The 115,343-nt window shown below is 55.0% G+C and carries 96 protein-coding genes and 1 pseudogene (2 of these 97 cut by a window edge); 35 read left to right on the top strand and 62 right to left on the bottom strand.

All coding sequences use genetic code 11. The features are described 5' to 3' along the window. From DY252_RS17080 to DY252_RS17050, 7 genes are all read right to left on the bottom strand, one after another. Positions 1 to 1,775: the 5' portion of a tectonin domain-containing protein gene (locus DY252_RS17080; RefSeq protein WP_129542763.1), read on the bottom strand. 841 nt of this gene lie to the left of the window's left edge; 1,775 of the gene's 2,616 nt are visible here — the first part of the coding sequence; the start codon lies at positions 1,773 to 1,775; its stop codon lies off the left edge, out of view. A gap of 22 nt (positions 1,776 to 1,797) precedes the next feature. Next, positions 1,798 to 3,525 (bottom strand): hypothetical protein, encoded by a 1,728-nt coding sequence (locus DY252_RS17075; RefSeq protein WP_165374920.1) that lies wholly within the window; start codon positions 3,523 to 3,525, stop codon positions 1,798 to 1,800. 290 nt (positions 3,526 to 3,815) lie between these two features. Then, positions 3,816 to 5,534, bottom strand: a complete 1,719-nt coding sequence (locus DY252_RS17070) for a tectonin domain-containing protein (protein WP_129542761.1) — start codon at positions 5,532 to 5,534, stop codon at positions 3,816 to 3,818. A 1,237-nt stretch (positions 5,535 to 6,771) separates the two neighbouring features. Beyond that, on the bottom strand, positions 6,772 to 7,959 hold the full coding sequence (locus DY252_RS17065) for an AraC family transcriptional regulator (protein ID WP_129542760.1): 1,188 nt from the start codon (positions 7,957 to 7,959) through the stop codon (positions 6,772 to 6,774). A gap of 61 nt (positions 7,960 to 8,020) precedes the next feature. Next, positions 8,021 to 9,010 carry a hypothetical protein gene (locus DY252_RS17060; RefSeq protein ID WP_064788553.1) on the bottom strand — a complete coding sequence of 330 codons (990 nt, stop codon included), beginning with the start codon at positions 9,008 to 9,010 and terminating at the stop codon, positions 8,021 to 8,023. A gap of 119 nt (positions 9,011 to 9,129) precedes the next feature. After that, positions 9,130 to 9,915, bottom strand: a complete 786-nt coding sequence (locus DY252_RS17055; RefSeq protein WP_064788552.1) for a zf-HC2 domain-containing protein — start codon at positions 9,913 to 9,915, stop codon at positions 9,130 to 9,132. Then, the gene (locus DY252_RS17050) at positions 9,912 to 10,436 is read right to left on the bottom strand and encodes a sigma-70 family RNA polymerase sigma factor (protein ID WP_231959692.1); all 525 of its coding nucleotides are present in this window, start codon (positions 10,434 to 10,436) and stop codon (positions 9,912 to 9,914) included. Before DY252_RS17050 ends, DY252_RS17055 begins: the two co-directional genes overlap by 4 nt. 200 nt (positions 10,437 to 10,636) lie before the next feature. Between DY252_RS17050 and DY252_RS22200 the strand changes: the two genes are divergently transcribed. Next, the gene (locus DY252_RS22200; RefSeq protein ID WP_064788550.1) at positions 10,637 to 11,575 is read left to right on the top strand and encodes a hypothetical protein; all 939 of its coding nucleotides are present in this window, start codon (positions 10,637 to 10,639) and stop codon (positions 11,573 to 11,575) included. Positions 11,576 to 11,770: 195 nt separating this feature from the next. On the opposite strand, the gene DY252_RS17035 is transcribed toward DY252_RS22200, so the two are convergent. Next, positions 11,771 to 12,985, bottom strand: coding sequence for an NADP-dependent isocitrate dehydrogenase (locus tag DY252_RS17035; protein ID WP_064788549.1), 1,215 nt, complete (start codon positions 12,983 to 12,985; stop codon positions 11,771 to 11,773). Positions 12,986 to 13,404: 419 nt separating this feature from the next. On the opposite strand from DY252_RS17035, the gene DY252_RS22195 reads away from it, so the two are divergent. The 6 genes from DY252_RS22195 (at position 13,405) to DY252_RS17010 (ending at position 18,975) form a co-directional block, all read left to right on the top strand. Beyond that, positions 13,405 to 13,575, top strand: coding sequence for a hypothetical protein (locus DY252_RS22195; protein WP_165374919.1), 171 nt, complete (start codon positions 13,405 to 13,407; stop codon positions 13,573 to 13,575). Between the two features lie 203 nt (positions 13,576 to 13,778). After that, positions 13,779 to 14,621 (top strand): helix-turn-helix domain-containing protein, encoded by an 843-nt coding sequence (locus DY252_RS17030; protein ID WP_082923435.1) that lies wholly within the window; start codon positions 13,779 to 13,781, stop codon positions 14,619 to 14,621. Between the two features lie 80 nt (positions 14,622 to 14,701). Further along, complete coding sequence (locus DY252_RS17025) at positions 14,702 to 15,703, top strand: TAXI family TRAP transporter solute-binding subunit (protein WP_064788547.1); 1,002 nt, start codon at positions 14,702 to 14,704, stop codon at positions 15,701 to 15,703. 68 nt (positions 15,704 to 15,771) lie between these two features. Further along, a complete protein-coding gene (locus DY252_RS17020; RefSeq protein WP_064788546.1) occupies positions 15,772 to 17,646 on the top strand; it encodes a TRAP transporter permease in 1,875 nt (624 codons plus the stop codon). After that, on the top strand, positions 17,643 to 18,518 hold the full coding sequence (locus DY252_RS17015) for a PhzF family phenazine biosynthesis protein (protein WP_064788545.1): 876 nt from the start codon (positions 17,643 to 17,645) through the stop codon (positions 18,516 to 18,518). Before DY252_RS17020 ends, DY252_RS17015 begins: the two co-directional genes overlap by 4 nt. Further along, positions 18,511 to 18,975: a RidA family protein gene (locus DY252_RS17010; protein ID WP_082923434.1), complete on the top strand. Its 465-nt coding sequence runs from the start codon at positions 18,511 to 18,513 to the stop codon at positions 18,973 to 18,975. Before DY252_RS17015 ends, DY252_RS17010 begins: the two co-directional genes overlap by 8 nt. A gap of 167 nt (positions 18,976 to 19,142) precedes the next feature. Here the strand turns inward: DY252_RS17010 and DY252_RS17005 are convergent, their stop codons facing one another. Beyond that, complete coding sequence (locus DY252_RS17005) at positions 19,143 to 19,781, bottom strand: TetR/AcrR family transcriptional regulator (RefSeq protein ID WP_064788544.1); 639 nt, start codon at positions 19,779 to 19,781, stop codon at positions 19,143 to 19,145. A gap of 93 nt (positions 19,782 to 19,874) precedes the next feature. Here DY252_RS17005 and DY252_RS17000 point away from each other — a divergent pair, with 93 nt between their 5' ends. The 4 genes from DY252_RS17000 to DY252_RS16985 all read left to right on the top strand — a co-directional run bounded on the left by DY252_RS17000 (position 19,875) and on the right by DY252_RS16985 (position 27,325). Continuing rightward, positions 19,875 to 20,978: an HlyD family secretion protein gene (locus DY252_RS17000; RefSeq protein ID WP_082923433.1), complete on the top strand. Its 1,104-nt coding sequence runs from the start codon at positions 19,875 to 19,877 to the stop codon at positions 20,976 to 20,978. Next, on the top strand, positions 20,978 to 22,558 hold the full coding sequence (locus DY252_RS16995; RefSeq protein ID WP_082923432.1) for a DHA2 family efflux MFS transporter permease subunit: 1,581 nt from the start codon (positions 20,978 to 20,980) through the stop codon (positions 22,556 to 22,558). The genes DY252_RS17000 and DY252_RS16995 overlap by 1 nt, the downstream gene beginning before the upstream one ends. Positions 22,559 to 23,262: 704 nt before the next feature. Further along, on the top strand, positions 23,263 to 25,254 hold the full coding sequence (locus tag DY252_RS16990; protein ID WP_064788542.1) for an alkyl/aryl-sulfatase: 1,992 nt from the start codon (positions 23,263 to 23,265) through the stop codon (positions 25,252 to 25,254). 154 nt (positions 25,255 to 25,408) lie between these two features. Next, entirely contained in the window at positions 25,409 to 27,325 is a 1,917-nt protein-coding gene (locus DY252_RS16985; protein ID WP_129542758.1) for an autotransporter outer membrane beta-barrel domain-containing protein, read from the top strand. A 77-nt stretch (positions 27,326 to 27,402) separates the two neighbouring features. Here the strand turns inward: DY252_RS16985 and DY252_RS16980 are convergent, their stop codons facing one another. The 3 genes from DY252_RS16980 to DY252_RS16970 all read right to left on the bottom strand — a co-directional run bounded on the left by DY252_RS16980 (position 27,403) and on the right by DY252_RS16970 (position 31,592). Continuing rightward, the gene (locus DY252_RS16980) at positions 27,403 to 28,473 is read right to left on the bottom strand and encodes a cytochrome-c peroxidase (protein WP_064788540.1); all 1,071 of its coding nucleotides are present in this window, start codon (positions 28,471 to 28,473) and stop codon (positions 27,403 to 27,405) included. 325 nt (positions 28,474 to 28,798) lie between these two features. After that, positions 28,799 to 29,776: an EamA family transporter gene (locus DY252_RS16975; protein ID WP_064788539.1), complete on the bottom strand. Its 978-nt coding sequence runs from the start codon at positions 29,774 to 29,776 to the stop codon at positions 28,799 to 28,801. A 151-nt stretch (positions 29,777 to 29,927) separates the two neighbouring features. Then, complete coding sequence (locus DY252_RS16970; protein WP_064788538.1) at positions 29,928 to 31,592, bottom strand: GMC family oxidoreductase; 1,665 nt, start codon at positions 31,590 to 31,592, stop codon at positions 29,928 to 29,930. A 215-nt stretch (positions 31,593 to 31,807) separates the two neighbouring features. Between DY252_RS16970 and DY252_RS16965 the strand changes: the two genes are divergently transcribed. Continuing rightward, positions 31,808 to 32,719 (top strand): LysR family transcriptional regulator, encoded by a 912-nt coding sequence (locus DY252_RS16965; RefSeq protein ID WP_064788537.1) that lies wholly within the window; start codon positions 31,808 to 31,810, stop codon positions 32,717 to 32,719. A gap of 18 nt (positions 32,720 to 32,737) precedes the next feature. Here DY252_RS16965 and DY252_RS16960 read toward each other — a convergent pair whose 3' ends face one another. From DY252_RS16960 to DY252_RS16935, 6 genes are all read right to left on the bottom strand, one after another. Beyond that, complete coding sequence (locus DY252_RS16960) at positions 32,738 to 33,586, bottom strand: carbohydrate ABC transporter permease (protein ID WP_064788536.1); 849 nt, start codon at positions 33,584 to 33,586, stop codon at positions 32,738 to 32,740. Then, positions 33,583 to 34,476, bottom strand: coding sequence for a carbohydrate ABC transporter permease (locus DY252_RS16955; RefSeq protein ID WP_064788535.1), 894 nt, complete (start codon positions 34,474 to 34,476; stop codon positions 33,583 to 33,585). Before DY252_RS16955 ends, DY252_RS16960 begins: the two co-directional genes overlap by 4 nt. Positions 34,477 to 34,572: 96 nt before the next feature. After that, a complete protein-coding gene (locus DY252_RS16950; protein WP_064788534.1) occupies positions 34,573 to 35,838 on the bottom strand; it encodes an ABC transporter substrate-binding protein in 1,266 nt (421 codons plus the stop codon). Positions 35,839 to 35,854: 16 nt separating this feature from the next. Next, a complete protein-coding gene (locus tag DY252_RS16945; RefSeq protein ID WP_064788533.1) occupies positions 35,855 to 36,979 on the bottom strand; it encodes an ABC transporter ATP-binding protein in 1,125 nt (374 codons plus the stop codon). Next, positions 36,976 to 37,761 carry a DeoR/GlpR family DNA-binding transcription regulator gene (locus DY252_RS16940; protein WP_064788532.1) on the bottom strand — a complete coding sequence of 262 codons (786 nt, stop codon included), beginning with the start codon at positions 37,759 to 37,761 and terminating at the stop codon, positions 36,976 to 36,978. The genes DY252_RS16945 and DY252_RS16940 overlap by 4 nt, the downstream gene beginning before the upstream one ends. A gap of 262 nt (positions 37,762 to 38,023) precedes the next feature. Continuing rightward, positions 38,024 to 38,986 carry an NAD(P)/FAD-dependent oxidoreductase gene (locus tag DY252_RS16935; RefSeq protein WP_064788531.1) on the bottom strand — a complete coding sequence of 321 codons (963 nt, stop codon included), beginning with the start codon at positions 38,984 to 38,986 and terminating at the stop codon, positions 38,024 to 38,026. 151 nt (positions 38,987 to 39,137) lie between these two features. Between DY252_RS16935 and DY252_RS16930 the strand changes: the two genes are divergently transcribed. Continuing rightward, a complete protein-coding gene (locus tag DY252_RS16930; protein WP_008890312.1) occupies positions 39,138 to 39,596 on the top strand; it encodes an Rrf2 family transcriptional regulator in 459 nt (152 codons plus the stop codon). A 108-nt stretch (positions 39,597 to 39,704) separates the two neighbouring features. Here DY252_RS16930 and DY252_RS16925 read toward each other — a convergent pair whose 3' ends face one another. After that, the gene (locus tag DY252_RS16925) at positions 39,705 to 40,289 is read right to left on the bottom strand and encodes an LOG family protein (RefSeq protein WP_008890311.1); all 585 of its coding nucleotides are present in this window, start codon (positions 40,287 to 40,289) and stop codon (positions 39,705 to 39,707) included. 339 nt (positions 40,290 to 40,628) lie between these two features. Between DY252_RS16925 and DY252_RS16920 the strand changes: the two genes are divergently transcribed. The 4 genes from DY252_RS16920 to pssA all read left to right on the top strand — a co-directional run bounded on the left by DY252_RS16920 (position 40,629) and on the right by pssA (position 44,687). Then, on the top strand, positions 40,629 to 41,606 hold the full coding sequence (locus DY252_RS16920; RefSeq protein ID WP_064788530.1) for a hypothetical protein: 978 nt from the start codon (positions 40,629 to 40,631) through the stop codon (positions 41,604 to 41,606). A gap of 219 nt (positions 41,607 to 41,825) precedes the next feature. Further along, positions 41,826 to 42,950 carry an Ig-like domain-containing protein gene (locus DY252_RS16915; RefSeq protein ID WP_064788529.1) on the top strand — a complete coding sequence of 375 codons (1,125 nt, stop codon included), beginning with the start codon at positions 41,826 to 41,828 and terminating at the stop codon, positions 42,948 to 42,950. A 148-nt stretch (positions 42,951 to 43,098) separates the two neighbouring features. Continuing rightward, a complete protein-coding gene (locus tag DY252_RS16910) occupies positions 43,099 to 43,827 on the top strand; it encodes a phosphatidylserine decarboxylase (protein WP_082923444.1) in 729 nt (242 codons plus the stop codon). Beyond that, positions 43,827 to 44,687 carry a CDP-diacylglycerol--serine O-phosphatidyltransferase gene (gene pssA / locus DY252_RS16905; RefSeq protein WP_064788528.1) on the top strand — a complete coding sequence of 287 codons (861 nt, stop codon included), beginning with the start codon at positions 43,827 to 43,829 and terminating at the stop codon, positions 44,685 to 44,687. Before DY252_RS16910 ends, pssA begins: the two co-directional genes overlap by 1 nt. A gap of 44 nt (positions 44,688 to 44,731) precedes the next feature. On the opposite strand, the gene DY252_RS16900 is transcribed toward pssA, so the two are convergent. The 4 genes from DY252_RS16900 to DY252_RS16885 all read right to left on the bottom strand — a co-directional run bounded on the left by DY252_RS16900 (position 44,732) and on the right by DY252_RS16885 (position 51,027). Then, positions 44,732 to 45,568, bottom strand: a complete 837-nt coding sequence (locus DY252_RS16900) for a transporter substrate-binding domain-containing protein (RefSeq protein ID WP_231959690.1) — start codon at positions 45,566 to 45,568, stop codon at positions 44,732 to 44,734. A 381-nt stretch (positions 45,569 to 45,949) separates the two neighbouring features. Continuing rightward, positions 45,950 to 49,159 carry an efflux RND transporter permease subunit gene (locus DY252_RS16895; RefSeq protein ID WP_064788526.1) on the bottom strand — a complete coding sequence of 1,070 codons (3,210 nt, stop codon included), beginning with the start codon at positions 49,157 to 49,159 and terminating at the stop codon, positions 45,950 to 45,952. Between the two features lie 23 nt (positions 49,160 to 49,182). After that, a complete protein-coding gene (locus DY252_RS16890; RefSeq protein ID WP_064788525.1) occupies positions 49,183 to 50,358 on the bottom strand; it encodes an efflux RND transporter periplasmic adaptor subunit in 1,176 nt (391 codons plus the stop codon). Between the two features lie 84 nt (positions 50,359 to 50,442). Continuing rightward, positions 50,443 to 51,027: a PadR family transcriptional regulator gene (locus DY252_RS16885; protein WP_064788524.1), complete on the bottom strand. Its 585-nt coding sequence runs from the start codon at positions 51,025 to 51,027 to the stop codon at positions 50,443 to 50,445. A gap of 398 nt (positions 51,028 to 51,425) precedes the next feature. Here DY252_RS16885 and DY252_RS22555 point away from each other — a divergent pair, with 398 nt between their 5' ends. From DY252_RS22555 to DY252_RS16875, 3 genes are read left to right on the top strand one after another with little or no spacing between them, the layout of a single operon-like run. Further along, positions 51,426 to 51,869, top strand: a complete 444-nt coding sequence (locus tag DY252_RS22555; protein ID WP_245960857.1) for a hypothetical protein — start codon at positions 51,426 to 51,428, stop codon at positions 51,867 to 51,869. 26 nt (positions 51,870 to 51,895) lie between these two features. Then, positions 51,896 to 52,717 carry a helix-turn-helix domain-containing protein gene (locus tag DY252_RS22550; protein ID WP_245960856.1) on the top strand — a complete coding sequence of 274 codons (822 nt, stop codon included), beginning with the start codon at positions 51,896 to 51,898 and terminating at the stop codon, positions 52,715 to 52,717. Continuing rightward, on the top strand, positions 52,696 to 53,427 hold the full coding sequence (locus DY252_RS16875) for a methyltransferase family protein (RefSeq protein WP_231959689.1): 732 nt from the start codon (positions 52,696 to 52,698) through the stop codon (positions 53,425 to 53,427). Before DY252_RS22550 ends, DY252_RS16875 begins: the two co-directional genes overlap by 22 nt. A gap of 101 nt (positions 53,428 to 53,528) precedes the next feature. On the opposite strand, the gene DY252_RS16870 is transcribed toward DY252_RS16875, so the two are convergent. The 8 genes from DY252_RS16870 to DY252_RS16840 all read right to left on the bottom strand — a co-directional run bounded on the left by DY252_RS16870 (position 53,529) and on the right by DY252_RS16840 (position 59,523). Beyond that, positions 53,529 to 53,858, bottom strand: coding sequence for a hypothetical protein (locus DY252_RS16870; protein WP_064788523.1), 330 nt, complete (start codon positions 53,856 to 53,858; stop codon positions 53,529 to 53,531). Positions 53,859 to 54,186: 328 nt separating this feature from the next. Continuing rightward, positions 54,187 to 54,453 (bottom strand): hypothetical protein, encoded by a 267-nt coding sequence (locus tag DY252_RS16865; RefSeq protein WP_129542757.1) that lies wholly within the window; start codon positions 54,451 to 54,453, stop codon positions 54,187 to 54,189. A 464-nt stretch (positions 54,454 to 54,917) separates the two neighbouring features. After that, entirely contained in the window at positions 54,918 to 55,700 is a 783-nt protein-coding gene (gene queE / locus DY252_RS16860) for a 7-carboxy-7-deazaguanine synthase QueE (protein ID WP_064788520.1), read from the bottom strand. Beyond that, positions 55,697 to 56,053: a 6-carboxytetrahydropterin synthase QueD gene (gene queD, locus DY252_RS16855; protein ID WP_064788519.1), complete on the bottom strand. Its 357-nt coding sequence runs from the start codon at positions 56,051 to 56,053 to the stop codon at positions 55,697 to 55,699. The genes queE and queD overlap by 4 nt, the downstream gene beginning before the upstream one ends. 154 nt (positions 56,054 to 56,207) lie before the next feature. Next, positions 56,208 to 56,753, bottom strand: a complete 546-nt coding sequence (locus tag DY252_RS16850) for a 7-cyano-7-deazaguanine synthase (protein ID WP_269451515.1) — start codon at positions 56,751 to 56,753, stop codon at positions 56,208 to 56,210. Continuing rightward, positions 56,719 to 56,946: a 7-cyano-7-deazaguanine synthase gene (locus DY252_RS22705; RefSeq protein WP_269451514.1), complete on the bottom strand. Its 228-nt coding sequence runs from the start codon at positions 56,944 to 56,946 to the stop codon at positions 56,719 to 56,721. Before DY252_RS22705 ends, DY252_RS16850 begins: the two co-directional genes overlap by 35 nt. Positions 56,947 to 57,129: 183 nt before the next feature. Continuing rightward, a complete protein-coding gene (locus DY252_RS16845; protein WP_064788518.1) occupies positions 57,130 to 58,044 on the bottom strand; it encodes a class I SAM-dependent methyltransferase in 915 nt (304 codons plus the stop codon). A 141-nt stretch (positions 58,045 to 58,185) separates the two neighbouring features. Then, a complete protein-coding gene (locus tag DY252_RS16840) occupies positions 58,186 to 59,523 on the bottom strand; it encodes a flagellin N-terminal helical domain-containing protein (RefSeq protein ID WP_064788517.1) in 1,338 nt (445 codons plus the stop codon). 303 nt (positions 59,524 to 59,826) lie between these two features. On the opposite strand from DY252_RS16840, the gene DY252_RS16835 reads away from it, so the two are divergent. After that, positions 59,827 to 61,296, top strand: coding sequence for a hypothetical protein (locus tag DY252_RS16835; RefSeq protein WP_064788516.1), 1,470 nt, complete (start codon positions 59,827 to 59,829; stop codon positions 61,294 to 61,296). A 42-nt stretch (positions 61,297 to 61,338) separates the two neighbouring features. On the opposite strand, the gene DY252_RS16830 is transcribed toward DY252_RS16835, so the two are convergent. The 4 genes from DY252_RS16830 to DY252_RS16815 all read right to left on the bottom strand — a co-directional run bounded on the left by DY252_RS16830 (position 61,339) and on the right by DY252_RS16815 (position 65,092). Next, the gene (locus DY252_RS16830; protein WP_064788515.1) at positions 61,339 to 61,905 is read right to left on the bottom strand and encodes an ATP-binding protein; all 567 of its coding nucleotides are present in this window, start codon (positions 61,903 to 61,905) and stop codon (positions 61,339 to 61,341) included. Beyond that, on the bottom strand, positions 61,889 to 63,415 hold the full coding sequence (locus DY252_RS16825) for a PIN domain-containing protein (RefSeq protein ID WP_064788514.1): 1,527 nt from the start codon (positions 63,413 to 63,415) through the stop codon (positions 61,889 to 61,891). The genes DY252_RS16830 and DY252_RS16825 overlap by 17 nt, the downstream gene beginning before the upstream one ends. Further along, positions 63,390 to 64,181 carry a helix-turn-helix domain-containing protein gene (locus DY252_RS16820; RefSeq protein WP_064788513.1) on the bottom strand — a complete coding sequence of 264 codons (792 nt, stop codon included), beginning with the start codon at positions 64,179 to 64,181 and terminating at the stop codon, positions 63,390 to 63,392. The genes DY252_RS16825 and DY252_RS16820 overlap by 26 nt, the downstream gene beginning before the upstream one ends. A 239-nt stretch (positions 64,182 to 64,420) precedes the next feature. Continuing rightward, positions 64,421 to 65,092 carry a DUF5610 domain-containing protein gene (locus DY252_RS16815; protein ID WP_064788512.1) on the bottom strand — a complete coding sequence of 224 codons (672 nt, stop codon included), beginning with the start codon at positions 65,090 to 65,092 and terminating at the stop codon, positions 64,421 to 64,423. A 385-nt stretch (positions 65,093 to 65,477) separates the two neighbouring features. Here DY252_RS16815 and DY252_RS16810 point away from each other — a divergent pair, with 385 nt between their 5' ends. Beyond that, positions 65,478 to 68,480, top strand: a complete 3,003-nt coding sequence (locus DY252_RS16810) for a leucine--tRNA ligase (RefSeq protein ID WP_064788511.1) — start codon at positions 65,478 to 65,480, stop codon at positions 68,478 to 68,480. Between the two features lie 73 nt (positions 68,481 to 68,553). Here DY252_RS16810 and DY252_RS16805 read toward each other — a convergent pair whose 3' ends face one another. Next, positions 68,554 to 69,261 carry a substrate-binding periplasmic protein gene (locus tag DY252_RS16805; protein ID WP_064788510.1) on the bottom strand — a complete coding sequence of 236 codons (708 nt, stop codon included), beginning with the start codon at positions 69,259 to 69,261 and terminating at the stop codon, positions 68,554 to 68,556. 267 nt (positions 69,262 to 69,528) lie between these two features. Between DY252_RS16805 and DY252_RS16800 the strand changes: the two genes are divergently transcribed. Next, positions 69,529 to 70,818, top strand: a complete 1,290-nt coding sequence (locus DY252_RS16800; protein WP_064788626.1) for a nucleotide sugar dehydrogenase — start codon at positions 69,529 to 69,531, stop codon at positions 70,816 to 70,818. Between the two features lie 10 nt (positions 70,819 to 70,828). Here the strand turns inward: DY252_RS16800 and DY252_RS16795 are convergent, their stop codons facing one another. The 8 genes from DY252_RS16795 to DY252_RS16760 form a co-directional block, all read right to left on the bottom strand. Beyond that, positions 70,829 to 71,197: an MmcQ/YjbR family DNA-binding protein gene (locus DY252_RS16795; protein ID WP_064788509.1), complete on the bottom strand. Its 369-nt coding sequence runs from the start codon at positions 71,195 to 71,197 to the stop codon at positions 70,829 to 70,831. Positions 71,198 to 71,259: 62 nt separating this feature from the next. Continuing rightward, positions 71,260 to 72,360, bottom strand: a complete 1,101-nt coding sequence (locus DY252_RS16790) for a glycosyltransferase family 4 protein (protein ID WP_064788508.1) — start codon at positions 72,358 to 72,360, stop codon at positions 71,260 to 71,262. Continuing rightward, the gene (locus DY252_RS16785) at positions 72,357 to 73,112 is read right to left on the bottom strand and encodes a glycosyltransferase family 2 protein (protein ID WP_064788507.1); all 756 of its coding nucleotides are present in this window, start codon (positions 73,110 to 73,112) and stop codon (positions 72,357 to 72,359) included. The genes DY252_RS16790 and DY252_RS16785 overlap by 4 nt, the downstream gene beginning before the upstream one ends. Continuing rightward, positions 73,105 to 74,364 (bottom strand): hypothetical protein, encoded by a 1,260-nt coding sequence (locus DY252_RS16780; RefSeq protein ID WP_129542756.1) that lies wholly within the window; start codon positions 74,362 to 74,364, stop codon positions 73,105 to 73,107. Before DY252_RS16780 ends, DY252_RS16785 begins: the two co-directional genes overlap by 8 nt. A 242-nt stretch (positions 74,365 to 74,606) precedes the next feature. Continuing rightward, the gene (locus DY252_RS16775) at positions 74,607 to 75,350 is read right to left on the bottom strand and encodes a hypothetical protein (RefSeq protein ID WP_064788505.1); all 744 of its coding nucleotides are present in this window, start codon (positions 75,348 to 75,350) and stop codon (positions 74,607 to 74,609) included. Then, positions 75,347 to 76,420 (bottom strand): hypothetical protein, encoded by a 1,074-nt coding sequence (locus DY252_RS16770; RefSeq protein WP_129542755.1) that lies wholly within the window; start codon positions 76,418 to 76,420, stop codon positions 75,347 to 75,349. The genes DY252_RS16775 and DY252_RS16770 overlap by 4 nt, the downstream gene beginning before the upstream one ends. Positions 76,421 to 76,484: 64 nt before the next feature. After that, the gene (locus tag DY252_RS16765) at positions 76,485 to 77,693 is read right to left on the bottom strand and encodes a glycosyltransferase family 4 protein (protein WP_064788503.1); all 1,209 of its coding nucleotides are present in this window, start codon (positions 77,691 to 77,693) and stop codon (positions 76,485 to 76,487) included. Continuing rightward, complete coding sequence (locus DY252_RS16760; RefSeq protein ID WP_129542754.1) at positions 77,690 to 78,814, bottom strand: glycosyltransferase family 4 protein; 1,125 nt, start codon at positions 78,812 to 78,814, stop codon at positions 77,690 to 77,692. The genes DY252_RS16765 and DY252_RS16760 overlap by 4 nt, the downstream gene beginning before the upstream one ends. A 177-nt stretch (positions 78,815 to 78,991) precedes the next feature. Here DY252_RS16760 and DY252_RS16750 point away from each other — a divergent pair. Both DY252_RS16750 and DY252_RS16745 read left to right on the top strand, forming a co-directional pair. Continuing rightward, positions 78,992 to 80,455 (top strand): annotated as a pseudogene (locus tag DY252_RS16750) (WecB/TagA/CpsF family glycosyltransferase). Further along, positions 80,452 to 82,572, top strand: coding sequence for a GumC family protein (locus tag DY252_RS16745; protein ID WP_064788499.1), 2,121 nt, complete (start codon positions 80,452 to 80,454; stop codon positions 82,570 to 82,572). The pseudogene DY252_RS16750 and the gene DY252_RS16745 overlap by 4 nt, the downstream one beginning before the upstream one ends. Positions 82,573 to 82,833: 261 nt before the next feature. On the opposite strand, the gene DY252_RS16740 is transcribed toward DY252_RS16745, so the two are convergent. Further along, complete coding sequence (locus DY252_RS16740) at positions 82,834 to 84,129, bottom strand: O-antigen ligase family protein (RefSeq protein ID WP_064788498.1); 1,296 nt, start codon at positions 84,127 to 84,129, stop codon at positions 82,834 to 82,836. Positions 84,130 to 84,245: 116 nt separating this feature from the next. Between DY252_RS16740 and DY252_RS16735 the strand changes: the two genes are divergently transcribed. After that, a complete protein-coding gene (locus DY252_RS16735; RefSeq protein WP_231959688.1) occupies positions 84,246 to 85,331 on the top strand; it encodes an O-antigen ligase family protein in 1,086 nt (361 codons plus the stop codon). Beyond that, the gene (locus DY252_RS16730) at positions 85,324 to 86,670 is read left to right on the top strand and encodes a prenyltransferase/squalene oxidase repeat-containing protein (protein WP_064788497.1); all 1,347 of its coding nucleotides are present in this window, start codon (positions 85,324 to 85,326) and stop codon (positions 86,668 to 86,670) included. Before DY252_RS16735 ends, DY252_RS16730 begins: the two co-directional genes overlap by 8 nt. Before the next feature lie 9 nt (positions 86,671 to 86,679). On the opposite strand, the gene DY252_RS16725 is transcribed toward DY252_RS16730, so the two are convergent. Continuing rightward, complete coding sequence (locus DY252_RS16725) at positions 86,680 to 87,114, bottom strand: EF-hand domain-containing protein (protein WP_064788496.1); 435 nt, start codon at positions 87,112 to 87,114, stop codon at positions 86,680 to 86,682. A gap of 264 nt (positions 87,115 to 87,378) precedes the next feature. Here DY252_RS16725 and hrpB point away from each other — a divergent pair, with 264 nt between their 5' ends. After that, positions 87,379 to 89,886 (top strand): ATP-dependent helicase HrpB, encoded by a 2,508-nt coding sequence (gene hrpB, locus DY252_RS16720; protein WP_064788495.1) that lies wholly within the window; start codon positions 87,379 to 87,381, stop codon positions 89,884 to 89,886. 6 nt (positions 89,887 to 89,892) lie between these two features. On the opposite strand, the gene DY252_RS16715 is transcribed toward hrpB, so the two are convergent. Continuing rightward, positions 89,893 to 90,819 carry a LysR family transcriptional regulator gene (locus tag DY252_RS16715; protein ID WP_064788494.1) on the bottom strand — a complete coding sequence of 309 codons (927 nt, stop codon included), beginning with the start codon at positions 90,817 to 90,819 and terminating at the stop codon, positions 89,893 to 89,895. Positions 90,820 to 90,910: 91 nt separating this feature from the next. Here DY252_RS16715 and DY252_RS16710 point away from each other — a divergent pair, with 91 nt between their 5' ends. Further along, positions 90,911 to 91,927 carry an NADP-dependent oxidoreductase gene (locus tag DY252_RS16710; protein WP_197482571.1) on the top strand — a complete coding sequence of 339 codons (1,017 nt, stop codon included), beginning with the start codon at positions 90,911 to 90,913 and terminating at the stop codon, positions 91,925 to 91,927. Between the two features lie 58 nt (positions 91,928 to 91,985). On the opposite strand, the gene greB is transcribed toward DY252_RS16710, so the two are convergent. From greB to DY252_RS16685, 5 genes are all read right to left on the bottom strand, one after another. Beyond that, positions 91,986 to 92,471 (bottom strand): transcription elongation factor GreB, encoded by a 486-nt coding sequence (gene greB / locus DY252_RS16705; RefSeq protein WP_129542752.1) that lies wholly within the window; start codon positions 92,469 to 92,471, stop codon positions 91,986 to 91,988. A gap of 101 nt (positions 92,472 to 92,572) precedes the next feature. Beyond that, entirely contained in the window at positions 92,573 to 93,847 is a 1,275-nt protein-coding gene (locus tag DY252_RS16700; protein ID WP_231959687.1) for an MFS transporter, read from the bottom strand. A 76-nt stretch (positions 93,848 to 93,923) separates the two neighbouring features. Further along, on the bottom strand, positions 93,924 to 94,871 hold the full coding sequence (locus DY252_RS16695) for a LysR family transcriptional regulator (RefSeq protein WP_064788490.1): 948 nt from the start codon (positions 94,869 to 94,871) through the stop codon (positions 93,924 to 93,926). Between the two features lie 92 nt (positions 94,872 to 94,963). Next, positions 94,964 to 96,139: a DUF3095 domain-containing protein gene (locus tag DY252_RS16690; protein WP_064788489.1), complete on the bottom strand. Its 1,176-nt coding sequence runs from the start codon at positions 96,137 to 96,139 to the stop codon at positions 94,964 to 94,966. Positions 96,140 to 96,194: 55 nt separating this feature from the next. Then, entirely contained in the window at positions 96,195 to 96,413 is a 219-nt protein-coding gene (locus DY252_RS16685) for a SlyX family protein (RefSeq protein WP_064788488.1), read from the bottom strand. A 111-nt stretch (positions 96,414 to 96,524) separates the two neighbouring features. Between DY252_RS16685 and DY252_RS16680 the strand changes: the two genes are divergently transcribed. Further along, on the top strand, positions 96,525 to 97,070 hold the full coding sequence (locus tag DY252_RS16680; RefSeq protein ID WP_064788487.1) for a class I SAM-dependent methyltransferase: 546 nt from the start codon (positions 96,525 to 96,527) through the stop codon (positions 97,068 to 97,070). 41 nt (positions 97,071 to 97,111) lie between these two features. Here the strand turns inward: DY252_RS16680 and DY252_RS16675 are convergent, their stop codons facing one another. The 3 genes from DY252_RS16675 to DY252_RS16665 all read right to left on the bottom strand — a co-directional run bounded on the left by DY252_RS16675 (position 97,112) and on the right by DY252_RS16665 (position 98,922). Next, positions 97,112 to 97,363, bottom strand: coding sequence for a GDCCVxC domain-containing (seleno)protein (locus DY252_RS16675; RefSeq protein ID WP_064788486.1), 252 nt, complete (start codon positions 97,361 to 97,363; stop codon positions 97,112 to 97,114). Further along, positions 97,350 to 98,234: an NAD(P)-dependent oxidoreductase gene (locus DY252_RS16670; protein ID WP_063087726.1), complete on the bottom strand. Its 885-nt coding sequence runs from the start codon at positions 98,232 to 98,234 to the stop codon at positions 97,350 to 97,352. The genes DY252_RS16675 and DY252_RS16670 overlap by 14 nt, the downstream gene beginning before the upstream one ends. A 274-nt stretch (positions 98,235 to 98,508) precedes the next feature. Continuing rightward, positions 98,509 to 98,922: a tellurite resistance TerB family protein gene (locus tag DY252_RS16665; protein WP_008890260.1), complete on the bottom strand. Its 414-nt coding sequence runs from the start codon at positions 98,920 to 98,922 to the stop codon at positions 98,509 to 98,511. 366 nt (positions 98,923 to 99,288) lie between these two features. Here DY252_RS16665 and DY252_RS16660 point away from each other — a divergent pair, with 366 nt between their 5' ends. Further along, entirely contained in the window at positions 99,289 to 102,417 is a 3,129-nt protein-coding gene (locus DY252_RS16660) for a sensor domain-containing protein (protein ID WP_231959686.1), read from the top strand. A gap of 81 nt (positions 102,418 to 102,498) precedes the next feature. Here the strand turns inward: DY252_RS16660 and DY252_RS16655 are convergent, their stop codons facing one another. From DY252_RS16655 to DY252_RS16645, 3 genes are all read right to left on the bottom strand, one after another. Continuing rightward, positions 102,499 to 103,143 (bottom strand): Crp/Fnr family transcriptional regulator, encoded by a 645-nt coding sequence (locus DY252_RS16655; protein ID WP_064788484.1) that lies wholly within the window; start codon positions 103,141 to 103,143, stop codon positions 102,499 to 102,501. 201 nt (positions 103,144 to 103,344) lie between these two features. Beyond that, positions 103,345 to 103,791, bottom strand: coding sequence for a DUF2946 family protein (locus DY252_RS16650; RefSeq protein ID WP_008890257.1), 447 nt, complete (start codon positions 103,789 to 103,791; stop codon positions 103,345 to 103,347). Between the two features lie 141 nt (positions 103,792 to 103,932). After that, positions 103,933 to 104,823, bottom strand: coding sequence for a DMT family transporter (locus DY252_RS16645; protein WP_064788624.1), 891 nt, complete (start codon positions 104,821 to 104,823; stop codon positions 103,933 to 103,935). A 102-nt stretch (positions 104,824 to 104,925) separates the two neighbouring features. Here DY252_RS16645 and DY252_RS16640 point away from each other — a divergent pair, with 102 nt between their 5' ends. From DY252_RS16640 to DY252_RS16630, 3 genes are all read left to right on the top strand, one after another. Beyond that, the gene (locus DY252_RS16640; protein WP_064788483.1) at positions 104,926 to 105,825 is read left to right on the top strand and encodes a LysR family transcriptional regulator; all 900 of its coding nucleotides are present in this window, start codon (positions 104,926 to 104,928) and stop codon (positions 105,823 to 105,825) included. Between the two features lie 110 nt (positions 105,826 to 105,935). Beyond that, a complete protein-coding gene (locus DY252_RS16635) occupies positions 105,936 to 106,505 on the top strand; it encodes an HdeD family acid-resistance protein (RefSeq protein ID WP_231959685.1) in 570 nt (189 codons plus the stop codon). A gap of 27 nt (positions 106,506 to 106,532) precedes the next feature. Then, positions 106,533 to 108,458 carry a heavy metal translocating P-type ATPase gene (locus DY252_RS16630; protein WP_064788481.1) on the top strand — a complete coding sequence of 642 codons (1,926 nt, stop codon included), beginning with the start codon at positions 106,533 to 106,535 and terminating at the stop codon, positions 108,456 to 108,458. Positions 108,459 to 108,513: 55 nt separating this feature from the next. On the opposite strand, the gene DY252_RS16625 is transcribed toward DY252_RS16630, so the two are convergent. The 4 genes from DY252_RS16625 to DY252_RS16610 all read right to left on the bottom strand — a co-directional run bounded on the left by DY252_RS16625 (position 108,514) and on the right by DY252_RS16610 (position 114,691). Beyond that, a complete protein-coding gene (locus tag DY252_RS16625) occupies positions 108,514 to 109,890 on the bottom strand; it encodes a PepSY-associated TM helix domain-containing protein (RefSeq protein ID WP_064788480.1) in 1,377 nt (458 codons plus the stop codon). 144 nt (positions 109,891 to 110,034) lie between these two features. Then, entirely contained in the window at positions 110,035 to 110,478 is a 444-nt protein-coding gene (locus tag DY252_RS16620; protein ID WP_231959684.1) for a DUF2946 domain-containing protein, read from the bottom strand. A gap of 57 nt (positions 110,479 to 110,535) precedes the next feature. Then, positions 110,536 to 111,864, bottom strand: a complete 1,329-nt coding sequence (locus tag DY252_RS16615; protein WP_064788479.1) for a glycosyltransferase — start codon at positions 111,862 to 111,864, stop codon at positions 110,536 to 110,538. 43 nt (positions 111,865 to 111,907) lie between these two features. Further along, positions 111,908 to 114,691, bottom strand: coding sequence for an ATP-dependent DNA helicase (locus DY252_RS16610; protein WP_064788478.1), 2,784 nt, complete (start codon positions 114,689 to 114,691; stop codon positions 111,908 to 111,910). A 101-nt stretch (positions 114,692 to 114,792) separates the two neighbouring features. Here DY252_RS16610 and DY252_RS16605 point away from each other — a divergent pair, with 101 nt between their 5' ends. After that, positions 114,793 to 115,343 carry the 5' portion of an AraC family transcriptional regulator gene (locus DY252_RS16605; RefSeq protein WP_064788477.1) on the top strand. It continues 307 nt past the right edge of the window, so only the first 551 of its 858 coding nucleotides appear in the window; its start codon is at positions 114,793 to 114,795; the stop codon falls past the right edge of the window.

Below are 115,343 nucleotides of genomic sequence, written 5' to 3'. Positions count from 1 at the left end.
TTCTGTTCGTCACGCTCAAAGAACTTTGATGCAAGTACAATAGTGTCAGTTGCAACAATCCAGGGAAAGCCATTGGGGCCGACCGCGACGCTTTCCGGGGTGTGGCCCGGTGTTTGAACGACTTCAAAGGTTTTGCCGTCCGCACCCAAACGCATCAGGAATTGATTGGTGGAAACGACATAAACGCTGCCATCCGGACCGATCGAGATGCTTTTGGCCTTTTGCGATAAAACCTCGCATGGTGATTTTTCGCATCGCTGGACAAGGTTGTCAGAACGAATTGTCCAGGGGGTTCCTTCCGGGTCGACGGCAACCAAGATGCCCTGACCGGGAATGCGATCAAACCGCGTCATGGCCTCATTAAGCTTGGATAGGCTTCCGCTGGCATCGGCAATGACAACCGATCCATCCCCGCCAATCGCAATGTCTGAACCGGTTGCACCCGGGATTTGCTTCCACAGTTTTCCGGTGTGACGGAATACCCGGCCCAAGGTGGAAATTCCCCACGGGTCGCCATTTGCGTCGACTGCCAAACGCACCAGTGTTCCCGGAAAATCTTCAAGCCGTTTGCGGCTGTTGGACCAGCGGAAAATACTTCCGGCCGCGTTCAAAGCAAACACACTGCCATCCCGGCCGATTGCCAAAGCCGTGGCGTTCTCGCGGGTGTTGATAAAGGTAATGTCCTCGGTCGTTGTTACCGTCGTCGGATCAAGACCGGGATCGTTCCCGGTTGACGGGGCCACGGTTCGACCGGTGCCTTGCGTACTTGCATCTGTACTTGGTGTAACAGGTGACGCGGAGGCGCCAGTTGCCACCGCGACTGGCGCCGTTGACGGTGCTGCTTGTGCTGCGGGTGGTGCAACAGCTGCTGCTGGTGGCAGGGGCGGGGCTGTAACATCCGGGGCAATTGCCGCGGGCGCACTATCAACAGGGGCGACGGCATCGGGCGCGCGAATTTCCGGTGCCCGGCCTTCTTCGGTTTTGATTTTTTCCGGTGCAACCAGCAATGTCGTTGCCATGATGACGCCACCGGCAACAACCGCCCACGGCCCACCATCGGGTGTGGCGGCGGTGGCTGTCGCACCACTGATACCGGCGACAATACGCCAACTGCGTTGTGTTTCATTCCAGGTTCTGATTTGACCTTCGGCATCGACAATTACAACCCTATCGTTACCGGCAATTGCAATGTCGAGGGCACGACCGGGCATGGTGGTCCAGGTCTTTCCATCATAGGACCGAATGCCGCCATCGCGCGCCACCGCCCATGGATTTCCCGTCCTGTCGAGTGCAATGCGATACGCACTGCCGTCGATCGGCCGCCATTCGCTGCGCAAGGGGTACCATTTTTTGATTTCGCCGCTGACTTTGGCAATAAAGACATTGCCCTGCGTATCGGCGGCGACATCGGCAACGTCGGTGTCCTTGTTTTCCCACCACAGCCCGTTATAGCGATAAACCACGCCGTCGGCGCTGATTGCCCAGGGGCGATTTCCCTCGGCTGCGGAAATGCGCACAAACTTGCCCGACATTTTGCGCCAACGCTGTTCTATCGCATCCCAGCGCCACGGCGTGCCATCCGGGGCAACGGCATAGGCCTGCCCGTCACTGTTGATCGAGATATCAACTGCCGTGCCGGGCAAACGGGTCCAGTTTGATGATGGGGCGCTGTCTTGCGCGTGTGCGCCGGTGATCGGGTAGACTGTGGTAAAGGCAACACAGTACAAAACCAGACAGAACCGCATGATGAGCGGTGTCATTGGACGACTTCGCATTGCAGTCTCCGAATACAAAAAGCTATAGACCAAGCAACCGGTCACGCACCATCGCGATATGTTGCTGGCCATTTTCGTCGTTCTGCCAAGACTGAATTTTCACATCTCCATTCCTGAACTCTTCGAAGAATTCGCGTCCCTGAAGCTTTTCAATGACTTCGCTGAAGGTTGCGCGCGGCGTAAACCAGTCCTTGTGACGGTTTTCCAGACGTTCGATGTCCCGTTCAAGATCCGACATTTCTTCGATCATGACGTCACGGTCTTCCTGAGCCCGGCGGGCATAAAGCGGACGTCGCGGGGTCATCAGGATCAATACAGATCGTTCGAACTGGCGTTCAATGCGCTGTGAGAACAACAAATTGACAATCGGTATATCCATCAAGCCCGGTACGCCATCGGCTGATTTGGATGTTTCGCGTTCACTGAGGCCACCCAAAACAAGCGTCTCGCCAAACTTCATGGTGACGGTCGAATTGACATTGGTTTTGGTGGTATCGAGACGGAATTCAAACACAACCGAATTCGATGGGTCGGTCAGGAAGGTACGTTCTGCAACCACGTGCAAGCGGATCATGTCGTCTGGCAGTATTTCCGGCGTGACAGCCAGTTTGACACCAACCTCTTTTTGCACCGAAACACTGTCGCCATTGCCGCCGGAAACGGCAGCTGCCAAAATTTCAGTACCGGAAAAGAATTCCGACGTTTGCCCGGTCTGGGCCACCAAACTTGGTTTGGCCAGGACCTGATTGTCGGCATCGGCGGAGTTGGCAATATTGAGCGAGTACGTCACCGCAGGAATACTGATGGCCCGGGTGATTGTTTGCGTACTTTGTTCCAAGCCGGTATTCAGATAATCCTTGGTCCGTGTGGATTCATAGCCAAATCCGGACGTTCCGCTGAGCGGATCCCCAAACTGCAACTGCAACCCGTTCAACAGGTTGATGCCGCGCGAATTGCGGACATCTTCCTGTGTGCCGATCAGGACCACATCCACGACCACCATGCCGGTATCTGCAAAGCCCTGTTGTGCAGGGTTGGTCGCACCATATGGGTCCTGCTGCTGAGCGGCATAGGGATCCGGGGCTGTGCCGTAAGGATTGCTGGAACCGTAAGGATCAGGTGAACCGTATGGATTTGCCGAGCCATAAGGATCACTGCTGCCATAGGGATCATTTCCATATTGTGCCATCATGACCTTGGCGTCACTGTCATAAAACGACTGCCAGCCCTGAACACGGCGTTCGAGATATTCGATGTTTTCCGGCCCCAGAACTGCCTTGCGATAGGCTGCCAAAAATGCCGATGCGCCTGTGCGGTCATCCATTGCTGCCAAAGACAATGCCGCAGCTTTGAGCACTTCTGGCTGTTGTTTGGCCTCGGGTGCCACATCCATCAAACGTTTTAACGCGGCTTCCGCCGTTTGTGGATCGCGCGCGTAGTATGACGCCGAAGCCAGACTATACAGTACCGCCGGGTCATCACCGCGATGAAGGGCGACCGCGGCAAAATAGGCCTGCGCAAGGCCATAGCGCCGTTGGTCCATGTACAAAAGGCCCAACTGGTAACTGGCCGACAGGTTGCCCGGATCGAATTTAAGCGCCTGTTTGTAGCCTTGCTCTGCCAGATCAAACTTGCTGGCGTCGCCCTGCACCCCCATCAGGTGGTAGGTCAAGCCATTGAGAAACTGCAAATCCGGATTGGTAACGTCAAGCTTCAAGGCCAGATTGATCAAGCGGGATGCTTCATCCATTTCTTGGGCTTCGAGGGCCCGCGTGCTCTCTCGGACCAATTCTGAAACAGCATCCGCTTCGAGCCCGGAATTAACAACAAACTGATTGTCCGGCTTTGTCTGTGCGTTGTTTAAACCCACCGTCTGGCACCCGGCCAAAGTCACCAAGGCACAAACCGCAACCGTGCTGCGAAGAGACGTCATAAACAATCGCATCAAATACCTATTCCTGATGTTTCTTGTGCACGCTAGGTGCATAAATTCGGCGTGCGGGCGGGTTGGGGCCCCGATGAGCCCCAACCCGCGCCCCGCTACTGCATTTGATAGATTTTATTGTTTTTGGTCAGCCGCCATACCTGACCATCGCCAGCACCAATCGCACTAGAGTCCGGCTCGTCTACAATCGGATCCCAGTCTTGCTTGGCGGCATTAAACAGGTAGGTTTTGCCGTCCGTGCCAATGATCAACGCCGCACCCGGGATATCGACCGCGATATCAACAGCTGCGCCCGGAAGCTTTTGCCACTTCTTGTTGTTGTCATGGACAAAGATATCGCCATTTTTGTTTACGACCCACGGTCGGCCATTCTGATCAATGTCGATCCGTGTTGCCGTTCCCGGAAGTTTTTGCCAGCGGTTCCCATTCCGGACATGGATGGTGTTGTCAACGGCGGTAATCCACACCCCGTTGGCACTGGCGCCAATATCTTGTGCCGCCGGGCCGGGGATTTGCCGCCATTTTGATCCTGATTGGGCAAATATCAGGCCCGCGTCGTTGACGACCCATGCGTCTTTATCTGAAACAGCGACACGGATTGCCGCACCGGCCATTTTGGTCCATCTTTTTGCCGTCTTGGCGCGTTTAAATATTTCATACCCGCCGCCAACCTTGGTCAGGCCGATGACATAGGTGGTTCCGTCCGTACCGATCGCAACATCGGTGGCGTCTCCCGGGATCAAGTCCCATTTCGTTGCACGACCAGCAGCGCCGACTGTACTGGTCGATTCAATCTGGGTTAACGTGACGGTGTCATTTCTAGTGTTATTTTGACCGCCATCAATAGCAGTATCGATTTCAAAGTTGCCGACAACAACCTTGCCGTTTTCAAACGTCACGCCGCTTGATGCCTTATCAGACGGCATCAATTGCGCCCAGGTCCGTGTGTTTGGCTTGATGGGCTCCTGGGTCATCAGCGCCCAGTTGCCTGCGACTTCGTTTCGGCCATCATCCGTTTTGAGCAGACGTGCGAGATTGACCGGACGCTGTGCGACCGCGAGGGCGTCTTTGACGATTGCTTCTTGTTTGTTCTGCTCCAGCGCAATTTCGGTTGCGAAAGACGCAATGACAGAAGCGGCGGTCAAAACCACAAGTGGCGCGACTGCAGCGCCAGCGAACCCAGCGCTACTCACAACGACGCCTTGCGAAATCTCCTTGAAACGATAAGGCAGGATTTGCAGAGCAATTCGGGACGCAGCCTGGGCAAATGCTGGGGACACTGCCTCAGCTGTAACGCCGCCAAGATAGATCAAACTGATACCCGCAGCGGGTCCCAAGTGCATTAATTCCTTGGCTGCCAAGGTAGTATCTGGTGGTTTTACACCGGTATCATATGCCGAAGCCAAATTGGTTCCGCGCGATTTCCGCCAGGCCTCTCTGCCGCGCTGCCAGCTCTCCCAGACATTGCTCATCTCTGACGCCGTTAGCTTGCGGGAGTCTTGAACATAGGTTGCCAGATAGTTCACCATGTCTTGTTCGGGCTTGGTTTTGGCGCCGCGTTTGATGACGTCATACAGGTGATTGTAAACCGCACCTTTGAGCTCCAGTGAAGCTTCTGGCTCGTTTTTAATCTGTTTCCAAACACCGACCCGATACTCCTCGGCGTCGTTCTTGTTCATCTTGGAGTCTGTGATAAACTTTTCGATCGTGCCTTCGATTCGAATGCGTTCGGTGATGACTTGGGCGACAATTTCGTGCGCACCGGGCAAGCCAAACAGTCCGTTTGGCGTCCGTTTGGCCGACTCCCAACGCATATTTGTGTATTCGCAGGCTTTATTCGTTTTGACGCTGTGAACAGATCTTACAGACCCATCCGGGCATGACCAGCAAGTGCCGCCATCGACAAAGTCGAAATGTTCGCCAGCTTTACAGGTCAGCGCGGTTATTTTTTCTGCAGCCACCAGGCTTTCATTGCGGAAACAGGCATTGTGCGCGCTGACGGCGGCCGCCGTACGGCGATATCCGTCAGGGCAGGTATAACAACTGCCATTCAGATCCGGGAACGAACCTTCTGGGCAAACCCGATCAATGAATTCTGCCCGACGTGCTGTTTCAAAGATTTTGCCGCAAGCATCCCATTCATTCACGGCCGACAAGGTACGGTCAAATCCGGCCGGACATGACCAACACTCACCGCCATTGCGAAGATCTTTGAACGAGCCAGACGGGCAGGATTTGTGTGCGCCGACGCGGGTTGCGCGTTTATATTCTGCTGAAACCTGCTTTGAACATGCCTTTTGCGTGTCCACCGCAAAACCGGTTCGGTTGTAACCGCTTGGACATGAGAAACAGGACCAGGTGCCGATGTCGAAGAAGGATCCCCGTGGGCATTCTCCAACGGCCTTGCCAGTTTTGGGTGCAGATGTGAAGCCGCATGCACCCAATAGTTCATTTGTGCGCAAATCCATTGCACCACAAAGAGCGCGCCCTGTTCCTGTAAAGGCTGCTTGCGTCTGCTGCGCCTTTGCGTCCTGTGCGCTTGCCACGATACTGATGGCACCTACGATCAGGACGAGCAACGCCCGCCAGAGTATGTCGCCAGACTTAATACGGCTTCCCATCGATCTTTCCTCAACCAAACAACGCTTGTTATGTAAACTTTCCGCCCACCTGCCATTCAGCAGGCAGGTTCACTGCGCACATCCCACGAGGTGTGCCGCGTGGACTGCGTTGGGGATGAGAAGAAGTATAAAAATCGTAACCGCTTACCTACCTTGCAGCCGATCAATCAGCGACACACCAAGTCTCTTTGGAACAAGGCCAACGCTTTGATTGTCGTTGGGTGGACAGTCCTGACCGATTTCAGGACTGTCCTGTTATCAGAGTGTTCCCCCACTCTCCGTCATGTCTGAAATTTAATGCATGACGGCCCATTCCCCGCACGGAGAATTGAGCAGCGACGCCGATATGGAAACATGTAATTGGATGGTGTCGTACGTTTGCTGCGCTTACTGGATACTGAGGGCGCTTTTCGGATATCGGAGGTGAATTTTAGCCATGTTTGCGGATTGTCTCAGAAGGAAGTTCGCCGAATTCCCGATGATAATCCTGTGCAAATCGGCCCATATGGGTGAAGCCCCATTGCCTTGCGATTTCAGAGACGGTTTTCCCATAGGGTTCCGCCTTCAGAATGGCCCGGACGCGTTTCAAACGCACAACACGTAGATAAGCCATCGGCGTCATGCCAAAGGCATCCATGAAACCTTTTTGCAGCCCGCGATAGCCGCATCCGGCCGCAGCCGAAATGTCGGCAAGTCCCAGTTTCTTGTCGGCATGGGCGTGAATGTAATCACGTGCACGTTTAATGTAGTAGGGCACAACTTCGGTAACGGTGCGGCCATTCACAATGTCCTGATAACTGTTGGGCAACAGGCTCAGACATTGTGCGACCAGGATGTCTTTCATCTGGGTCGTGACGATCGGGTTATGCAATTCACGCAAAGGCCCGTCGAGCGCCTCGGCGACATAGTGGACTGTATTGCAGAAAACGTTCCAGCCCGGTGTGGTGGGATCAATCACAGGGTCGAACCGCAATCCATTTATTTCAACATCTTCGCCAACCACCGAACGGGTGTAGTTTTTGAGTTTGTCTTTCGATAAACGAAGGACAAAGGCGCTAAAGTTATCTTCTGTGGCGCTGACCGGTGCGGCCAAATCGCGCATGAACCCCGCATTTGGGAAGAATTCCAGTTCTTGCCCGCAATGCTGCGCTACACCCGCACCAGACGTGACAATATATAACAGCAGGCCATCATCATCCTCTTCGGAGGATTCGACGGTCAGTCTTGAATTTCCGAATGCGACATGCATCAGACTGATGTCATCACACTCCACGGCGGCGACGCGGGCGTTAAACTCTGCGTTGTGCCCTTTGACATCCAGATCGTGTCGTGATGCAAGGTTTTTGATCGACTCCCGGACCTCATCAAGGTCGCCCGAAGATAGTATCGTGTGATTTTGAAGATAGGTCATTGCCGTCCCCCGACGTGCATACCCGGAAAATTGTCCATCCGGCGGATCATGCAGCCCTATGGGCGTCTGTTTCCGGCAAATGAAGACAAACAGATGATACGCGCTCGTCGTGGGATAATCTATTGCTGATTGAGATATCTGGCGGGCAGTGGGTCCTGGTGATCGTTCGGGAAAAAAATCAGTAAGTAAAAAAAACTTCCCCGCCAAAATATGGGCGGGGGAATTCCGAGGTCGCGGTTTTGACTTTTATCCAGCCGACCGGTTCAGGTTATTGCGTGGCCAGATCCGGCACATCATCCTCAAGTACCCAGCCTTTATCCGTGCGACAGGCCGATTTGATTTGGCTGCTGGTACGGTTGCGTGCGGTGAGTTCCTGGCGATAGGTCCTGCACCAGACGCCTTTGTCCGTCTGAACGGTTTTGATCGGGGTCACCGCGATATCAAGCGCACCGATGGATGCTGTTTTCGCATCGCCGGAATTATTGGTTTCAAGCGATTGCTGAACAGTTTTTGCCAAAAGGTCTTGTGCGGATTTCGCAATTTTTGCCGGGGCAGGGCCATATGTCACAAGTTCTTCACTGTGGTCTTCGCCGGAATTCCATGCACGGTCACGTTTGACATAAAAGCCGATTTCCGGCGCGTACCACCATTTGGTTGTCTGCATCCACCACTGTTTGTAATAGCGTGAACACTCGATAACGTAGGTGTCAAACGTGCCTGCAGGCACCTCGACCGTTTCGGTTGCAGGGACCGTGCAGGTCAGCCATTGGTCATATTCGTTTACTTCATCGGTGACAGGATCCGTATTGGATGACCGGGTCGAAATACGAACGTGGTCGCCATATTCCAACGGCCAGATATCTTCCGAGCCAGCCTTGAACGTCGAAGAACCCGATCGTTTCTGATCTTCTTCATCGGTGTAGGACCAGTCAAGGATCGGGCCGGTGAAATCGCGGGTCATTTCGAAAAGATAGTCATCGCCACCATTCCAGACGATCCGATCTGCCTTGATATCGGCAACATAAATGGCGCGTCCGCCGTCATAGACAAAGGCATCGCCAATGTCGAATTCAGGCAGGGATGCGGGCGGAAGCGCCGGGCCGGTATTCTCCGTCTTTTCGGCATACTCGCCCAGACCGTCATTGAGACTGTTTAAAGAATCTTCGAAACTTTCAAGCGTTTGGCACGCTCCGAGCAATGAAAGGCTTAAAACGCAAGAAAGCGCCAAAAACGGGCGCTGGTAGTTCGGCAAATTCATTGTTCTGATCCTGCTTATTCATTTTGTCAGGTCGTTAACGTCCTGGTTCTTATCGCTTGGTTGTTGCGGTTGAAAAAACACCGACAGCGACGAGGAGCCCCTCATCGCTGTCGATTTACTCAAAGCTTTTGTTTGGGCAGTGTTTCATCAGAGCTGCCAAGGTCCGGCAGGTCGACGCCCGGGATCAGTCGGTAAACTGTTTCCCACTGGCCATCCTCTGTGCGGCAAGCCCGACCAAAGAACCCGTCCGGGCCACTTTCAAGACGGTCAGCCGGGAACGTGACATGATATTCCCGGCAGAAACGCGTCCCCTGACGGAAGGTTCTGAGCGGTTCAATCTTGATGGTGCCGCCACTGTTTTCGGCAAGCCCCAGCGAGACCTGGCGAATATCGCCGCTCAGCGTTTCTTCCAGCGTCATGCTGATTTGTTCATCAAGCAAAGGGTTGTTGACGGGCGAATAGGAAAACATTTGTGCATCGTTTGATGCCAGGGTGCCAACAGCCGCATCGCGGGCGGTTTCGTTAAACCAGTTGCCGCCAACAAACGCCAGCAGGACAGCAGCCGCAGCACCAATTCCAGTCCAGATCGGTGTATTGTTATTTGCAACGGTGCGCGGGCGTGCATCGACGTCGCTTTTGGTAACGAAGTGTTTTGTCGGTGTCTTTTTCTGATCAAGGATATCTTCGATGTCCTGAGACAGCTGAGGATAAACCCGATCGGCCAGAAGACGTTCAGACTGATTGCGCAATACAACCGATTGTCCCGCCATGATGTTGAACTGGCGGGTCATGGCCGGGCATTTGGCAATTCTGTCTTCCAGCTCGCGACATTCCGTCGGGGTCAGTTCGCCGTCAATATAGGCAGACAGCAAAACGTAGTCGCGATCTTCAAGTTGTTTGTTCATGACGAACCTCTGTAAATGCTGTCTTGGTCTCTTGTCTCGCCGTCATCATCATGCAGAGCAGCAAGTGTTCTTCTGGCTCTGGCGACGCGGCTCATGACCGTGCCATCAGGGATGCCCAAAATGTCGCCGGCTTCGCGATAGCTGTACCCTTCGATCAGGACCAGTGTCAGGGCGGCCCGCTGTTCCTCGGCAAGGGACGCAAGTGCTGCCTGCAAAAACATCCTGTCGGTGCCGCCGTGATTTATGCCCGGTACAGCACTGTCACGTGCATCTTCGAACGAAACCACATTTCCTTGGCGCTGATCGCGGCGTTTTTCGTCAATCCAGCTTGTCTGGATGATCCTATAAAGCCAGCTATCAAGCCGTGTGCCTTGCTCGAACTGTTCGATCCGTTCAACCGCCTTCGCATATGCTGTTTGCACCAGATCCTCTGCCGCGACAGCATCGCGCGTCAGCGATCGCGCAAAGCGCAATGCGCGCGGCAGAAGATCTGCAAGCTCTTGTCTTAAAGCAGTGTCCAAACCAGACGTCCCATTCATGATCGCAGGCGCAATTTTTCGGTCTTGTTGAACATATAACGATGGGGCCTTGGTGTTTCTTCCCTCGGCCGCGAAAAAAATATTGTGAAAAATAATTTCGACGGCCGGGAAGAAAATTCGAACTCCGTGCGTTGTCCTGTCAAATGAACGCGAAATTCACTGCTAAGGAAGTGGAGCTGACAATGTTGACCATTAAGAAGAAAAGTCTGCGCAGCAGGATTACGACAGCGGGCATTCTCGGGTTTGGCGCCTTTGCGTTGGTGGTAACACCCCTTTCGCTTGACCTTTCCCAGATTGACGTCGCAGGCAAAAGTGCCTTTGCGCAAGGTCAAGGTAATGGCGGCGGAAACGGCGGCGGTAATGGCAACGGCGGCGGCAACGGCGGCGGCAACGGCGGTGGTAACGGCGGTGGTAACGGCGGCGGCAACGGTGGTGGCAACGGTGGTGGCAATGGCGGCCCCGGTGGCGGTAACGGAAATGATGGCCCTGGCGGCGGTAACGGTGGCGGCAATGGCGGCGGAAATGGCCGCAGCGGCCCGGACGGCCCGGGGAACAGTGGTAATGCCGGTGGTAATGGCGGCGGCAAAGGTAATGGTGCCGAAGCACAAGGCAAAGGTGCAGCCGCGCGTTCCAACGCCAAGGGTCTGGGTATGCAGGCCGGGGGCGTTGGCCGTGGTGCATCCTCTGCAAGAGAAGGTGTAACTGGTGAAAAAGGCATGCCGCCGGGTATTGCAAATGCACCGGGGCTTGCTGGTGCTTTGCCGCCGGGGATCCAGCGGGTGTTTGGCGCGCCGACCGGTCCGGATGTCGAGCCGGATGTCGAACGCGACATCATTACCAAGGGCTGGAAAGAGCTGACCGGGCCTGGCGCAGGTGATGACAGTGATACGCCAGATGATGGCGAGCCGGATACCGGTGATACCGGCAGTGACACCGGGGATACGGGTGATACAGGCGACACAGGTGATACCGGAGACACCGGTGACACTGGTGACACTGGAGATACGGGCGACACCACGGGTGAAACAGGTGACGCCGGAGATACAGGTGACACGGGTGGTGACACCGGTGACGGAGCAGATAGCGGTGACACCGCCGATACTGGTGACACTGCTGCTTAAGACATCCCAGTTCAAAGCAGCTGATCCTGCTTTGACCGCCGCGGCCTGAGCCTGGGCCGTAGCAACTTGCAGCCCCGCCTGGCCCCCCGCCGGCGGGGTTCTTTTTGTCCGGAATTCAGTATTGATAAAAGATAACCCCTGCCGGTTTCCCGACAGGGGTTTTCTGATTGGCAAACTGCCGCTTGATCAGATCGATCAGGCCATTGCAGCTTTCAGACCTTCGTCCAGTTTGTCGAGGAACTGGTTGGTGGTCAGCCATTTCTGGTTCGGGCCGATCAGCAGTGCCAGATCCTTGGTCATGAAGCCGGCTTCGACAGTGTCGACGCAGACTTTCTCAAGGGTTTCAGCAAACTTGACGACTTCCGGGGTATCGTCGAATTCACCACGGTACTTAAGACCCTGGGACCAAGCAAAGATCGACGCAATCGGGTTGGTCGAGGTTTCTTTGCCCTGCTGGTGCTGACGATAGTGACGGGTCACGGTGCCGTGGGCTGCTTCTGCTTCGACGGTCTGCCCATCCGGGGTCATCAGAACAGAGGTCATCAGACCGAGCGAGCCAAAGCCCTGTGCAACGGTGTCGGACTGAACGTCGCCGTCATAGTTCTTACAAGCCCAAACGAAACCACCGTTCCATTTCATCGCGCATGCAACCATGTCATCGATCAGGCGGTGTTCGTAGGTGATGCCAGCAGCTTCGAACTTGTCTTTGAATTCTTCCTGGAAGACTTCTTCGAACAGGTCCTTGAAGCGGCCGTCATAGGCTTTCATGATGGTGTTCTTGGTCGACAGGTAAACCGGCCAACCGAGTGACAGACCATAGTTCATGCAAGCACGTGCGAAGCCCTTGATGGAATCATCAAGGTTGTACATCGACATCGCAACGCCCGAGGACGGGAAGTCGAAAACTTCGTGTTCGATGGGCTCACCGCCGTCTGCCGGCTGGAACTTGATGGTCAGTTTACCTGCGCCCGGAACTTTGAAGTCGGTCGCACGGTACTGGTCACCAAATGCGTGACGGCCGATAACGATCGGCTGGGTCCAACCCGGAACCAGACGCGGAACGTTCGAGCAGATGATCGGCTGACGGAAAACGGTACCGCCGATGATGTTACGGATGGTGCCGTTCGGCGACTTCCACATCTTTTTCAGATCGAATTCTTCAACGCGCTGCTCATCGGGGGTGATGGTTGCGCATTTGACACCAACGCGGTGTTCCTTGATGGCATTTGCTGCATCAATGGTGATCTGGTCGTCGGTCTCGTCACGTTTCTGAACCGAAAGATCGTAGTATTTCAGGTCAATGTCGAGATACGGCAGGATCAGTTTGTTTTTGATGAAGTCCCAGATGATCCGGGTCATCTCATCGCCGTCGAGCTCGACGACTGGATTCTTAACTTTAATCTTGCTCATAGAATACTCCCTTGCTGGCCGCGGCCGACATGCAGCGCGGCTGCCATTCAAGATGGTTAAATCTCTGTCTTCCGGCGCGCGAGGGAGCGCCCTGGCCGCGTCGGGAGCCCGCAACATACAGGAAGCCACCAGAAAATCAAAGAGGGCTGGAATACAACAATGTGATGAGGGCGGCAAAACCCGGAAATCCGGGCATTTCGATCAGGTGAATTGGCGATTTTTGTTGCCAAAAAGATCAATAATCCTGATCGTTTAGTCGAATTTGACGAGAAGTTCGAAAAAACTGTCTATCGGCCTCGCAGAGTTGATTTTTCTGATCCGGATCAATGACCGGTTGATCCGTTAGCCGATATTGTGACCGTATTGCCGGTGGATGGGGGAGACTCCGATTTCCGGGGCGCCATCAAAGGGGAACTGTCATGAACTTGGCAAGTGAAAACATCGTTGTCCTGATCATCTGCGTTGTCGGCTTTTGCCTGCTTGGTTTCGGCTTTACCAATCGTGATCGCAACTGGGGTGTTGCGATGATGTGGGTCGGCGTCCTGACAATGCTGGGACCGATTGCCTGGCGGCTGTTGACGCTGTTTTAGTTTGAATGTGATTCTAGTTCGACTAGGTTGCACGCAGGTAACCCTGTTGATGCCTTTGATCACCATCAATGAGGTCGTCTCTTGCATTTGATGTCGCGTTTTAGATGCGACCGGAATCAATTTGCCTTTTCACATAATGGGGACGATACTTTAGCTTGGTCTATTATTAAAAGTTAAAAGGTTTTCTTTGAGCTCGTTTTCCGATGGTTGATCTTTCCAACACTGATACTGTCAAGTTTGTTCACTCGCATGAGAGATTCTATTCAACTGCAGAGCACAGTCATGCAGACCATGCGATGATTCTGATACCCCGATCAGGTACGATGAAAGTAATTGACCAATTCTCGCAGCAGCATCGTTCACTGGAGCGCAGGTGCGCATATTACGTTGCGTCAGGGGTGCCTCATCAGACGAAAGCCATTCGCTCTGACCAGAAGCATTTCGCATTCTATTTGAATAAGGAATGGGAATTGTTTTTATCGGGCCACTTTGGCCTTGGGGCAGGGGCGGGTTTGATGTCTGGTATCTGGTCTTTGGGTCAGACAACTGTTGATCTTTTGCATGTTCTTGAGCGCGAAGACAATAACCTCTCTTCAAGCTTTTCTGGGCAGAGTAAGAGGGACTGGAAGACCAAGCTATCGGCGCTGATCGCAGAAGATTGCCTCAAAAATATCAAAACAAGTAAAGCCTGTTTTGTTCATCCGCAAGAAACGCATAGAGGGATTGTTGACCAGGCTATAGAGATACTTGTCTCTGACCTTGCTGACCCGCCTTCAATAGATACTCTTGCGGAGTTATGTGGTATTTCCCGTCGACATCTAGTCAGGGTTTTTCGTCAACAAACTGGCAAATCTATTCACGGGTTCTTGAAAGATCAAAGGTATCGCCATGCCTATGATCAGGTGATTAACACTCAGTGGTCCATGCAGCAAATTGCTTTGTCAGTTGGTGTTGAAAGCGCTGCTTCGTTTTCAACCGGTTTTCGAGAAAAGTTTGGCGTTTCCCCCTCCGCTCTACGAAAAAGAAACGCTTCGGCCTGTAACTGAAAGTTTTCTGGCTCTGACAACAAAGCAACGGATTTTGGTTTCGCTTATTGATTGACTTGGTATCAATCAGGGAGACCAAAATGAGAAGAATTAAACGTATTGTGTTTGCCGCTGCGGGCATTTTTTTGTTCGCAGAAGGTGCCGCGGCGGCAGAGAACATTGTTCTCGCCACGGCTTCAACCGGTGGCTCTTACTATCCGGTAGGCGTTGCCCTCTCAACGGCTGTTACTAACGACCTCGCGGAGTTCTACGACATTCGTATGTCGCCGATAACTTGGGGGGGCTCTGCAGAAAATGTTGACCTGATACGCTTGGGTGAAGCCCAGATGGCGATCATGATGGGTTTGTACGGCAGGGACGGATACACCGCATCAGGTACACGCGCAGGGCGTCCTGCGGTAACAAATCTGCGGTCAATTGCCGCTTTGTGGCAAAATGTCGAACAGTTCGTTGTGCGGAAAGATAAAATTAAATCTGGCACACTTGCAGATCTCGGTGATCTTGGCACTCAGTTCTCTATCGGACCGCGTAATTCTGGAACAGAAGGGACCTCTCGTTTGGTTCTTGGTGCTGTTGGCATTGAGCCGGAAAAAGCATTCTCAGTGACCAACATGAAATATGATGCGGCAGCAGAGGCGCTGCAAAACGGGCGAATTGACGGCATGAGTGCTTCTGCCGGTGTGCCAACCCCTTCTGTCGCGCAGGCCTTTGTTACTTCGGGCGACGAGATTGCTCTTCTAAATGTCAGCGATGAGCAGCTTGAGGCAATAAGCAAGGGCTCAGGCGGGCTCTTTACGCGCGCAGAAATCAAAGCAGGAACATACGAGAATCAGGGTGAGACGGTACAGACCATTCGCCAGCCAAACTTCCTTGCAGTATCTGCCGGTCTGTCTGAAGAAACTGTCTATCTGATTACCAAGGCAATGTTTGAAAATCTTCACAAACTTCAACAGGCCAATCAGGCGGCCCGCGCGATCAGTATGGATGACGCACTACAGGGTTTACCTGTCCCACTGCATCCTGGTGCCATTCGTTACTACAAAGATGTCGGGATAGATGTCCCCACCCATCTGCTGCCCTGATGTCTTGAGGCGGGAGACGTTGTTCTCCCGCCGCCTTCCTCTCTTACCTAAAACCTGGGAGCTCTCTCGTGCGGACAGTTCTGTTTTCCGCGCTCGCTTGGCGTGTGTTGGCCGCGATTGCGATTGCCTTGCATATCACATTTATCGTGTTCATTCCGATATCTGACACAATTCTGAATGCATGGCATCTTTCCTTTGTTCTGTGTCTTGGCTTTGGTGCCTTTAGCTTGCTGAAGGATGCTACCCTGTTAAAAAGACTTCGAGACACAGTTTTGGCACTTACAGGTCTCTGCGCCGGTGTCTATTTCATCTTGAACGAGGACCAGGTTTTTGAGCGCTTCGAGTTGACACTTATGGACCAATTGGTCGCATTTGGAGCGGTATTATTGGTCCTTGAACTGACCCGACGCGTGGTTGGGTGGGTGATACCGGCCATTGCTGTTTTCCTGATGGCTTACGTTATGTATCTGGGAAAATACGCTGATGGTGTGTTTTTCTTTGGAGGTATCAGCGAATATCGGATGGCCTATCGGCTATTTTGGCAAGATGGCGCTCTGTTAGGATCCACAACGACGATTTCAGCGACAATCATCTTCATGTTTGTTTTCATGAGCTGTCTGATGCGTGCGGCAGGTGCTACGCAGTTCATCATCAATGGCACTGCCAGTCTGTTGCGAAAAATTCCGGGTGGGTCAGCCCATGTCGCTGTGTTGTCCAGCGCCCTCATGGGGACCGTCAGTGGCAGTGCTGTGGCGAACGTTGCAGGTACGGGGGCGTTGACAATCCCGATGATGAAACGAGCAGGTTTGAAGCCTGAAATAGCGGGTGGCGTCGAAGCTGCGGCTTCGACCGGGTCTCAACTTGTGCCACCGATCATGGGCGCCGGAATCTTTATAATGTCGGACTGGGTTGGAGTTCCGTATACCGAACTCGTTCTGCTAGGGATCATCCCCGCCATTCTGTACTTTATGTCGATTTCCTTCACAGTTCATTTGCAACTGTTGAAATCAGGGAAGCTAAACATCTGTGAGGATGACGAGGTTCCTGAAGTAAGGCTTCGCGATGGTGTTGCTTTCATTGTTCCTATCGCTGTCCTGATTATCTTGCTCTCAATTGGATATTCACCTGTTTATTCAGCTGCGATTGCTGCTGCAGGTGTTGTGGTATGCAGCTTTCTTGGCCCGCAACCTCTGACGGTTTCAAAATGGATTCCGATAGTCGAAGACACGATGAAAACAGTGCTTCCAACAGCAATTGTTTTGATCTGTTCTGGTCTCATTGTCGTCTCCGTTGAAACATCTGGTCTAGTTGTAGCTCTTGCGCAATCTCTTGCTGCTTTCGGTAACGAGAACGCTTTGATCATTCTAGGGCTTATTGCACTGATCTCAATGTTTCTCGGAATGGGGCTGCCTGTTACGGCATCCTACATTGTCGTCGCTGCATTTGGGGCGCAAGCACTAGTGTCGCTGGGTGTTGAGCCGGTTGCTGCTCACATGGCCATTTTCTGGCTAAGCCAGGACTCTCTTTTAACACCACCCGTTTGTCTCGCAGCTTTTGCTGCAGCTGGTATCGCGGGAGGAAATCCGGTTAAAACAGGAGTTAATGCGATGATGTTAGGCAAAGGGCTTTACATCATGCCGGTCCTGTTTGTGTTTCACGGGTTACTTTTTACAAACAATGTTTCCGATGTTGTACATGCAACTGGAACAGGTGTTTTTGCGCTTGCTCTTCTTGCTGTTGCGTCAACTGGACAGGCGTTTGCTAAGTTGAACGCGTATGAACGCCTCATAACTGCTTCCGCTTCAATCCTTATTCTTTTCCCTAGTTGGTCTCTGCAAGTCGCCGGAGCTGCTATTGGTGGGGCTATCTTGTTGTATTCATTTGTAAAAAGAAACGAGAAGTGCAGTGAAGATGCGATGAGTGTTGCTGGAGATAAAAAATGACAGACATAAAAATCATTCGCGTTTTCCCTGCTACCGAATACGGGGGAAATCCCGCGCCGATTGTTATCGCTGCTGATGAACTTGATAATGAGCAGATGCGCAAGATTGCCGAAGTTACCGGTCATGAAAGCGGTTTTGTTCAGAAGCCAAGCGAAGTTTCACCTGCAGATTGGCAAATGCGGTACTTCGTCCCAAATCATGAAATGGAAATGTGTGGCCATGCAACCATCGGAGCGCTCTGGGCTTTGCGTGATGCAGGTTTGATTGCTGGCGAAAATCAGCTGATCGAAACAAAAAGTGGTCTGGTGCGAGCAATTGTCCCAAAAAGTGGAGCTATTGCAATTTCTCAGCCCCTTGGGGTTGTTAGAAAGCTATCTCGCAAAGCTGGGGAGGATATTGCATCCGTCTTAAACCTGCCCCACGACTACTTTCACAACGCTGTATGCATGAATGCGAAAACAAGTAGGACCAAGACGCTGATCCCGATTAAATCGGTTGAAGAACTCCATCAATTGAAACCAAACTTCGAGCATATTCGGTCAGTTTGTAACCAAATGGAGAGTACCGGACTATATCCGTTCGCTGTGGGCAAGGAGCGTGGTCATTTTCATGCGCGCCAGTTCCCGTCGAATTCCGGCTATCCGGAAGATGCGGCTACAGGAATTGCAGCGTCGGCACTTGCGTTCGGTCTGCTGGACTTGAACTACGTTGAAGATACTGAAGGTGTCGTAATCCATCAGGGCGAGGCAATGAACTTTCCTTCGCGTATCGACATTAGCTTTGAGCAACAAGATGGCAAGGTGGTGTCATGTTGGTTGAAAGGTGAATGTATTGTCGAGCGCAGTATGTCGAGGGTGGCTGGTCATGTATGATGTTGAAGAGAGGTTGAACCTGTCAGGTTATCATTTGCCAGAACTGCCCAAAGCCAATGGAGACTATGTAACCGCAATAGTTGTCAATGAGTTGCTTCATACGTCAGGCCAGCTATCGCGATCAAAAAATGGAGTTCTATACGGACCAATTGATGATGGAGAGAACATCAGTCAGGCCGTTAAAGCGGCAGAGGTCTGTGCGTTAAGATGCTTGGCAGTGGCTAAAGGGCATCTGGGAGCTTTAAACCGGATTAGTCAAGTTGTGTCAGTGCGAGGATTTGTCGCTGCAACAAGGGACTTCAAAGACCATTCTAAGGTCCTTGACGGTGCTTCAAGCGTTTTCCGAACAGTGTGGCCAGGGTCCGCTGGACAACATATCCGGACTGCGGTTGGTGTTAGTAGTTTGCCTTCTGGTGGGTTAGTCGAAATTGAAGCGGTATTTCAAATTATTGCTTAGTGCAAGGTCTTGATTAGAGTTCAGTAAAACTCTTTGCTTCAGTGAGGTTTCGAGATGGTCTTAAGGAATTTTTCCGATATCAGAAGCACCACCTTGCAGGGTGATAAATTTCGAAAGTCTATGCGAACACCTTCGACCACAGGCATGAGGGTTGTTCGTCGTATGGTTTACGTCATTTTTTCCGGATCTAGCCCGTGGCCACGCAGAAACATATCAACCGCCGCAATCACATGGCTACGCAGATCTTTTTCCTGCGGCTCCCAATCGATATAGGACATTTGCCGGATATCGTAATCCGCCTTGATCAGGCTGGAAAAGAACACCGCAGCTTGCCAGGGATTGCCCTTGGGGAAGTTGCCCTCTGCCATCTGGCGTTCGAAATAAGACGCAATGTATCGACGCCCCGTCATCAGTCCGCTTTCATAAAAGACCTTGCCCAGTTTCGGGAAGCGGGGCACCTCGGCCAGAAACAGGCGCATATAACGGATGGTGTCGGGCATGGTCAGAAGCGTCATCAGCGTTTCGCCGTAATGGATTAGGGCCGCGCGGAGCGGCAAGTCCGACATTTCGAGGTCGCTCATGACCGATGTGATTCGCCCGGTGCAATCGCGAATGACGGCTTCGAATACACCGTCCTTATTCCCAAACAGCTCATAGATCGTTCGGCGTGATCCCCCGGCCTCGGCCGTGATCATTTCGAGCGTCGTACCGGCAAGCCCATGTTCGCAAAACAATTCCCGCGCCGTTGCGATGATGGCTTCGCGGCGTTTTACGGTTCTGGGATCAATCTTCTTGGTGTCTTGCACAGGGGATTCCGATTCCGGACTTGACGTTTGGTACTGAGTAGTACCATAAATAGACAAATGGTACTGATCAATACCAAAAGGAAAAATCAGGCAATGAGTGTGAAAAAGATCATTCTGCCCCTGATCGCAGCGGCGATTATCGGTGGCGGTGGATATTACGGGTTCTATTGGATGACCGAAGGTCAGTACCATGAAAGTACCGACAATGCGTATCTTCAGGCCGATGAGGTCGCGGTGTCGCCGAAGGTGTCAGGCTATGTCGGGGATTTGCGGGTGGCCGAAAACCAGCCGGTGCGCAAGGGCGACTTGCTTCTGACCATCAAGGATGAAGATTTCCGCCTTGAACTGGCCAAGGCCGAAGCGGCTCTTGAGGCACGCCGGTCAGCCGTCGGCACCATGGAACAACAGATTACCCTTCAGGAAGCCGCAATCAATCAGGCCGCGGCCAGTGTTGATATCGCGCGGGTCGAACTGGAACGCACCAGCGATGATTTCAAGCGTTATGACGATCTAGTCAAAAAGGGTGCGGCCAGCCGCCAGAAATTCGATTACGCCAAGGCCGATCGCCAAACCGCGCAGGCGGAGGTGGCGGCGGCCAACGCAACATTGGCGGTGGAAAAAGGCCGTCTTGGTGTTTTGCGCGCCCAGAAGATCGAGACGGAGCGGGCTGTGAAACAGGCCGAAGCCGCACGTGATCTGGCGCAACAGGCACTTGATGATACCAGGATTTTTGCGCCGTTTGATGGCGTGGTTGGCAATCGGTCGGTTCAGACTGGCGCATTGGTCCAGCCGGGTGAACAGCTTCTGGTGCTGGTGCCTTTGCCCGGCACCTATATCGTGGCTAATTTCAAGGAAACCCAGATCAGCCACATGGCGCCGGGGCAGAAAGTCGCGGTCGAGGTGGATGCCTTCCCGGATGCCGAGATTGTTGGCCATATTGCAAGTTTTGCCCCGGCAACCGGTGCGCAATTCAGTCTGCTGCCGCCGGAAAATGCCACCGGAAACTTCACCAAAATCACCCAGCGCGTCCCGGTTCGTATCGAACTGGATGACAGCAAATGGGCCAAGGCATTGCGACCGGGGCTTTCGGTGGTTGTCAATGTGGATACCCGCAATGCCAGTGGCGAAGAAGAAATCGCCGGTGTTGGTCTTGCGCAAGGGATCGTCCCGACGGCGGAACTTTCGGAGCTTAACTGATGGCAACCGCCAGCCCGACAACAGCGCCGCAATCCGAAACGCGCCCGATGGAAACCGCCCAGTTTGTCGGCTGGGTGGCGATGGTTGTCGGCATGTTTCTGGCGATCCTTGATATTCAGATTGTTGCGAGTTCGCTTGAAAACATTCAGGCGGGATTGTCGGCAAGCCCCGATGAGATCGGCTGGGTTCAGACCAGTTACCTGATTGCCGAAGTGGTGATGATCCCGCTGTCGGGTTTCCTGTCGCGCCTGATGTCAACGCGCTGGCTGTTCGTGATTTCTGCAATTGGCTTTACGGTGATGTCGGTGGCATCGGCCTTTGCCTGGTCGATTGAAAGCATGATCTGGTTTCGCGCCATGCAGGGGTTTTTGGGCGGGGCGATGATCCCGACCGTGTTTGCCACGACCTATATCATTTTCCCGCCTGATAAACGCAACGCCGCCTCGGTGATGACCGGGTTGATTGCGACCATGGCGCCAACCATCGGCCCGACCCTTGGAGGGTTTTTGACGCAGTCGCTGTCCTGGCACTGGCTGTTTTTGATCAACGTTATTCCCGGACTGATGATTGCCGCCGTTGTCGCCATGACGCTGCGTGTTGATCGCGGGGATATCGGACTGCTCAAGGGATTTGATCTGCGCGGGCTTTTGTCGATGGCGGTGTTTTTGGGCAGCCTTGAATATGTCCTTGATGAAGGGCCCAAGGATGACTGGTTTGATGAAACTGCGATCATCTATGGCACCATCACATGCGCCGTTGCCGGTATCTATTTCTTTTGGCGTATGTTTACATATGACAAGCCGATTGTGGATCTGAAATCCTTTGCTGATCGCAACTTCACCATGGGCTGCGTGTTTAGCTTTACGCTGGGTGTCGGGCTTTATGGCAGTGTTTATCTGATGCCGTTAATGCTGGGGCGGGTGCGCGGTTATGACAGTCTTGAAATCGGGATTGTTATGGCGGTGACCGGTATTACCCAGTTCCTGTCCGCCCCGATTGCCGGGAAGATGACAGCGAAATATCCACCGCGCGTAGTGCTGGGCATCGGGCTTGCGTTGTTTGCCACCGGTCTTGCCATGCATGGCTTTAACACCAGCGAGGTTTCGTTTAACGAGCTGATCTGGCCGCAGGTTGTGCGTGGTGCAGCACTGATGTTTTGCATGTTGCCGGTGACCAATCTGGCGCTGGGCACCTTGCCACCTGAAAAGATCAAAAATGCCAGCGGGCTTTATAATCTGATGCGTAATCTGGGCGGGGCGATTGGCATGGCGGCGATCAATACGCTGCTTGATAAGCGGATCGATTATCATTTCTCGATCCTGTCAGATCACATCAACCCGGCCAGTACGGCGTTCAAGGATTATCTTGCCACACTTACCGCACGGTTTGGCGAGATGGGCCTTGCCGATCCGCATGCCGCAGCAATGAAATTCATCGTCAATATCGTCAACCGGGAAGCCTCAATCATATCGTTCAACGATGTCTATCTGGCGATGGCGGCTGCCTTCCTGATTGCCTTCCTGTTACTACCACTTGCCAAGCCGCCGCGTGCTGAGCCAGGCGTGGATGCCGCGCATTAAAGGTTATTGAACAGGCGCGCCAAGGATAAAAGAACAAGGTCGCACACAGTTCCCCCGACCCCGGCAAGCATATGCTTGCGTGCGACCTTACCGGCCCCTGCATCGCAGGGGCCGGATTTTGTATGGCAAAACTGATGAATTTTCGAGGCGAGAAAATAGAACGATTATAATGTAGTTCTATTTTTTGCGGATTTGACGTAAGCTTTTCTAATCGTATGAAAGTACAAGCACACTCATACAACGCAAACAGCAACGAAGTCTGACAAAACAAAGACTTCGACAATAAAAGGGCGCAAAACGCATTAATCGCGCGCTCAAAATGATGCTGTTGCACGGAAGTGGGACGATGTCTGGCTCGACTCATTGGATCGGGATATCCCGTTGATCCTGGATTGAGGTGGTTTGGCATGCCCGCGCTTCCACGAGGTTCCAGCAAAGTGCCATTGCAATTATTCGTGCCTCTTGTGCCGACGGATTCCACCCGATTTGTATTTGCATATTCCCTCAACGCTGAAATCCTTGTTTTCAAAATAAATTCTGCCTTTGCCGTGCCGACCCTGATTGCCAGCATGAAACATGGCCGGGATCGCCCGTATGATGTGGTTGATCTGCAATCGGGATGAATGAATTGGTGAATATTTTTGTTCCCATACCAGCTTCGCCAACTGGCGGAGGAACTCAAAAAGCGAACGGAGGTTGGAACGATGCAGGGCAACACTTTCAGAGCAACGACGGGTGTTCTGACGAGCCTATTGATTTCATGTGCGATGGGAGGGGCCGCTTTTGCTGCAGACCCCAAACCCGCGACCGAAACCACCAGAAAAGCCAATGCCGCTGTGCTTGAAAACCTGCCATTTGATGATGTGCAGGACTTCGAAGATGTGGCGCGCGGCTTTATTGCGCCGCTTCCCAATGACGGCGTGATCAATAACACGGGCGGCGATACAGTTTGGGAGCTGTCGCAATATCAGTTTGCCGAAGGCATGGGGGCCTCCGATACCGTCAACCCAAGCCTGTGGCGGCAGTTGCAGCTTTTGGCAAAGGGGGGCTTGTTTGAGGTCACACCGCGCATTTATCAGGTGCGGGGTGCGGACCTTTCGAACATCACCTTTATCGAAGGTGATACTGGCGTCATCGTCATGGATCCGTGCATTTCTGTCGCGACCGCTAAGGCCGGGCTGGAACTTTACCGCGCCCATCGGGGTGACAAACCGGTTCTTGGCGTTATTCACACGCACAGTCATATCGACCATTTCGGTGGTGTGCGTAGCGTTGTTGACGAAGACGCACTTGCCGCAGGCAATGTAAAAATCGTGGCACCTGAGGGCTTCGTTGAGGAGGCTGTCAGCGAGAATGTCTTTGCGGGAAACCATATGGGACGCCGGGCCAGTTATATGTATGGCAACCTGCTGCCCAAGGGACCTAAAGGCGGGCTTGGTACCGGTTTGGGGCTTGGCACATCAACAGGTCTCGCCACCCTGATTGAGCCGACCGACGTGATTACAGAAGACGGCCAGATCGTTGAAATTGATGGTCTGACCTTTGAATTTGTTTTGGCTCCGGGCAGCGAGGCCCCGGCCGAGATGCATTATTACACCCCCGAACTCAAGGCGATGTCGCTGGCGGAAAATGCCAACCATACGCTGCACAACCTTTATACCCTGCGTGGGGCAAAGGTCCGCAATGCGCGCGCCTGGTCATCCTATCTGCATCAGGCGATTGAACGGTGGGGCGATGAGGCCGAAGTTCTTTACGGGCCACATCACTGGCCGACCTGGGGCAATCAGAAGATTGTCGATCACGTCAAGAAGCAGCGTGATGTTTACAAGTACCTGAACGACCAGACCCTGCGCCTGGCAAATATGGGCTATAACATGCTTGAAGCTTCCGAGATGATGAAGCTTCCGGATGAGCTTGCCAAATACTGGCCGAACCGTGGCTATTACGGCAGCTATAACCACAATGTCAAAGCGGTCTGGAACTTCTATCTTGGCTGGTTTGACGGCAATCCATCGCGCCTGAACCCGTTGCCGCCGGTCGAGGCCGGCAAGAAGTTCGTTGAATATATGGGCGGGGCAGATGCCGTTGTTGCCAAGGCCAAGGCGGATTTTGATGCTGGCGAGTATCGGTGGGTCGCGCAGGTTCTCGATAACGTCGTTATGGCAGACCCGAACAATGTTGTCGCCAAAACGATCCTTGCCGATGCGCTTGAACAATTGGGGTATCAGGCCGAAAGCGGGCCGTGGCGTAACTTCTATCTGTCCGGTGCGACCGAACTCCGGAATGGCATCAAGGAACTGCCGGTACCCAAAACGGATTCACCCGATATCGTGCGTTCCATGCCGATGGAAATGTTCTTTGATTATCTTGCGGTGCGTCTAAATGGTGAACGGGCAGCGGGCAAGAAAATCATGATGAACTTTACCCTCACCGATCTTGATAAGGCCTACGGTGTTGCGGTCGAAAACGGTGTTTTGAACTACTACCAAGACCCGTTTGAGGATGCCGACGTCTCGATTGATGTTAGTCGTCAGGAATTCAATGACGTGATTCTCGGCGAGGCGACGCTTCAGGAAAAAATCGATGGCAATCAAGCGACGCTAAGCGGTGACCCGGTGGCATTCACTGAATTCACAGGGCTGCTCGACAGCTTTGAATTCTGGTGGCCGATCGTGACACCGAAAGAGGCGATGTAGGCGACACATTAACAGGGCGGAGAGCGTTGTTAGCATCGCTTTCCGCCTGTCATATTTTGGTCTGTGGGCGCAAGAAAATGATAAACAGCATACGGGGTATCGCATGGGGTGGTCTGGTCGGGGGCAAAGAGCGGCGTTCGTTGTAGGAATTTTGTTGACGACAAGTGCATTGTCTGATGCGCGTGCTGCCAAATGTTCTGCCGATGGTGGTCTGCTTTTCGTTGGAAAGACCGCAGATAGCGCACGTTCCGTTTGGCTGTCAGGGACCAGCGCGGGAGCGTTTCGCCTTGATGCGCAAGGTGCGACCAAGGATACTTGGACAGAATCCCGCCGTGGATTGCATTTAACCCTTTCTGATGTTGTTTCGACCGGTAATGGTGGCACACACCATTTATATGACAATAGTGGCGGCGGCTGTCTGCTTGACAGTCAGAACCAGAAAGGTGGCGTCAACCTGCCCCCGATTGGTGATCTTTTTCCTGATTTCGTAATGCCGGAATTGCCCGGGCAAGTGACGCCGCCTATCGCGACCCTGCCGCCGACCGGTATCATGCCATCCCTCCCCCCTGGGGTTGCGCCGCCGGTTGCAATTCTACCACCAGACCTTCCGGGCGGTGGCACGGGCATTACCCCACCCATCGGAACACTGCCGCCAGAAGGCGTGATGCCAACAGTGCCGGGTGCTGTGACGCCACCGATTGGCGTGCTGCCACCCGATGGCGGCACCGGGATTACCCCACCCATTGGAACATTGCCGCCAGAAGGCGTGATGCCAACGGTACCAGGTGGGGTGACACCACCGATTGGCACCCTTCCGCCGGAAGGCGTTACACCCACAGTGCCAGGAGCTGTAACACCGCCAATTGGTACCCTGCCGCCAGAGGGTGTTATGCCAACCTTACCTGGCGGGGTAACGCCCCCAATCGGTGTACTTCCACCCGATGGTGGAACAGGCATAACTCCACCGATTGGCGTGCTGCCACCAGGAGGTGGTGGAACGGATGTTACACCTGTGACGCCAACGGCGCCTGGTGGCGTCTCTGAAACCGTTGCCAACGCGCAGCTTCGCAAAGGCGGAGCAGAATTCCTGCCAGAGGATACGTGTGCTGTTTTGGACAGAGACGGACAGTTTTACCGCACAGACCAAGGGCTGGTCTTTACGGCACCGTGTGCATTGGTGCGTCAGGGCGGATATACCGGGGTGACTGTTGCTTCGATCACAGGGCAATCCGATGTGCCGCTTACACCCGGACGCGAGTTTTTTGAAGAGCCGTTATGGAACTTTTGGTCGGAAGCCCGGGGCATTTATGCCAACGACCGCCGTCATAGTCTTGATACGACGGCGTTTAGTGGCTCTTTCCTTTTTGGTGTGGACCGCGAAATTGCCGAAGACACGGTTGCAGGTGTTTCGGCATCCTTTGAAAGCAGTTCGTCAGAAGGCTTTAACAACAATCTTGAAACCAGTGCCTATGGCATGTCGGTCGGACCCTATATCGCCCATCGTCTGTCCCCGGAATGGGCGATCGAAGGATCGCTTGGCTATATGGCTTTGCATAACAATCTGGATGTTCTTGTTCTGGAAGGGGAATATTTCTCCCACCAGCTGTCCGGTGCAGCCGCGCTGAATGGGCAATATCGCTATGATAATTGGACGTTCCGGCCGCGCTTTGGCATTTCGTATGCTGAAACCTTTGTTGAGGATTATGATCTGAGCGGGGCAATTGCCGGGAATCCCGTGACCGTCAATGTCGGATCGGATCATTTTGGCTATGGCGAAGCGGAAATTTCGGGCGAGGCCAGCAAACTGTTATTCCTGTCCGAAGACCTGATCGGCATGCCTTATGGCGAGCTTGGCATGCAATATGGTTTTGTGCGTCCGAATGATGGTGAAATCCTGTCGGGCAATTTGACCTATCAGGATACATCCCCAATCACAGGCACTCTTCGGGCCGGGATGCGGTTTGTTTATGACGACAGTATCTTTTTCGATGTTGGGGCAGGCTATCTGAGTATCGGGCAGAACGGACTTGATATCTGGGAGGCAAAGGCACGGGTATCCTTTGCCTTTTGACGGTGTAAAAAAATGCCCGCCACCCAGGATAGGGTGACGGGCACCGGATCAACTTGATATTGCGCGCGGATGCAATATCAGTTGGCAATCATCGCGGCCGGTTTCGGCGTGTCCGTGCTGCTGACCGGAAGGATCGGGTAGGTGACCTGCGGTTCCTGACCTGTCAGGGTCTGAAGGAAGGCGGTGATTGCCTTGACTTCATTCTTAGACAGCTCGGCACCCAGTTGTGAACTGCTCATGATCGCAACCGCCTGTTCCAGATCCCAGACCTTGCCGGAATGGAAATATGGCGCGGTCAGCGCGATGTTACGCAGAGGACCGGCGCGGAACACATAGTCGTCACTTGCTGTCTGGGTGACGGCAAAGCGGCCCTTGTCATCAGGTGGCAGGACTTCTGAGCCCGGCTTTTCAACAACACCGAACGGATAATAACCCGTACCGCCGACATTCACCCCGTTGTGGCAAGATGCACAGCCGGTATCGATGAACAGTTCAAGACCGGTCATCTCGGTTTCGGTCATGATGGTGTCATTGCCTTCAAGGAACTGGTCAAACCGGGAGGCCGGGGTGATCAGGGTTGCCTCGAATGCCTCGATAGCCTTTGCCATATTATCAAAGGTTACCGGATCATCTTCGCCGGGGAATGCCGTTTTGAAATGGTCGACATATTCCGGGATGGATTTCAGCACGGTGACAACACGTTCTGGCGTGCTGGCCATTTCAACACCGGCCTGAACCGGGCCTTTGGCCTGTGCCTTAAGGTCCTCGGCGCGGCCATCCCAGAACTGGGCTTCGTTGAAGACGGCGTTCAGAACGGTTGGCGCGTTACGCGGGCCTTTCTGCCAGCCATGTCCGATGGAGGTTTCCAGATTGTCATCCCCACCCATGCCAAGGTTGTGGCAGGTATTGCACGAAATGATCGCACTGGCTGACAGGCGCGGTTCAAAGAACAGCATCTTGCCCAGTTCGACCTTTTCACGGGTGACGGCATTGCCTTCGATGGCGGGAACCATCGACGGAATGACTTCAAAATAGTCCAGCGCGCTCTCACGAAGTTCGGCCGGTTCTGCCGCGATTGCCGCACCGCCAAGGGCACATGTCGCAACAGTGGACAGAAGGGCTTTGGAAAACAGGCGTCGGGATGTCATTTCTCTCTCCCATTTTTGGTGGTTCGGGTACTAGAGCAAAAATGGGGTTGTGAAACCGTGATATACATCAACCTATTAATTAAATAGTGTTTTATTTTAATGGTTTAAATTTAATTTCAATAATGAGAATTCGCAAATGTGCCTTGGCAATCCGTGCAGGACAAAGAAAACGCCCGGGTGGGAGGCCCGGGCGTTTCAGCCTTTCGGGGGGACACCGAAAGGCGCAAGATGCCGGGGGACATAGCGACCGGGGAAGGTCATATGTTCTCTCCGATGGAGGGGAGAGATGCATCCTGCAGGGAGATCGTGGTCTTGTCTTCTTTGCTCAGGTCGTGCTTTGGGTTGCAGGCGTATTTGCCGTCGCAGCAATCCGTTTGGTCTTTGCGGCGTGGCGGTGTTTTGACGCTGTTATCTGGATAATCCCGATCATCACCAAAAGGGAAGAGATCCAGAACACACTGTCATGGGTTGGCGTCGGTGTGAGGTCGAATTTGGCGGCCAGCATCTCAAGACCCAAAAGGACAAAGGGCAGGATGCTTGTCGACAGGATGTATTTCTCAACCCCGGCAATCTTAATGGATCGAAGGGTTAAGACCATCGCAGGCCCGCGGAACAGAATCCCGATCAAAAGTCCGGCAATCAGGGTTTCGGTGCCAAACAGTCCATCGGTCGAGATATAGGGGATCGCAACCGGACTTATGAATTCGACCACCGGCGGGGCAATCAAAAAGACCGAGGCCGTAATCAACAACAACACCCCGGTAAAACGCAGATGCGCCCAGGTGTCCTTGACCTGATTATCGGGATGAAGTTCCGCCAGAACCGAGGAAGAAATTGCTGTGACTTCGGACGCCAGCATCAAAAGCACGGCCGGGTTGGCAAAACCACCGGGCAAATGCCAGGCTAGCCACAAGGCACCGGATATCAGGATCGCGTGGCCAAGCCATTCCGAACGCCCCGGTGCGCGCCCAAGGATAAAGGTCGCGGCAAGGGCCGCCATCGGCATCCCGGTTTGCGATAGAATGCCGCTTTCAGGTGCACTGATATATAAAAGGGATGCCGTCCAACTTACCCCGGTCAGCACACGCAGGAACCCATAGGCCCAGTTGATGGGCAAGGCGAATTGCCGCCACGGAATGCGGCGCCCCGGTGCTATCAGGACAAGTGCCATCCCGCCAAAGACAAGCTGCCAGCAGGTCATGGCATAGGCATCAACCGCAAAGCTGGTCAGCGCAATGCGGTTGCTGACCAACATCAGGGCCCAGACGAGTGTGGTGCTAAAAAGCAGGAGCAATACGGGCATATGAAGAATTTCTGAAAGTTATGATCTTCGGCCATGTTGCCCCAAATGCGAAAAATGCGCGACAGGAATTTCGGTATCAATATCTGAAATTAATTCATGCAAACAAAAGTCTGGTTTTCAGTTGTTTGGAAAGGCCGCGCGCAGATCGCACTTATTGGTCAGACAGGATCCATCCAGCGGCCTTTTCAGCAATCATCAGGGTCGGCGAATTGGTGTTGCCGCTGGTGATTTCGGGCATCACGGACGCATCGACAACGCGAAGGCCCGCAACACCCTTAAGGCGAAGATGCGGGTCAAGCACGGCTGATGTGTCATCCTTGCGGCCCATCTTGACGGTGCCGACCGGGTGGAAAATGGTCGTGGCGATATCACCGGCCAGCTTGGCGAGCTCTTCATCGCTTTGATATTGAACGCCCGGTTTGAATTCGTCGGGCTGGTATTTTGCCATGGCCGGTTTTGACATGATGTCACGGACCTGTCGCAGGCTGTCGGCGGCGACTTTGCGGTCTTCGTCGGTATCAAGGTAATTGGGCGCAATTTGCGGCGCGTCGCGGAAGTCGCCGGACTTGATGTTAATCGTGCCGCGGCTGGTCGGGTTCAGGTTGCAGACCGATACTGTAATCGCGGGGAAATCATGAAGATCACCGCCAAAGGCCTCAAGACTGAGCGGCTGGACGTGATATTCAAGATTTGAATATTGCCGCGATGGATCTGACCGTGTGAAGGCACCCAATTGGCTGGGGGCCATGCTCATCGGGCCGGAACGGCTGAGTAAATATTGCAGGCCGATTTGCGCCTTGCCGATCAGGCTGTTGGCAAGGGTGTTGAGCGTGCGCGCCCCATGCACCTTATAGATCGCCCGAATTTGCAAATGATCTTGCAGGTTCTGTCCGACGCCGGGCGCATCAAGCACGACGTCAATGCCATGCTGCTTAAGGAGTGCTGCCGGACCAATGCCAGACAGTTGCAGGATTTGCGGCGTGTTCACAGCCCCGGCAGACAGGATGACTTCCTTGTTGGCGGTAACGCCAAGTGACGTTCCCGCCTTGTTGACGATCGCCCCGGTGCATACCGTTTGGCCGTCGGCATTGGTCGCAAAGGTCAGTTTTTCCACCTGTGCCTCGGTCCAGACTGTCAGGTTCTGGCGCGATTTGATTGGGCGGATAAAGGCCTTTGACGTGTTCCAGCGCCAGCCGGACCGTTGGTTGACTTCAAAATAGCCAATGCCGGTATTGTCGCCGTCGTTGAAATCATCGGTTGGCTCGATCTCGGTTTGGCCTGCAGCCTCGACAAAGCTGTCAAGAATGTCCCAGCGAAGCCGTTGTTTTTCAATGCGCCATTCACCGCCATGACCATGCATCTCGGAAAACGGTTTGCCGCTTTGTGTGTCGGGGGTGTTGCCGTTATCAAGCTTGTAGTGATCTTCATGGCGCTTGAAATCGGCCAGGGAATGCTGCCAATCCCAGGCTTCTTCGCCGGTGATCTTGGCCCAGTTATCATAGTCACGGGCCTGACCGCGCATATAGATCATGCCGTTGATCGACGAACATCCACCCAGCGCCTTGCCACGCGGATAGCGCAAGACACGGCCGTTCAGGCCCTTGTCCGGCTCGGTCTGATACATCCAGTCGGTGCGCGGATTGCCAATGCAATAAAGATAACCAACCGGAATGTGGATCCATGCATAGTTATCTGCCTTGCCGGCCTCAAGCAGCAGTACCTTGTTCTTGGGATCAGCACTCAGCCGATTGGCAAGCAGACTGCCGGCAGAACCGGCTCCGATGATCACATAGTCGAAGTTTTCTGTGGTTGTCATCGTTGTGACGCGCCTTCCCTGTTGGTTTCTATCGGTTTGGCTCTCGGCCCAAAGGGCCGCGCAACCAAAGGCCTGCAAAGGCAATTCCGATGGCCGCTTGTTCTTTTGATCTGCAAGCGGTCTTCATTTGGTGTTCGCACCGAATGTGTATTTAGCGGGCAAGCGTCGAATAAATCTAATGACAAAATCCGAATAGCAATATTAGTGTTATTTATATGACTCGTTTTTCGAACATCAACATGTTGCTGGCCTTTGTCACCGTCGCACGCGAAGGAAGCGTTTCGCGTGCCGCATCTGTGCTGAACCTGACGCAACCGGCGATCAGTCACCAGATCAAGCGTCTTGGTGAGGAAACCGGCATTTCGCTTTTCAAGCGGACATCAACCGGCCTGCAAATCACCCCGGACGGGCAGGCGATGCTCAAGAAGGCCGAGCTTGTCCTGGATGCGATGGACGAGTTTCGCCGTAGTGCGCGCAAACGTGCCGGGCGTGTCGGTGGGAAGCTTCGGATCGGAACCATCGTTGATCCGGAATTTATCCGTCTTGGCCGGATGCTAAGCCAGATGCGCATTGATTACCCCGATATCGAAACGGAACTGGTGCATGGCGTTAGTGGGGAGATGCTGACACGCGTCTGCCGCAATCAGATCGATGCCGGGTTTTATCTGAGCGGGCCGGATGTCGATGGTGATATTGCCGCCATCTCGTCCGAAGAAATCCACGCGATCAAGCTTGCCGATTTTAATTATCGGGTGATTGCCCCGGTCGGTTGGGAAAACGCGGTCGCGAAAGCCGACTGGACGACACTGGCGAAACTTCCATGGATCGGTACGACGGACGCATCGGTGCATTCCCGGTTGCTTAAGCGGATTTTCGATCAGTATGACTGCACGCAAAATTGCGTTGCCCGTGTTGATCAGGAAGCCTCGATGCTGGAAATGGTCCGGTCCGGCGTGGGGTTAAGCTTGTGTCGTGATTCCATCGCGTTGCATGAAAAGCAGACCTTTGGCCTTGCCGTGTGCAACACCGTTTCCATTCCGGCCTGCCTGAGCCTGATCACAACCGAACGGCGCAAGGAATTACCGATGATATCGGCGCTGTTTGAAGTGCTCGAAGCGACCTGGTGAAAACCGGGTTGCCGGTTTCTATCGGATGCCTGCGCGCAGAAACGCCTGAATGAATTGGCGCTGGAAGATCAGAAACGCCATCAGAAGCGGCGCAATCGTCATGATGGTTGCCGCACTGATCACCGAAATATCCACCCCGGTTTCTGGTGCGCCAAACAGCGACAAGCCCACCGTCAGCGGCCGTGTTTCTGGCGAGTTGGTGACAATCAACGGCCAAAGGAAGTTGTTCCAGTGGGTCGCAATCGACACCAGCGCATAGGCCAGATAGACGGGCTTGGCCGCCGGCACATAGACCTTCCACAGAACACCCATCCAACTGCATCCTTCGATCCGCGCGGCTTCTTCAAGCTCGATCGGTACGGATTTAAACGCTTGCCGCAGCAGGAAAATGCCAAACGCACTGGCCATATAAGGCAGACCGATGCCAAGTGCTGTATCAAACAGGCCAAGCTTGGACACGATGGCGTAGTTTTCGACAATCAGCACCTCGGGCAGAATGAAAAGCTGCAACAGGACCAGGATAAAGACCGTATCGCGCCCCTTGAATTCAAACCGGGCAAAGGCAAAGCCGGCAAGGGTACAAAGCACCAACTGGCCCGCAAGGATCAGGGTCACAAGCACCACGGTATTGGTAAAATACCCACCCCAAGGCACAGCACCCCAGACATAGACAAAGTTTTCAAAGGTCAGCGGGTTGGAGAAATCCAGACCAAGGGCGGTGCCGGATGGTTGCAATGCCGCCCAGGCGGCAAACAGCAGCGGTGAAATCCAGACAATCGCCAGAACCCATGCGCCAAGCGCATCCAGTACCTTGTCGAGATCAGGTAGTTTGAGTGTGGTGTTGGCGGTAATGGTATCTGTTTTCATCGGTAGTGGGTCCGTTTTTCAACCAGTCGGAACTGCGCGACGGCAACAAGGCCAAGGGCCAGCAAGACAAGAATGGTCATGGCGGCCGCATGCGGGCTGTCGAAATAGGCAAATGCCATTTCCCAGATCCAGTACAGGATCAGTTTGGACGCATTGTTGGGCCCGCCCTTGGTCAGGATGAACAGATGGTCGATCAGCTTGACCGAATTGATCATCGCATTGACAAAGACAAAGATCGTCGTTGGCATTAAAAGCGGCAACAAGACGCGGCGTGTATAGGTCCAGCGACCAGCCCCCTCGATCCGGGCGGCTTCGCGCAGATCCGGCGGGATGGTCTGAAGGGCTGCCAGATAAAAGATCATGAAGAACCCGGCTTCTTTCCAGATCGTCACGATGATCACGGATGCCAGCGCGGTTTCCGGCTGACCCAGCCAGTTGGTCGGCGATGCGCCAAAGAGCCCGGTAATCTGGTCAATCACGCCAAGGTCGGGCGTATAGAAAAACAGCCACAAATTGGCCGCGGCAATCATCGGCAAAATGGTCGGCGTGAAATAGGCACTGCGCACAAAGGATCGCGCCGGGATATGGGCATTGGCCAAAAGCGCCATGACAAGGGCAAATATGATCGAAACCGGGATGGTCACCCCAGCGTAGATCAGGTTGTTGGTTGCCACGGTCCAAAAGGTCGGATCGGCAAACAGATCGCCATAATTTTCAAACCCAGCAAAGACAGACGGGCGGCGCGATGTGCCGCGGGTAAACAGGCTGTGCCAGAAGGTCGCAATGGCCGGATAAAAGGCAAACAGGCTCATCAGGGCCAATGCCGGTGCGGCCAGCATCCAGCCATAAAGCGCAAGCCTGCGTTTTTGAAGTCGGGCCATTTCGTTCATGGTCGGCACGTCCTGCGAAGAAATCAATTAATCATAATCATCAAACAAAGGTGCCGAAGCGGGAAACTCCCGCTTCGGCGTGCAGATCGGGCAATCTCAGTGGAAGGCCCGCAGAAGACGTTCTGCTTCGGACTGTGCATCGCCAAGGGCTTCTTCCGGGGTTTTCTCACCTATCAGGGCCGCCTGAATGGCGTTGTTCAGACCTTCGCGGACACGCGCGGTGTCATAGGTGGAAAACTCGGCAACCGAAACTTCGAGCTGATCACGTGCGACCAGTGCCGGCGGGAAGTCCGCGACGTAGGCCTTAAGCGCGTCGGTTTCGTAGGCATCCGGGGTGACACCAACATAACCGGTGGCAATCGACCATTCTGCCGCACGTTCCGGTGCGGTCATGTATTTGATCAGCGCCAGCGATGCTTCTTTCTGCTCATCGGTTGAGTCCTTGAACAGATAGAAGTTGCCACCACCCGTGGGCGAGCCCGGCTGTTTGTGTTTCGGCAGCATGGCAACGCCGAAATCAAACTGTGCTTCGCGTTTGACAGCCGAAAGGTTGCCGGTCGAATGCCACATCATGGCCGTCTGGCCCTGAACGAAGGCCTGACGCAGGGTTCCCCATTCAATGGTGCCTTCGGGCATGATTTTTTCTTCGGTCGCAAGGCCGCGCCAGAATTCAAGCGCCTCGACAACAGCCGGATCGTTGAAATAGGTCTCGGTGCCGTCAGCACTCATCAGTTCCTTGCCATTCTGGATGGCAAAGCACTGGAACATCCAGTACGGATAACCGGTCGAGGGCACCATCAGGCCCCATTTGCCGTCTTTCGAAAGCGCCTTGCCAGTCGTTACCAGTTCTTCCCAGGTTTGCGGCGGCATTTCCGGATCAAGACCGGCTTCGCGGAACATGTCCTTGTTGTAGTACATGACAATGGTTGAACGCTGGAACGGGATGCCCCAGGTTTTGCCATCTACTTCGCCATTGGCCATCAGTGCCGGGTAGAATGACTTCAGCCATTCCTTGTCTTCGGCGGTTTTGACAACATCATCAAACGGAACAATCAGGTCCTGTTCGATCAGGTCATAGACGTCGATTGAAAACATCACGGAAAGCTGTGCCGGATCGCCGCTTTTGATCGCCGAAACAGCGCGCAGACGGGTGTCATCATAGTTGCCAGCATAGATGGCATTGACTTTGACATCCGGGTTTTCGGCTTCAAACCCTTCGATCATGCCGTCAATGACCTCGGTCAGCGGGCCGCCAACAGCGACGGGATAATACATGGTCAGTTCGGTCGCAGCAAAGGCAGGGGTGGCTGCCGTTGCCATCAGTCCGGCTGCAAGCGCAGCACTGGTTACGATGTTACGCATGAACAAAAGTTCCCTGTTAAAGTGTCGAAGTTGCAGTGTCAGGTTGAGAGGTGATCTTGATATCTTGCGCTGATGTGGATGGCCTCGTCGGTGTCAGACGATGACCGTGTTCGCCGTCAAACCAGTGGGCCGCAGCGCCAGCCCAACTGAGCGAGACTTCTGTCCCGGGCGAAATTTTAACGCGACCGGGCAGTCGGGCGGTGGCCCCCTTGGTGCCCGGGATCGCAACAAAAACAAATGTCTCCGAACCAAGGAATTCACTGCCCGTCACGGTGGCAGGAATGCCCCACGGTGCGTTTGCAAGATCGGTGGTCAGGGTCAGGTCCTCGGGCCGTATGCCAAAGGTGACGGTGCTGGCATCAAAGCCATCCGGAATGACCGAAGCCGGAAGGGCGCTTGCCGGTAAAAGCGTCATCGGTGGGCTTCCGACAAACCCGGCGGCAAAGGCAGTGGCGGGTTTGAGGTAAAGGTCGGCCGGATCACCGACCTGCTCAATCCGGCCATCGTTCATCAGAATGACAATGTCGGCCATGCTCATGGCTTCGGTCTGATCATGGGTGACATAAACAACTGTGATGCCAAGCCGCTGTTGCAGGTCGCGGATATCCTTGCGCACCGCATGGCGCAGCTTGGCATCAAGATTTGAAAGCGGCTCATCCATAAGGCACAGCGGATGGCCGGCAACAATTGCACGCGCCAGTGCCACACGTTGACGTTGCCCGCCGGAAAGCTGTGCGGGTTTGCGGTCTTCAAACCCCTCAAGGCCGGTCACCCGCAGGGCATCGGCCAAGCGGGTCTTGATTTCGTCCTTTTTGGTTTTGCGGACCTTCAGGCCAAAGATGATGTTTTCGGCGACACTCAGATGCGGGAACAGGGCATAGGATTGAAACACCATCGACAGACCGCGCTTGGATGGCGGGGTGTTTGTGACATCCTTGCCATCAATCGCAATCGATCCCTGATCGGCAGTTTCAAGACCGGCAATCAGACGCAGGGTCGTTGATTTGCCGCAGCCCGATGGCCCCAGCAGAACCACGAAGCTTCCGCGCGGAATATCAAGTGACAGGTCATGCACGCCATTGCCGCCGTTAAATACGCGCGACACGGAATTGATGCGAATAAAGGGAGGCTGGCTAGTCATTCGTAACTTTCGCTTTTGGCAATTTGCAGACGCGCGCGAACGTCGTGACGGTCAAATAACGGATCGAAAACGCCATCGGGGACACCATCGACCACGATCAGATCCGGGTCGGTGATGTGGCCGCCCTTGGCAGGCGCCGGACGGCCGAATTTCGATTGATCGGCAACAAGGATGGAGTTGCGGCAATTGGCGGCAATCGCCTGACGCAGAGAGACTTCGCGATGGTCAAAATCGGTGAGCGTCCCATCGGGCTCGATGCCGCCAACACCAAACAGGCCGTAATCGACCTTGTATTTGTTAAACATCATTTCGGCTTCGGGGCTGATGACGTCGCGATCAGGCAGGCGCAGCGTGCCGCCGGGGATGACAATCCTGTTGCTGGTATTGTTGCCCAGCGCCATGGCGGCATTCATGTTGTTGGTAATCACCGTCAGATGGCGATGATCTACCAGATTAAGCGCAACCAGTTCAAGCGTGCTGCCAATCCCGATCAGGATCGATGCCCCGTCAGGGATCAGGCTTGCGACATGCAGCGATATGGCATGCTTGGCGGCGATATTGGTGACCTGCCGACTATCATAGGACAGGTTCATGCCGGGTTCGCCGGCATATTCCACCCCGCCATGGCGACGGCGCACCAGATTGGCGTCGCTGAGCATATTGACGTCGCGGCGCACGGTTTGCGGAGTGACATCAAAATGTTCGGCCAGCGTATCAATCGAGACAAAGCTGTCACGGCGCAGGATATCGATGATGTCGCGCTGTCGCGTAGAAATATTCATTTGATCGTTCAATTTGTTGTTTTGAACATTGAAGCGATCATACGCGGCTTCGTTGTCACTAAGATTTCAGAAGCATGACATTCATATGAATATTCAGACGGTTGCGAACCGCGCGGAAATTATGGGGTTTTAGGGCGATGATCAAATGAACACCGTTCCCGGATCATCCATTTTGCACGGGCGTGTAACAAAAGCACCGCCGCGCGGTATGCGTGGCGGTGCCTGTTCGGATATGATTGAAGTTTGTCCCTAGTTTACGATCTTATCGAAATACTAGCGATTGGTGCGCGCCAAACCCGGCCATGACACCGGCGGCCGATGCCAACGTTGCATTGTGACGTGCTGTTGCGGCATCACCGGCGGCAAATACCCCCGGCACACTGGTTTCCTGACTGGGATCAACAGCAATGAACGGACCCTGCGGTCCTTCATCAAATCGGCACCCCAGCATCTCGGCAACCGGGTTTGGCATGGAAACGGTTGGACCGGCGAAAATGGTTTGAATATGCAAAGTGCGCCCGTCCGCCAACCGAACACCATCAATGACCGGTGCTTTGCCCAGAATTTCGACAATTGGCGAATGTTCGATTGTGATGCCACGATCACGCATGGCCAGTACCATGTCGTCATCGGGCATATGTTCAGACTGGCTGAAATAGGTGGTCGGTCCCCAGTCAGGCAGCATCATTGCCTGATGGCTTGATGCTGGCATGGTCGCGATGACACCGATCTGGCTATCGCGCACTTCATAGCCATGGCAATATGGGCAATGCAAAACCGTTTTGCCCCAGCGTTCGGCAAGGCCGGGAATATCGGGCAGGCTATCGCGTACGCCGGTGGCCAGAATGATACGCCGGGCTTCAAGGATCCCACCATCTGCAAGTTTCAGTCCAAACAGCGGATCGGATGCATCGCGAAGCGTGCAGGCCATGGCGTCGGTGACCAGCCCGCGACGAAAATCAACAGTTTCATAGCGACAAAGCTGATCAATGGCGGTAGTGCGAATTTCGGCCGGGGTTTTGCCGTCATGACCCAGAACTCCGTGGGCGGTGGTCGCAAAACGGTTACGGGGCTCTCCGGCATCAATCACACATATATCGCACCGGGCGCGCGCAAGCTGCATCGCTGCCGAAAGCCCGGCGAACCCGGCCCCGATAACGGCGACGTCATATTGTTTCTTGCCTGCCGTGGTTGATTGGGCAGCAGGAGGGACATTGGGTGACATTGCATTTCCTCGTCAAACATATGGATGTGTTTCATGTAACTTTATAAGTATCGTGATATGAGCGAGTCAAAGGAATTCGAAACTTTTGTTGTTGCGAGATGTGCCAAGTGCTACGAATTGCTGGAAATCAAACCCGCATCAGGAGTTCGCAATGCGCCGTGACAGCCGACTTTCGCGCATGCTGCATGTTCTTATTCATATGGACCGGATAGACGGTGCTGCGACGTCTGATCAAATCGCGCAGATGCTTGGGACAAATCCGGTGGTGGTGCGACGAACCATGGCGGGGCTTCGCGATGATGGGTATGTGCATTCGGAAAAAGGTCACGGTGGTGGCTGGGTTTTGACCAGGCCCTTATCGGAAATTACAATGCTCGATATACATCGCGCCATTGGCAATCCCGCTTTCTTTGCCGTTGGAGTTGCCGTCGATCATCCGGAATGCCTTGTTGAGCAGGCGGTTAATTCGGCACTTGGCAGTGCGTTCGAGGCTGCTGAAAAACTGCTGATCGAAAAATTTGCCTCTGTCACATTGGCCGATCTGGCCGATGAATTTGATCAGCGCATGGCAAAGATTGCCGATAAACCAACCTGCGAGCTTTCCCGTTGATCTTCATTCGAACTGAAGTATCGGTTCTTCCAGTGGCGTGGTTATCACAAAAAAAAAAGCCCGGTCAGGTGAGGCTGGCCGGGCTTTGGTCAGGCTATTTTGCCGAGATCAGAAAAGCTTTTCGCGCGGGTCAAAGCGCGGGGCCGGTTCGGCGGCAAGCTGTTCAAAGATTTCATCGAGTGTGTTGGCCACGGTATAGAGGTTCTTGTGGCTGGGGCGGGCAAAGCCTTCGTCGATGATGGCGTCAATCATGTCAAAGCACTTGTCCCAGTAACCAAGCGCATTGAGGAACACCATCGGCTTGTCATGAATGCCAAGCTGGCGAAGCGTCATGGCTTCGAACGCCTCATCGAGGCTGCCAAGCCCACCCGCAAGGGTAACAAACGCGTCCGAGCGACGGAACATCTCGACCTTGCGTTCATGCATGGATTTGCAAACGATCAGTTCGGAAAGACCGGTATGGCCAACTTCGATATCGTCAAGATGGGCCGGGATGATGCCCACGACGGAACCGCCATTTTGCATAACGCCATCTGCCACGGCCCCCATCAGGCCGATCCGGCCGCCGCCATAAATCAGCGTGATGCCGCGTTCGGCCATCATTTTGCCAAAGGCGATGGCATTTTCCATGTGTTGCGGATTCTTGCCATCCGAAGCACCGCAAAAGACACAGATTGATTTTACTTTTGTCATGGCGACCTGCCTTGTGTTTCTTGTTTCGCAGGTAGCGGGGCCACGCATTTCTGAACGAAACCCCGTACGGAAGGGGACCTTAACCGATCCGATCGCATCTGTGGCAGTAATTTCCGCATAGCAGCATCTGAATTTTATCGATCGTGCCCTGATTTGTTCGCCTTTGGTCGTAATCTTGCCAATTGGCTATGGCATTGACGGTCAGGCTCTGGAAGGCCGCAAATTGCGCGCTTTTTGTCGCAGGGTTAACAAGTTCTGAACCTGATTGTGGGATGGGTAATTCTCACAGCAGGAAACTGCGTTAAGCATATTCATAAGAAGAAGGCAGGACCGCCCAACGTGTTTGTCGATAGTCCATTCATTCTCGCCATTGTGATATCGGGCATTATCGCCGCCGTTCTGATGCTGGCCTTGTGGCTGGGGTTGGAACGTTCCATCGCGCGTCGCCTTGTTCTGGGCGCGATCATTCCGGCGGTTGCCGTGGCCGTGCCAGCGGCCATCGGACTGCCTGAAACCGCACGCGGTGGCGTGGGCGCAGCGCTTTTGATGTTGGTGCTTGGCGGTGTCTGTGGCGCGATCATGGATATTTCGCGACTGTCGGAACGCATATCGCTGGGCGTTGCCGGGTTGACCCTGCTTTTGGGCGGCTGGTTGGTGTTGGCGGCACCAATTCGAGGGCTTTCATACCATCCCGGCGCGATCCAGATTGTCGCATGGCTGGCGTTTCTGATTGTCGGCGGGTGTTTCCTATGGGTGACGCGCCCGGATTTCACCGAGGATGACGATGACGGGGCAAAACCCGCCAAAGGCAGGAAAGCCAAAAGTACCAAATCAAAATCCGGCAAGTCGACGACGGATGCCAAAAGCGACGTGGAAACAATCGCGAAACCCGGACCGATTGCGGTTTTAATGACCCTGGCTCTGGGGCAGGGGATCATCGTTCATCTGTTTGGCCTTGCCGATCATGTTGTGTTTCAGGCGGCCTTGACGGTGGCACTGTTTGTCGCGCTGATTTCTGAAAAGGCGGCCCCGCAATACCGGGTGGCGGTGTGGCTTGGCGTTGTTGGTGCGCTGATGTCAGGTGCGGCAAGTGCGATGATCATGGTGCCGGCATCCTGCCTTGCCTTTGCGGTGTTGCTTCTGGTGGTCTCCGCACGTCAGGCCTCAGCCAGGCTGGCGGCGCATCTGCCCACCGATAACCCGGCACAGGCCGCACTTTTGGGTATGATGATCCGGGTGGGTGTTTTGGCCTTGCCGTTGATCATGGCCGCCCTTGTGGCCTATGTCGGCGCCGAGATGGCGGCCAGAAGCCTTTGACCTCAAGGGTGTTTGCTGCGCGCGGTCTTGCTCTCTTCATCTTTGCCTAACGGTTGCGATGTATCGTTTGTAGGTTACGTTATGGAAACTGCACGTACAAAGTAGTACAAGTTTCTAATTAACGTGCTCGCACGGGTTGTTTGAGGGGAATATGGCAAGCAATTTCAGTGTCTTGAGCATAAGAGTTATAAACATAAACATCGTTCAAGGATATTTCCGGTGAAGCGACCCTATATCCTCGTCATTGTCGGCGTTGTACTGATCATTGCAGCGATTGCGCTGAATTACATGCTGACCAAGAGTGCGGATGAAGAAACCGCACCGGCAGTAACACAGGCGCCTGCGGTTACCACCGAGACGACGCCAAACGAACCGGCGTCTGAACCGGCCACTGACGCACCTGCGATCACCAATCCAAGCTTTGATGTCGTGCGCATCGGCCCGGACGGAAATGCCGTCATCGCCGGTCGCGCCGAACCCAACAGCACGGTTCGCATCCGCGAGGGTGAAGAAGTGATTGGCGAAGCCACGGCCGACGAACGCGGAGAATGGGTCGTTCTGCCAAACAAACCGTTGGCCAGTGGCGATCGGGAATTGTCGCTTGAAGCCGAAGACGCCACCGGGAATGTTTCCAAGGCAGATGACAAGGTTGTTGTCCTGATCCCAGAGGAAAAGGCACCGGCAGCCACCAGTGAACAAAGCGGTGAAACCGGCGAGACCACAGGAACCACCGAGGCCACCGACAGCGAACCGGCAAGCGAAAAGCAGCCTGTGATCGCGCTTAAGGTGCCATCTGATGGTGACGGTGCCGTTACCGTAATGCAGGGACCGGCACCTGAGGCCGCAGCGGCACAGGAAGAAGGTTCTGATACGCAAGATGCGACGCTTCCGCGTCTGTCAATTGATGTTGTCGACTACGATACCGAGGGCCGCGTTGCAATGTCGGGCAAGGCCGACATTAATCACACAGTTCGGGTTTACCTTGATAACAACCATGTTGGCACCGCGCCGGCCGATGAAAACGGCAACTGGGCACTGACCATCGGACAGCCGATCGAACCGGGTAATTACACGCTGCGTGCTGATCAGCTTGACAGTTCTGGCAAGGTGACCGCACGCGTTGAAATTCCGTTCGAACGTGCACGGCCAGACCAAATTCTTGAGCCGGGTTCACGTTATGTCGTTCAGCCGGGCAACAGCCTGTGGCGGATTGCGCGCAGTACTTATGGCGAAGGCCTGAAATACTGGGTGATCTATCATCAGAACCGCAACCAGATCCGCGATCCTGATCTGATTTATCCGGGGCAGATTTTCGCACTGCCGAACGAAGAAAATCAGCAATAAGCATCACTTTTCTTTGCGAGGGGCAAAGCACATGGTAAGTGTGTTTTGCCCCTTTTAAGTTTGGGGCCAAACAGTTGAACGCGGGTTGCGTTGCCCTTTGTCATCACTAGATGGTAGGAAAGCGCCCGCACGGTACCAAGCGTACCAAATTGATACGCCCAACCATGGCAACCAGGGAATAAAGACTTTGAAATCCGTTCTTGTGCCGATCAATCCCGAAGGCTGGAAATTCGTTGCGATCTTTGCGGCCATCACTGTGGGCTTGTTCCTGATTGCGGAACCGCTGGGCTGGATCGGGGTGATCCTGACACTTTGGTGCGCGTACTTCTTCCGCGACCCGGATCGCATTACCCCGACCGATGAAAATCTGGTGATTTCCCCGGCAGATGGCCGTGTTTGCATGATTTCGCAGGCGCCGCTGCCCAAGGAACTTGAGCTTGACGACAAAACCCCGCGCACGCGTGTTTCGATCTTCATGAATGTGTTCAACGTTCATGTGAACCGCTGCCCGATCAATGGCGAGATCGTTGGCGAGGCCTATGTGCCCGGCAAGTTCGTCAATGCCGAACTCGACAAGGCATCGGAAAACAACGAACGCCAGATCCTGCTTGTCCGTGACAAGGAAGGCCGCGAGTTTGGTGTTGTCCAGATTGCCGGTCTGGTTGCACGTCGCATCCTGTGTGATGTCGGCACCGGTTCGCAGCTTAAGGCGGGTGAACGGTTCGGTCTGATCCGCTTTGGCTCGCGCGTGGATGTTTACCTGCCCGAAGGCGTGTCACCCAACGTGATTGTCGGTCAAACCACGATTGCCGGTGAAACTGTTCTTGCCGATGTTTCGGCCAAGGGCAAGGAAGCCGCGGTCGGGGAGATCCGCTAATGGCAGGCGGCATCGATCCCATTCGTCGTCCCCGTCGCTTCAAGGCGCTGTCGCTGACACGGCTGGTGCCCAATGTGGCAACGATAATGGGCATGTGTGCCGGTCTGACTTCGATCCGCTTTGCGATGCAGGATCGCTGGGAGGCCGCCGTTGCCGCCATTCTGATTGCCGGGATCATTGACGGTCTTGATGGCCGTCTGGCCCGCATGCTGAACGCGTCCAGCCGCTTTGGCGGTGAACTCGATAGCCTGTCGGACTTTGTCTGCTTTGGCGTCGCACCGGCGATGATGCTGTATTTCTGGTCGCTGCATGAATTTGGCGGCATTGGTTGGGCGTTGTCGCTGCTGTTTGCCGTTTGCATGATGCTGCGTCTGGCGCGCTTTAACACCCAGATGCTTGGTGAGCCGGAATTGCCGACATGGGCCTATCGGTTCTTTACCGGGGTTCCGGCCCCGGCCGCCGCCGCCCTTGCGATGTGGCCGATTGTCCTGACCTTCCAGTTTGGCGAAGGCATCTTTGACAGCCCGTATATCGTCGCACCCTATGGCGTGATCATTGCCGGTCTGATGGTGTCGCGTTTGCCGACCTTCAGCTTCAAGAAGGTCAAGGTGCCGCGCGCTTGGGTACTGCCATTGATGTTGGCATTCGGGGCGTCGGTGGCGTTTCTGGTGTCCTCGCCGTGGCTGACACTTTCGGTGATTGCCGGGATCTATTTCATTACCTTCCCGCTGTCCTATCGTTCCTATCGCCGTATGGGCGTCGAGAACCAGCAAGAACAGGATAAAGCGGATGAGGAAGATGATGATGGTGAACCCGATGATGATCCTGATGAGGGATTGAACCGCGTCCACCAGAACTGATTAAAAGATCAAAACAAAAGCCGGCATCTTTGCCGGCTTTTTTGTTATTGCGCCGATGACGGGCGGTACTCCAGACGGGTTTCGAAATGCTCTGCATGGATATATTGATCGCGCGCGGCATAGAACCATTCCCGGTCACTCGCACCAAGCCAGTCGGCATAATAGTCGGTCCAGGGCATGGTTGGATGTGCATCGACAATGGCATTGATGGCTTCAATGGCCTTTTTGCCCGCCGGTGTTTTTGCACAGCCAATGGTGGCCTCAAGCAAGGTGGTGTTTCCGGCAATCGGCAGGGCCTTTATCAAAAGGTCGGGCGTCTGGGACCGACGGTAAAATTCCGCCTCTGACGGGAAATAGAGTGTCCAGTCAATCCGTTTGAGATCAAGCATCCGAACGAACTTGGTGTCTTCGGCGACCTCCATGATGCGGTCTGTATTGCGATACCGGTTCAACTGCCCGTCAACCAGCGTCCCGTAAGCGCGCCCAATTCGAACCGCGGTTGCAAGTTCCTCGTCTTTAAGAAGGTCCTCGATCTTGATGTGGCCTTTGTCGTTCAGGTAGGGCGCAAAGCGGGCCTCATCCACGGCGCGGATAACGATCGAGATCGGCAAATGCAGCAGAATGGTTTTGGCAAACGTAATATAGGTGCGCCGTTCCGGCGTCGGGATCAGTGTGGTTGAGCAGCGCAATTCCCCGTCGCCACTTTTCATTTCCGCCAGAAGCCGGGCCAGGGGCACATGCATAATGCGGTGGTGATACTGTGAAAGCCTTGCTGCGAACCAGTTCTGGGTATCGGCGGCATAGCCGCTGAGTTCGCCGTAATCTTTGATGAATGCCGGCGCAAAGGACGGGACCGCCCAGATCAGGGATTGGTCGGACACGGCATTTTCAGCCGTCGCCCCATGGGGGGCAAACGCGCCTAGCGCGCAGACAAGTCCAAATACCTGTGATCGCGCTTTATGCCAAACAGCCCATACCATACAGATCCTTTGTTTCCGCCGGAAAACAGTTCTCGATAACCATTCTAAAAATACGCCCGGAAACATTAGGAAAGTGTGTATTCCGGCCTTCTCAGACGTAGAAGGGGTCAAAAAATTAAATGATTAAGATGTTTGAATGCAAAAGGTTACACCGCAATTAAACCACACGGTTTTGATTACCCCGATTGAAGAAAAAGTAACCGGCCCCCGGGGAGGGGGCCGGTATAACCGCACGGCGGGGTCGGGGGAAAAGTCGCGCGGCTATTGGGTTAAAGGGATCGATTATGCAGTCGGGCCTGATGGTTTTGTCCTGTTGCGTCCGAACCGCGAGGAGACAAGCGATTTCAGTCGATTGCCAACTGATGTCTTGCGAAGACGGTTGGCAATCTTATGGCGCATCATCAACGCACAAGGCGTAAAGATCAGGGTCAAGGCCGTTGCAAAGGCCAAACCAAACGCGATCGAGGTTGAAAGCTGCACCCACCACTGGGTGGATGGTGCCCCGACCGTAACTTCACGAGACGTGAAGTCGATATTGATCTGCATGACCATCGGTACCAGACCAAGAATGGTCGTCACCGTGGTCAGCATCACCGGACGCAGACGCTGCGCACCGGTTTGCAGGATGGCGGCCTCGATGCTGCTGGCGGTGTGTTTGAGCCGGTCAAAGGTATCGATCAGCACGATGTTGTTGTTCACAACGATCCCGGCCAGTGCGACAACACCGATGCCGTTCATGACGATCGAGAAAGCCTGCCCGGTGAGCATAAGACCAAGGAACACACCTGCCGTCGACATGATGATGGCGATCATGATCAGAAGCGAGCTCGAGATGCTGTTGAACTGGGTGACCAGAATGATGAACATGATGAAAAGGGCCACCGTAAAGGCGTTCATCAGGAAGTCTGCCGATTTCTGCTGTTCTTCATCCTGCCCCTTGAATTCGACCGATATACGTGGATCGATATCAAGGGTCTGCATCCATGCCTTGACCTCGCCAAGCTTGGTATCGACCAGAACACCTTCCTGCACGTCGGCCTTGACGGTCAGGGCGCGGCGGCTGTCAACACGGGTCAGCGTGCCGGTTTTGGGTTTGGGGGTGCGCGTGATGAAGTTCGACATCGGCACCAGACCCTTGTCGGTCACGATCTGAAGGTTTTCGAGCTCGTCGAGGGAACGATATTTGGCCGGGTAACGCCCGACAATATCGATTTCCTCGGTTGAGTCATCGGGACGATAGGTCGTGAAATTGATGCCGTTGGTCACCAGTTTGACAACATTGCCGATCTGGTTGATATCAGCACCGAATTTCAAAGCCTGCGCACGGTCGACTGTGTATTCCCAGTCAATGCCCGGGGGCGACTTGCCGTCTTCGAAATTGTACATGCCGCCCATTTCCTGAAGACCGTTGACCAGAATGGTCGCCGTTTCATCAAGAAGTTCAGGATAGTATGAGCGAAGCTGGATCTGGATATCCTTACCTTGCGGCGGACCGGCTTCTTCGGCGCGGACTTCGACATGAATACCGGCAAGGTCGGCCGTATCGGCAAGGATACGTTTTTCAATCTCGCTTGCGGGCGGACGCATTTGCCAATCAGCATATTCAAGCTGAACCGTGCCGATTACGTCCTCGGATGCCTCGTTGCCACCGGCACCATCGCCGGAACGGGCATATACGGTATCAAACCAGTGTTCGCCTTCGTGACGGGCATCAAGGGCCAGAATGCGGTCCTCGACCTCTTTAAGCCGGGCATCCTGTTCGTAATAGGACAGGTTGCCGCGTGCGCGGACCTGAACCACGGCGACTTCGGGTTCGACCGCCGGGAAGAATTCAACACCCTTGCCAAGTTTGCCAAACGCCACCCAGACCGAAATCAGGATGATAAACGCCGCCGGGATCACCAGCCAATAGAAGCGAAGCGATCCGCTGAGGATACGGACATACAGCCCGGTGCCGCCTTTGACCTTGTGGATGTCGTCACCATGATCGGCTGCGATGGCCTCAAGGCTTTCGTTGCTTTCACTGCCCGGTTTGCCAAACCACGCGCCCACGGTCGGCACAAAGATCAGTGCCATGGCAAGCGATGCGGTCAGCGTGAACAGAACCGTAATCGGCAGGAATTTCATGAACTCGCCGACGATATCAGGCCAGAAGGCCAGCGGCAGGAAGGCTGCAAGCGTGGTTGCGGTTGACGCAATAATCGGAAGCGCCATGCGTTTTGCCGCCAGCGGATAGGCCTTGCTGCGATGCAGGCCATCGATCATTTTGCGGTCGGCATATTCAGTCACAACAATCGCACCATCGACCAGCATCCCGACGGCAAGGATCAGACTGAACAGAACAACGATATTGACCGTCATGCCCAGCGCCCAAAGGATCAGGATCGCCGTCAGGAACGAGCCCGGAATGGCAAGCCCGACCAGAAGACCCGACCGCCAGCCCAGCGCCCAGATGACAACCACCATCACCAGCAGGATCGCAAGGATCACACTGTTTTGAAGGTCGGTCAGCATGGTGCGGATGTCAGATGACTTGTCCTGTGAATAGCTGATGGTCAGGTTCGGCGGAAATGCTTCCTGTGCCTCGGCGGTGACCGCCTTGATCGCATCAATGACTTCGATGATGTTTTCGCCAACACGTTTGGACACCTCGATCGCGATGGCCGGTTCGCCGTTTAGACGCGCAAAGCTTTTGGCATCCTTGAATGTCCGGCGCACGTCGCCGATGTCGCGGAACCGAATGACGGAATCGCCATCAACGATCAGCGGCATATCAAGAATGTCATTTATGCTTTCAAACAGGCCGGGCACCTTGATGTTAAAGCGCCCCGTACCGGTATCGATCGCACCGGCCGCCACCAGCGCATTGGAATTGCGCACAAGACTGACGATGTCGATGCCATTCAGGCGATAGGCCTCGATCTTCATCGGGTCGATGATGAATTCGACCAGTTCTTCGCGATCGCCGGCAAGCTTGGCTTCAAGCACCGCAGGCAGGCCTTCAATGGCGTCTTTCAGATCACGTGCCATGCGCAGAAGCGCACGTTCGGGCACGTCACCCGAAAGGGTTACCACCAGAACCGGGAACAGCGACAGGTTAACCTCGTGGACTTCGGGGTCGTCGGTGTCTTCGGGTAATTCGGATTTGGCAATGTCAACCCGTTCGCGCACATCGGCAAGGGCTTCGTCGATATCGACGTCGGAGTAAAATTCAAGCGTCGCCGATGCCCCGTCCTGATAGGACTGGGAGCTCATTTCCTTGACACCTTCGATGGATCGCAATTCCTGCTCCATCGGGCGCAAAAGGAGGCGTTCGGCATCTTCCGGTGATACGCCGTCATGATGCATTGTGACATAAAGAACCGGGATTTGAACATCCGGGTCGGCTTCCTTGGGAATGGCGTTATAGCCAACCGAGCCCGCCAGAAGCAGTAGGATCAAAACCAGAATGACGGTGCGCGAACGATTGAGCGCGTGATCAATCAGGGACATTTTTCATCTCCTCATGATACGCGCTATTGCGCGGAGTTTTCCGAAAGGGTCGGGCCGGTATCGTCAGACGCCGTCGAAGGTGCTTCGTCATCCTGCATTATCGGAAGACCATCCTTGTCGGTTTCAAGGTGGACAACTTCAACCGTTGCACCCTCCTTGACCCAGTCATGGCCGACAACGATCAGTTCAAACGTGTCGGGCAGACCACCGATCCAGATCCGGTCACGATTGCCGCCTTGCAATTCGACAGGCAGGAAATCGACCTTGTTGTCACTGACAATGGCGCGTACGCCAAGTACACCCTCGTCATTGAGCGTCAGGACCGACGGCCTTACCTGATGGGCACGCTTGATGCCGACCGGAATTTCGAGTTCGGCGGTCATGCCATCAGGAATGCGCAGATCAGGATTATCAATTTCAACCTCGACCCGGAAGGTGCGGGTGTCATTGTCAGATGCCCGGGCAGTGTAACGGACGATGCCATCATGGATGCTGCCGTCAAACAGGGTAACGCTTGCCAGTTGGCCAAGGTCAATCGCGCTGATCGAATGTTCGGGAACATGGGCAACGACCAGCATCGGATCACCCTGGATCAGGGTTGCGACCCGATCCCCAATCGACAAAAGGTCACCGACCTCGGCCGGGCGTTCTTCGACAATGCCGTCAAACGGGGCGCGGATTTCGGTATTGCCGAGCTCGGTGCGCGCAATCATCAGATCAGCGCGCGCTTCTTCAAGCAGGGCAAGTGTTTGTGCCACACCGGTTTTGGAGCGATAGTTCTTTTGAGCCAGACTTTCGGCGGCGGAATGTTCAAGTTCACGCTGGGCGACCAGCGCGCGCGCCTTGGCAACACGGGCCTGACGATCGCCGGTATCAAGGCGTACAATCAGATCGCCTTTCTGAACGGCCTGGCCCTTGATCGCGCCAACTTCAATCACGCGTGCTTCGGTCTCGGCACTGATTTCAACAGAAATGACTGCTTCGGTGCGGCCCGTGATGCGCAAATGATCGACGTGATCCACAGCGTGGCTGGTGATGGTACGAACACTTGCCGTTGTTTTGGCGGCCTTGTTTTCAGAGGTCGCATCTGAGACGCTGGTCTGTTCCGTCGTCTCATCACCACCCGTCAAATAGGCGCTGCCGATCCATATAACGGTCCCAACGACCAAAAGAATGGCGATCAGGCGTGAAGCATTCATTGTTCTGTTCCCTCAAATATTCCGCTATTGGAATGCGTCAGTGGCTCTGTTGGGCACGTCTTGCGCACAGCGTTCGGTTGCGTCCTAGGACTTGTTGGCCTTGCGCGTCTTCAACTCGTCAAGCAGGCCCTGCTTGTTTTCGCGAATAAACTTCAGGGTCGCATTGCACATGGCCTGTCCCAGACCGGCAACAAAACAGCATCCTGGTCTGAGTTCGCCGTTTTCATCGCGGGCATTTGATTTTTGATGGGCCGGTTTGTCGGTGTTTTCCGGATCAATCTGATGGCTCATCAATTCATGACGGGCAGCAAATTCATCAATCAGCGCCTCGGTCAGTTCAATCGGCATTTCCTCGGCAAAGGTCAGCATGAACAAGATATCGGAACGATAACGATCCTCGGCCGGTCTGGTCTGCAACAACGTGCGCAGAAATGTGCGACGTCCTTCAGATGTCAGCTGATAGATTTTCTTGTCCGGTCGGTTTTCCTGTTCATGTTCAACAAATGTCACCAGACCGTCCTGAGTCAGTTTGGTCAGGGCCGGATAGATCGAACCAAGGGACGCGATTTGAAAATGGCTGAACGTGCCATCTTCAAACATCTTGCGGATTTCATATCCTGTTGCCTCGCCACCCATCAGGGCACCCAGACATAAAGTACGTACGTCCATCTTGTATTCTGTATCCTTGTTTACGCATCCGGGACTGAGTATGCCGCGGCGGGGGAAAGTGCCAAAGCGACTATATCAGTCCGATATATATCGAACTATCATATATCAATTCGATATAGTCAATTAAATATGATGGAACCTTTTGTGACAGCCCTTCAATCTGGACGAAGCATGTTTGGTTCGTGTTACAACATGATTGTTGTGATGATCGGCCCCAGGGTCGGAGTATCGGGGACCATCGGGTGATCACTTTCGCAAAGTCGATCCCGGGCGGCGTCCGCCTGTGCATAATCGGACGCCGATAGTGTCCGGCTGTGTATATTGAAACGATATAGTTGATCGGGTCGAACATTGTTCGTCGTCTGAAGATCCATCTGAAAAATCAGGAGCATGCCGGAATGACCGGTTGGACGTATTATGTAAGCGCTGTGGTCGCAGCCGTCGGCGTCGTGCAGGCGGTGTTTCTGTGTCTTATTCTGCGGTCCGAAGGTTCGCGTGCCTTTGGGGCCAACAGATGGATGATGCTGTTTATTGCTGCTGTTGCGCTCAATCTGATCGAGGATGTTGCTGAACCTTTGGTCTCGGCCGATATGGGCGGGTTGCTTGATCTGTTCTTTAGTCCGATCAATTTTGCAATTGCGCCTGCGGTCTACCTTTATTTCCTGGAAATTTCGGGCAACCCGTCGCGCCGCCCGTGGGGGCATTTCATCTTGCTATTTGTGGTGTTTAACCTGACGGCGTGGGTTGTCACCCATAATGGTGGGGGGACCGTTTGGGGGGGCAATATACGATCGCGGAATTTGTTGATGCCTTTTGCTGGGGTACGATCTTTATCCAGATAACGATATATATTGTTCTGTTGTGGCAGGTGGCGTGTCGCTATTTGCGCAAGACCGAAGAACAGCTTGGTGCGGATCGCAAGGCGATGCAACGCTGGATCGGCGTGGTTCTGGGTGGCCTGACCTTCGTGTTTGTTACGGTCGCGGTAAGCAAGATTGCTGAGCTGTACTTGCCCGACAATGCCGAAATGTTTGGCACCGAGATCGCCTTTGCGCTGGTGCTGTTTGCCATGAGCTATGAAATCGCCACGCAGCCGGCCTTGTTTGTCATGGCTGATTGGCCATCCGATGATACCCTGGATGAGGCCGAGGAAGCTGGTGATGTGCAAAGCCAGACGGTCATGTCACCGGACGAAAATGCGCCCGTGCAAACAGCTCGGACGGATCATCGTGCGCCTGACGATACAATCCCGCGTCCGTTGCTTGATCCCGACGGTGTGGAACGGGCGTTGGCGCGCCTTGAAGACATTCAGGCGCGGGGGGATATTCTTCTGGACCCGCTGGTGTCCTTGCCGAAACTGGCGCGTACGGTTGGCATAACCCCCAATCAGCTGTCCTATGTGCTCAATCATCATGTCGGCAAAAGCTTTTTTGACTTCGTCAATGCCGCGCGTATCCGCGAAGCCCGGTCCGTTCTGGTGCTTGAGCCTGATCGTACCATTCTTGATATCGCGCTAAGTGTCGGGTTCAATTCGAAATCGACCTTTAATCTGGCCTTCAAGAAAATCACTGGTGAGACACCCAGTGCGGTGCGTGAAGCGGCAAGGCGGGAATTGTTGTCCGCGTCGGTGACGTCCGAACCGCCAATTTCAGGATCGGATCAACAGCATTGGACGCCAAAGGTTGGGTGATCACGGATGCTGTAGCCTCTTTTTTCAAGGGGGCATACATGCAGCAACCGCTTTTTTCGATTCAACCCAATTTCAATTCTGCAACAGACGCGCACGCGGCGAAAGATTTACAGCGCATTCAGCGCTACCGAAAATGGACGCTTCGCCTTGGTGTTGTGCTGCTTTTGGCATTGGTTTGTTTTACCCGTGCAGGATTTGATCGCAACAGTGTATGGCACCACACTATCCAGGTTATCGGGATGATGGCGATCATGGTCTGCATTGTGGGGCGGGGCTGGTGTTCGCTGTATATTGGCGGGCGCAAAAAAACCGAACTGGTGACGTCGGGCCCTTACTCGATGTGTCGAAACCCGCTTTATGTTTTCAGCTTCATCGGTGCATTTGGCGCTGGTGCCCAAACCGGCAGTATTACCATCGGGCTGGTGTCGGCTGTTTTGTGCTGGACGGTGTTCCGGCATGTGGTGCTGCGGGAGGAAGCCATGCTGGCGGAACGGTTTGGCCGGCTCTTCAAACGCTATGTGAATACGGTTCCGCGTTTTCGCCCGACATGGTTCCGCTGGCGAGACGAGAAGGAGATTTTGTGCCGACCGGCCCTGTTTTTGGCCACCACCCGCGATGCGATGTGGTTCTGGATTGCCATTCCCGTGTTGGAAGGTGTCAAACTTTTGCAAGATCACGGGTGGCTGACACCGGTATTCTGGCTGCCATAAATCCATGATCATTTGCAGGGCAGAGATGTTGGGACGCGATCGGTTGATAAGGTTCTCTGACCGGATTGCTTTATGGTGTTACATCTTGGTTAGGTATGCTGTCAGGCAGCGTTATCCGTTGGCCTGCCGCCAAAGGATTTGATCATTTGATTGCGTTCATCTTCACGCAACGGATCGGAATCAAGGGCTAGGGCGGCGTCAAGTGTCTGCGGTTCGACCATCAGGACGTCAATGCCGTCCTTTATGTCCTCCTTCGCCCAGAGATGGACATGACATTCCAGCTTGATATAGCTGCGCATTGCAGCATCAGGATCAAGCTTTTCAAGGGTGTCGACTTCATACTCTCCAGGTGAAAGCAACCCGGGATGACCGGGCAAGTGGAACGGATGAAAGAACGTCACCGAACGATGGGTTGTGCGGGTTATGCTCATAACATGGCTCCTTCGAGCATCCGGAAGATGACCTTGAAGCTGCGGATCTGATTTTGTTTTGAGTGTTCACCCCTTTGGGGCGGCTTAAGATCCGCAATCCCCGATCTCTTCGGGTCATTCGGTAAGGCGCCGATACCTGTGTCATATGCTCGGGACGCACAGGCATCATTGGTCAGGCGCCAAGTGTGTAACCCTGCCTGCGAACAGGCACGGTGTATACATTATATATGGGGTTTCGGCCAAAACACAACGTTCAGCACAAATATGCGCGCGATCCAGGTTTGAAAAGCGCGGGATAAAATGCGCCGGATTTCAAAGGATGATTGGCTCAACGATGTGCAGGGCGGTCCGGATCTGCATCGCATGTCAGGGCAATATCGAGATCAACCGGTTTGATGGTAAGAATACGATCTACCATCATGCCGTTATGCTTGTATTTCAGATGCAAATCGGTCGACACCCTGCGATAGGCCGTAATCGAGACACCTTCGATCAGTTCTTCGGTGGTGTCGACGACATAGCTTCCCGGCGGAAACAGATCGCTATGTCCGCGCAAGTGAAACGGATGAGCAAAGGTCACGGTTTTGTGCGTCATCCTGCTGTGCTGCATGGCACCAGCCCTTTATGAAGCGGGAAACGAATGTTTCCTGCATGTTCATGATTTTCGGAAAGTTCGATCAGAAAAGGCGATGGCGGAGGATAACCTCCGCCAGCACGGTATCAGTCATTCGCGCCTTGATGCGCGGTCGGTTTGGTTTCGGCAGGGGAATTTTCGGACTTTGGCTTTGCGGCAGGTGCCGATGCGCTATCTGACGATTTTGCATCCGGCTTCGTGCCCGCTTTTCCCTGGCTTGTCGAAAAACTGCGAAATGACATGATGTGATCTTTCTATTTGCCGGCGCAAAGCGCGCCCGCTAATGGGGAAGTGGTGCGCGTGCGGGCAAATAGCAAACATGCCAAACGGTCTGTAACGGGTCATCTGGCACAATCGTGCGGGAAAGGCTCGCTTATTTCGGATAAAATATATTTTGTCATCACTGGCAAATTGCGGGGCGGGGTTCAAACCCCGCGCAGATTGCCCCAGACATGGACGTGCCATTGCGGCAGAACGCGGACATCAAACCATTTGCGCTTTGCGACTTCATCGACCAGCCAGCGATAGCGTTCCGTCAGGCCAGCGATATCAACCCCGTCTGCGCCATCCGGGTGGGGCTCAGCAGGGGTTGTATTGACCGGCTGCAAACAGACTGGAATGCCAAAGTGAAGGTTCGTCACATAATCGGCAAACAGCAGGTCTGCTTCGTCACGGACCGGGAATTTCAGGGTGATCGCCGGGCCATTGAGCATGCCATTGGCTTGGGCGGCATCCAGGCAAGCCTGTAATGCATCCTTATCAAAATTGGTTGAGGCGCTTGGCGGTTTGGGGCTGATTGTCAGGAAATTGAGATCGGCAAACCAGTCCTTGGCGATGCTGCCCTGGGTTTCAATCGCGAATGTGAACCCTTCTGCCTTGCCCAGGGTGATCAGCTCGCCCAGTGGCTGGATTGCCGGGTTGCCGCCCGAAAGTGTGATCAGGATCGGTTTGCCGCCAGACAGCTTTTTGACTTCATCCAAGACCGCAGCGGCAGACATCGGTTTCCAGTCGGCGCGAAAAGCCGGATCAACGGCATAAAGCGTATCGCACCACGAACAGCGGAAATCGCAGCCGCCCGTGCGGACAAACACGGTCGGCATGCCGATAAGCGTGCCTTCGCCCTGAACGGTCGGACCAAAGATTTCCGATATACGGATTTTACCGCGCGCATCGGGAAGGTCGGCAAAGTTGGGATCGTGCACCGTCATGGACGATATTCCGCCCAGGTTTTCGGTGTTTCGGAAACCCGTACCGCCGAAACTTCCGGCCAGCGATCATGCGCCCAGTCATAGAAAAACAGCGCAAGTCTTTCAGCGGTCGGGTGATCGTGACCAAGAACCTCATTGAGGTGACGGTGATCAAACTCGTCATCGATCAGACGTTTGAGCGGGCCAAGTTCGCGATAATCACGCACGAAACCACGTTCATCAAGGGCAGCACCTTTAAGCTCCACCTCGACGATATAGTTATGGCCATGCAGGCGCGCGCACGGGTGATCTTCTTCAAGGCCGCTGAGTTGGTGGCTTGCGGAAAAGGCGAATTGTTTGGTGATGGTGAACATCGGTTTTCTTTCGGTGTCGTCTTGTCTTGCTGAAGGGTGCGCTTGGCCCGGGGTTCCCGCCTTCGCGGGAATGACGGTACGCGTTTGGCAACACAACAGCCAAACTTCATGCCCGCGCAGGTGGGCATCCATACAGCAAGGTAGTTATAAGGAGTTACTCGGCGTCGTCGTTTTCGCCTTTGGCAAACTTGCGCGCCATATGGTCGGCACGGGCCTGTTTCCAGTAATCGCGATCGACATAAACGGTCGGATCCTTGACGCGTGCCAGTTCAAGCGCCTCGCGCCGCTCGACACAGGTGCCGCACCGCCCACAATGGGTTTCCCCGCCCTTGTAACATGACCATGTCAGATCGACCGGCACACCAAGACGCCCTGCCTCAAGCGCGATATCGGCCTTCGAGACATTGACAAACGGCGTATACAGCTTGACGTCCTTGACACCTTCAAGGGCGTGGTCCTGCATGGTCTGGAACGATTTGATGAAATCGGGACGGCAATCGGGATAGATGAAATGATCCCCGCCATGCACAGCCGCGGCAACTGCATCGGCGCCGGCACTGGCCGCCGCACCAAAGGCCACAGCGAGCATGATCGCATTGCGGTTCGGCACCACAGTAATGCGCATGGTTTCTTCGGCGTAATGGCCATCGGGCACATCGATATCATCACTGGTCAGCGACGATCCGGGTAAAAAGGGCACCGACCGGGGTCAGATCAACGATGTGATGTTTGACGCCAAGATTACGCGCCGCACGGGCGGCGAAATCGAGTTCCTTTTTATGGCGCTGGCCATAATCAAACGAAATCAGGGAATGGAGCTTGTGCTCAACCGCGACCTTATAGGCCAGCGTGACGGAATCCAGCCCGCCAGAGCAGACGACAATCGTCTTCATAATGATCAGTCTTTCGTGTTTTTAACCTGGTGCTACGACAGGGGAAGGATCATCCTTCCAAGGGGGCGGGGTTTGCCATGCCGGTTGCCAAAACGCAAGCACAAATCCACGCATGTGGTCATGCGTGAGGCGCAGGATTGCTTGGGTTTTACACGAAATCAGCGATCAGACGGGGTGGCCGGATCAGGCGCGCTTTGCGCTAAGTACATGAAAACAAATCGGGACCTGAAAATGGCCGTCTTCGATATAAGGGGCCAATGTTTCAAACATCGCGGCATTGATAGCGCCGACTTCCATGTCCGATGATTTGCGCAAGACATTGCCAAACAGCATGTCCATTTGCGGTTTCCAGAACGGGGCGTTTTCGGGAATACGGCCAGCCGGGCTGTGGGTTGTTGCTTCAATCCCGGTAAAGCCTGCTTTTTCAAAGCGCATCATCGATTGATCGGCATCGCCAAAGCAGAACGGGTCCAGCCCGGCGGCATCAAAGCCGATGCCAAGGATGTTGCCAAGAACCGCGTCCATGGCGGCAAACAACGGATTATCCACGAGCGGCGCCCAGACCATAAATACCGCCTTGCCACCGGGGCGCAGAACGCGGAATGCCTCGCGAAGCGCCTTGTCCGGATCCTCGCAAAACATCACACCAAAGCGGCACGACACCACGTCAAAGCTTTGATCCTCGAACGGCAGTTTTTCCATATTGGCCGGAACGGCCTTGATGTTGGAAATTTCTTCTTCGGCGGCGCGTTCCATCAGCGCATCGCACATATCCGAAACGATATCGGATGCAGTTACATGCCCTGCAATTCCGGGGATGTTAGCGCTATCATCCGTGCCGCCGCCCAAGGCGCGGGCAAAGGAAAAGGCCGGCTCACCCACCCCGGATGCCAGATCAAGCACCTCAAGCGGTGCGCCATCGCGCAAAGCTGCAAGCCCCGGAAGGTCAGCGGCCTCGATCATGTGGCGGTTGATCTTTTCGGCCGCCGGTGCCAGGCGTTCGGCCCAGGTGATCCAGTCGGTCGAAAGGTTTTGCCAGGTTCGGGATGATTTGTCGGCGGCGGTGTCGGATGTGTTGTCGGATGTCGGGGTGGTCATGGTCGATATGTTTCCCTTTGCGTTCCGCAAAGACCATAGACTTAAACCCCATGCCGTTTAAAGGATGTTTTGCAGCGCAATGAGGGTCAGAAGCCCCGCGCGGGGGCGCGGGGCTTCCTACACTCGCTGAGAGGTGGCTCTTCAACCTGCCAGCAAGCGTATCAGGTTCTGGCGCATTTCACTGACGCGGGCCAACATCGCGACACTTGATTTGATCAGGATTTGTTTTGATGCGTAGTTGGTCAATTCCATCGCAACGTCGAGATCAAGCAGGCTTGAGCGCGCCTCTTTGACGTTTTCCAGCGTCGAGGCAAGGCTTTCGCTGGCAACATCCAGACGGTTCTGGTTGGTGCCGATATTTGCCCGTGCGCGTTGCAGATCATCAATCGCGCGCGTCACGGCCTCGATCGCACTTTGGGCCTTGGCGGATGTGGCAATCGCATTGCTGCCCAGCTCATCAAGGCTTGTCTCGGTGCCGGTTTTGCCCGTGCCAAGGGCGGCACCATCAACCGCGGTCGTCGGGATCGAAAGCTGCGCACCGCTGGTATTACCGCCGCCAAGCTGGAAATAGATCTTGTCAGGCAGTTTGTTGCCCTGATCCTCAAGAACCGAGAAGACCGAGCTGGCCCCAAAAATCTGTGCCGTGGTCGATCCATCGGCACCGGCACCATCGGACCCTTGGGCCAGGGCGTTGGTGATGGTGGTCGCGATATTGAAGTTCAGGTTCACTTTCACACCGACATCCCCGAAATCGAGTGTCTGTGTTTGACCGGCATTAAGCGCCTTGCTGCCGCCGGACGCATAATCGGTGACATCGATGCTTTGGGGCCGGTGCGGGCTGGTGCCATCGATTTCGGATATGGCACTCAGCAGAACGCGATCCCCGGACTTGAGCACATCAAAGCGGAGCTGATTATCCGCCGATCCGTTATCGTTGGCATCCCGCGCCCAGTAATTGTCATCGGTGATGGTGAAATTTGAAAAGCCATTGGCAACCGAAAGAACCTCGGCCGAGCCACCAGCCTGCAAATCCGAATAATCAAGGGACACATCACTACCATCGCCGAGCAACTGGATGCCGTTGAAATTGGTTGCGGCCGCAATGCGATTGATCTCGGTACGCAGTGCGACGAATTCGTCATTGAGAAACCCGCGTTCCGTGTCCGACAGGTTTTCCGATGCGGCCTGAACGGCCAGTGTGTTCATGCGCACCAGCACATCGTCGATGGTGGCCATGGCCCCGTCGGCAATCTGCAGCATGGAATTGCCCTGACCGATATTGACAATCCCCGATGTCAAAGCAGAGGCCGTCGAGTTCAGCCGCGACCCGATAGCCATTGATGCGGCATCATCGCGGGCAGAGACCACACGTTTCCCCGATGACAGCTTGGCAAGCGATCTGTTCGCAGCCTCCTCGGCGCGCGCCAGATTGCGGTGCGCCAGATTGGCCGCGTGGTCGGATATGATATTTAACGCCATAACGCAGTTCCTACCTGAACAAGCAAAGATAAAAGGTGGCGGCGTGGACGACCTCCTCCTGAGATCGGCTGAGGGCAATGTTAATTAGATAAAACTTAAATGGCAATATCTAATATTAGAATCTTCTTAATGGTAACTATCTGAAAAATATAAGAAATATGCCATCCTACGCGAAAGAGGGGGTGACTCATACGGATGGAAATCAGCTGTTCTGCGGCTGTGAACTCAAACCCGCGATATCGCGCGCCCTCACAGGCATTTTCGCTCCACGTCGACAGGGGACGTAACGCGTGAGGGTGCCCGATGGAGCAAGAAAGACAAGAAGGCCTGAACATCTGGCGGTTGGCGGGATCATCCATCTTGGCGGCTTTGACCGCAGTGCTTTATTTCGGGTTTGTGATTACACTTTTTGCCGGATTTACTGCCGATATTCAGCGGGACTCCCTTGTGCGGGAACTGGGTGTCTCTACGCCGGGAATGCTGGAACGATTGGTGCTGCAAGCCTTTCACGAGGCCGCATTGCGCGAAGACGCGGACACGCTTCGTGACGAGATTCGTGCCCTTGATACCAGATCCCTTGAAGAGACCCGGAATGGCTTGGCCTTGCGCAAGGATGCGATTGCCGCATGGTGGGAGACGTTTGAGCAGTTTTCACAACTTGGTGCGACAGTTGCCAAAAACAGGCCGACAATTGATGCCGAATTCGCCGATGCCTTCCTGCAGGTTTTGAATGCAGCGCATCAGTTTGTTGCAAGCCAGGATACTGAAACGCCAATAAACAGGCCGCTTGCGCCGTCACCCGATGCTGCGGGTGCGGGGCGCACAATATCTGATCGCCCCGGCCCCGTGATGCTTGATGTGCCGTTTGGCGAAAACGATGTGGACCAGAAACGTCGGGCAGATGGCATTGAAATCATGGCGAAGCTCAATGCGCTGCTGGATAACCCGAAGTTCGCCGCAGCAGCATCAGAAACGCTCAAGGATCAGGTCGGACAGAAAGTCGAGGCCATCCGCAGTGCCATGATGCGTTTCGAGGAGAAAAATGTGCGTGCCCAGATCGAGTGGGCCAATATCCGGGCGCAAGGCCTGCACACCGAAAAAGTGCGCAGTGATTTGCAAAATGAACTGGACGCGGTCCAGGCAGAGATCACCCGTCAGGATGATCCAATGGGACAGGAGTTGCTTTCACTGGTTGCGCTATTCCAACATCCGGTCGGCCATGTGCTGTCCTATTTGATCCAGTTGCCCACCATCATGCTGACCTTGCTGGTCACGGTCGCGGCAGGCGGACTTGGCTCTGTGGTGGCCTTTACCAGACAGAATTTCGGCCAGCCGCCCACCCCCAAAATCCCGCCCAAAACACTGCCCGATGAAAATGCCACGGAACACAACGCCGCAGATCACAATGCCATGGATCAAACCGCGACGGATGCAGTGCCAGCGCCGCAGGCGGAAACGATGCTGCGGCTTCAGGGATGGGCGCAGCTTGGCAAAAGCCTGAAACCCGCTGCAAGGCTGCTCGTCATGACGGGGGAGGGGATCGCTGCCGCCATGGCCATCTTCCTGTGTACAGAGGCAGGGGTGCTGATGGTCAGCCAGGGCGGGCCCGACGGATCAGGGCAAATCGATATCAGCCCGTTTCTTGTCACCTTCATGGCCTTCGTCTCGGGCTTCATGGCCGAAGACGCCTTTGCCCGCATTCAAGCGGCCGGGCAAAAGCTGTTTCGGGTTACGGATGATCACGAAACAGGTGGGGGAAATGGACGATTATAGTCTGTGTTGGGGTGATAGCGAGTGTGCTTATCCGAGCTGTTCTTACATCGATTGAGTGAAGTAATTCTGTGCCAATTCAGCAATTTCTGAGATTTTGGAAGTCGATAAAACTGTCATTGGGACGTTGAAGTGCGTTGCGATCATCGCGCAATTAATCAGCGCTAGGTTTTGGTACTCTGTGATCTGCTCGGTCGAGCGTTCCGGACGCTCTCGTGTGTGATCTCTTTCCCTTCGCTGTTGAATTATGACAGGGGGCTCAAACAAAAAAATAAAGTGCTTTGGGGTTGCGGGTTCAAAGATCGTAGGTTCAACGGCCACTAACCCGTCAGGGGTGTCGATTACAGTATGAGAATCAAAGATATAGTTTTTGTTTGAGGGTAAAGCCTTTAATGCCTCGGATAGGGCGATTTGATTTTCTTCAATGTTTCCAGTTCGTAGTTGCTCTGAAGTGTAGTTCTGTTCTTGTTTTGATTGAAAAAATTTTTGTATTAGCGCGCTTGCTTGCAAATGCTCGAACACCAGAGTTCGATTGAGCTCTGAGATGATAGTGGATTTTCCTATTCCGGATATACCACTCAACACAATTGTTCTCTTAGACTTCAAAACCAAGATCCCTCTCCTTCAGTAATGATAGCGATGCATCTCTAGGTATTTTGCATATCGATTGGGGAGGGTGTTGCTTAAATATCTCTGACTTTATCAAATCAAATAATCGAATTGCTGGATCAGGATAGCCAACAAGCAAGAAATTGATAACTTTGACCGGGCTACTTTCACTTGCTTTCATTTGTTCGAACTGTTTGGCTGTGTAGACTGATCGACCGCCAGCCAATTGCAATAGTTCATTATATGAATATGCAAGGGATAAATCCTCAAAAACTCCAATTGCAGTTATCATCTGGGATGGTTCGTGCTCAGATTTACCTTTGTAAAAAAGCAATATAGACCCCTTTTTGATGGAGTTTATCTTAGCTCGGCAAATATATACTTTTCTAATGGTATTGCCGGGGCGTTTAGGTCCATCAGATATGCCTGAGTGGCTAAATAGGTCGGCCCGCATGAGTTCTGGAAACAAAATATCATGAAAACTTTCGCGGATAGGTACGCAATAAATGTCGACTGTGTCGTCAGCGCAAAATCGAGGATAATTCTTTCTCGAAAGGTCGAAATTTGTTGCTTCTGGGGAAGAAATTAACTTCTGGCGCGAAATTATTTTTTCGTAGGTTCTCTCATTTGATTCCGATGTGGCGGTATGTTCGAAACCGTAATATTCAATAAGATCAATTAAGGTTTCCTGTTCTGGAAATGTAGTAAGGTAAACTAGGTCGTAATGATTTTTTTGTGCAAACCACAATGACTGCTTTAGCAATAACTCACCTAGCTTGACGCCGCGTTTTTCAGGACGAACCTTAAAGGTGCATATTTTAAGAATTTTCTCCTTTTTGTTAACAGCATCAGTATCGGCAGATGTTTCATCCTTTCGGACTATTATACCCGCGATGCAATCATCAGTTATTGTCCAGCATTTGCGATGGGCTTTGACACATTTCTCTGTCCACCAGTCGTCAAATCCCGGATAGCCTTCGCGAAGGCTATCAAAAATCTTGTCGGTTAACGGGATTTGATATGCTTCAACCTCTTCGACGCAGTTAACAGGTACTGCTACAGGCTCATAGGTTGATTGCAATAACAGTACTGCATCGGCAATAAGCAGTACTCGACGTACTAAATTTGGGGAGTATTTCCTTGCCCGTTCATGTAGTCCGCGGTCCTCTGTGACCAAGAAATCAGCAGCAGAAATACTTAGTGCGTGCAATAGTGTCGCGTCTACCAAATCATTGTGACGCTTAATCGGGCCAAATGATTTTTCCAATTCGGCTTTAGATAAGCCGCGTACTTTGCTGAGCGTTTGAAACTTGGCGATTTTGGATAAAGATATAGCTCTACGCTTTAAGTCTTTATCTTGTTCAATGTCATCACGAGCAGCCTCGTGGATATAGACGTCAATCTTGTGTTTGCTAGCCAAGTTGATGAGTGAAGAGTAGTTCTGCGGAGTAGCTTTAGAGTCTTCAAGACCAATAAATACGTTCGTATCAATTAGGTACTTTGACGTACTCATACTTTAGAGCCTCACGAAGCATTGGCCTTGCATACAAGAATGACTGTGGAGGCTCAAAGTCGAAGCGCTCACGTAATTCTTCTAGGCCAATTGGGCGGTGCAATGGCCTAGGGTTTTTCAACCGTAGCACAAATCCGTACTCCAACCCACTAAAGTAATTGTCAAAATCGTCTTTTCTTATGCACGCTACGGACGAGTAATCATCCCAAATGTCTTGGACTGGTGTCTTCAACACATCGGAAATTTCAGCTGAACCCACCAATGCCCGTTCCGGGCTGGTCGAATAAATATACATCACCGTTCCACTCGGGACACTTGTTGGGAACCTGCGGCGAAGTTCTACGCGCTTGGTGCCCAGAAGTATTTCCTGAGAGTATTTAGGCTTAATGCTAAGGATTATATCTCTTTGTGGATGATAGGCTGCATCGTCAATCAGAGGTAGTACAAGTTGATCTTCTTGGCCCCAACCTTCTTCAAAGGCACCTGTTAACTTCAAGCCTAACGCAGACTGGCTTCCAAAAGTTGCATCAATACGTAGCTTGGCGCCTAAAGCCTCGATATAGGATTTCAACGTTGAGACATGTATATCGTCCCGGCCCTCCAATTTTGAGAGGGCGGTTTGGCCAATGCGAAGCTTTTTCGCCAACTCCTTTTGGGTAAGGCCCGAGATTTTACGCAAATCTTTCAGTCGCTGCCCAATGGCAATTTTCGCGTCATCGGCTGTTTCAGGCGTCGCTTTTATTACCTTGCCGGAGAGCTGGCCCATGGGTCACCATTCGATAAGTTGTCAACAATGTCTTTGTATCATGGGGAAAATATGACGTTCAAGTCATATGCTATCTCGTGTCATATTCTATCATGGATTGTATGGTGGCATATCGATATGTCTAAAAAATTAAGTAACTGATTGATTTGTGCAGAGCGTAAATTAGGGGGAGCGTCAGCGAAGAAAAACCGGCCCCAAGGGAGCCGGTTTTAATCTGTGCGAACGAGATGTTTGGGGCGTTAGCCGTTGGTGCCGTAGCGCGGAGCGTTGCGCTGGGCATTGCTGCCTGCTTCGGCGTAGGCTTGGCTGGCCTGTGCGGTCTGGGTGACCTGCGATTGCAGGACCTGCTCATCGCGTTCCGGCGTTGCGGCCTCGGCGGCTTCTTCTGACGCGCTGCTGTTAAACAGCTCGGTCAGGCGCTGCTCGATGCTTTGCAGGCCTTCATTAAGGCGTTCTTCGGTCTCGTTGATATTGCCGTTGATTTCGTCATTCAGCGCGCCCAATCCATCAAGGATGGCACGCGCATCTTCAAGACCGGCCTGAATGCCTTCGCTTGCCTGATCAAAGATCTCGCGGGCTTCGGCCTCGGAACTTGCGTTCGATGCAATCAGGTCGCCGACACGGGCAAGAATGCGGTCTGCAACCGCCTCTGGCGTATAATCGTCGGGGTTAACCCCCTGGATCGACAGGCCGGTCGATTGCAGGCTTTCATTGATCGCGGCAACGATATTGTCGGCCGACAGGCGCACTGCGGATTCAGAAGACAGCGAAACAGACGTCGCAGCTGCAAAGGCAGATGCGCCATTGTTTCCGGTTTTTTCAGAATCGCTTTGGCCCGGCAAATAGGATTGTGCCGAGCGTGATGATGCCCCGGATTGTTGGGATGACAGACCACCAATGGTGATATCCATAAACGTCCTCCCTGGACGGACTGCGTTAAGCGCGGTGCTGACAATCAGCACGTTTCCAAGCATTTCGGCGCGGCAATTTTGCGCGCAACCAACAGCTTAGTTAAATTCATCAGTTAATATGGCATGAAAATCGGTAAAAATCCAGTGGTGTTGTGAAATTCGGGGTTGATGTCTTTTGCGACGGGTGCCGTGATTGCCTTGGCCGTGGGCATGGCCGGTGTTTGGTAAAATCGTCGGGTTTTCGCCGGAAATCTCGTTATCTGATGTTGCACAGCGATCAAAGCGCGCTTATGAACACTGCTTAAGAGTATTTTGAACCCAATTTGGTCGGATGGGCGCGGCTTTGCGCCAGCGCCCCGATCCAATAGGCAGGAGTTGATTGAGCGTGGCGAACTATCAGGAAAGTGCGCAGGAATTTGAAAAGCGCTGGCAGGCATATTGGCGGGAAAACGATACCTATCGCACGCCAAATCCCGGCGATGCCGATTTCGACGCAAGCAAAAAGAAAAGCGTCATCCTGGACATGTTCCCATACCCAAGCGGGGTTGGCCTGCATATCGGGCATCCGCTGGGCTATATCGCGACCGATGTAAAGGCCCGGTTCGAGCGCATGCGTGGCAAGAACGTTCTGCATTCCATGGGCTTTGATGCCTTTGGCCTGCCGGCAGAACAGTTCGCCATTCAGACCGGTCAGCATCCGCGCATCACGACCGAAGCCAATATTGAAAACATGCTGCGTCAGCTTCAGGTCATCGGCCTTGGCCATGATCCGCATCGTCGTTTCGCCACGACCGATATCGACTATTATAAATGGACGCAGTGGATCTTCCTGCAGCTGTTTAACAGCTTCTATGATCCGACCGTGGAATGGAAAGGCCCGCAGGGGCAGATGATCAGTGGTCGTGCGCGCCCGATTGCCGAGCTGCGCCCGTTGCTTGAATCCGGTGAATGGTTGCTTGACGAAGATGGCGTGCCGCAGCCGAAATCGGTCATTGGCGAAGGCACCAAAGCCGAAGGCAAAGAGATTGATCGCGCGATTGATCGCGGGCGTTTGGCCTATGTCGATGAAGTGCCGGTCAACTGGTGCCCGATGCTGGGCACGGTTCTGTCGAACGAGGAAGTCACCAACGAAGGCAAGTCCGAACGTGGGGATTATCCGGTTTATAAACGTCCGCTGAAACAGTGGATGTTGCGCATTACCGATTATGCCGACCGTTTGGTGGCCGATCTTGAAGGGCTGGACTGGCCAAACGGCGTGGTCGAGATGCAGAAGGGCTGGATCGGGCGTTCTGTCGGTGCGCGGGTGAATTTCCCGGTCACGCTTTCAAACGGTGCGGATGACAAAATCGCGGTCTATACCACCCGCCCGGATACCATCTTTGGCGCGACCTATATGGTTCTGGCGCCGGAGCACCCGCTGGTTGATAAGCTGGTTGCCGAAGACAAGAAGGCCGACGTTGCCGCTTATCGCGCGCAGGCGTCCGAGCTTAAGGCCGTGTCGGCCAAGGATGATGCCGAACGTGAAAAAACCGGCGTATTCATTGGCGCGCATGCGACCAACCCGGTGACCGACGAAGAAATCCCGGTCTGGATTGCTGATTATGTCCTGATGGGCTATGGCACCGGCGCGATCATGGCCGTTCCGGCCGGTGATCAGCGCGACTTTGAGTTTGCCCATAAATTTGATCTGCCGATCAAGGCGACCACCAAGCCGACGGATAGCTGGCTTAAGGACAACGCCCCGGCAGATGCCGGGGATGCTGATATCGCGACCCTTCTTGCGCGCTATGAGGCAGAACCGGGCGCCTTCAAGCTGGCCCAGGTTGAGGTTGGTGAGACAATCAATTCCGCCAATGACGAGGTATCGCTGAACGGTCTTTCGACCCCGGATGCCAAGGCCAAGATCATCGATTGGCTGGAAGCCAAGGGGATTGGCCGTGGGCGCGTGCAGTACAAACTGCGCGACTGGCTGTTCTCGCGTCAGCGTTATTGGGGGGAGCCGTTCCCGGTTCTATTCGACGTCGAGACCGATCAGGTCCATGGCATTGCCGAGGCCGCCCTTCCGGTCGTTTTGCCGGAAATGACCGATTTCAAACCAAAATCCAACGAAGACCCGAATTCCGAGCCGGAACCACCGCTTGCACGTGCCAAGGACTGGATGGAAGTCACAGGTATCGTCCTTTCCGATGGTTCGGTCCTGCCGGTTGAGGCCGAAGTCGGTTCAAAATACGCCCATGACGGGGCGGAATATGAGGTGCGCGCGTTCAAGCGTGATGCCAACTCCATGCCGAACTGGGCCGGGTCATGCTGGTATTATCTGCGCTATTTCGATGCCAAGAATGATGCCAAGTTTGCGTCTGATGATGCGGCGGCCTATTGGGCGAGTAGCACGGATGCGAATGGCGATGCGCTTCCGGGTGCGGTTGACCTTTATGTTGGTGGCGCGGAGCACGCGGTGCTGCATCTGCTCTATTCGCGTTTCTGGCACAAGGTTCTGTTTGATCTTGGCTATGTCGCAACGCCGGAACCGTTCCAGAAGCTGTTTAACCAGGGCATGATTACGGCTGATGCCTACACCGATGCGCGTGGTGTGTATGTCGACATCCATGATGTTGAAATGCGTGATGTCGATGGCAAGAAGGTTCCGTTTAATGCCAAGACCGATGAACAGCTGATCACTGTGCCGGGCAAGATGGGCAAGCGCTACAAAAACGGTATCCCGCCCGAGGAAATCTGCGACCAGTACACCATCGATACGTTCAGAACGTACGAGATGTATATGGGGCCGCTTGATAGCTCCAAACCTTGGCAGTCAGATGCGATTGTCGGCATGATGCGCTTCCTGTCCAACGTCTGGAAAGTCACGACCCAGATGGAACGCACCGATAACGTTGATGGCAAGATAGAAACGCTTCTGCATAAAACCATTGCCAAGGTGACCAAGGACGTGGCCGATCTTCGCCATAACACCGCGATTGCCGCACTCATTGAGCTGACCAATGCGCTGACCAAGCAGAATGCCGTACATGATGATCATGCCAAGGCCTTGGCATTGATGGTAGCCCCGTTTGCCCCGCATCTGGGTGAAGAGCTGATGAGCCGGATGGCAGCCGATGAATTCGGTGCCAGGAAATCAGTGATCAAGTTTGATTGGCCGGAGTTTGATGCCGAAAAGGCCAAGGATGACGAGTTCGAAGTGCCGGTTCAGGTCAATGGCAAGAAGCGTGGTTCAGTGATGGTGGCGGCAGACGCGGATCAGGCAACGGTCGAAGCACTTGCCAAGGCCGATGAAAACGTTGCCCGCCATCTTGAGGGCAAGGACATCGTCAAGGTGATTTATGTCGCCAAGCCGACCCCGAAACTGGTCAATATCGTGGTGAAGGGCTAAACCTTTAAAGCCAGAGCGAATATTTGAGAAGGGCATGTTGCTTTGGCAGCGTGCCCTTTTCTATTGGTGCGGGTTAGCGGTCTGCAAAGATGGCCTTGGGGTCGCAATCGCTGATGATTGCGGAGGCCGGCAATTCGCGTTCAATGATCTCTTGATCTGGCAGCAGGCTTGCGCGGCCAAACAGTTTTGCCAGGCTCCCGTCGCACAGCATTTCGTAGATCGCCTTGTTAAAGGCCCTGCGGTTCTCAATCCCGGCAAGGTCGGCCTTGAACAGGATCAGGACATTTTCGCTGGTGACGGGATCGTCGGTAACAGAGATCATGTCTTCAAGACCAAGCAGCTTTCGGACATGGTTGCCCGAAAAACGTTCGATGATGGCGGCATCCAGGCGATTACTGGCAATCATGCGCAACAAAAACGCATCGTCGGGCACGCGTTCAAGGTTGAGTTCCTGGCGATCGAGAATGTAGTCAGGGTAATGATAGGCGGCCAGCCCAACGCGCGTGCCATCAAGGTCTTCGAGCTTGGTGACATTGCCATGACCAAATTGATCAGTGCTGTAAAAAATCAGATTTTCGCGGCGATAAAACGGGACAGAGGCCAGCGAGACCGGAATTTCAGAAAGTGACGGATAAGCCCCCAATGCATCATATTTTCCGCTTATGAAGTCCTGCACCGCACGCCGTACCGGCAGAATGTCAATGACGACGTCTGTGTCCGACCGCCTTGCTATTTCCGCATACATATCAATGAAAACACCGTGATCCTTGCTTTCCGCCATCAAAGGAATATAGGGAAAAGCTACCCGGATCGGTGACGTTGAGGGCGCGGCCAATACGTGTCCGGTAAACATTAGAAGGCAGCCGAGGGCGGCGGAAAGAAGACGCATATAATAAGGTACATGTGTTGTGAGGCATTCATGGAAACTAGACCACGTTCCGGGAGGCGGCACAAGGGCGCTCTCTATTGCCGCAAAGCGCTTAGCAATTGACGGGGCATGGTCGGCTGGCTACAAATCGGCGACCAGATTATTTGCAAGGTTTTACCAATGAGCTACGGGCGCAAGATTTCAGTTATCGGTTTGGGCTATGTCGGATTGCCGGTGGCGGTTGCATTTGGCACATCGTGTGGCCGCACCGTCGCCTTTGATATCAATCAGGCGCGGATTGCCCAGCTTAAAGCGGGTCATGACGCGACCGGCGAAGTCGATGACCATGAACTTGCCGCAGCTGATCTTTTGTTGACGGCGGACGCCGAGGATCTTGCCGAGGCCGATTTCCATATCGTAACCGTGCCGACACCGATCGACAGTTCCAACCGTCCGGACCTGTCGCCGCTGCGCTCTGCTTCGAAAACCGTTGGCGCCATCCTTAAAAAGGGCGACATTGTTGTTTACGAAAGCACGGTCTATCCGGGGGCGACCGAAGAGGAATGTGTGCCGATCCTCGAAGAACTTTCGGGCCTGAAATCGGGCAGTGATTTTACGGTCGGCTATTCTCCGGAACGTATTAACCCGGGTGATCGCGAACATCGCTTTACGACCATTACCAAGGTTGTTTCGGGTCAGGACCAGGCAACGCTTGATATCGTGGCGGATGTTTATGGCAGTGTGGTGACCGCTGGTATTCACAAGGCCCCGACCATCAAGGCGGCCGAGGCGGCGAAAGTTATTGAAAACACCCAGCGTGATTTGAACATCGCACTGATGAACGAGCTTTCACTGATCTTTGACCGCGCAGGCATTGATACCCGTGACGTGCTCGAAGCAGCAGGAACCAAATGGAACTTCCTGAAATTCACTCCGGGGCTTGTCGGTGGTCATTGCATCGGTGTGGATCCCTATTACCTGACCCATAAATCCGAAGAGCTTGGCTATTACCCGCAGGTGGTTCTGGCCGGTCGCCGGGTGAATGACGGCATGGGCGATGTGGTGGCCAACAAGGTCATCCGGGCATTGCTGCGAGAAGGGGCAACCAAGAACCCGACTGTCACGGTACTTGGTCTGACCTTTAAGGAAGACGTTCCTGATATTCGTAATACGCGTGTGATTGATATCGTTCGGTCGCTCGAAGAGGCCGGTGTCACTGTGCAGGTCCATGACGTGCATGCGGATGCGGACGAAGTGGCACACGAATTTGATGGTTTGAAGCTTTGCTCGGACAGTTGCCTGCAACCTGCAGATGCCGTTGTTCTGGCCGTGTCGCACAAGGAATACGTTGCCAAGGGCTGGCCGCTCGTCAGCAGCTTGCTTAAAGATGGCAAGGGCTTTGTCGCCGATGTGCGTGCGGTTCTGCCGCGTGATGCGGTGCCGACCGGCATCGACCTTTGGCGTCTATAAGTCCGCAAAACTATTCGTCCTGATAAAGATCAAGCTCGCGCTGCAGCTTTTTCGTCAAACCCTTGGCGACAATGCGGTGCGAGCTTTTTAAATGATCCTTCAGGTCATTATCGCTTAAGCCCGGCGCATCGTAGTGCTGGATCCATTTCATGCCACGCGATGCCAGGTAGGGGGCAGGGCGCAGGCCGGGCATATCTTTCAAGACCTCATAGCCGATTTCGGATGTCTTGAATGTGACACCCAATGTCTCTTTTGTGGCCCAGCCGCCAATGGCGAACACCTTGCCGCCGACCTTCCAGACATCCGCGCCACCCCACTGAACAACGTGGGTTGTCTGTGGCAGGGATTTGCAAAAGGCGTTGAATTCGTCCCGATCCATTCTAGCCATCCTGTTCATGCGTTTGCCATCAGTGTTGATGGTACGCAATCATCCACCGAACGTCAGTGATTTTCGATAATGCTGTGAACCAGTTGGCGCAGTTTTTCGGCAAACCCGTCTTGGCGAAAGTTCTGTCGGCACATCTGATAGGCAGCATCGCGGATTGCGGTTGTTTTCTCCGGCGCATTGATTGCTGCGATAATCGCATTTGCCAATTGTTCCGGGTTTTGGGGCGGGCACAGTCGCCCGGTTTCGCCGTCCCGGACAAACTCGGGCACGGTTGCGATGTCGCTGGTGATCACCGGGACATTGGCGGCCATGGCTTCGAGCACGACAAGCGGTTGGGCTTCGTTGGGGTAGTGGCTGGGAAAGATGAAGAGATCAGATTTTTCAAAGGCAGCCTGCCGTTCAGGATCGGAAACTGGTCCCCAATATGTCGCTGCCGCATGCATCTGATATTTTTCAAGTAATGTGGCGAGCTCGGCTTTGCTGATGTCGCCTTCAGCCCCGGCAATCGTCAAATCGCAAGCGATACCTTGCGCGCGCAGGATTGCACAGGCAGCAAGCAGGGTTTCGATGCCTTTGGCCTGAAACAGGTTGGACAGCCATAAAAGCCGGATCGGATCATGGGGCACCCATTGTTTGGTGGCTGGGCCCACGAAAGCACTATCATCGATGCAGTTGGTGATGATGGCAGACTTGCAATCAAGGTCTTGGATTTCGGCGCGCAAGCTCTCGCCGAGCAGGATGACGGTTTGCCCTTTGAAAACTGTTTTCTGAAGCAGTTCCGACCACTTGGATCTTCGCATTTCGGGAAGACCGCGACCATGCAGGTGCAGGATTGCAGGGACGCACAGGAGCTTGGCCAACAAGACATAGAGGCAATCGCGGTAATAGGCAAAACCACTCGGCGCAAAGCAGATATAAAGCGCCTTGGCGCGCGGCAATGCCCGGATCAGACGCAGCAACAAGCAAACCGCCAACCCGATCTTGCGCAGCGAAAATCGATTTACCTCGGACAATGTCCGGGCAAAGCGCATTTCAATGACATGCAAAACGAAGTCTTTCGCCAAGGCCGTAATGGCGAACTGGTTCATTTGGGCCGCCCCGTGCATGGGCGGTGGCAACTGAACCATGGCGATGATTTTTGGGCGGTTGGTCATCGAACGTCCCTTGCAGAAAACAATTGCAACTCGCGGAGTTTGGCAGCCGCCAGCCAAATCGACCAAGGCAGGTCAGGTCGATAACGCGCAAGAACGGAAGCACGCGTTTTCTGATAGAGCGCGTTTGGTATCCTTGCGAAATGGCGGTTGCCCGGATCAAGGGTACGTTCGATCAGGGGCATGCTTAGCCGACTGATGCGGGCCTTGGCAACGCAGCAGGCGCGCAGATAGAAATCCAGATCAATGCAGCAGGGCAAATCCGTGGCATAGCCACCCGCGCTGGCCCAGACAGAGCGATGCATGGCAAGTGACGAATGATGCAGTGGGTTGCTAAAATAAAGCCGTGCGGGTGAAAAATGCTGTAATGCCGCCAAAGTCGGTCGCCACGGATCGGACACTGCGCGCGCGAAGACAAGTTGATTGTGGTTATTGCAAAGCACGTCAACTTGCCGATCCAGCCGATCAGGCAGGGAAAGATCATCAATATCCTGAATCGCAATCAGATCGGTCGGGCTGTTTTCAATCGCGAGGTTAAGCGATGCCCCCCGTCCAATTTTGCCGGGATGAATGATTTTCAGACGTGGGTCGTTGAGCCGGTCTGATGGTGTTGTAAGGGGTGTGGTTGAACCATCATCGACAATGACCGCATGATCACCGGGCCCCACGAGTATCTGGCGCAGATTGCTGAAATAGCGATCCCGATAGGCGTCGCCATCGCGCACGGTCGTGATGATGGTGATTGGATCACGCATCAGAATCTCCCCATGAGATGGTCAGAGTGGCGCAATTTCCTTGCCCTGTCTTCGCACTGATCCTTGTTGCCGGACCAGCAGCGCTGAATGTTGCTTGTGGGATCATGTGTAGCGGGGCATTTGCCGTCAGCTTTATTCCGAGTTCGCGACAGATGATGGTGTCTTCCGCGATCTGAGTCAGGCCGATGTTGCCATCAATCAGAATTCGGAAGAGTTCGAGTTCGTTAGCTGAGTAGTCGGGAGTCTGATCAGAGATAATAACACGCGCGTTTTGAAACTCGATTGTTCGATGACCAACAATACCGGCAAGCTCGAAGCTTATATCAAGCTTGTTGTCAGATATCTGCCGCGCACCAAGAAAACGGGCAAATTCGGTCTCGCCAACCGCGGGAAGCGGCTGTGAGGCTTGGTCATAAAGGCTGGGTGCATCCTGTTCGCCGCCGGTTGGTGGCAGGAGGATGTGGGTAGATTTTCCTTGGCCCGAAACAATGACGGGGGCGCCGGAGACATCAAAAATCTGTCGGCCAAATAGCGTCATTTGCGCGTGATAGTACGAGGATGAAAACTGCGAGACTATGTTTTTCGCGGTAGTTTCCGGTGCGGGTGAACGGATGTGTTTTGGTGCTGGCAGTTGCGAGGCCTTCAGAAGGCAATAGCCTGCAAAGGCGAGGTAATCATCGTGGCGGTTATAGCTATACCACCCGGGTGTTTGTGGATTTTCGGGGCCGGGATTTTTCGGCAAGGGGGCAGGTGACAGAAGATTGAGCGGGAGTTTTCCGGCCTTAACAAGAGCGTCTTCCAACCGATGAAGGATGGCTTCTGCTTCGTTGTGGTAACCGCATTTTAACAACACATAAAGCCCGCAGGCCGCGCCAAAACTCTGCCCCGCACCACGTCCAAGCAGATTGACAAAGCCATGCGAGCCGACAAGTTGTGCCAAGATTTCTGTTGCCCGGTTGGCAATCCGTTGATGGCGTTTATTGGGACTGTCAGACAGAAGTGCTGTGCAAAAGGCGTGGTATTGTGCGGAGAAGCAGTCTGGTCGATCGATGAAAACTGGTGCGCGCCAATAGCGAAACAAGATGAAGGTGAAATGGACGAGGTCGAGGAGCTTTGTCGTAAGCCCTGCGTTTCGTTTCTGCCGATTGATCAGGCCAAGCATCTGCCAGTTGGCGACATCGGGACATAGCGGTTTTGTTCCCCGAAGGATGTCGGTGGTGGTATCCGATGACAGGCCCGGCGTATCCAGCAACGCATATTCGATGAATTCGCGGTGCCAAGTTTTATCGCGCGGCTCTGATCGGAGAGCATCAAGGGCGCGGTCGATATGTGAGCCAAATCGGACAGGATCAATCCGCGTCCAGAGATTGACGGCAAAGGCCTTGGCGTAAAAGTCCGGCTGTTCAAAATGCCCAGTCTTCAGTTGACGTGTTGCGAGATCGTCTGCAATCCGCTTGGCCAGGTTTTGGCAGCGTAGGCGAAGCGTGTCCTGGCCTAATGAAAGTGACATGTCACCTCCATCGACAAGGACTGGCCTGCTTTGAGGCGATTAAGCGGCACAGCCTGAATTTCCGGCCAGTGACGGCCCATGCGTTCGCGCAAGCGCCAGAGCGGCTTTTTGAAAGCTGGCATGCGCCAGAGCAAAGCTGAAAACCAATCCGGTGCCCATAGCGTGAAAAATCGGTTTGCCCAGCGCAGCCAGACCTGATCAACCGGATCACTTGGCAGCAGGCGTGCATGAATGATCCAGTAATCATCGCGATCCCGGAGATACAAGTATGGATCAAACCGGCCCGCCCCATCCGCATGATCCAATGTCACGGATACGGTTGCGCCATCCTGCCCGATCAGTTCGGCCTTATTGGTCGGATAAAGACGGTACTTGTCGCTGTTGGTGTGGTGAACTGTTTTGTCTGCGATGCGCCCGTGTTTGATGGCGGTTTTGTCAAAAACCAGCCGGATGACGGCATCTTGCAGCAGGATGTCGTCCAGTGCCTGAATGCGTAGCTTAAGCCCGACTGTGTTTGAGGTGGGCTTACGGGTTTCGTACGCGATACGTATTCGCCCCCCAGAAAGGTGCCAGGTGTCGCCGACCTGTTTGGCGTTTCGCGGTTGGTCGGTGAGTGTCACGAAGGAATGCTGGTCCGAACATTCCAGCCCCCACGGGCCAAAGGTGATGTCACCGTATTGGCCCTTGATCAGCTTATTATTTGTGATGGTGACGGTCGGTTTCATCATGCCACGACCTGCCGTCTTGTTGCAACTTTCTGGCAGGCCAGCAGGATCAGAACCAGACAGGCCAGGCGGAATTCAATCAGTTTCATGATGTCGGGTGCGAGTTCGCTGGTCGGCATGACGAATGCCGTGATGATCATCAGTGCAAGGCATCCCCAACCCAGCCATTTTGCCGCTGATATTTCCTGCAAGATCAGGATTTGTCGGGCGATGAACGCCATCAATACTGGCCAGGCTGCACCGATTTGAAGGATCGTGAACAGATCATCTGACGGGCTGGCATAAAATAGATTGGCCAAGTTGCCTGGCAGGAACAACAGCAGGCCCGAGATCAGAGCCATCGGTGCCAAAAGCCAGATGTCACGTATTTGGCCCACCTCGTTTTTGGCAAACAGGGTTGAGGCAATGGCTGCAATCAGGCCGGCGCAAAACAGGAAAACGCGCTGCGCCAGAAACAGTGGATCGTTGTCTGTGCCCAACAGGACAAAGTCGAGATTTGGCACGAACCCGGCGAGCAGGGTGAAGCCGACAAGGCCGAATACGCTGCCCTTAGGTGCCATTGGGGCTTTTGTGGAGGATTGTTCAAATGCAAACGCTGTTGCGAGGGCAAGGTTGGCCAGAGAAACCGCAGGTGCGATGAGATAAAGCGCCAAATCTGAATGGCTGAGCGATGCCCAAACCGCCACCACTATCCCGCATGCCTGACCAATAACCGCAATCATGCCAAGCCGTGAGAAGCGGGTTTTGGCCGCAATCATCCAGTCGGGGGAAAGGGCCGCGGCAAACGGTATCAGGATTAGTGGCCAATATTTCGCAAGCGGAACGCTGGTTGTCGTGACAATCAGGATCGAGGCGAAACCTGCAATCAGGAACCTTGTGGTGACAACATGCATGGCCTGTCCGAAGGCCGCATTTTGTGCCATTCGTACCAGAAGCGGACCACTGCCAGCCTGCGTCGCGGTAACCGCAAGACCGACCATGGCGAGCAATTGGAAATAGGTTCCGAGATCGGCCTCTGAATAGGCATGACCAATCAGAACAAGGGTTGCCATACCGCCCAGCCGCGCGATCATATTGGCGCCGATCATCCACAATGGATATAGGCGAGTACCCGCTGATTTTAGGAGGGTGGACCATCTAACCATGGCGCGACAGGATGGTTTCATATGCATGATCAACCCGCGTGCCATAGGTGTCGCGAAGGTCGCGGGCGATTTGATCACGCGCCTTTTGGGCGATGGTTCGGCGCATCTCGGCCAGGGTGATCAGTGCCGACGCTGCCGTTACAAGCGCATCCTGATCCCTTGGCGGGATGATCAGGCCGCTTTGATGATTGATGACCGGACTTCCGGCATCGAACGTGGTGATGACGGCACAACCAGCTGCCATCGCTTCCATGGTGGCAAGGCTGCTGCCCTCTGTCAGACTGGGAAAGACGAAAATGTCGGAAGACAACATATGATCAGCAACCTGATCGTGCGGCAGGGGGCCAAACCACTTCACCCCGTCGGGCAGATTTGAAAGCAGGCCCCTGGCACAGGGCTGCGCCGTCCCGATCAGGGTGAGCTCGACCCTTAAGCGGAATTGCCGGCGGATGGTTTTCCAAGCCGCCAGAAGATGGGCTGTGCCCTTGGCAAGCGACAGATTGCCAACATAAAGAAGCCTAATGACCGTATCGTCACGCGCGAAACGTTCCCGATCCAACAACGCCCGACAATGGGGTGATGTGAAGGGGACCAGATATATCTTGTCTGGCGCGATGCCAGTTCTTTGCAGACCGTCCGCGACCGTATCCGAGGGCGCAAATACCGCATCGGCAAATCGGGCTTCTGCCGTGCGCCGAGCGGCAAGGAAGGTCGATATTTCGCGGTGGGCGCGGCCGTGGGATGCATATTCGTCGACAAGCTGAACATGGCGGGTTTCAGCCAGTTGGCCGGTGACATCGGAGATCGTGATCATATTGCTTGCCTTTGCGCGACGCATCGCAGGCAGGCTGTAATTGCCCTGCCCATGCAGGATATCGGCGTTTGGCATTCGAAAGGCGGCCAGCAGCGAAAGCGGAATGTCAGAGTAAAGATTGCGTGCCGGTAACCGAAGCTTTTGGGCCGTTTTTCCTAGTAGATCAGGCAGAAGGTGGCGGCCGGGGATGTTGCAAAGTGCAGTGCCGACATGGCGTGATGGCGGGCGAATAAGACCCGTACCGTCATGGCGCCAAAAACTGTCCCAACGTACCAGCCGATCCTGCTCGGCGAGGTGCTTGGCCAGAATCCTGGCCTGATCGACACGGCTGATGATCCAGACGGATGGCTCGGATTTCAAGCTGAGATTGTGATTTGGCGTGATCATTCCCACCGTCGCATGTGCGGGTTTTGATTAACCGCCTGATGAACTGCCTGCCACATGATGTCGCTGTGATGGGCTGGTGTGTTATTGGCAATTGCCCTTGCTTGATGCAAACGCGTGTCCTCGAGAAGCTGCGGCGCATCAAGAAGGCGTTTGCAGGTCGCGATCCAACCTTGCGGATTATCGATCGGCAGGATTTCGGGACCGCGCAAAATATCCGGTGCGCAACCGGTGAATGGACTTGCGAGTGCAACCGCGCCACAGGCAATCGCATCAATTACACCAACGCCATAGGCATCATTTCGGCTTGGGAAAAGGGCGATCTTGCTGTTGGTCAGAATGGGCGGCAGTTGATCGGGGGACAGTTGTCCGAATACATCCACCGGGTCACCAAGGCCGGATGATTTCGCAAGCCTGTTGGTTCTTTTGATGTCGGTACTGCCAACGATGGCGATGCGTTTTGCAATGCCTGCTTGTGAAAGTCCTGCCGCAATCCGCATGAAGACGTCAAAGCCCTTTGAAGCCGTCGTGCGACCAAGCCAGGCGATGTCGTATTGTCGTTCCGCCAAGTTTTGGTTGGCGGAGATATCGGGCAAGGGAAATGACGCAGGGATGGGCGCGATCCAAATACGATCTGGCGATACGCCATGGCTTTCAAACCAACTCGCCCCGCGCGAACTGGCGGCGACGAAGCCATCGGCACGGGCAATCATGACCCGGCGTAATCTGCGCCGAAGCGGATTGTCATAGGTGGCATCGGAGCCTGCCCAGCCATCGAATTGCAGCACGGTCGGAATGTGGTGTTTCAGCGCCCAGTTTTGCGCCTGCCATTGCGCGATGCCAAAACCATTTATGATCAACGCATCACTTGGTTCACGGCAAACAGCCCGGGTGACGCCAAACGGAAGTGATAGGGTTCGGTTTTCACCAAGGGGAATTTGAACGCCCGGCAAGGTGATATGGTCAAATGCGGGTGTTGTGATTGACCAGTTGCGTTGTGGTTCGCGATGTTGGGTACATAGGACACGCAAACATCCGCCTGCGGCCATCGCGCGATGATGAAGCGCGTTATAGGCGTCAGATCGGTAGGGTGGCACAAGGTTGGTCAGCAAAGTCACCCTCACCGCGGTGATCACCTTGAGATGCTAATATTGCCTGCAACTCAATCATAAGTTACCATTCAATTCAACCAATTAGCCGTGACTTAGATCGTTGACGGCGGCGAAAGACGGACGCCAATAGCAGGAACTTTGTGTTTCTGCCGTTTTTTAAGTGTCCGGCCGGGGTGACAGGGGTGGCACATGCGTGACGAACTCAAAGGGCACAAAGCTGTCTTCTTCGGGTTGCCGCTGGATACAAGACGACGCCGTCTCGTCTGTGCTGATATCGCCTCGAGGCTTCGCAAAGGTACGGCGAGTGCCAGCCAAGCCTGTTTTCATCACCATTGCCTGAATGCGAGCAAACTGACCGCAGTCATGCGCGATGATCGTTTGCTTGCGGCACTTTCGCGCGCAGATTGCCTGTCGGCTGATGGCATGGGGATTGTGTGGGCAGCCCGCCTGTTGGGGATCAGGGTTGCCGAGCGGGTGACTGGAATTGATCTGATGACCGATCTTCTGGCGCAGTTCGCACAGGATGGCACGCGGGTCTTTCTGTTGGGGGCACGTCAGGGTGTTTTGGATCAGTTGCAGGTGATATTGCCTGCACGTTTCCCCGGTTTGATCATCGCGGGTACCCATCACGGTTATGAGCCCGATGATGAAAAGCTGGCCGATTGTGTTGCACAGACCAAACCAGACGCCCTTTTTGTCGCCTTGCCATCCCCGCGCAAGGAGCTGTTCGTTGATCAGTAAGCGCCCAAGACCGGATGCGGTTTTGCCATGGGTGTTGGCGGGGCGTTTGATGTTCTGGCCGGGAATGTCCGACGCGCCCCGGCTATCTTGCAGCGGTGCGGGCTGGAGTTCATTTGGCGCATCTTCTGTCAGCCACGCTACATGATCCCGCGCTATGGGCGCGGGCTTTGGGCATTTGCCTGCCTTGTTGTGCCAAGGATTCTGCGTTTTCAACTCCGGCGCCTTTGGCGTGTCTTGCGGAAAACAGCAACCATTTCGGTCATCTTTATGATGCTGACAACAGTTGTCGAAGTTCGGGCGCAGCCGACAACCACAGCAATATTTGATCTGGAAAACCGGCAGGCGGCGATCAGCTGGATTGAAACCGAAATCGCAAAGGTAGAAGCCACCGAAGACGTCGCCCAACTGATTGATGCACTTGTCGGAGCTGTGCTGTCAGAGGATGCCGCCAACCAACAATCTGACATCGATTGGCAGGAGGCAGAGGACAGTCTTAAACTCCTGCTTGGTCTGTTTGATGTGGTTCTGGGCGGTGGCAGTAGCCGTTTTTTGCTGGAGACCGTGCTGGGTGGGGTGGTCTTGCGTCTGCTTGATCTTCATCCCGACCCCGGGCGCCTGTCGGAAATCGTCCGGCGTAATTCTGCGGATTTGGCAGAGCGCCTGTTTGAACGCAATGCCAATCAAGCAACGATATTCGCGGGCGAACAGCGATCATTTGCTGCAAGCATCGAGACTGATGCATCACCGCGTGTTATTGGTTTGGGGCGGCCACCTGAAATCGAACGGGCGCGGCGTTATTCGCTTCTTTTTGCTGGCGGCCAGCGAAACCCCACCACTGACAGCTATTGGCGTGTTGAGGATTATCAGGAATCTGTAAGAATTCCAGAGCTTGAGGATGCAAGCCCGAGATGACAGAGCATCCCAACCATCCCGTCGCGATTACCAGCTCCGCGCAAGAACGGTTTGATCCGTCCTTGCGCGATTTGCTGAGCATTCTTTGGCAACGGCGCGGGGTTGTGGCACTGACCTTTGTTGTGGTTCTGATCGCGCTTCTGAGCGGCATCGCCAATTGGCAGGGGGATTATCGGTCCGTCACCGAAATCGGGCTTTCTTCAAATGTGGAAATCGCGGAACGCCAGATGCCAGCGGCATTCAACACTGACCGTCGCATTGTAACCGCCCAGGAAATCGAAACGGCAATTGCCGAAATCAAAGGGCAGGAAACACTTTCCACCGCACTTTCGGTTTTGCGCGGAGAGGGTGTCTCGCTGACGGATACGCCGATATCCAGTGATCTCGAAACAGACGGGATCTCTCATCTTCGCAATGCTTTGGAAATCGCCCGGGTTGGCAATGCGGCGGTCATTGAAGTGTCGTTCACCGCGAGCCATCCGAAAACAGCGCAAGAGGCGTTGATGGCCGTTGTTGAAAGCTATCTGTGGCAGCGTGAAGACCGGCAAAAAGCCGCCATTCGAAGGCAACTTGCCGAGGCGGAAGCGCAATTTCAATCTGCGCAAACTGACTTGGATGGTCTGGAAGGGGATCTGGCCAGCTTGCAAAACAGCGCCGGTATTCTGGACCCGGATGAGAATGCGCGGATGCTTGATCGCATCTATGCACTCGATGAGCAGGCTGAAAAACTGGGGCAAGAGGTTGTCAGCCTCAGGCTTGCGCGCCAAAGCCGCAATGAGGCGGCAAACCTTGATGAACTGCTGGCGATTGACGGTGTGGCAAGCCATCCGATGGTACGCCAAATCTCGGCACAATTCGAGACGACGAAACAGGAATTCGTCAGGCTTGATCAGCGTTACGGCCCCAAGCATCCAACCATGCAGGGCAAGCAGCAAGAACTGGATGATCTGCATAAACAACTGAGCGCTGTCGCCAGCAATATCGCCGGTCAAATGGATATCACCCTTGCCGGGGCGGAAGAAAAGCTGCGTCTGATCACGGCCCAACGGGATCGTTGGCAGGAACGTATGGCGCTGCGTAATACAAGCGTTCAGGGGCAGGCTGCCCTGGTGCGGTCTGTCGCCATGGCGCGCGCCAATGTTCAGGAGCTGGGCCAGCAGGTGCAAGCCTTGCGCCGTGAAATGGCAGCATTTCAGGGGGATGCCGCGATCCTGCGTGCGCCAACTTTGCCAGCGGCATCCGAATTTCCGGCCAAGCGCGATCTTGCCATCTTGGCGATCATGATGGCGCTGTTTGCTGCTGTGATTGCCGCATTGCTGCGTCACTATTTCGATCAGAGCATTGATGACGACTTTGATCCTCAGGCGGCGTTGTGCATCCCGTTATTTGCCCGTATCCCGGAACAGTCGAGGGCGGACAAGACCACCAGCGTTGCTGCCCATGACGAAGCCGCAGGCCATCTGGCAGTTTTGATGCGGATCATGGTGCAGGGCGGAGATGCAACAAGCAAATCCGATAAGGACGGGCAGGTGATTGCGGTTGGCTCAGCACTCTCGGGCGATGGCAAAAGTCACATCGTTCATGCGCTGGCCAAAAAGCTGACTGGACTAGGAGCATCGGTGATTGTCCTTGATGCGGATTTGCATGACCCGGCGCCGCCAAACCGGGCGCGGCATGACGGTGACATGACTGCTGATCTGACTGATGTGATGTCAGGGATTGTGGATCTGGATGCCGCCCTCGCCGGCGCAGAAAACGGCGAGGGGTATCGATATCTTGGTGCGCGTATGCCAGTACCTGGGAATATCGCGACGGGCATGATTGACGGGCAATTACCTGATTTGATCAAGCGCCTGCGCACCCGGTTTGATCATGTGATTATCGATACGCCGCCGATCCTGTCGGTTGCCGATGGTGTGATTGCGCTGGGACTGGCCGATGTCAGGCTGTTTGCCCTGCGCTGCGGCCACAGCAAGCGCCGCGATATCACCCAGGCCCTGTCGCAATTGCGCGCGGCCAATATAGTGCCGGAGGGCATTGTTTTGAACGGTGCCAAGCCGCGTGCCGCCTATGGCAAGCCACAGACGGCCATGGCAACCGAGGGGGCGACGTCATGAAGGCTGCCCTGATTGTGATTGCCCTGCTGTTGATTGGCTCTGGCGGCGTGGTCCTGGTTTCGGAAGGCAGGGCGCTATCGCAGCTTGAAAACAAACGCGCAGCCTTTGCCAACGGAGGCGGCTTTGGTGCAGAGCGTGATGCGATGGTGGTCGATGGCACGGAACTTGACGCACTGCTCAAACAGCGGCTGGTCGAACGGCCGTTTGATCCGGTCTCGCTGGCGCTGAAGGCGGGAATAGTGGCCGAGGATGATTTGGTGCTTAGCGCAAAGCTTCAGGATCAGGCACAGGCGATTGCCCCGCGTGATCCAAGGGTGCAGGCATTGCGCGAAGGGCTGCAAGTGCGGCTTCAAAGCTTGCCATCCCCTGCATCACCACCGGCAGAATAAGGGCGGGCATGACCATGACCCAATCACCCATGCTGCAAAGCATTGCCATCGCCAAAAGGGCGATCAAAAGCGCACGCGTGTCGGGTTGCTGGCACGTTGTAAGAACCGTTTTGATCGCGAGTGTAAGTGCTGTTGCGAGGATCAGCATGACCGGAACCCCAAACATGATTGCGCCATCAAGCCAGAGGTTATGGCTGCTAAACCAGTGGGCATCGGCGTTCAGGTCCGGGGTGGCGAAATGAGCAATGACCAGTCCAATGCTGTCCGTGCCCCATCCGGTCAATGGTCTTTCTGCAATCGCCTGCAGGGCGGTGATCCACAAATCATCGCGCTGTATCAGATCACTGCGGGCAAGGTCGGTGAAGCGGTCGAAAAGTTCCGGGGATGCCATGATTGCGATGGTGATGGTCGCAATGATGCCAAGCGCGATTACAATCAGCCGCTTAGTGCTTTGCACGTTTTCGCGCGGGGTCAAGATGATGAAAATCACACTGCCAACCAGCGCCATGACAAAGACCAACCGCGAATGGCTTTGGACGAGGGCCGCTGCAAAAAGCACAGCAATCGCCAGCCAGCCACCCGCCTGGTCAAGGCGCTTGGCCGAGATCAAGGCCCGGCTTTGATCATACAAAAACAGACAGGCCAGAATACCGAACGCCATCAGAATTCCGAACGCTGTGCGATTGGCGAAGCTGCCGGTCCAGTCGTGAAGATGGGCCTGTTTGGCAAACCAGAATGTCGTCTGCCATCCCATCACATCGGCACCTGCTGCAAGCGCCACTTGAACGGCGCAGGTGATGACAATTGTGCGAGCGATGGTGATGTTCAGATGGGTGTTGAGGCGTCCCACCAGCGCAGTCAGGCTCGCAACACCGCCCAGCCAGATCAGATAGGTCGCCATATTCAGCCAACCATGCGGGGCGAGTGCAACGTGCGGCGCATTGAACGGATAAGCTTGAACTGGCCAGATCGGCAGGCTTTGCAGGATCGCCCAACCAATCAGTGCAGCGATCCCGATCCAAAGAAAAAGCAAGTGCTTGCCGATTTGTGCGGGACCGGGGCGCAGGCAAATCGCAAGCACGCCGATACCGGTCAGGATCGCCAGAATGGCAAGCGCCCATGTCCGCAGCCCGCCCAGCAAAAGCGGGGCAAGAATGATCTGCGCCATCAGACAAGTTTGCGAAAGCCTGAGCATCAAGGTCAGCCAATCTGCGTTGCAATCCAAACCGTTAGCCTAGCCGAATTTTCGCATCCTGTCGCGCCGCTTGCGAGAGGCAACCGGCCATGAAGGGAACCGTTTCTTTGGCGACGATTGCCGACCGGCAAAATCGCGATCTGCGCGATAACCCAGCAACTTTGCCTTTATGGCTTGTGCTACTGGGTAATTTGCTGATGGGGGTGTCGCTCTGGCTGATAGGTGCTGGTGGAATGGCTGCAAAGCTTATTCTGCTTGGTTTCTGGATTGCGTTGCTGTGTCGGTTCGTGCGCCAAATCCGGGTTGGGGGCGGTTTGCTGACTGGGGGGCTCATCCTTGCGGCGTTAACGGGCCTGATCGCGACGGGGAATGGTGCGAGTTTGGAAAAGCTGCGTCTGATCGGCAACCTGTTGATGCTGCCGGTCGGGCTTCTGGTCGGGCGTATGGTTGGTCGCGACAGCCTTAGGCTTATGATCCCGGTTCTTGTGCTTTACCTGCTGCTTTCAAGTTCCTTTCAGATGACGCATGAGGGATTGCGTCTTAATCAGCCGTTCTTGTTTTTGGGCTTGTTTGCCTTGTGCTCGGTTGCCCGGTGGCGGGGGCACCAGTTGCTTTCAGCAGGGGCTAGCGTGGCGGTTTTGCTGAGCCAGACCCGGATTGCGGTGTTGGCGATGTTGGTCAATCTGATCGGGATGATCCGGTTCTCGCGCGCGATGACATGGCTCGTCGGTGTCATCGTGCTTGCGGGTGTTGGCTGGATCGCCGTGTCTCATTTACCGCGCCTGTTTCTTACCCATGGCAGTGGCCGCCTGGCGTTCTGGCAGGATTTCTGGGGGCTGTGGCAAGGCGGCTCCGTCGGGCAAAGATGGTTGGGTTTCGGAGCCGGGGCGGTCGAGGAGACCCTGTCAGGTTATCAATCCTTTGCATCGTTTGGGGCCCTTCATAACGATCATTTCCGCATGCTGTTTGAAACCGGCATTCTGGGTGCGGGGCTTTGGCTTTTCGGATGGGGTGTGATGCTGTGGTCGGTGCGCCATGCGCGCCTTGCGGTTTGTATTTTGTTTTCGGCAATGCTGACGATGGTGACGGACAATACGTTGAATTACGGGCATTATCTGATCTGTTGCGGAATTGCTGCCGGGATTGCCGCCCGTGCGGGGTGTGACCATGGATAGGGATCGTCTGATTTATATCTGTGATCGGGTCCTTGCCCGTATGGTCGCTGATGGCTTTGCCGGGGCTGACCCCTTTGACGGGCTTGAAAGTGCTGTGTTTCGGGCAAGTGGACTTGGGCGGTTTCGCTTGGCGCGGTTGACGTGGCTACAGGCAATCAAGCGTGGCCCGGAAGGTTTGCGCAAGGTTGTTCACATTCCCAAGATGGTCAATCCGAAGACGCTGGCCTTGCTGGGTGGGGCCGCGCAGGGCGTGGTGCTTTGTGACGTTCGCGGTCGCCTGTTGGAACTGCAAAATCCGGATGGCGGATGGGGATATCCATTTGAATGGCAGGCGCGGGCGTTTTACGCCACGCGCCATCAAAGCAATGCCATCGTAACCAGCTTTGTCGTTGATGCGTTACTTCAAAGTGGGATGCAAAAGGATCACCCGGCGTTGGTTCATGCGACAGGATTTGTTGAAGGCAAGCTCTGGCGGGAAGGTTATTTCGCCTATTTCGATCACAGTAACGTTGAAATACATAATGCTAGTCTGTGGGCCGCCTTCGTGCTGTATCGGATGGTCGGACTGAATGACAAAACCACACAGGCGGTGGAGCGCATTATCGCCGCACAAAAGGCCGATGGCAGCTGGGCCTATGGCACGCGGTCCCATCACCGGTTCGTCGACGGATTTCACACGGGTTATGTTCTTGATCTTCTCGACCGATTGCGGGCGTCAGGGATGGACGGGTTGAACAATGCCATTGCATGTGGCTGGCAATTCTATCGCGCGGCGTGCTTCGATAAGAATGACCTGCCACGAAGCGACGCCGGGCGGGATGGCTACCTTGATGCCCATGCAGTTGCACAGGCGATGGCAAGTCTTTGCCGGTTCGGGGACCGTGGCGGAGCGATCCGGGTGGCAGAATGGGCCGCAGAAAATCTTTTTTATCCAAGCCGCGATCTGTTCTTTGCCGGGATCAAGAAAGACGGCAGGCCGGATCGGCGCAACTACGTGCGCTGGACGCAGGCATGGATGGTCTGGGCGCTATCAATCGTGATAGAAAACACGGGCCCGAACCTGTCGAACCTGCAAGATCAAACCATGTCGAATTTTGACCCGACCGCGCCCATCAATTTTGCCCATCCCGACCCTGATCGGGCGGAGAAGGAGGCGGCCTTGCGCACCCTGCCTGAACCGGCATTTCGCGCGCTATACGATATCACGCGTGCGGCGGCATCGCGGGCCAAGGCTGAAGGCGCGATGGAAGCGCTCTATGGCCTGACACGCGGGATGAAGACCCTGCAGCGCATCGGGGCGGAGCAGGGCATCATCCTTGGTATCAGGCGCGGTGACTGAGCTCGGCGGTTAGCGTTGGCGCAGCTCGTCGACGGTCAGTTGGCCATCGCCGTTCTCGTCAAGATAGTTGAACATCCGGTTATGGACGGCCTGGAACTCTTCAAGTTGCAGTTGGCCATCGCCGTTGGTGTCCATCATGACGATCATCATTTCCGGGCCATGCATTTTGCCCATCATGCCACCCATCATCATGCCACCGTTCATCATCCCGGGGCCCATGGTACCGTTGCGGAGGCCCATCATGTTGCCAGCGCCATATCCCATGCCCATACCCTGGCCTTGACCTTGACCCATCATCATGCCGGAACCTTGCATCGTACCTTGGCCTTGCATCATTCCCTGGCCGGTCTGGTTCATCATTTGCGTGCCTTGCTGCGCTTGGGCGACGCCAAGAGCACCAGCAAGCATCAGGCCGATTGCGGTGATTGCGAGAAATCTTTTCATGGTTAGTCTCCTACTCCTGAGGGGTGAGAACATTGTGCGCAGATCGTCCTTCATGTGTTATCAAGCCGAAGGCGGGAAACTGCCCGAATTAACAAGGCCACTGTATCATGATCGGGGTGGCGCGCATTGAGCCGCATCAATCCGATACTGGTTTCCCGACAAGATCCGGCGCAATTTTCATTGCCCCGGACAAGCGCACAGGGATATTGCTAGGCAATGCCCGCAAACAGGTATCTGCCGAGCCAAGCTGAGTATTGAAAACATATGAGTTCCCGATTTCCCGCCCTGCCAATTGATGCCGTCCTGCCAGAGCTTATCTCTGCGCTTGATGGAGGCACCAATGCCGTTTTGCAGGCGCCACCGGGTGCTGGCAAGACGACCAAGGTGCCGCTGGCGTTGCTTGATTGTGCGTGGCGCGGGGATCAGAAGATCATCATGCTCGAACCCCGTCGTCTGGCCGCGCGTGCCAGTGCGCGGCGCATGGCGCAGTTACTCGGCGAGGCGGTTGGCGCGCGTGTGGGGTATCGCGTCCGGTTTGACAGCAAGATTTCCAAGGACACTAGGATCGAGGTCGTGACCGAGGGCATTCTGGTTCGCATGATTCAGGATGACCCCGAACTTTCCGGTGTTGCCGCCGTCCTGTTTGATGAATTTCACGAACGATCATTGGATGCCGATCTTGGCCTGGCCCTTGCCCTTGAAACGCAGGGGGCACTGCGTGATGACCTGCGCCTTGTGGTCATGTCGGCGACCCTTGATGGCGATCCGATTGCGCGACTGATGGGCGATTGCCCGGTGATCACATCCGAAGGCCGCGCCTATCCGGTTGAAACGAAATATTTGGCCCCCAAGCCCGATAAATGGGGCAATACCCGCATCGATGCGGAAATGACATCCGCGATCAAAACGGCGCTTCGCGAGGAAAGCGGATCGCTCCTGGCCTTCCTGCCGGGGCAGGGCGAAATCACCCGGGTTGAAAGTGCGCTTAAGGATGCGGTGGGAAGTGATGTCATCATCGCCCCGCTGTATGGCGCGATGGATGCCAAGGCACAGGACATCGCGATCCAACCCGCCCCGGATGACAAGCGCAAGGTGGTGCTGGCCACCGCCATTGCCGAAACGTCGCTTACCATTGATGGCATTCGGGTGGTGGTCGATAGCGGCCTGCAACGCTTGCCGCGTTTTGATCCGGCATCGGGCATGACCCGATTGGTGACGGTGAAATCATCGCAAGCCAGTGCCGAACAACGCCGTGGCCGTGCCGGGCGACTGGAACCGGGGGTGTGTTATCGACTTTGGCCGGAAAATGAACATCGTGCGCGGGCACCCTTTACCGCGCCCGAAATTGCCGAGGCTGATCTGGTGCCGCTGACCCTTGAACTCGCGCGCTGGGGCGTTTCGGATCCAACAACCTTGCCGTGGCTGGATGTGCCGGACGCGGCCAAGATCAGTCAGGCGCGTGATTTCTTGCGCGGGCTGGAGGCCTTGAATGGCGAGAGCCGCATTACCCCGATGGGCACGGCCATGGCCGGATTGCCGGTCCATCCGCGCTTGGCGCATATGATGTTGCGCGGTGCGCAGCTTGGTCTTGATGATGTCGCCTGTGCGCTGGCGGCGTTGTTGTCTGATCGTGATTTCATGCGCGGGCGCGGGGCGGATTTGCGCATCCGGGTGGAGGCGATCATCAAGGGCCGGGCGCCCAAAATGATATCGGAGGCCGCCAAACAACTTGCCCGCCGTTTGCGCGATGCTGTCAAGCAGGGCGGGTTGGCAAAACCCGATACCGCGCGCGTGGATCGGGCCGATGAGGTTGGCTTGTTGCTCGCCTTTGCCTATCCCGACCGGATCGGGGAGCGGCGCAAGGGGGCGGACGCGCGTTATCGCCTGTCGGGCGGGCGCGGCGGTGTTTTACCCAATGAAGATAGCTTGGCGTCGGAGCCCTATATCGCGGTGGCCGAACTGGACGGGCAGGCGCGCGAGGCGAGGATTTGCCTTGCAGCACCTGTGGCGCGTGCCACCCTTGAAACCCATTTTGCCGATCAGATTTCCGAGGGCACGGAAGTCTTCTGGGACGCGCAAAGCGATGCGGTTGCCGCCCGCTGGCAACGCCGGATTGGCGCACTGGTGTTGGATGAAAAAGCCACCCATGACGAAGCCGATCCCGATGCGATTACATCGGCCATGATCGAGGGCATCCGCAAGCTCGGCCTGCATTGCCTGCCATGGGACAAGGCCGCGAACGGTCTGCGTGAACGCTTGGCATTCTTGCATCGGGTGGATGGTGATCATTGGCCCGATATGTCTGATGACGGCCTGCTGGGGTCGCTTGAAGACTGGGTGGCGCCGTATCTGAGCGGGATCACCAAACGCAGCCAGCTTAAGCAGATCAACCTGTCTGAGGCGTTACTCGCCGGGATCGACTGGAACCAGCGACAGGAAATGGATCGCCTGGCCCCCACCCATTGGCAAGTGCCCACCGGGTCAAACATCCGCATTGATTATAGTGGTGAAACACCCGCTTTGCCGGTGCGTATGCAGGAAATGTTTGGCGCGACCGAAACGCCAAAGATTGCGGGCGGCAAGGTGGCGGTGACCTTGCATCTGCTTAGCCCGGCGCAACGGCCGATACAGGTGACAAGTGATCTGATCGGGTTCTGGAACGGGTCCTATGCGCAGGTAAAGGCCGAGATGAAGGGCCGCTATCCCAAGCATTACTGGCCCGATGACCCGCAGGTCGCCGAACCGACGCGCAGGGTTAAAAACCGGATGTAGGCTGGGTCAGATCACGGGTTGCATCCGGTCCTGAAAGGCCTTTTGCAAAAACGGAATAAAGGCCCGCAAGGCGGGGTTGGCGCGCCGGCTTTCGGGCCAAAGGGCCGTGATCTTGTGGCGTTCGACCGCGAAATCCGACAGAACCGGGACCAGTTCACCGCGTTCGACATATGGGGCGGCGATAAAGGTTGCGCTAATCCCGATACCGCCATCTGCGGCAAGCGCCGCGACGAGTGCGTCACTTGCATCCACGACAAGTCCTGCATCCGGGATAACTTCAATGATTTTCCCGCCAATCCGGAACGGCCAATTGAACATCCGCCCGGTGCTTTGATAACGCAGGCTGACGGTATCGTGCTGCTTTAAGTCATCGGGATGGCGCGGCGTGCCATGTTGCGCCAGATAGGCAGGCGAGGCAAAGGCACAAAGCTTGTGAGGTGCCAACTGGCGTGAAATCAGGCGTGAATCTTCGAGTTCGCCAATGCGAACAGCAATATCAATGCCCTGTTCGATGATGTCGACGATCTGATCGCTCATGCGAAGGTCGATCCGGACATTGGGATATTGACTGCGGAATGCCGGTAACGCAGGGGCGATGACATGCAACCCGATCGTCAGGGGGGCGGAAATGCGCAATGTTCCGGATGGTTCGGAGCGTGCCTTCATCGCGGCCTGTTCGATATCTTCCATCTCGCGCAGCAGCCTGATCGCACGTTCATGAAGATCCTGACCTTCGGGTGTCAGTTTCAGCGACCGTGTGGTCCGGGTGAAAAGCGAAACCCCCAGATGATTCTCAAGGCGTTGCACACTTTTGCTGACAGCAGATGGTGAAATTGAAAGTGATCTGGCCGCAGCGGTATAGCTGCCCAGCGCACCGGCCCGGGCAAATGCAATCAAACCTGTCAGACGTTCCAGTCCAATTTGTTCCATCATGGCATTACTAAAGCGACATCAGGTCTGATTGTCAACTTGGAGCTGGGTAAATATATCGCCTGTCATCATGTCATGTCACAGGAGAACTATGATGACCGAGACGATGAAGGCAATCAGACTGCACAAGCCCGGTGGTCCGGAAGTGCTTGTTTATGAAGATGTAGAAATTCCCGAATTGAAAGATGGCGACGTACTGGTTCGGGTGTATGCAGTGGGGGTTAACCCGCCGGACTGGTATCTGCGCGAAGGGTATAAAATGTTACCCCCGGAATGGCAGCCGCCAATTGCCTACCCGGTCATTCCCGGAACCGATGTTTCCGGGGTTGTCGTGGCCGTTGCGAATGAGGATTGCGGATTTGCCGTCGGCGACGAAGTCTATGCCATGGTCCGCTTCCCGGAAGGTCTTGCCGGTGAAAGTTGCGGGTATGCCGAATATGTCAGTGTTCCTGCAGGCCATATTGCCCGCAAACCTGGCAATATCGACCATCTGCATGCGGCTGCTGCCCCGATGTCATTGCTGACAGCGTGGCAATTCATGATATCGCCCGATCATAGTGCGCCCAACCCGTTGCAGCCCAATCAACACCATCCGGTGGCGCTGGAGGGCAAAACCGTTTTGATCAATGGTGCGGCTGGCGGAGTGGGTCATTTCGCCTTGCAGCTTGCCAAACTTCCGGGGGCAAAGGTGATTGCAGTGGCGTCGGCCCGCCACGAAGATCTTTTGCGTGAACTGGGTGCAGATCAGTTTATTGATTACACCAAAACACGGGCCGAGGACGCGGTTTCGGACATTGATCTTGTGATTGATACCGTTGGCGGTCCGCAAACAGGCCGGTTTCTGAAGGTCTTGAAACGTGGTGGTGCGCTTTTCCCGATCTATCCACTTGGCTTTACCGATGCGGGCGAGGCTGAAAAGCTGGGGGTCAGTGTCTCAACAACGCAGGTGCGTTCAAACGGCAAGCAACTTGGCGAACTGGCTGAGCTGCTTGAAAATGGAAGCATTCGCGTTGTGCTTGATAGCACATACGATCTGGCTGATGCCCGGGCGGCGCATGAACGCGCGGCCAAAGGGCATATTCAGGGCAAGATTTCCTTGCAAGTGATCTGAAACTGAAGCCTGCGTTGGCGAGGATCAAAATGCTTGATGGGAGCGTTGCTTCGGGTTTTTACGATGAGCCCGGATAACTGATTTCAAGCACTTCAAGCTCATCCTCGCCCGCAGGTGTTCGGACGGTGACGACATCGCCGACACCCGATTTCATCAGGGCGCGCGCGACGGGGGAAATCCAGCTGATCTTGCCATTGAGGCTGTCGGCCTCGTCCTCGCCAACGATGCGGATGGTTCTTTCCTCATCGCGTGCGTTGACGTAGGTGACCGTGGCACCGAAAAAGATGTGGCTGTGATCAGGTTGTTCTTCCGTGCGGACAACAACGGCATCCTCGATCCGCTTGCGCAGGTATCTGACGCGTCGGTCGATTTCGCGCAGGCGCTTTTTGCCATAGATGTAATCCCCGTTTTCCGAACGGTCGCCATTGCCCGCTGCCCAATGGACAACGGCGACGACTTCGGGCCGTTCCTTTTTCCAAAGGTGGTCGAGTTCGGATTTAAGGGCGTCTAACCCTTCAGGGGTGATGTAAATCGGTCTGTCCATGACCGGGTTGTAACCCAACTTGGTCAGAGCGAAAAGGCCAATAAAAAAGCAGCGCCGGGTTGGTGCCAGGCGCTGCTTTATGATGGTGAGGCAGGTGTGTGCTATGCCTTGGCCGTGGCGCGCAGTTCCCTGTCATCAATCGGCATATGCACGAGTGCGGCAAAGACGCCAAGCGCAACCGATGCCCACCAGACGGCATCGAAATTACCGGTCAGGTCATAGACAATCCCGCCCATCCAGGCGCCGAAGAACGCACCGATTTGATGGCTGAGCATCACGATACCAAACAGGGTCGCCATATAGCGCGGGCCAAAGACCTGTGCGATCAGGCCGCTGGTCAGCGGCACGGTCGACAGCCAAAGTGCGCCCATCGATGCCGAAAACAGCAAGATGGTTTCAGACGTTTTGGGCGAGAAGATAAAGATCACAATCACCACCGCACGCATGCCGTAAATAAACGACAGGCCGTATTTCTTGCGCCATCTGCCGCCCGCCCAACCGGCGGTGAGTGTTCCGATAATATTGAACAGACCGATCAAGGCCAGACCTTCGGCGGCAACCGAACGGGGCAAACCGCAGAGTTCGGTAAAGGTCGGAAGGTGGGTTGCGATGACGGCAATATGAAAGCCGCAGACAAAGAAACCGGCATTAAGCAATGCGAAGCCGCGATGTTTTCGGGCCTCGTGAAATGCGGCGGCCAAGCCCTGCGGCCCCAGATCAGGGGTGGCGGTCGGGCTGTTGCCTTCGGCCTTGCCGGTCATGGCAAAGGCCGCCGGGATGATCAGCATCGAAATGCCCGCCAGAATAACAAGGGCTGCGACATAACCAAGAGAGCTGTTAAGCGCTTGGGTGGTAGGTGCCATCACCAACTGACCAATTGACCCGCCTGCGGAGGCCAGACCCAGTGCGAAGCTTCGCTTTTCATTGCTGAAAACACGGCTGATGGCGGCAAGCACCACCGGAAAACTCGTGATGCCAACACCGGTGCCGATCAGGAAACCTGCAGTGAGATAGAGCTCGCCGGGGGAGGCGGACGTGCCCATCAGATAAAGCCCAAGCGCATAAACGATACCACCGCCAATCAGGGTCCGGGTTGTGCCAAACCGATCCGCAATGGCACCGGCGATCGGGGCGGATATGCCCCACATCAGGTTTTGAATCGCAAAGGCCAGACCAAAGGTGGCCGCGTTCCAGCCCGTGTCATTGAGCATATCGGGGATAAACAGGCCAAGTGACTGACGCACACCAAGGTTCAGTGACAAAACAAGGCAGCCTGAAAGCAAAACCAGCCACGGGAACCATTTTTTCGCCCGCATGATGGTCATGCGTGTGGGGCTTTGCGGCGGACTTTGGGGCGAGCTTTGAGTGGGGCTCATAGGCGTTCCTCCGAGAGGGATTATTGTTTGGTGGCGATATTGAACGCGGTGGCGCTATGCGTCCAATTCATTCGGATTATGATGCTGATAACATTTTTGCATGGGGGTTATCGGATGCTTTGCCAGCATTAATCACCAGTTCGCCAACCTTGTCGATAATATCGTCAAGATCAGAGCTTGATGCACGACGGATCAGGGTGATTGCCATGCCCCAGTTCATGCCGGGGATATCCAGGATCTTGATCCGGTTTGCAGCCGGGCTGTGCTGACAAAATCGCCGTGCCATGATCCCGTAACCGGCCCCGGCGGCGACCATTTCGATCTGCAATTCAAGGGCGGAGACTTCAAGCACGGAGGTGAATTCGACCCCGTTTTTATGCGCCCATGCATTGCCAAGAGCGCGGAAGGTGCAGCCTTCGGGCATCAGGATCATCGGGTTTTTGGCAAGTTCTGTGATGGTGGTCGGATGGGGACGGGATGATTTCGGGCCAATGGCAACGATTTCGTCATCCAGTAGGGTCTGGGGCGACAGGCTTGCAGGCAGATCGCGGTTTTGTACCCCGCCAACAATACCGTTTGGGCCATCAAGCGACAGCATTGCATCAATTTCGCCCCGCCGCAGAAGGGGAAGAAGTTCCGCTGACCAGCCGCTTTTGATCGAAAGCGACATATCCGGGAAGGTCTGATGCAGTGAACGGAGTTCTTGGGCAGCCAAAAGCGGGGCGGCCCCGTGGCTTACGCCGAGCCGGAACGGGCCGTGGCGTTTGGTGTTGCCGAGAACCGAGTCACTGAAACCTTCAAGACGGCGCAATAAATCGCGTGCCTCGGTAAGCGCCCGGTGCCCGGCGATGGTCGGTTGCAGGGGTTTGGTTGCGCGGTCAAACAGGCTTTTGCCAATGCGTTCTTCGAGGCGCTGAATGCGGCGGGTGACGGCAGGCTGGGTCAGGCCAAGGCGATCTGCCGCACCGTGAAAGGATTGCGCGTCTGCAACGGCGATAAGGGTTTCAAGCTCGCGGGTGTCCATGGTGCTGTCCTGATCCGTCCGGGATCAGGGAAGTGTCCGGGATAATCCAGGGTCATGCAAGAAATCTATTGTATCGTCACAATCGATGCGTTTCATGCATTGGCGGGGGATGTGTCAATGGCCTGATCGCGTTTTCTTTTTGCCTTGAACGCCCTGGCCGCCGCGGTATATCCGCCTTCGCCGCCATCAAGAAAATGGAAATGCGCATCGCTTGTGATGGAGGGCACGATGCAGGTCATGATCGCACTGCGTTGGCGATGGGTGCCAAAATGAATATCGCCTTGCAGTTCTGCCGCATGCAAAAGGGCCTCGACTTCCTCGGCACGGGTCAAACTGCAATTCACCGTCATCCACAGGCCATCGCCGAACTTGCGAAAATCGGTGTTATAGCCGGTGTAATCGCGATAGCGTCTTGGATCAAAGGCGCCCAGTTTCCAGCCGGTTTTCATCAGGATGGCCGCGATCAGCGCGATGTAAAGCGCCTTGAGCCAGGCCTTGATATAACCGCCTTCCTTGTGTTTGGTGGCCTCTGCCTCAAGATGCATTCCGGGCGGCGGGAAGGCGACACCTGGCCCGTTTTCGGGGATCGGGCTGCTTTTGCGCGGGCTGTCATCAAGAATGGCAAACAGGGTACGCACCGTTTCATCAAACCGGGTGCGGTCGTCGCGCCCTGCAACAATGATCGACAGAATAACGTCTGAACCCTCCGCCCGGATCGGGGACCAGCGGCATGAAAGCCCGGTCAGATCGGGTCGACTGCCGGGTGGAGCCGCCGGGATCATGTTGTTGCCCTGTTTCATCTGATCTTCGGCCCATTGCATGCCGCCACCGGCAAACATGGCATAGGACACCGGATTGGAAACGGCGTAGCGCGCAATGCGGACATCGTGGCCAGCAGCCCGGATATCGCCGATCCGCACAAGACCGACACGCAATTCAAGCTCCAGGGTTTCAGCCGCCCAGGTGGCCGTCGATGCCATGGCATCGCGCACCGCGTCAATCTGGTCCGGGGGGCAGGCAAAACTTGCGCCGTCGCCGCCAAACAGGAACGGATAATCTGAATGGCCAAGCACATTGCTGACCGCGCAGATCACCGACGCACCGACCATGTTGACGTCCTTGTATCGGCCGGCTTCGACCGCCTTGGTCGACCCAATGACATCGGATGTGCCCACCCACCAGTCATCTGGCAGGGCATGATACACCGTGCCATCAAGAACCTTTCCGAAGTCGTCAAAGGTCGGTATGTCGAGATAAAGGTTGGTCAAATCGGTCTTTCATTGGCAGGCGTGATCGCCAGAAACCAGCAAACCCTGCGTGCCATCAATAATGCGGCGGTGGTGCGTCGTCTTCGGGTGCTGTACGCAGGAAATCGATCATGCGTTTAATATCAGACGACATTAATTTGTTCTGACGTTCCAGCAGATCAATCCGATCCCACTGCTTTTTGATCATGTCGGACAGGTCGGTGACGACGGTTTCCATGTGGGCAAGCTGTATTTCAAGCTCGGTTATGCGGGTGTCGGTTTCTTCGTGGCTCATTCCGGTATCTTCTGCAAATGTGTTCAGTTGGCTGTGTATGCCGTGACTTGCGATACGCGCATGCCTGTGGCACCACTGCGCGGCACGGACCCTAACATATCTGGATGGTTGATGACTGATTTATCCGTACTGGCCCTTGTCGGAATTATTTTGGCGCTGATTGCGGGGTATGCAATCCGGCTAAAGGCCGTTCCGATGCCGACATCGGCCAAGGCAGCCGACGAAATCATCGCCTATATCCCGGGTGATACCAAGGCCGTGACGGATTTTGGATCTGGCTGGGGGGATCTGGCACTGGCGATTGCGCGTGCGAGGCCCGATGTCACAGTCACCGGCATTGAACTTTCACCGATCCCCTATGCCATAAGTCGGGTGCGCGCCATATTGGCGGCGAAGCCCAACCTTGACTTCATCCGGGCGGATTTTCGAACCCGTGATCGGGATCCCGGGGATGTGGTGGTGTGTTTTCTTGATCCGCGGGTGATGACGGATGTCGGTGATGTGCTTGATCAACGGATGGCAAGTGGTGGCATCGTGATATTGCGTGCCTTTGCCATTCCGGGCTGGCAGGCGTTTGGAGAAGTGCCAATGAAAACCGGATCGGACCACCTTTATCTGTATCGGATCGGCAGTCACAAGTCGGGCATTGTTGCCTGATCTGTGTTGCCTAATCTGTGTTGTCTGATCAATTGGACGGCTTAGTTGCCATGCCCGCAACATCCACCGTTTTCCCCGCGCCCATGTAACTGGATCGGCGGGCAGGGGACGGTGCCGTACGAACAGAAAACGCAGCAATCGCCGGCCTTGGGACGCAGAATTGCACCGCATCCCTTGCAGTCATAAAAATACTGGCAGGCATCGGTCGGCATGGTTTCGGTTTCGACATGCCCGCATTCGGGGCAGGTCAGAACCGAGACCAGTTCGACGTTATTGGCGTCAGTCTTCTTCATAGACTTTGATCAATGCTGAATGATCAAGATCGCCATGACCCATGTCGATCAATTCGTCATAAAGTTCCATGGCAAGACGGGTGATGGGCAGTTCGACCCCCAGTTCGCCTTCGGAAAATTCAAGCGCCTGGAACAGGTCCTTGCGCTGGGTGACGACCTTGCCGCCCGGCTCGAAGTTGCGTTCGATCATGCGTTCGCCGTGCTTTTGCAAGATCGCAGAATCGGCAAAGCCACCGGTCAGTGCAGATCGCAGTTTATCAAGATCGACACCGGCTTCATCGGCCATGGAAAAGGCTTCGGCAACGGCACCAATGGTGATGCCGACAATCATCTGATTGGCCGCCTTGGCAATCTGGCCGGAACTGACATCGCCGACATGGGTGACGCGCGACCCAAGGACGTCAAACACCCGATGGGCGCGTTCGAAATCTTCGGGCGATGCACCGACCATGATGGAAAGGGTGCCGTTCTCAGCCCCGTGGGTGCCACCGGAAACCGGGGCATCAATCCATGTGCCGCCGGCTTCTTCGACCACATCGGCAAAGCGCCGTGTGGCTTCGACCGAGGTTGTGCCCATGTCGATGACAATAGTGCCTTCTTCGAGGCCATCAATAATGCCTTCTTCGCCCAGAAGCACATTTTCAAGTGCGGGCGTGTTGGCAACACAGATGATGACGATGTCGGCCTCGGCCGCGGCATCGGCCGGGGTGCCGGCCGTTGCAATGCCAAGGTCTTCGAAGGCATTGAGTGTTTCGGGATTACGTGTATTGACGGTCAGGACTGCACCGGCCTTTTCAAGATTGAGCGCCATCGGACGCCCCATCAATCCAAGTCCGATAAAGGCGATGTTTTCCCCGGAAAGAGCGGTCATGACGGCGATCCCTTTGTGTGACGGTAGCTATATCTGAATTGGCGACGCAAAAACGGTCCGCGCCCATTGGCCCGAAACCGGAAAGTTTTGTTGGCTGGGTCCTGTCCCATTGTGGATGACCAAGAGCAGCAATTTCAGGGCGTAACGCCCAAAATGCGCTTTGGGTTCCACAAATTCGATCAGACAGGCCCAACACAAAGTTGGAATGCTGAATTAACCGTTTTTCATTCAACGAGGCCGTACTGGCAAGGTGCCGCGGCCGTCGTTGGAAACATCAAAAATCACCGGGCCGGACATAGCGCGCTGCCATGGCGCGTTCGATGGCCGATCCGACCAACCGGTCAATATCAAGCCGGTGGCGAAGCAATTCAAGAATGCGGAGTTCTTCCTGGCTGATTTCGCTGTCGGACAGGACGATTTCACAGGCGAAGACATACGCTGTTTCGCGCAGTTTGCGCGGCAGGGCATCGCGGATCATATCCAGCGTGCGGTCCATACCGTCTTCTTCGCCCAGCAGTTTGGCACAATCGCGCGCAACACTGGTGACGCCATCATTGTCAAATCCGGCAAAAATCGGAAGATAACGGACCCGGCGGCCCATCGCGGAAAGTTCGGCGTCGGTGATATCGTTATCGGCGGCCGATACCATAACCATTGTGTAGATCAAGGCGTCCTGATGCGAAATCACGTTGGTTACTCCTTATCGAGGATGGTTCCCTGAAACGCTTTTATCCGGACTTTGACGTTGAGATCCGGACAGTGTGAAAACCACCGAGCCGAGCGATGGTATGCCGATAAACTTCCACGGGCAACAGTTAACCGATGAATTTTCAAGGATTTTAAGGATTACGTAGTGAAATCACGTTCATTCTGTCGGCACCGGTTGCGCGGGCGTTGAAAGCCGTGAAAAAGGCGGCATGCGCGACCAAAAGAACAAAAAATGAAGCCGCTACAAAAATACAAGCAAAATGATTGGGGTTGGTGGCTCTCGTCGGGGAAAATTTGGCTTTGCACGGCATGGGGTAGCAGTTATGGTCGCGCAGCGACAACAAACATGACGAATAAAGCCGCTATGGGAGACATCAACGCAATCGATTCCGTCGGTACGATGACGGCGTTGATCAGCCATCTGTGTTTGCCGTCTGGAGCATATGATCCAGACGAAGGACAACTACTCGTAAATTCAGCATGGCGCGAAGCGTATGACGCGAGTGTCCAGGTCGGTGAATGGGTTTCTCCGGACGCAGTTGAAGGTCTGTCGAAACCGCTTGCCGAACTTTCCGGACGGCTTCTTGATATTGGCGGCTACCATTATATCGAATGCGGGTTCCGGGACTCTGCATGTGTGTTGTTCGGCTGGAAGCTGAGCATCGGTCGGCGCACCTATATCCGCTTTACAACCATTGAAGCCACCGTTTCATCGGGCATCGGATCGCTGATTTCACCGCAACCGGTTTTGCTGGTGGAAACCAACGGTCGCCTGCGCAGCACCAATTGCGCGGCAGAGCAGCTTGCCCTTGAAATGGGCATGGCATCTCCGCTTGATCTGATGCATCCAAGCGACCAGCGCCCGCTGGTCAGTGACGAAGGTCCGCAATTTGACACCGACAGCCCGCGCACCGTCCATTACGGGCAGCGGTTCTTCCAGTGGCAATATATCACGCTGGAAAATTCGGGTTGTCTGGTGCTGTTTGGTCAGGAACGCACGCGCGAGGAAAGCTATCGCCGAGCCCTTGAACATGCGGTGCACGGTATTATCGAGCTGAATGCCGAAGGCACGATTACCAATGTGAACGAAGAAACCGCGTCACTGTTCAATTATGATTCCGTGCGCGAAGTGACCCAGGCCTATTTTCGCCATCCCGAAACCTTTTATGCCAGTGACAGCGACCGCATTCAGCTGCGTCGCGATCTTGCATCCGGCAAGGGTGTTCAGGCCCGCGATATTGAAATGCGCCGGGCCGATGGTAGCCAGATCTGGGTGCGGGTCAATGCCACCGAAATTCGTGGCGAAGGCGGAATGCTGCTGGGCTATAGCGTTACCATCACCGACATCACCAAGAACCGGCAGGCGGAATATGATCTGCGTCGGCGTCAGGAACGTTATCGCGCGCTGGTGCAAACCGCGGGCAGCGTGATCCTGTTCCTTGATGCCGAGGGGCGTATTCTTGAATATAACCGCGAATGTGAATGGACGTTCGGGTATTCCTGGATGGAGGCCGCAGGTCAGAACTTCTTTGACTTTTTGCTGGTTGAAGACGACCGCGTGCGGGTCCGCACCGCGGTGCGCCGGTTGCTGTCGGGCGAAATCATCAAGGATGAAGTGCTGTCATTCAAACGCCGGGATGGGGAAACCCGCCTGTTGCAGTGGAATGCCCGTGCGCATTTCGGCGAAGATGGCGATGTTGCCGGTGTGATCTGTATCGGTCAGGACGTGACCGAAAAACTGTCGGTCGAACGGGCACTCCGCCATGCCGAGGAAAAATTCCGCGGCATTTTCGAAAACTCGGCAGAAGGACTGTTTCAAAGTATTCCACTTGGCCCGATCCTGTCGGCCAACCCGGCCTTTGCATCCATTCTGGGCTATGACGCGGTCGAAAGCCTGATAGCCAAGGAGCATGACTGGGCGTTTCATTATCTGAACCCGGTCAATCGGTTGCGGTTTATCGGCCGGCTGCTGCGCGACGGGATTGTACAGGGATTTGAAACCGAGATGCGCCGTGAAGACGGCAAAATCATCTGGGTTGAGGAAAATGCCCGTCTTGTCCGCGATGAGAAGGGCCGTCCGACCCTGATTGACGGATCGATCACTGATATTACCGATCGCAAACGCAGCGAAGCCCGCATTCAGTTCCTTGCTCATCACGACGGGTTGACCGGGCTTCCGAACCGGACCCTGTTCCAGGAACGCCTGGCAGCCGCAGTTGCGCGCAGCAAACGCGAACGCTGCCACTTTGTCCTGATGATGTTTGATCTTGATAACTTCAAGGACATTAACGACACGCTTGGCCATCCGATTGGCGATCTTCTTTTGCAGGGGGTTGGCGAACGCATGCGGGTTTGCCTGCGCAACGAGGATGTGGTCGCGCGTCTTGGCGGTGATGAATTCGCAGTTCTGATCCACGAGCCCGGCTCGGTCGAGGAAGTGACCTTTGTCGCCCAGCGGCTGATCGAACGCATTTCCGAACGTTTCATGCTTGATGGCAATGAAGTGCAGGCATCGACCTCGGTCGGGATCTGCATGTATCCGCAGGATGGTCGCGACGAAAAGGACCTGCTGCGCAATGCCGATCTGGCGCTTTATTGTTCCAAGGCCGAGGGGCGCAATCGCTATCACTTCTTTGAACCGAAACTTCAGGTCGAGGTTCAGGAACGCAAGGCGATGGAACGCGATCTGAGCCACGCGATTGAAAATGACGAGCTGGAGCTGTTCTATCAGCCGATCATTGATATCGTCGGACATCGCATCATCGGCATGGAAGCACTGGTCCGCTGGTTTAGCCCGTCACGTGGGCAGGTCAGCCCGGTTGATTTTATCCCGGTGGCTGAACGCATGGGCATCATTGCCGATATTGGCAAATGGGTACTGAACCGGGCCTGCCATCAGACCAAGGCATGGCGCGATGCGGGTTATGGCCAATTGACAATATCGGTCAATCTTTCGCCGCTTGAACTGGCCCGCCACGAAGACCTGATTGAAAGTGTCGGCGAAGTGCTTTCGCGCACTGAACTTGATCCCCATCAGTTGCAGTTCGAGGTGACCGAAGGGGCGGTGATGGACAATCCGCGCGAAGCCGCCATCACGCTCGGTATCCTGCGAAATCAGGGCATTCGTATTGCGATTGATGATTTCGGGACGGGGTATTCGTCACTGGCCTATCTCAAACGCTTCCCGGTGGACAAGATCAAGATCGACCGGTCCTTCATCATTGATATCGACAGTTCCGATGGCAATGCTGCGATTGTGCGTGCGGTCGTATTCCTGGCGCGATCCTTTGGTATGGCAGTCAATGTCGAAGGCATTGAAACCGAAACCCAGCTTGAACATATCGCGTCCGAAGGTGTCGATGAAGTTCAGGGCTTCTATTTCAGCAAGCCGATCAGTGCCAGCGATATGGAAAGTCTGCTTAAGGCCAACCTGACCTCGCCGGCCCGTTTCCCGGTTGCCCAGCCTGGTTCATAACCAGCATTAGTGTTGGTCCAAAAGAAAACGCACCGGAACGGTAGCCCGGTGCGTTTGTTGTTTGATGTTCGTGACGGCCAGTTATGCCGCTGATTGTTGTTGCGGGTCGCCTGCAACCTTGCACAGCTTGTCGCGATCAATCCGCATGGTTGATGGCATGCGCGGGTTTCGGATGATTGCACCCTCACGCCTCAGATTGGCGATCATGCGACTGGCCGTTTCGGTCGTGGTCGCAACGATATTGCCGAGCTTCTCACGGTTGGGCAGCGATACCAGATCATTGTGGGCAGACCACAACAGGAACCGGCAAATCCGGCGCATGGCCGATCCGGTGCCAAAACTGATCTTAAGCTGCTGACCATCCATGACCTCGCTTGCCAGAAGCGATGTCACGGCTGATTGCGTGCGGGCGTCATTTTGCTGGGCAAGACGGATCCGCTGGATCGGGATGCGTTTGATCACCGACGGTGCGATGGTTTCAATCACCAGCGACGGGTCGGTCACGGCCAGCATTTCAAGGCCGATCGGATCGCCGGGGCGATAAACCCGGCAGACCTGTCTTTCCCCCTGTTCGGTGTATTTGCAGCGGAGCGCCAGCCCGGACTGCACAATGTAAACATAAGTGTGGTCCTGGCTGTGATGTCCGATGCTGGCATCGGATGGCAAAGTTAGAACGGCGGGTTCGGCAAGTTTTTCCAATACAAGCAAGGCGTCGTCTTTGTTCATGGGGATCTCCCATTGGCAAACTTACTGATACGCGGCAATGCCGTCGCGTATCGACACCAGTCTGTGAACCGGGATGTCCCCGGAAGTTGCCGGTTTTACCGGCTGGCATGGGATGATGATCGGATAGAACCACGTCCGTCAGAAACAGTTGTGGCGTAAAACAGCCAACAAGGACCTGAAAGACAGTGCTTGGAAATCCGGTCAGATGGCGACCGGCGGCGCGCGCGGAGATGCGGCAATCGGGCAGAAATCGTGCAGACGTGCCGTAATGTGAAGGGCAGTGACCTGATTAGACAGCCGGATCCGATGGATCAGCGGTAATTCAGGTTCAACCGGCATGCCGACCACATGGTTGCCAAGGCCGCAGCTTGCGCACTGGAAGCCATCAAAGGCGTCGGAACTGTGCGGATTGGCAGTGCGATCTGCGGCAAGGTCGGCCGGGACCGAAATGGTTTTTATGCCATTTGCGGTACAGATAATCAGCGGGACATAGGTCTGGGAAACTTCCGTGTTCGACGTCGGCACGGTTTCAAGGGCGACAGGCGCGTGCATGAACCCGAAAAACAGCGCGTTGACCAGCAACAGCCACGCCACACAAAGTGACAGGGTGCGTCGTGCAACCAAGCTGTTGAGCGGTGTGAAATACACGGGTTTCCATCCAGATTGGATAAGGTCTGGAATTTGATAGACCCTTGAAACCCCCATGTCAAAGCATCGAATTGTGAACCAGTTATCAGTTTTTCTTTATAATCGTTCTGATATGCCGGGTCAGGCCCGGCACACCCTTGATTAGACGGTTGCCTTACGCGCCAATCTTGCCATGGAAATGCGCAACATAACCACGCCGGTTATCGCCACCATGCCACCAATCAGGGTCAGGATATCAGGCGCAATCCCGCTTAGAGTCCATGCAAGCGCCACCGCAATGGGCGGCACCAGATATAAAAAGTTTGCCGCCGATGCCGGGCCGAAATGGCCGATTGCAATGCTCCAGGTGGCATAGCCAAGCGATGCGGAAACAAGTCCAAGGAACAACACCGCCGAAATCACCGAAACCGAAGCCACACTGATTTGCGCCATCCCGTCGGGCAACCACGGGGTTAGCCACAGCGCACCGGTAATAAGCGTCCAGCAGGTGCAGGTGGCCGGGCCGTAGCGCGCAATGACGCCACGCACCAGAACGAAATAGGTTGCTGACAGCATGGATGCCAGCAAGATCAAAGAGCTGCCATTGCCAAAACGCATCGGGCCCGGTTGACCAACAGCGATCAGGACCACGCCGGAAAAACTCAGTGCAGTGGCAATCCAGGCACCAATCCCGAACCGGTCGCGCAAAAACACTGTCGCGAGCATTGCCGTCCAGATCGGAAGCGTATTGATGATAAAGCTTGCCGCCCCCGGTGATACCGTCTGCTGCCCGGTATTGAGCAACCAGTTATAGATGCTGATGCCAAGTGCGCTGCCCAATCCAAGCCTTGCAAGATCAACCAGCTTGGGCATTTCCGGGCGTTTGATCGCCAGCCAGATCACAGCCGGGCAGGCCGCCAGTGCAAAGCGCACCGCGGCAAGGGGCAGGGGATCAAGCCCAGAAAGCGCAACCCCGATCAGCGGAAAGGCGGCCGCCCAGGACAGAACCGTAATCAGGGCGCAGGTAAGGCCCAAAGTGGCTTGTGAGAACATCAGCATTCCCCTCGTTCTATGCGAATGAATTTGTCTTCTGTCTTGCTGATAGCGCGATCATGAATGTTGACATAGAACATAGCTTGGGGATCAGATGTGCATATGGTGCACAGCAATGACCTTTCTCTTCCACCTCTTGCGCTGTTGCCCGCGGTGATGGCCGCGGCGCGCAACGGGTCCTTTTCGGCCGCCGCCAGTGAAATGGGTGTGACGCATAGCGTGATCAGCCGCCATGTTGCGCAGGTCGAACAATGGCTTGGCTATGACTTGTTTGAACGCTATGGGCGCGGGGTGCGTCCGACCCCGGATGGGCAACGGTTTTTGCGCGAAACCCAGGCGGCGATTGATCTTTTATCGCAAGGCGCGCAGCCCTGGCGGCAACGCCGTGGACCGGATGTCATCAAAATAAGTTTGCTGCCATCCTATGCCCGGATTTGGTTTCTTAAGCTTGTGCCCGAGATCGAGCTTGATCTGAATGTGCGGCTTGAACTTGAAATTACCGAACGGCTGGCCGATTTCGATGGCGGGCAGACCGACATCGCCATTCGCTGTGGCAAGGGACAATGGCCGGGCACCAAATCAAGCTTGTTGTTTGCCGACGATCTGGTGCCGCTGATTTTGCCCAAGCTTTTGGATGGGCGCGATCCGCACAGCCTTGATGCAAATGCAATTGCCAACCTTCCGCTTTTAAATGACAGCGACGCGACCGGGTGGCGGCATTGGTTGGCCGAACATGGGGTCAAGTATCGGCCCAAGCCATCTGATCGCCGGTTCGAGGATTACAGTGTCGGGCTGTCTGCGGCGGATGCCGGGCTTGGTGTGATTTTGGCCCGCCTGCCGTTTGCACGCACGGCAATTGGAAATCACGACCTGATCATGCTGCCTTTCGCACCGGTTCGAAGCCCGCTTGCGACGTTTTTGGTGCAGCCGGCCTATGACCAGCGCCCGGCTGTGCGTGCGGTGGCAGAACGCCTGATCACGGCGGCGAAGGCCTGCGGCTAAGATCAGCCCCTTGGGAACTTGTCCTATTCGACAGGCGTTAGATGGGCTATAATTTGCAGCAATTTCAGGTTGATATTGCCGCGATCCACAGCAGTCAGGAGCACCCTACCATGACCTTGATCGTTAATGACGGAACGCCGGAAATGCGTGGCCTTTTGGAAAAGGGGCGCAAACGGCTGCGCAACGTCGGCGTGGTGATGCTGATCCTGGGCGTGCTGGCGGTGGCCTTTCCCTTTGTCACGACAATTGCCTTTAAAACCGTGATTGGCTGGCTGTTTTTGTTTGGGGCGCTTGGTCATTTTTACGGGGCCTGGAATGCCGATACCCCGACACGGCGCAGCCTTGATGTTGTGCAGGGGATTGTCTTTGCCCTGATTGGTGGCTGGCTCGCCTTCATGCCAGAGGGCGGCATCGTGACACTGACCGTGTTGCTGGCGATTGCCTTTTTGCTGCACGGAATTTTTGAAACCCTGATGGCGTTGTGGCTCAAACAGTTTCCCGGTTGGAAATGGATGCTGGTTTCTGGCGGGATTTCGGTTCTGGCTGGTGTCCTGATCTTTGCCGAACTGCCAAGCTCTGCCACGTGGGCGATTGGTTTGTTGATTGGCATCAATCTGTTGTCGTCGGGTTTCAGCTATCTGATGGTATCGGTGGCGATGGGCAAGGTTTCGCAGGCCTGAAAACCACAAACACATAAGGGGTAAGGCATGGCAAACACGGCACCAGTTGGTGTTCTTGAACGGTGTGATGATGCCTTATCCGCCCCGGTCCTCAACCGCGCTATTCTGATCATTACCCTGCTTGCGATGGCGGGGCATTTTATCCTGATGTTTCCCGAGGCTGTTGGTCTACCCGACATGATGCTGGGCCAACGCACCGCAGACCTGCCGCTTTTGGTTTTGTTCGTGATCGGTGGCATCCCCATTTTGGCGCAGCTTGTAATCAAGCTTTTGCGGCGGGAAATGGGGGCTGATTTTCTGGCCGCCATTGCCTTTGTCACCGGTGTGGTGCTGGCGGAATATCTTGCCGTCAGCCTGATCATTTTGATGCTGACCGGCGGGCAGGTTCTTGAAGGCTTTGCCATGCGCAAGGCGTCCTCGGCCCTGAATGCCCTGGCCAAGCGCATGCCAAGTGTCGCGCATCGCAAATCCCCCGATGGCGAGATTACGGATATCGCGATTGACGAGATCGACATTGGCGATTTGATCGCGGTCTTTCCGCATGAAACCGCGCCTGCCGATGGCATTGTGGTTGATGGCCATGGCAGCATGGATGAAAGCTATCTGACCGGGGAGCCCTATGTTGTCGGCAAGGCACCGGGCACCAATGTGCTGTCGGGCGCGATCAATGGCGAGGCGGTCCTGATCATTCGGGCGGAAAGGCGCGCGCGGGATTCCCGTTACGCCCAGATCATGGATGTCATGGCCGAGGCCGAACAGAAACGCCCGCGCATTCGCCGTCTTGGTGATCAGATCGGCGCGTGGTTTGCCCCGGCAGCGCTTTTGTTTGCGATCTTGGTCGGGTATCTGAGTGACGATTCATCGCGCTTTCTGGCGGTGCTGGTGGTGGCGACACCCTGTCCGCTTCTGATCGCCATTCCGATCACGGTGATGAGTGCGATTTCAATCGCCGCCCGACGCGGCATCGTCATCCGCGACCCCACGGTGCTGGAACGCTTGCCAACCTGCCAAACGGCGATCTTCGATAAGACCGGCACGCTGACTTATGGCCGACCGGAACTGGTGGAGGTTGTGGCCGGGCCAGACATGGACGATGATCTTGTTTTGCGGTTGGCCGCCAGCCTTGAACGTTATTCCAAGCATCCGCTGGCCTCGGCGGTTTTGAATGCTGCGCGGGATCGCAAACTGCCGCTTGATGAAGTCAATCATGCCTCGGAAAAACCGGGGCAGGGGCTCAGCGGGCAGGTCGATGGCCATGAAGTTGCCGTGACCCACCGCAACAAGCTGATGAAATCCGACCCCGAGATCGCAGCCCTTCTGCCCGATACCGCCGCCGGACTTGAATGCGTGGTGCTGGTCGATGGCAAATATGGCGCGACGTTCCGCTTCCACGATACCCCGCGCGCAGAGGGCGAAAGCTTCGTCGGTCATCTTGGCGACATCCATCATTTCAAAAAGGTGATGCTGCTGTCGGGCGACCGCGAAAGCGAGGTCAGCTATCTTTCCGAATTGCTCGGTATTTCCGAAAGCCTGGCATCGCAAAGCCCGGAACAGAAAGTCGCGATCGTCCGCGAAGAAACAGCCAAGGCCCCAACCCTGTTCATGGGCGATGGCATCAACGATGCGCCGGCACTGGCTGTTGCCACCGTGGGCATCGCCTTTGGCAAGGAAAGTGCGGTTACGGCGGATGCCGCCGGTGCGGTGATCCCCGAAGCATCCCTTGTCACTGTTGACGAGCTGCTTCACATCAGCATGGCCATGCGCCGCATCCTTTTGCAAAGCGTGATTGGCGGCATGGTGCTTTCCATCGTCGCCATGGGCTTTGCCGCGGCAGGCTATATCTCCCCGGTCGCGGGTGCACTATTGCAGGAAGGCATTGATATCATCGCCATCCTCAATGCGCTTCGACTGGCGATCGCGCATGATATTGATGCGGATATCGTCGAGGACTAGAACGTTGGAAAGTCGCGGCCCGAACGTAATCCGGACCACGACGAGATAGCAGGGGTTACGCCGTGCGCAATTTGCGTTGCGGGCGGGCGACCAGCAAATAATCCAGAAGCCAGATCACGATCATCGATGCACCAACGGTCGGATAGATGATGCCGCCAATGGCAAGGATGGCGGTGACCATTTTAAGTTTGCTTGTGTCACGCGGCATCGGCGGGACACCAAGTGAGCCGGCTGGGCGGCGTTTCCACCACATTACGCCAGCCGAGACCGACATGAAAATGATCAGGGCACAGATCACCAGCAGGATGATCTGATTGGCGATGCCAAATTCCTGGCCCATGTGAACGTTGATGCCAAATTCCATGATTTTGCCAAACGGCCCGTAATCGGCAACGCCCATATCGATCAGGGGCCTTCCGGAATATTGATCAAGGTGGATGACCCGTTGCAGCGACAGGTCATCGGGATAGATCGACGCCGAATAAACCCCGGTCTCGGTGAGCGGAAGAGATACGGCGTATCCCGGTGTCAGCCCCATATCGTTAAAGGTTGCGACGGCCTGATCAATACCGATGGGGTTCGGCGTTGTCACCGGATCACTGCCACCATCAACCGATTGCGGCAGCGGAATGTTTTCGTTCGTCCAACTTACGTCGCCAAAGGCATCGATCATCGGAATGGTCGAAAGCGGCACGTCGACCCGAACGCCGGACGGATAACCGTTGGGCGTGCCGTTGGCAAACTGGTTGGCATATTTGCCCCAGAACACCGACCAGAACATGCCGGTTCCGGCCATGAAGATAATGAAAACACCAATGAAGATGCCGGTGACGGCATGGGCATCACGCCACCAGATGCGGCGTTTGGGTGTTTCACGCAGGCTGACAACACCGCCTTTTTGATTGCCGCGTGGCCACCACAAATACATCCCGGTCAAAACCAGCAGGATCGCCCACCCGGACGCGATTTCAATGATGTAATTCGGGATGGTGCCAAATTCCGCAAGGCTGTGAATGCGCCGGACCACCCACATGATGGTAGTTCGATCTGGCATATGGCCCAGAACGTCACCGTTATAAGGATCAACGTAAACCGCCTCGCGCCCGCCGGCCTCAGTGGCAATAACGATTTCACTGCTGCGATCCGGGTTTGCCGGGGGCATCACCTTGGCGGCACTGCCCGGAACAGCAATAAGGGCCGCGTCAATCTGTTGGCTTATCGGCAGGGGCGTTTTGGATGATGCCTCAACAAATTTAAGGTCGGCGTGATACCAGTCATCGATTTCATCGCGATAGATGTAAGTCGCCCCTGTGATCGCCATCAGGATCATGAAGGGCAGGATCAGAAGACCGGCATAAAAATGCCAGCGCCAGACAGCGCGATACAGGCTTGTATTCCCCTGTGATGCCGGGGATTTGGAAGTTTCAGTCATGTTTCTTGTCCATGCATGTGCGCAAGGCGTGCGACGATCTGTCGACACGACAAGGGCACAGGTAATTTTGGGAAAAGGCAGACCTGAACGCGCAATTATCCTGTCATGGAACTTGCGGGTTCTCAGGCGTGCTAAGGCAAATGGTCAAGAAACAGCAGGCGGGGCGCGGGGCGATGGCGCAAGCGCGCAAAAGACATGCTTGCGCGCGGTAATGTGAAGGGCAGCAACTGCGTTGCTAAGTTCGATTGCTTGGGGTTCGGGAAGCTCCGGCGTGACCGGCATGCCAAAGGCATAATTACCCAAACCGCACAGCGCACATTCAAAGCCATCTGGCATGTCTGCATTCTGGCCCGGTTCATCGGGCAGGCCATCGGCCCGCACCAGAACGGTTTTGAAGGTGGATCCGGTGCAAATGACAATCGGAATGCGCACCACCCCATCCATCACCGAGGCCAGCGATGCCCCGTTGGCCTTTGCCATGGGAATATGCATGAAGCCAAACATGATGGTATTGGCAAGGAACACCACAGCCACCAGTGCCGAAAGGCCCTGTCTGAACATCAGACTGATCTGGTGTTTGCGTTGCACGTGTCGCGTTCCAATACGGTTTGTCTGAATGCTGTTTATGGCGTTTTGACATATGTGTCAAAGGCTTCCAGTGGGGGGAGGGTTATGTGCCTCCACCGCGGCGGCAATTTCGGCAATTGCCGTGTTGATGCCGTCTTCACCGGCGATTTGATGTGAAATGCGTTCGGCAGTGGTGCGATACGCGGGTGTTTTAAGAACGGTCTGGATCTGCTCGGCCAAAAGCGTTGCATCAAGTTTCGCTGGTTTTATCGGCCTTGGCGAAACGCCAAGCTTGTGCAGGCGTTTCGCCCAGAAAGGCTGATCGCCAAAAAACGGAATGATAATGGACGGGCGCCCGGCGCGAAGGGCCGCTGCACAGGTGCCAGCACCGACATGATGGATGACGATATCGACCTTGGGGAAAAGCCAGTCATGGGGAACTTCGTTAACCGCAAAGACATTGTCGGGCCAGTCAATGTCGCGCATGCCACCCCAGCCAGTTGCAACAATGGCCGCGACATCTGATCCGCCCGACAATGACACCGCCTTTGCAATCATCTCGGCCATGGCGCCCGGATCATTTCCATGCATGGATCCGAACCCGATATAGATCAGGTTTTGATGGCTTTCGACGAATTGTTGTAAGGCCGGATCAGGCGGGTTTATTTGGGGACTGTCATCCAGAAACCAGTATCCGGTGACGGTTGCGTTCTTCGGCCAGTCTTTGGGTCGATTGATCACGGCGTTGCTAAAGGCATGAATGATCGGAAGCGCGCCGGACCGGCAGGACTTCACAATGTCCAGATCCTTGGCATTGATGCCATTCTGGCGTCGTGCGGCCCAGCGGCAAACTTGCCGACGCAGTGTTGCGTTTAAAAGTCTGCAGATCAGCTTGCTGGTCAGAAGGTTATAGCAGCGACCCAGAGCCCCCATACCCCCAAGATCAGGGATACCCATATGCGGATAATCCCCGGTCGGGATAAAGGACGGGATCAGTTGCGCCATCACAGTCGGAATGCCGAAATGACGGCCAATCGCAAACGCGCCAAAGGTCTTGGGGTGAAAAACAATGACGTCCGGTTTGTCTTGGCTGATGGTTTTGAAGATATCGTCAAGCAGCACGTCCTGAAGGCCGCGTGCCTTTTTGCCCAGTGCGATCAGGGATGTGATCTTGTGAAACCGGGATGCCTTCGGGTCGGCCGAACTGGCAAAAAGCCGATCATCCATAAGCGCAATCAGCGCATCGGTCAGGGGGGCGAATTCAAGGTCATTTTCCGCGACAAACCCGGCAAAGCGTTCGGGGGCGGCCAGCGTTATCCGGTGCCCCTGCTGGATTAATCCACGACCAAGCGCGACAAAGGGCTGCACGTCACCGCGCGTCCCATAGGTCATCAGCATGACATGCATGGTGCGTCCTTTCCGCCGTCAGAATTGAGGCCAAAGAAACCGATTAACCTTCTTCGCGATCCCGGTCATTGCCAAGGAAGCTTCGCGTTTGTTCAATCGCCTCGCGCAGGCCAACCCGCTGTACCTCGACATCTTCGGGGAAGGCACCCAGGAGCCGCGATGGCATGCGGTTATCCAGCAGTACAAATACCCCGCGATCTTCCGCGCGCCGGACAAGGCGACCAAAGGCCTGCTTCATGCGCAAACGGGTCAGCATGTCGTCATAGCGGGCACCATGGAATGCCGACTTGCGCGCACGGTGCAGGATGTCGGGGCGGGGCCAGGGAACGCGATCAAACACAATCAGGCGCAAGGAATCACCGGGCACATCCACCCCGTCGCGCACCGCATCAGTACCAAGCAAACAGGCGTCGCGTTCCACCCGGAAAATGTCGATGAGCGTTGAGACATCCATGCCGTCAATATGCTGGGCCAGAAGCTGCAAACCCGCCTCATCCATCGGCCCGGTCAGGCGCTCATACACCGCCCGCAACCGGTTGATCGCGGTAAACAGGCCAAGCGCGCCACCACCGGATGCCAGAAATAGTTCGCGATAGGCCGCGGCAACATGGTCCGGGTTGTCCCGGCCAAGGTCATTGACGATAAAGACGCGGGTTTGTTCGCGGTAGTTATACGGGCTTTTCATCGCCGCCCGGATGGCAGGCAGCGGCATGTGCGCGGCTCCTGTGCGATCCTCGGCCACGGCCCAGTCGAATTCTTCGTCGCCCGTGCCATCACGAAGGGTCGCGGATGTCACCACCATACCATGCGCGGTCGGGGCAAGCGACGTGGTCAGGGGGATGGTCGGATCAAGGTAATGGCGATGCATGCCAACATCAAAATCGCGGCCAAACTGGCGTTCAATGGCAAACCAGTCGACAAAGGTTTTTGGTGTTTCCTCAACCAGTGACGCCAGCATTTCACGCCATGCGCCAACCTGCATGATGGCACGGCGCTCAAGGGATCGGATGGCGGCATCAAGGCGCTGGCGTTCGGCGCTATCAAGCTCGTCGGCCTTTTCATCAAGCATATGGGCGATGATCTTGATCAGCGATTTGGCCGGCTTTTCCATGGCCTCCAGCGCGCGATCGAGATCCGCCGCACTGGCAAGAACTTCATTGAGTGCCGGTTTGCAATCGGTTTCGATTGAATAGCCCCGATCCCCCTCGGCGGAGCGTGCCATGACCTGTGCCCGGACATGGGCAAGGAAGACCTCCGCCGGGCCCTTGGCATGTTGTGATCCGTCATGAATGCGCGACAGCCAACCCTGTTCGGGCAGGCATTGGGCCGCGACAATCACCGCATTAACCGCATCGCGCAACTCATCGCGATCAAGGATCAGGGTTTCAAGCCGTTGCTTGAGACCACGCGCCCGCGATGATCCCTTTTGCTCTGCCCCCAGAAGCCAGCGCCGAAGTTCCTGCCCCTCCATCCCGGTCAGGTGCGACGAAAAGGCCTTGTCGGCGGCATCAAAAAGATGATGACCCTCGTCAAAGACATAACGCGTCGGCATGGATGCATCATCAAGTCCACCCAAGGCCGCCTGCACCATGACAAGCGCATGGTTGGCGACCACAATCTCGGCCGACCGGGCGCGACGTACCGTCTTTTCGACAAAGCATTTCGAATAATGCGGGCAGGCGGCATAGATGCATTCGCCGCGCTGATCGGCCAGCGCGCCGGTAAAGCGATTGCCAAGCAATTCGGTCAGCCAGGCCGGGAAATCACCGCCGACCATATCGCCATCACGGGTGTGCGATGCCCACCGCGCAATCAGGCCAAGCGGGGTGGCTTGATGTGGTTGTTGGGCAAGCGGTCTTTGCGCTTCTTCGAAGTTCAGAAGGCAGAAATAGTTTTCCCGTCCCTTGCGCACCACGGCCTTAAGGCGTTTGTCCTTGGGATCATCATACAGTCGATCAAGTTCCTGATCGATCTGGCGTTGCAGGTTGCGGGTATAGGTCGAAATCCACACCGCACCGTCATTCTTCTGGGCCCAAAGCGACGCCGGGGCGACATAACCCAATGTTTTGCCTGTGCCCGTTCCGGCCTCGGCCAAGACAATATTGGGCGCACCATCATGCAGGCGCGGGCCAAAGGCGGAGCAGACAGACGACGCATAATCGGCCTGTTGCGGGCGTTCCTCGGCGCCTTCGCCGAGAAGCTCCTTCAGGCGCTTGCGCGCATCCTTGGGATCAACCGGGTAATTGGCAGGCGGCGGTGGCGGGGCATGTTCGGCCCACTCGCCAAGTTTCTTCCAGACTTTAAGCCCTTCATAGACCGCATAGCGGTGCGGGCCATCGCCATCAGCCCCAAGGGCGGCCAGAACCGACACACCCCACGGCCAATGTCCGCGCGCCATCGGCCATGCAACCGAAAGTGCTGGCCCACGTTTGTTGCGATGAAGGGTGGCAAGTTCCTGCAAAAGCCGTTTCATGGCTTCTGCCAGTGCCTCTGCCTGACCGATCAGGTCATCGGCGGGTTTTTGCCCGGTCGCCAGCGCTATGCCGCGTGGGGTCGGCACGCAAAACTGTGCCGGGCGGACAAAGGCAAAAAGCTCCAGAAGGTCATGGGCCGGAAACGGATCGGATTTCAGCCGCCTTGCGCAGGCCGGTGTATGGACCAGAATGGGGCGTGATGACCGGGCGCGCTTGGCGGCGGCCCCGTGCGGCAGTTCCTCGATCTCGCCATCGGGCGAGAGAAACACAGCATGACGCAATCCAACGACCATGACAGGTGCGTTGGGCGGCATGAAACGCGGCTGGGACTCTTCGGAACGATCATCGAACATTTGGGGCACTATAAGCAGACAGCGACAGTGGCGCCACCGGGGAAATTGACCTATCTTGGAATTTATAGAGCAATCACCCAAACACAAGAAGACGGACCACAATGGCAGCCCCCGATACCCGCAATCAGCATTTCTGGCGCGATGACGCCATGCCGTTTGTCGAATTGCGACGTGTGGCGGACGGGCATGCTGTTTGTTATGAGCGCCACAGCCACGATACCTTTTCGATTGGTACGGTGAAGGGTGGTTACAGCACCTATTGGAACCGGGGCAAAACCCATGAAACGCAGGCAGGCTCAGTGGTGATCCTGAACCCCGAAGACGTGCATGGCTGCAACCCGGTCAAGGGGGCGGATTGGGTTTATGACATGTTGTTTGTTGATCCGGACTGGCTTCTGGATTTGCAGATTGAACTGGATGCCGATGCGGCCGGTAAGTTTGCGATGTTTTCCGATACGCTTAGCCACGATCCGCATCTTTATGATGGCTTGATCGATCTTGCCGATATGCTGGCCAATCCGGATGTCAATATTCTTGGCAAGGAAACCGCCCTTGTGTCGTTCTTTGGCGATCTGCATGTGCAGCTGGATCGGCGCGGTGTGCTGGGGGGCTGCGAATTGCAGGCCGCCGGTGCGGTCCATGATCGCAAGAT

Origin of the sequence: Thalassospira indica (assembly GCF_003403095.1) — a bacterium.
Lineage (GTDB): Bacteria > Pseudomonadota > Alphaproteobacteria > Rhodospirillales > Thalassospiraceae > Thalassospira > Thalassospira indica.
This window is presented reverse-complemented; position numbering and strand designations above follow the sequence as displayed.

Excerpts from the sequence above, each read along its gene's own strand:
- DY252_RS16765 (WP_064788503.1), bottom strand. The coding sequence starts at position 77,693 with ATGATCACGCCAAATCACAATCTCAGCTTGAAATCCGAGCCATCCGTC.
- DY252_RS16675 (WP_064788486.1), bottom strand. The coding sequence starts at position 97,363 with ATGAAGAAGACTGACGCCAATAACGTCGAACTGGTCTCGGTTCTGACC.
- DY252_RS16950 (WP_064788534.1), bottom strand. The coding sequence starts at position 35,838 with ATGCGTAACATCGTAACCAGTGCTGCGCTTGCAGCCGGACTGATGGCA.
- DY252_RS16955 (WP_064788535.1), bottom strand. The coding sequence starts at position 34,476 with ATGAACGAAATGGCCCGACTTCAAAAACGCAGGCTTGCGCTTTATGGC.
- DY252_RS16945 (WP_064788533.1), bottom strand. The coding sequence starts at position 36,979 with ATGACTAGCCAGCCTCCCTTTATTCGCATCAATTCCGTGTCGCGCGTA.
- DY252_RS16635 (WP_231959685.1), top strand. The coding sequence starts at position 105,936 with ATGACCTTGATCGTTAATGACGGAACGCCGGAAATGCGTGGCCTTTTG.
- DY252_RS17000 (WP_082923433.1), top strand. The coding sequence starts at position 19,875 with ATGAGTGTGAAAAAGATCATTCTGCCCCTGATCGCAGCGGCGATTATC.
- DY252_RS16990 (WP_064788542.1), top strand. The coding sequence starts at position 23,263 with ATGCAGGGCAACACTTTCAGAGCAACGACGGGTGTTCTGACGAGCCTA.
- DY252_RS16820 (WP_064788513.1), bottom strand. The coding sequence starts at position 64,181 with ATGGGCCAGCTCTCCGGCAAGGTAATAAAAGCGACGCCTGAAACAGCC.
- DY252_RS16700 (WP_231959687.1), bottom strand. The coding sequence starts at position 93,847 with ATGAGCCCCACTCAAAGCTCGCCCCAAAGTCCGCCGCAAAGCCCCACA.
- DY252_RS17025 (WP_064788547.1), top strand. The coding sequence starts at position 14,702 with ATGAGAAGAATTAAACGTATTGTGTTTGCCGCTGCGGGCATTTTTTTG.
- DY252_RS16840 (WP_064788517.1), bottom strand. The coding sequence starts at position 59,523 with ATGGCGTTAAATATCATATCCGACCACGCGGCCAATCTGGCGCACCGC.
- DY252_RS16790 (WP_064788508.1), bottom strand. The coding sequence starts at position 72,360 with ATGACCAACCGCCCAAAAATCATCGCCATGGTTCAGTTGCCACCGCCC.
- DY252_RS16890 (WP_064788525.1), bottom strand. The coding sequence starts at position 50,358 with ATGAATGCTTCACGCCTGATCGCCATTCTTTTGGTCGTTGGGACCGTT.
- DY252_RS16775 (WP_064788505.1), bottom strand. The coding sequence starts at position 75,350 with ATGATGAAACCGACCGTCACCATCACAAATAATAAGCTGATCAAGGGC.
- DY252_RS16735 (WP_231959688.1), top strand. The coding sequence starts at position 84,246 with ATGAAGGGAACCGTTTCTTTGGCGACGATTGCCGACCGGCAAAATCGC.
- DY252_RS16730 (WP_064788497.1), top strand. The coding sequence starts at position 85,324 with ATGGATAGGGATCGTCTGATTTATATCTGTGATCGGGTCCTTGCCCGT.
- DY252_RS16845 (WP_064788518.1), bottom strand. The coding sequence starts at position 58,044 with ATGACCACCCCGACATCCGACAACACATCCGACACCGCCGCCGACAAA.
- DY252_RS16695 (WP_064788490.1), bottom strand. The coding sequence starts at position 94,871 with ATGGACACCCGCGAGCTTGAAACCCTTATCGCCGTTGCAGACGCGCAA.
- DY252_RS16885 (WP_064788524.1), bottom strand. The coding sequence starts at position 51,027 with ATGGACGTACGTACTTTATGTCTGGGTGCCCTGATGGGTGGCGAGGCA.
- DY252_RS16685 (WP_064788488.1), bottom strand. The coding sequence starts at position 96,413 with ATGAGCCACGAAGAAACCGACACCCGCATAACCGAGCTTGAAATACAG.
- DY252_RS16615 (WP_064788479.1), bottom strand. The coding sequence starts at position 111,864 with ATGCATGTCATGCTGATGACCTATGGGACGCGCGGTGACGTGCAGCCC.
- DY252_RS22705 (WP_269451514.1), bottom strand. The coding sequence starts at position 56,946 with ATGAAGACGATTGTCGTCTGCTCTGGCGGGCTGGATTCCGTCACGCTG.
- DY252_RS16610 (WP_064788478.1), bottom strand. The coding sequence starts at position 114,691 with ATGTTCGATGATCGTTCCGAAGAGTCCCAGCCGCGTTTCATGCCGCCC.
- DY252_RS16925 (WP_008890311.1), bottom strand. The coding sequence starts at position 40,289 with ATGACAAAAGTAAAATCAATCTGTGTCTTTTGCGGTGCTTCGGATGGC.
- DY252_RS16960 (WP_064788536.1), bottom strand. The coding sequence starts at position 33,586 with ATGAAAACAGATACCATTACCGCCAACACCACACTCAAACTACCTGAT.
- DY252_RS22195 (WP_165374919.1), top strand. The coding sequence starts at position 13,405 with ATGAACTTGGCAAGTGAAAACATCGTTGTCCTGATCATCTGCGTTGTC.
- DY252_RS17030 (WP_082923435.1), top strand. The coding sequence starts at position 13,779 with ATGGTTGATCTTTCCAACACTGATACTGTCAAGTTTGTTCACTCGCAT.
- DY252_RS16825 (WP_064788514.1), bottom strand. The coding sequence starts at position 63,415 with ATGAGTACGTCAAAGTACCTAATTGATACGAACGTATTTATTGGTCTT.
- DY252_RS17075 (WP_165374920.1), bottom strand. The coding sequence starts at position 3,525 with ATGGATGAAGCATCCCGCTTGATCAATCTGGCCTTGAAGCTTGACGTT.
- DY252_RS16835 (WP_064788516.1), top strand. The coding sequence starts at position 59,827 with ATGGAGCAAGAAAGACAAGAAGGCCTGAACATCTGGCGGTTGGCGGGA.
- DY252_RS22200 (WP_064788550.1), top strand. The coding sequence starts at position 10,637 with ATGTTGACCATTAAGAAGAAAAGTCTGCGCAGCAGGATTACGACAGCG.
- DY252_RS16715 (WP_064788494.1), bottom strand. The coding sequence starts at position 90,819 with ATGATGGAACAAATTGGACTGGAACGTCTGACAGGTTTGATTGCATTT.
- DY252_RS16975 (WP_064788539.1), bottom strand. The coding sequence starts at position 29,776 with ATGCCCGTATTGCTCCTGCTTTTTAGCACCACACTCGTCTGGGCCCTG.
- queE (WP_064788520.1), bottom strand. The coding sequence starts at position 55,700 with ATGACGGTGCACGATCCCAACTTTGCCGACCTTCCCGATGCGCGCGGT.
- DY252_RS16710 (WP_197482571.1), top strand. The coding sequence starts at position 90,911 with ATGACCGAGACGATGAAGGCAATCAGACTGCACAAGCCCGGTGGTCCG.
- hrpB (WP_064788495.1), top strand. The coding sequence starts at position 87,379 with ATGAGTTCCCGATTTCCCGCCCTGCCAATTGATGCCGTCCTGCCAGAG.
- DY252_RS16655 (WP_064788484.1), bottom strand. The coding sequence starts at position 103,143 with ATGAACAAAGACGACGCCTTGCTTGTATTGGAAAAACTTGCCGAACCC.
- DY252_RS17070 (WP_129542761.1), bottom strand. The coding sequence starts at position 5,534 with ATGCGTTGGGAGTCGGCCAAACGGACGCCAAACGGACTGTTTGGCTTG.
- DY252_RS16640 (WP_064788483.1), top strand. The coding sequence starts at position 104,926 with ATGGTGCACAGCAATGACCTTTCTCTTCCACCTCTTGCGCTGTTGCCC.
- DY252_RS16995 (WP_082923432.1), top strand. The coding sequence starts at position 20,978 with ATGGCAACCGCCAGCCCGACAACAGCGCCGCAATCCGAAACGCGCCCG.
- queD (WP_064788519.1), bottom strand. The coding sequence starts at position 56,053 with ATGTTCACCATCACCAAACAATTCGCCTTTTCCGCAAGCCACCAACTC.
- DY252_RS16785 (WP_064788507.1), bottom strand. The coding sequence starts at position 73,112 with ATGCGTGATCCAATCACCATCATCACGACCGTGCGCGATGGCGACGCC.
- DY252_RS22555 (WP_245960857.1), top strand. The coding sequence starts at position 51,426 with ATGACCGGTTGGACGTATTATGTAAGCGCTGTGGTCGCAGCCGTCGGC.
- DY252_RS16660 (WP_231959686.1), top strand. The coding sequence starts at position 99,289 with ATGACGAATAAAGCCGCTATGGGAGACATCAACGCAATCGATTCCGTC.
- DY252_RS17015 (WP_064788545.1), top strand. The coding sequence starts at position 17,643 with ATGACAGACATAAAAATCATTCGCGTTTTCCCTGCTACCGAATACGGG.
- DY252_RS16795 (WP_064788509.1), bottom strand. The coding sequence starts at position 71,197 with ATGGATCGGGACGAATTCAACGCCTTTTGCAAATCCCTGCCACAGACA.
- DY252_RS17055 (WP_064788552.1), bottom strand. The coding sequence starts at position 9,915 with ATGAACAAACAACTTGAAGATCGCGACTACGTTTTGCTGTCTGCCTAT.
- DY252_RS16680 (WP_064788487.1), top strand. The coding sequence starts at position 96,525 with ATGACTGATTTATCCGTACTGGCCCTTGTCGGAATTATTTTGGCGCTG.
- DY252_RS16770 (WP_129542755.1), bottom strand. The coding sequence starts at position 76,420 with ATGATCGCGCGGCTGGGCGGTATGGCAACCCTTGTTCTGATTGGTCAT.
- DY252_RS16630 (WP_064788481.1), top strand. The coding sequence starts at position 106,533 with ATGGCAAACACGGCACCAGTTGGTGTTCTTGAACGGTGTGATGATGCC.
- DY252_RS16740 (WP_064788498.1), bottom strand. The coding sequence starts at position 84,129 with ATGGCGCAGATCATTCTTGCCCCGCTTTTGCTGGGCGGGCTGCGGACA.
- DY252_RS16645 (WP_064788624.1), bottom strand. The coding sequence starts at position 104,823 with ATGTTCTCACAAGCCACTTTGGGCCTTACCTGCGCCCTGATTACGGTT.
- DY252_RS16895 (WP_064788526.1), bottom strand. The coding sequence starts at position 49,159 with ATGTCCCTGATTGATCACGCGCTCAATCGTTCGCGCACCGTCATTCTG.
- DY252_RS17035 (WP_064788549.1), bottom strand. The coding sequence starts at position 12,985 with ATGAGCAAGATTAAAGTTAAGAATCCAGTCGTCGAGCTCGACGGCGAT.
- DY252_RS16670 (WP_063087726.1), bottom strand. The coding sequence starts at position 98,234 with ATGACCGCTCTTTCCGGGGAAAACATCGCCTTTATCGGACTTGGATTG.
- greB (WP_129542752.1), bottom strand. The coding sequence starts at position 92,471 with ATGGACAGACCGATTTACATCACCCCTGAAGGGTTAGACGCCCTTAAA.
- DY252_RS16870 (WP_064788523.1), bottom strand. The coding sequence starts at position 53,858 with ATGAGCATAACCCGCACAACCCATCGTTCGGTGACGTTCTTTCATCCG.
- pssA (WP_064788528.1), top strand. The coding sequence starts at position 43,827 with ATGGCAGGCGGCATCGATCCCATTCGTCGTCCCCGTCGCTTCAAGGCG.
- DY252_RS17010 (WP_082923434.1), top strand. The coding sequence starts at position 18,511 with ATGTATGATGTTGAAGAGAGGTTGAACCTGTCAGGTTATCATTTGCCA.
- DY252_RS16935 (WP_064788531.1), bottom strand. The coding sequence starts at position 38,986 with ATGTCACCCAATGTCCCTCCTGCTGCCCAATCAACCACGGCAGGCAAG.
- DY252_RS16965 (WP_064788537.1), top strand. The coding sequence starts at position 31,808 with ATGACTCGTTTTTCGAACATCAACATGTTGCTGGCCTTTGTCACCGTC.
- DY252_RS16745 (WP_064788499.1), top strand. The coding sequence starts at position 80,452 with ATGACAGAGCATCCCAACCATCCCGTCGCGATTACCAGCTCCGCGCAA.
- DY252_RS16805 (WP_064788510.1), bottom strand. The coding sequence starts at position 69,261 with ATGGCGGAAAGCAAGGATCACGGTGTTTTCATTGATATGTATGCGGAA.
- DY252_RS16815 (WP_064788512.1), bottom strand. The coding sequence starts at position 65,092 with ATGGATATCACCATTGGTGGTCTGTCATCCCAACAATCCGGGGCATCA.
- DY252_RS17060 (WP_064788553.1), bottom strand. The coding sequence starts at position 9,010 with ATGAATTTGCCGAACTACCAGCGCCCGTTTTTGGCGCTTTCTTGCGTT.
- DY252_RS16940 (WP_064788532.1), bottom strand. The coding sequence starts at position 37,761 with ATGAATATTTCTACGCGACAGCGCGACATCATCGATATCCTGCGCCGT.
- DY252_RS16625 (WP_064788480.1), bottom strand. The coding sequence starts at position 109,890 with ATGACTGAAACTTCCAAATCCCCGGCATCACAGGGGAATACAAGCCTG.
- DY252_RS16800 (WP_064788626.1), top strand. The coding sequence starts at position 69,529 with ATGAGCTACGGGCGCAAGATTTCAGTTATCGGTTTGGGCTATGTCGGA.
- DY252_RS16930 (WP_008890312.1), top strand. The coding sequence starts at position 39,138 with ATGCGCCGTGACAGCCGACTTTCGCGCATGCTGCATGTTCTTATTCAT.
- DY252_RS16725 (WP_064788496.1), bottom strand. The coding sequence starts at position 87,114 with ATGAAAAGATTTCTCGCAATCACCGCAATCGGCCTGATGCTTGCTGGT.
- DY252_RS16980 (WP_064788540.1), bottom strand. The coding sequence starts at position 28,473 with ATGACATCCCGACGCCTGTTTTCCAAAGCCCTTCTGTCCACTGTTGCG.
- DY252_RS16865 (WP_129542757.1), bottom strand. The coding sequence starts at position 54,453 with ATGACGCACAAAACCGTGACCTTTGCTCATCCGTTTCACTTGCGCGGA.
- DY252_RS16970 (WP_064788538.1), bottom strand. The coding sequence starts at position 31,592 with ATGACAACCACAGAAAACTTCGACTATGTGATCATCGGAGCCGGTTCT.